This window comes from Streptomyces sp. NBC_01471 (assembly GCF_041438865.1).
Lineage (GTDB): Bacteria > Actinomycetota > Actinomycetes > Streptomycetales > Streptomycetaceae > Streptomyces.
The window spans coordinates 6,788,458-6,900,965 of sequence record NZ_CP109450.1 but is presented as its reverse complement, the minus strand read 5'-3'; the positions used below and the strand labels follow the sequence as shown (position 1 = coordinate 6,900,965).

105 protein-coding genes and 1 riboswitch (1 of these 106 running past the window's edge) are annotated in these 112,508 nt (G+C 71.2%); of the genes, 33 read left to right on the top strand and 72 right to left on the bottom strand.

What is annotated here, in order from left to right; genetic code table 11:
- From OG285_RS30995 to OG285_RS30985, 3 genes are all read left to right on the top strand, one after another.
- Window positions 1-633 carry the 3' portion of a glycerophosphodiester phosphodiesterase gene (locus OG285_RS30995; RefSeq protein ID WP_371792811.1) on the top strand. Its footprint begins 132 nt before the window's first position, so only the last 633 of its 765 coding nucleotides appear in the window; the start codon falls outside the window, past its left edge; it ends in the stop codon at window positions 631-633.
- 18 nt (window positions 634-651) lie between these two features.
- Window positions 652-2,019, top strand: coding sequence for an MFS transporter (locus tag OG285_RS30990; RefSeq protein ID WP_371792810.1), 1,368 nt, complete (start codon window positions 652-654; stop codon window positions 2,017-2,019).
- Window positions 2,020-2,274: 255 nt separating this feature from the next.
- Window positions 2,275-2,649 (top strand): RNA polymerase-binding protein RbpA, encoded by a 375-nt coding sequence (locus OG285_RS30985; protein WP_161311542.1) that lies wholly within the window; start codon window positions 2,275-2,277, stop codon window positions 2,647-2,649.
- Window positions 2,650-2,782: 133 nt separating this feature from the next.
- On the opposite strand, the gene fxsA is transcribed toward OG285_RS30985, so the two are convergent.
- The 4 genes from fxsA to OG285_RS30965 all read right to left on the bottom strand — a co-directional run bounded on the left by fxsA (window position 2,783) and on the right by OG285_RS30965 (window position 6,900).
- Entirely contained in the window at window positions 2,783-3,358 is a 576-nt protein-coding gene (gene fxsA, locus OG285_RS30980; protein ID WP_371792809.1) for an FxsA family membrane protein, read from the bottom strand.
- A gap of 59 nt (window positions 3,359-3,417) precedes the next feature.
- Entirely contained in the window at window positions 3,418-4,185 is a 768-nt protein-coding gene (locus OG285_RS30975; protein WP_356829174.1) for a polyprenol monophosphomannose synthase, read from the bottom strand.
- A gap of 540 nt (window positions 4,186-4,725) precedes the next feature.
- Entirely contained in the window at window positions 4,726-6,366 is a 1,641-nt protein-coding gene (locus tag OG285_RS30970) for an amidohydrolase (protein ID WP_356829176.1), read from the bottom strand.
- Between the two features lie 93 nt (window positions 6,367-6,459).
- Window positions 6,460-6,900 carry an Lrp/AsnC family transcriptional regulator gene (locus OG285_RS30965; protein ID WP_164266613.1) on the bottom strand — a complete coding sequence of 147 codons (441 nt, stop codon included), beginning with the start codon at window positions 6,898-6,900 and terminating at the stop codon, window positions 6,460-6,462.
- 203 nt (window positions 6,901-7,103) lie between these two features.
- Here OG285_RS30965 and OG285_RS30960 point away from each other — a divergent pair, with 203 nt between their 5' ends.
- On the top strand, window positions 7,104-7,505 hold the full coding sequence (locus tag OG285_RS30960; protein ID WP_371792808.1) for a hypothetical protein: 402 nt from the start codon (window positions 7,104-7,106) through the stop codon (window positions 7,503-7,505).
- Here the strand turns inward: OG285_RS30960 and OG285_RS30955 are convergent.
- The gene (locus OG285_RS30955; RefSeq protein WP_371792807.1) at window positions 7,461-8,597 is read right to left on the bottom strand and encodes a phosphotransferase family protein; all 1,137 of its coding nucleotides are present in this window, start codon (window positions 8,595-8,597) and stop codon (window positions 7,461-7,463) included. The genes OG285_RS30960 and OG285_RS30955 overlap by 45 nt on opposite strands.
- 84 nt (window positions 8,598-8,681) lie before the next feature.
- Complete coding sequence (locus tag OG285_RS30950) at window positions 8,682-9,806, bottom strand: hypothetical protein (protein ID WP_356829182.1); 1,125 nt, start codon at window positions 9,804-9,806, stop codon at window positions 8,682-8,684.
- Between the two features lie 184 nt (window positions 9,807-9,990).
- Here OG285_RS30950 and OG285_RS30945 point away from each other — a divergent pair, with 184 nt between their 5' ends.
- The gene (locus OG285_RS30945; RefSeq protein WP_371792806.1) at window positions 9,991-10,230 is read left to right on the top strand and encodes a hypothetical protein; all 240 of its coding nucleotides are present in this window, start codon (window positions 9,991-9,993) and stop codon (window positions 10,228-10,230) included.
- Here OG285_RS30945 and OG285_RS30940 read toward each other — a convergent pair.
- Window positions 10,193-11,365 (bottom strand): acyl-CoA dehydrogenase family protein, encoded by a 1,173-nt coding sequence (locus OG285_RS30940; protein WP_356829186.1) that lies wholly within the window; start codon window positions 11,363-11,365, stop codon window positions 10,193-10,195. The genes OG285_RS30945 and OG285_RS30940 overlap by 38 nt on opposite strands.
- 303 nt (window positions 11,366-11,668) lie before the next feature.
- Here OG285_RS30940 and OG285_RS30935 point away from each other — a divergent pair, with 303 nt between their 5' ends.
- Window positions 11,669-12,946 carry a glycoside hydrolase family 18 protein gene (locus tag OG285_RS30935; RefSeq protein ID WP_371792805.1) on the top strand — a complete coding sequence of 426 codons (1,278 nt, stop codon included), beginning with the start codon at window positions 11,669-11,671 and terminating at the stop codon, window positions 12,944-12,946.
- Between the two features lie 90 nt (window positions 12,947-13,036).
- Here OG285_RS30935 and OG285_RS30930 read toward each other — a convergent pair whose 3' ends face one another.
- From OG285_RS30930 to OG285_RS30920, 3 genes are read right to left on the bottom strand one after another with little or no spacing between them, the layout of a single operon-like run.
- Window positions 13,037-13,678 carry a TetR/AcrR family transcriptional regulator gene (locus tag OG285_RS30930; RefSeq protein ID WP_356829190.1) on the bottom strand — a complete coding sequence of 214 codons (642 nt, stop codon included), beginning with the start codon at window positions 13,676-13,678 and terminating at the stop codon, window positions 13,037-13,039.
- 24 nt (window positions 13,679-13,702) lie between these two features.
- Window positions 13,703-14,599: a hypothetical protein gene (locus OG285_RS30925; protein WP_371792804.1), complete on the bottom strand. Its 897-nt coding sequence runs from the start codon at window positions 14,597-14,599 to the stop codon at window positions 13,703-13,705.
- Window positions 14,554-14,967, bottom strand: a complete 414-nt coding sequence (locus OG285_RS30920) for a hypothetical protein (protein ID WP_371792803.1) — start codon at window positions 14,965-14,967, stop codon at window positions 14,554-14,556. The genes OG285_RS30925 and OG285_RS30920 overlap by 46 nt, the downstream gene beginning before the upstream one ends.
- A gap of 44 nt (window positions 14,968-15,011) precedes the next feature.
- On the opposite strand from OG285_RS30920, the gene OG285_RS30915 reads away from it, so the two are divergent.
- On the top strand, window positions 15,012-15,557 hold the full coding sequence (locus tag OG285_RS30915) for a terpene synthase family protein (RefSeq protein ID WP_371792802.1): 546 nt from the start codon (window positions 15,012-15,014) through the stop codon (window positions 15,555-15,557).
- Here OG285_RS30915 and OG285_RS30910 read toward each other — a convergent pair.
- On the bottom strand, window positions 15,521-16,936 hold the full coding sequence (locus OG285_RS30910; RefSeq protein ID WP_356829196.1) for a peptidase C39 family protein: 1,416 nt from the start codon (window positions 16,934-16,936) through the stop codon (window positions 15,521-15,523). The two genes, OG285_RS30915 and OG285_RS30910, sit on opposite strands and share 37 nt — an antisense overlap.
- 173 nt (window positions 16,937-17,109) lie before the next feature.
- On the opposite strand from OG285_RS30910, the gene OG285_RS30905 reads away from it, so the two are divergent.
- On the top strand, window positions 17,110-17,691 hold the full coding sequence (locus OG285_RS30905; protein ID WP_356829198.1) for a hypothetical protein: 582 nt from the start codon (window positions 17,110-17,112) through the stop codon (window positions 17,689-17,691).
- A 430-nt stretch (window positions 17,692-18,121) separates the two neighbouring features.
- Window positions 18,122-20,023: an AAA family ATPase gene (locus OG285_RS30900; protein WP_356829200.1), complete on the top strand. Its 1,902-nt coding sequence runs from the start codon at window positions 18,122-18,124 to the stop codon at window positions 20,021-20,023.
- 32 nt (window positions 20,024-20,055) lie between these two features.
- On the opposite strand, the gene OG285_RS30895 is transcribed toward OG285_RS30900, so the two are convergent.
- The 11 genes from OG285_RS30895 to OG285_RS30845 all read right to left on the bottom strand — a co-directional run bounded on the left by OG285_RS30895 (window position 20,056) and on the right by OG285_RS30845 (window position 30,234).
- Complete coding sequence (locus tag OG285_RS30895; RefSeq protein WP_371792801.1) at window positions 20,056-21,156, bottom strand: hemolysin family protein; 1,101 nt, start codon at window positions 21,154-21,156, stop codon at window positions 20,056-20,058.
- A complete protein-coding gene (locus OG285_RS30890) occupies window positions 21,153-22,496 on the bottom strand; it encodes a hemolysin family protein (RefSeq protein WP_356829204.1) in 1,344 nt (447 codons plus the stop codon). Before OG285_RS30890 ends, OG285_RS30895 begins: the two co-directional genes overlap by 4 nt.
- Window positions 22,497-22,711: 215 nt before the next feature.
- Window positions 22,712-23,179, bottom strand: coding sequence for a PH domain-containing protein (locus OG285_RS30885; RefSeq protein ID WP_356829206.1), 468 nt, complete (start codon window positions 23,177-23,179; stop codon window positions 22,712-22,714).
- Between the two features lie 23 nt (window positions 23,180-23,202).
- Window positions 23,203-24,051 (bottom strand): ATP phosphoribosyltransferase, encoded by an 849-nt coding sequence (hisG, locus tag OG285_RS30880; protein ID WP_356829208.1) that lies wholly within the window; start codon window positions 24,049-24,051, stop codon window positions 23,203-23,205.
- Between the two features lie 100 nt (window positions 24,052-24,151).
- The gene (locus OG285_RS30875) at window positions 24,152-24,424 is read right to left on the bottom strand and encodes a phosphoribosyl-ATP diphosphatase (RefSeq protein ID WP_164266345.1); all 273 of its coding nucleotides are present in this window, start codon (window positions 24,422-24,424) and stop codon (window positions 24,152-24,154) included.
- A 34-nt stretch (window positions 24,425-24,458) separates the two neighbouring features.
- Window positions 24,459-24,944 (bottom strand): 6,7-dimethyl-8-ribityllumazine synthase, encoded by a 486-nt coding sequence (gene ribH, locus OG285_RS30870; RefSeq protein ID WP_356829211.1) that lies wholly within the window; start codon window positions 24,942-24,944, stop codon window positions 24,459-24,461.
- A gap of 53 nt (window positions 24,945-24,997) precedes the next feature.
- On the bottom strand, window positions 24,998-26,281 hold the full coding sequence (locus OG285_RS30865; RefSeq protein WP_371792800.1) for a bifunctional 3,4-dihydroxy-2-butanone-4-phosphate synthase/GTP cyclohydrolase II: 1,284 nt from the start codon (window positions 26,279-26,281) through the stop codon (window positions 24,998-25,000).
- Entirely contained in the window at window positions 26,278-26,931 is a 654-nt protein-coding gene (locus OG285_RS30860; protein WP_356829215.1) for a nicotinamide mononucleotide transporter family protein, read from the bottom strand. Before OG285_RS30860 ends, OG285_RS30865 begins: the two co-directional genes overlap by 4 nt.
- Window positions 26,928-27,557 carry a riboflavin synthase gene (locus tag OG285_RS30855; protein ID WP_371792799.1) on the bottom strand — a complete coding sequence of 210 codons (630 nt, stop codon included), beginning with the start codon at window positions 27,555-27,557 and terminating at the stop codon, window positions 26,928-26,930. Before OG285_RS30855 ends, OG285_RS30860 begins: the two co-directional genes overlap by 4 nt.
- A gap of 5 nt (window positions 27,558-27,562) precedes the next feature.
- Complete coding sequence (gene ribD / locus OG285_RS30850) at window positions 27,563-28,621, bottom strand: bifunctional diaminohydroxyphosphoribosylaminopyrimidine deaminase/5-amino-6-(5-phosphoribosylamino)uracil reductase RibD (protein ID WP_371793656.1); 1,059 nt, start codon at window positions 28,619-28,621, stop codon at window positions 27,563-27,565.
- A gap of 194 nt (window positions 28,622-28,815) precedes the next feature.
- Window positions 28,816-28,946: riboswitch (FMN riboswitch) on the bottom strand.
- 112 nt (window positions 28,947-29,058) lie between these two features.
- On the bottom strand, window positions 29,059-30,234 hold the full coding sequence (locus OG285_RS30845; protein ID WP_356829219.1) for an ROK family transcriptional regulator: 1,176 nt from the start codon (window positions 30,232-30,234) through the stop codon (window positions 29,059-29,061).
- Between the two features lie 128 nt (window positions 30,235-30,362).
- Between OG285_RS30845 and OG285_RS30840 the strand changes: the two genes are divergently transcribed.
- The 4 genes from OG285_RS30840 (at window position 30,363) to OG285_RS30825 (ending at window position 35,072) form a co-directional block, all read left to right on the top strand.
- Entirely contained in the window at window positions 30,363-31,595 is a 1,233-nt protein-coding gene (locus tag OG285_RS30840) for an MFS transporter (RefSeq protein ID WP_371792798.1), read from the top strand.
- A 239-nt stretch (window positions 31,596-31,834) separates the two neighbouring features.
- Window positions 31,835-33,259: a uracil-xanthine permease family protein gene (locus OG285_RS30835; protein ID WP_371792797.1), complete on the top strand. Its 1,425-nt coding sequence runs from the start codon at window positions 31,835-31,837 to the stop codon at window positions 33,257-33,259.
- An 81-nt stretch (window positions 33,260-33,340) separates the two neighbouring features.
- The gene (locus OG285_RS30830) at window positions 33,341-34,045 is read left to right on the top strand and encodes a DUF5995 family protein (protein ID WP_356829225.1); all 705 of its coding nucleotides are present in this window, start codon (window positions 33,341-33,343) and stop codon (window positions 34,043-34,045) included.
- Window positions 34,046-34,139: 94 nt separating this feature from the next.
- Window positions 34,140-35,072, top strand: coding sequence for an LLM class F420-dependent oxidoreductase (locus OG285_RS30825; RefSeq protein ID WP_371792796.1), 933 nt, complete (start codon window positions 34,140-34,142; stop codon window positions 35,070-35,072).
- Between the two features lie 76 nt (window positions 35,073-35,148).
- Here the strand turns inward: OG285_RS30825 and OG285_RS30820 are convergent, their stop codons facing one another.
- Window positions 35,149-36,858, bottom strand: a complete 1,710-nt coding sequence (locus OG285_RS30820) for an NAD(P)/FAD-dependent oxidoreductase (protein ID WP_356829229.1) — start codon at window positions 36,856-36,858, stop codon at window positions 35,149-35,151.
- 67 nt (window positions 36,859-36,925) lie between these two features.
- Complete coding sequence (locus OG285_RS30815; RefSeq protein WP_371792795.1) at window positions 36,926-37,723, bottom strand: carbon-nitrogen hydrolase family protein; 798 nt, start codon at window positions 37,721-37,723, stop codon at window positions 36,926-36,928.
- A gap of 313 nt (window positions 37,724-38,036) precedes the next feature.
- Here OG285_RS30815 and OG285_RS30810 point away from each other — a divergent pair, with 313 nt between their 5' ends.
- Complete coding sequence (locus tag OG285_RS30810) at window positions 38,037-38,408, top strand: ATP-binding protein (protein ID WP_356829817.1); 372 nt, start codon at window positions 38,037-38,039, stop codon at window positions 38,406-38,408.
- A gap of 117 nt (window positions 38,409-38,525) precedes the next feature.
- Here the strand turns inward: OG285_RS30810 and OG285_RS30805 are convergent, their stop codons facing one another.
- The 3 genes from OG285_RS30805 to OG285_RS30795 form a co-directional block, all read right to left on the bottom strand.
- Window positions 38,526-39,392 (bottom strand): RNA polymerase sigma factor SigF, encoded by an 867-nt coding sequence (locus OG285_RS30805; RefSeq protein ID WP_371792794.1) that lies wholly within the window; start codon window positions 39,390-39,392, stop codon window positions 38,526-38,528.
- Between the two features lie 251 nt (window positions 39,393-39,643).
- The gene (locus tag OG285_RS30800; RefSeq protein ID WP_356829233.1) at window positions 39,644-41,089 is read right to left on the bottom strand and encodes a GuaB1 family IMP dehydrogenase-related protein; all 1,446 of its coding nucleotides are present in this window, start codon (window positions 41,087-41,089) and stop codon (window positions 39,644-39,646) included.
- Window positions 41,090-41,316: 227 nt separating this feature from the next.
- Window positions 41,317-42,561 carry an NAD(P)/FAD-dependent oxidoreductase gene (locus OG285_RS30795; RefSeq protein WP_371792793.1) on the bottom strand — a complete coding sequence of 415 codons (1,245 nt, stop codon included), beginning with the start codon at window positions 42,559-42,561 and terminating at the stop codon, window positions 41,317-41,319.
- Window positions 42,562-42,786: 225 nt separating this feature from the next.
- On the opposite strand from OG285_RS30795, the gene OG285_RS30790 reads away from it, so the two are divergent.
- Window positions 42,787-44,331, top strand: coding sequence for an SDR family oxidoreductase (locus OG285_RS30790; protein ID WP_356829237.1), 1,545 nt, complete (start codon window positions 42,787-42,789; stop codon window positions 44,329-44,331).
- Window positions 44,332-44,426: 95 nt separating this feature from the next.
- The gene (locus OG285_RS30785) at window positions 44,427-45,800 is read left to right on the top strand and encodes a deoxyribodipyrimidine photo-lyase (protein ID WP_356829239.1); all 1,374 of its coding nucleotides are present in this window, start codon (window positions 44,427-44,429) and stop codon (window positions 45,798-45,800) included.
- A 57-nt stretch (window positions 45,801-45,857) separates the two neighbouring features.
- Here the strand turns inward: OG285_RS30785 and OG285_RS30780 are convergent, their stop codons facing one another.
- The 3 genes from OG285_RS30780 to OG285_RS30770 all read right to left on the bottom strand — a co-directional run bounded on the left by OG285_RS30780 (window position 45,858) and on the right by OG285_RS30770 (window position 48,458).
- On the bottom strand, window positions 45,858-46,874 hold the full coding sequence (locus OG285_RS30780) for a sugar-binding transcriptional regulator (protein ID WP_164267829.1): 1,017 nt from the start codon (window positions 46,872-46,874) through the stop codon (window positions 45,858-45,860).
- Between the two features lie 110 nt (window positions 46,875-46,984).
- Window positions 46,985-47,671, bottom strand: a complete 687-nt coding sequence (gene rpe / locus OG285_RS30775) for a ribulose-phosphate 3-epimerase (RefSeq protein WP_356829243.1) — start codon at window positions 47,669-47,671, stop codon at window positions 46,985-46,987.
- Window positions 47,672-47,822: 151 nt separating this feature from the next.
- Window positions 47,823-48,458, bottom strand: coding sequence for a TetR/AcrR family transcriptional regulator C-terminal ligand-binding domain-containing protein (locus tag OG285_RS30770; protein ID WP_356829245.1), 636 nt, complete (start codon window positions 48,456-48,458; stop codon window positions 47,823-47,825).
- Between the two features lie 145 nt (window positions 48,459-48,603).
- Between OG285_RS30770 and OG285_RS30765 the strand changes: the two genes are divergently transcribed.
- The 8 genes from OG285_RS30765 (at window position 48,604) to OG285_RS30730 (ending at window position 57,442) form a co-directional block, all read left to right on the top strand.
- Window positions 48,604-49,353, top strand: a complete 750-nt coding sequence (locus tag OG285_RS30765) for an SDR family oxidoreductase (protein ID WP_371792792.1) — start codon at window positions 48,604-48,606, stop codon at window positions 49,351-49,353.
- 19 nt (window positions 49,354-49,372) lie between these two features.
- Entirely contained in the window at window positions 49,373-49,534 is a 162-nt protein-coding gene (locus OG285_RS30760; protein ID WP_371792791.1) for a hypothetical protein, read from the top strand.
- Between the two features lie 60 nt (window positions 49,535-49,594).
- Window positions 49,595-50,530, top strand: a complete 936-nt coding sequence (locus OG285_RS30755) for an alpha/beta hydrolase fold domain-containing protein (protein ID WP_371792790.1) — start codon at window positions 49,595-49,597, stop codon at window positions 50,528-50,530.
- Window positions 50,531-51,228: 698 nt separating this feature from the next.
- Window positions 51,229-52,122: an ABC transporter permease gene (locus OG285_RS30750; protein WP_371792789.1), complete on the top strand. Its 894-nt coding sequence runs from the start codon at window positions 51,229-51,231 to the stop codon at window positions 52,120-52,122.
- Window positions 52,095-52,838, top strand: coding sequence for an ABC transporter ATP-binding protein (locus tag OG285_RS30745; RefSeq protein ID WP_371792788.1), 744 nt, complete (start codon window positions 52,095-52,097; stop codon window positions 52,836-52,838). The genes OG285_RS30750 and OG285_RS30745 overlap by 28 nt, the downstream gene beginning before the upstream one ends.
- Window positions 52,839-52,880: 42 nt before the next feature.
- A complete protein-coding gene (locus OG285_RS30740) occupies window positions 52,881-53,867 on the top strand; it encodes an ABC transporter substrate-binding protein (RefSeq protein ID WP_371792787.1) in 987 nt (328 codons plus the stop codon).
- A 486-nt stretch (window positions 53,868-54,353) separates the two neighbouring features.
- Window positions 54,354-55,847: an APC family permease gene (locus OG285_RS30735; RefSeq protein ID WP_356829257.1), complete on the top strand. Its 1,494-nt coding sequence runs from the start codon at window positions 54,354-54,356 to the stop codon at window positions 55,845-55,847.
- A gap of 14 nt (window positions 55,848-55,861) precedes the next feature.
- A complete protein-coding gene (locus OG285_RS30730) occupies window positions 55,862-57,442 on the top strand; it encodes a serine hydrolase domain-containing protein (protein WP_371792786.1) in 1,581 nt (526 codons plus the stop codon).
- A gap of 9 nt (window positions 57,443-57,451) precedes the next feature.
- On the opposite strand, the gene OG285_RS30725 is transcribed toward OG285_RS30730, so the two are convergent.
- The gene (locus tag OG285_RS30725) at window positions 57,452-59,023 is read right to left on the bottom strand and encodes a PucR family transcriptional regulator (protein ID WP_371792785.1); all 1,572 of its coding nucleotides are present in this window, start codon (window positions 59,021-59,023) and stop codon (window positions 57,452-57,454) included.
- Between the two features lie 192 nt (window positions 59,024-59,215).
- On the opposite strand from OG285_RS30725, the gene lysA reads away from it, so the two are divergent.
- Window positions 59,216-60,502, top strand: coding sequence for a diaminopimelate decarboxylase (gene lysA, locus OG285_RS30720; protein WP_371792784.1), 1,287 nt, complete (start codon window positions 59,216-59,218; stop codon window positions 60,500-60,502).
- Between the two features lie 177 nt (window positions 60,503-60,679).
- Here lysA and OG285_RS30715 read toward each other — a convergent pair whose 3' ends face one another.
- Both OG285_RS30715 and fmt read right to left on the bottom strand, forming a co-directional pair.
- Window positions 60,680-62,149 carry an RsmB/NOP family class I SAM-dependent RNA methyltransferase gene (locus OG285_RS30715; protein ID WP_371792783.1) on the bottom strand — a complete coding sequence of 490 codons (1,470 nt, stop codon included), beginning with the start codon at window positions 62,147-62,149 and terminating at the stop codon, window positions 60,680-60,682.
- 147 nt (window positions 62,150-62,296) lie between these two features.
- Window positions 62,297-63,229: a methionyl-tRNA formyltransferase gene (fmt, locus tag OG285_RS30710; RefSeq protein ID WP_371792782.1), complete on the bottom strand. Its 933-nt coding sequence runs from the start codon at window positions 63,227-63,229 to the stop codon at window positions 62,297-62,299.
- 233 nt (window positions 63,230-63,462) lie between these two features.
- Between fmt and OG285_RS30705 the strand changes: the two genes are divergently transcribed.
- Entirely contained in the window at window positions 63,463-64,032 is a 570-nt protein-coding gene (locus OG285_RS30705) for a hypothetical protein (RefSeq protein ID WP_371792781.1), read from the top strand.
- Window positions 64,033-64,205: 173 nt separating this feature from the next.
- Here the strand turns inward: OG285_RS30705 and OG285_RS30700 are convergent, their stop codons facing one another.
- The 5 genes from OG285_RS30700 to OG285_RS30680 all read right to left on the bottom strand — a co-directional run bounded on the left by OG285_RS30700 (window position 64,206) and on the right by OG285_RS30680 (window position 70,197).
- Window positions 64,206-66,347, bottom strand: a complete 2,142-nt coding sequence (locus OG285_RS30700; protein ID WP_371792780.1) for a primosomal protein N' — start codon at window positions 66,345-66,347, stop codon at window positions 64,206-64,208.
- 90 nt (window positions 66,348-66,437) lie between these two features.
- On the bottom strand, window positions 66,438-67,523 hold the full coding sequence (locus tag OG285_RS30695) for a DUF2891 domain-containing protein (RefSeq protein WP_371792779.1): 1,086 nt from the start codon (window positions 67,521-67,523) through the stop codon (window positions 66,438-66,440).
- 125 nt (window positions 67,524-67,648) lie between these two features.
- On the bottom strand, window positions 67,649-68,617 hold the full coding sequence (locus OG285_RS30690) for a DUF979 domain-containing protein (protein WP_356829273.1): 969 nt from the start codon (window positions 68,615-68,617) through the stop codon (window positions 67,649-67,651).
- A complete protein-coding gene (locus OG285_RS30685) occupies window positions 68,614-69,345 on the bottom strand; it encodes a DUF969 domain-containing protein (RefSeq protein WP_356829275.1) in 732 nt (243 codons plus the stop codon). The genes OG285_RS30690 and OG285_RS30685 overlap by 4 nt, the downstream gene beginning before the upstream one ends.
- A gap of 132 nt (window positions 69,346-69,477) precedes the next feature.
- Window positions 69,478-70,197 (bottom strand): GntR family transcriptional regulator, encoded by a 720-nt coding sequence (locus tag OG285_RS30680; RefSeq protein WP_371792778.1) that lies wholly within the window; start codon window positions 70,195-70,197, stop codon window positions 69,478-69,480.
- Window positions 70,198-70,367: 170 nt separating this feature from the next.
- Between OG285_RS30680 and OG285_RS30675 the strand changes: the two genes are divergently transcribed.
- The 3 genes from OG285_RS30675 (at window position 70,368) to OG285_RS30665 (ending at window position 72,795) form a co-directional block, all read left to right on the top strand.
- Window positions 70,368-71,117, top strand: a complete 750-nt coding sequence (locus OG285_RS30675) for a 5-oxoprolinase subunit PxpA (protein ID WP_356829823.1) — start codon at window positions 70,368-70,370, stop codon at window positions 71,115-71,117.
- A gap of 119 nt (window positions 71,118-71,236) precedes the next feature.
- Window positions 71,237-71,911, top strand: coding sequence for an allophanate hydrolase subunit 1 (locus OG285_RS30670; RefSeq protein WP_371793655.1), 675 nt, complete (start codon window positions 71,237-71,239; stop codon window positions 71,909-71,911).
- Window positions 71,912-71,916: 5 nt separating this feature from the next.
- Window positions 71,917-72,795: a biotin-dependent carboxyltransferase family protein gene (locus OG285_RS30665; protein WP_356829827.1), complete on the top strand. Its 879-nt coding sequence runs from the start codon at window positions 71,917-71,919 to the stop codon at window positions 72,793-72,795.
- Here the strand turns inward: OG285_RS30665 and OG285_RS30660 are convergent.
- The 18 genes from OG285_RS30660 to pyrR all read right to left on the bottom strand — a co-directional run bounded on the left by OG285_RS30660 (window position 72,785) and on the right by pyrR (window position 92,368).
- A complete protein-coding gene (locus tag OG285_RS30660; protein ID WP_356829279.1) occupies window positions 72,785-73,999 on the bottom strand; it encodes a cytochrome P450 in 1,215 nt (404 codons plus the stop codon). The two genes, OG285_RS30665 and OG285_RS30660, sit on opposite strands and share 11 nt — an antisense overlap.
- Window positions 73,996-75,231: an NAD(P)-binding domain-containing protein gene (locus OG285_RS30655; protein WP_371792777.1), complete on the bottom strand. Its 1,236-nt coding sequence runs from the start codon at window positions 75,229-75,231 to the stop codon at window positions 73,996-73,998. The genes OG285_RS30660 and OG285_RS30655 overlap by 4 nt, the downstream gene beginning before the upstream one ends.
- Window positions 75,228-76,433 (bottom strand): FAD-dependent oxidoreductase, encoded by a 1,206-nt coding sequence (locus OG285_RS30650; protein WP_356829283.1) that lies wholly within the window; start codon window positions 76,431-76,433, stop codon window positions 75,228-75,230. The genes OG285_RS30655 and OG285_RS30650 overlap by 4 nt, the downstream gene beginning before the upstream one ends.
- On the bottom strand, window positions 76,430-76,624 hold the full coding sequence (locus OG285_RS30645; RefSeq protein ID WP_356829285.1) for a ferredoxin: 195 nt from the start codon (window positions 76,622-76,624) through the stop codon (window positions 76,430-76,432). The genes OG285_RS30650 and OG285_RS30645 overlap by 4 nt, the downstream gene beginning before the upstream one ends.
- Before the next feature lie 171 nt (window positions 76,625-76,795).
- Complete coding sequence (locus tag OG285_RS30640; protein ID WP_356829287.1) at window positions 76,796-77,545, bottom strand: TetR/AcrR family transcriptional regulator; 750 nt, start codon at window positions 77,543-77,545, stop codon at window positions 76,796-76,798.
- A 241-nt stretch (window positions 77,546-77,786) separates the two neighbouring features.
- Entirely contained in the window at window positions 77,787-79,004 is a 1,218-nt protein-coding gene (gene metK, locus OG285_RS30635; RefSeq protein WP_356829289.1) for a methionine adenosyltransferase, read from the bottom strand.
- A gap of 239 nt (window positions 79,005-79,243) precedes the next feature.
- Window positions 79,244-80,500, bottom strand: a complete 1,257-nt coding sequence (coaBC, locus tag OG285_RS30630; RefSeq protein ID WP_371792776.1) for a bifunctional phosphopantothenoylcysteine decarboxylase/phosphopantothenate--cysteine ligase CoaBC — start codon at window positions 80,498-80,500, stop codon at window positions 79,244-79,246.
- A gap of 101 nt (window positions 80,501-80,601) precedes the next feature.
- Complete coding sequence (gene rpoZ / locus OG285_RS30625; RefSeq protein WP_003970369.1) at window positions 80,602-80,874, bottom strand: DNA-directed RNA polymerase subunit omega; 273 nt, start codon at window positions 80,872-80,874, stop codon at window positions 80,602-80,604.
- A 25-nt stretch (window positions 80,875-80,899) separates the two neighbouring features.
- On the bottom strand, window positions 80,900-81,493 hold the full coding sequence (gmk, locus tag OG285_RS30620; protein ID WP_356829293.1) for a guanylate kinase: 594 nt from the start codon (window positions 81,491-81,493) through the stop codon (window positions 80,900-80,902).
- A 38-nt stretch (window positions 81,494-81,531) separates the two neighbouring features.
- Window positions 81,532-81,855 carry an integration host factor gene (locus OG285_RS30615; RefSeq protein ID WP_266858973.1) on the bottom strand — a complete coding sequence of 108 codons (324 nt, stop codon included), beginning with the start codon at window positions 81,853-81,855 and terminating at the stop codon, window positions 81,532-81,534.
- A gap of 302 nt (window positions 81,856-82,157) precedes the next feature.
- The gene (gene pyrF / locus OG285_RS30610) at window positions 82,158-83,006 is read right to left on the bottom strand and encodes an orotidine-5'-phosphate decarboxylase (RefSeq protein WP_356829295.1); all 849 of its coding nucleotides are present in this window, start codon (window positions 83,004-83,006) and stop codon (window positions 82,158-82,160) included.
- Window positions 83,003-84,115, bottom strand: a complete 1,113-nt coding sequence (locus tag OG285_RS30605) for a quinone-dependent dihydroorotate dehydrogenase (RefSeq protein ID WP_371792775.1) — start codon at window positions 84,113-84,115, stop codon at window positions 83,003-83,005. The genes pyrF and OG285_RS30605 overlap by 4 nt, the downstream gene beginning before the upstream one ends.
- A 107-nt stretch (window positions 84,116-84,222) precedes the next feature.
- Entirely contained in the window at window positions 84,223-87,534 is a 3,312-nt protein-coding gene (gene carB, locus OG285_RS30600) for a carbamoyl-phosphate synthase large subunit (RefSeq protein ID WP_371792774.1), read from the bottom strand.
- A complete protein-coding gene (gene carA, locus OG285_RS30595) occupies window positions 87,527-88,693 on the bottom strand; it encodes a glutamine-hydrolyzing carbamoyl-phosphate synthase small subunit (RefSeq protein ID WP_356829301.1) in 1,167 nt (388 codons plus the stop codon). The genes carB and carA overlap by 8 nt, the downstream gene beginning before the upstream one ends.
- Window positions 88,690-89,355, bottom strand: a complete 666-nt coding sequence (locus tag OG285_RS30590; RefSeq protein ID WP_371792773.1) for a hypothetical protein — start codon at window positions 89,353-89,355, stop codon at window positions 88,690-88,692. Before OG285_RS30590 ends, carA begins: the two co-directional genes overlap by 4 nt.
- Window positions 89,352-90,638, bottom strand: a complete 1,287-nt coding sequence (locus OG285_RS30585) for a dihydroorotase (protein WP_356829305.1) — start codon at window positions 90,636-90,638, stop codon at window positions 89,352-89,354. The genes OG285_RS30590 and OG285_RS30585 overlap by 4 nt, the downstream gene beginning before the upstream one ends.
- A gap of 2 nt (window positions 90,639-90,640) precedes the next feature.
- On the bottom strand, window positions 90,641-91,618 hold the full coding sequence (locus OG285_RS30580) for an aspartate carbamoyltransferase catalytic subunit (RefSeq protein ID WP_356829307.1): 978 nt from the start codon (window positions 91,616-91,618) through the stop codon (window positions 90,641-90,643).
- Between the two features lie 111 nt (window positions 91,619-91,729).
- The gene (gene pyrR, locus OG285_RS30575) at window positions 91,730-92,368 is read right to left on the bottom strand and encodes a bifunctional pyr operon transcriptional regulator/uracil phosphoribosyltransferase PyrR (RefSeq protein ID WP_356829309.1); all 639 of its coding nucleotides are present in this window, start codon (window positions 92,366-92,368) and stop codon (window positions 91,730-91,732) included.
- A 217-nt stretch (window positions 92,369-92,585) separates the two neighbouring features.
- Between pyrR and bldD the strand changes: the two genes are divergently transcribed.
- The gene (gene bldD / locus OG285_RS30570; RefSeq protein WP_014157378.1) at window positions 92,586-93,086 is read left to right on the top strand and encodes a transcriptional regulator BldD; all 501 of its coding nucleotides are present in this window, start codon (window positions 92,586-92,588) and stop codon (window positions 93,084-93,086) included.
- A gap of 105 nt (window positions 93,087-93,191) precedes the next feature.
- Here bldD and OG285_RS30565 read toward each other — a convergent pair whose 3' ends face one another.
- From OG285_RS30565 to aroC, 9 genes are all read right to left on the bottom strand, one after another.
- Complete coding sequence (locus OG285_RS30565) at window positions 93,192-94,718, bottom strand: aminotransferase class V-fold PLP-dependent enzyme (protein WP_356829311.1); 1,527 nt, start codon at window positions 94,716-94,718, stop codon at window positions 93,192-93,194.
- Window positions 94,719-94,821: 103 nt separating this feature from the next.
- Window positions 94,822-95,250, bottom strand: coding sequence for a transcription antitermination factor NusB (gene nusB / locus OG285_RS30560; RefSeq protein WP_356829313.1), 429 nt, complete (start codon window positions 95,248-95,250; stop codon window positions 94,822-94,824).
- A 2-nt stretch (window positions 95,251-95,252) separates the two neighbouring features.
- Window positions 95,253-95,819 carry an elongation factor P gene (efp, locus tag OG285_RS30555; RefSeq protein WP_164264558.1) on the bottom strand — a complete coding sequence of 189 codons (567 nt, stop codon included), beginning with the start codon at window positions 95,817-95,819 and terminating at the stop codon, window positions 95,253-95,255.
- Window positions 95,820-95,870: 51 nt separating this feature from the next.
- Entirely contained in the window at window positions 95,871-96,977 is a 1,107-nt protein-coding gene (locus OG285_RS30550) for an aminopeptidase P family protein (RefSeq protein WP_356829315.1), read from the bottom strand.
- Between the two features lie 60 nt (window positions 96,978-97,037).
- On the bottom strand, window positions 97,038-97,844 hold the full coding sequence (locus OG285_RS30545) for a Pro-rich N-terminal domain-containing protein (protein WP_356829317.1): 807 nt from the start codon (window positions 97,842-97,844) through the stop codon (window positions 97,038-97,040).
- A gap of 101 nt (window positions 97,845-97,945) precedes the next feature.
- A complete protein-coding gene (gene aroQ / locus OG285_RS30540) occupies window positions 97,946-98,386 on the bottom strand; it encodes a type II 3-dehydroquinate dehydratase (protein ID WP_356829319.1) in 441 nt (146 codons plus the stop codon).
- Complete coding sequence (gene aroB / locus OG285_RS30535) at window positions 98,383-99,477, bottom strand: 3-dehydroquinate synthase (protein WP_356829321.1); 1,095 nt, start codon at window positions 99,475-99,477, stop codon at window positions 98,383-98,385. Before aroB ends, aroQ begins: the two co-directional genes overlap by 4 nt.
- Window positions 99,474-100,031, bottom strand: coding sequence for a shikimate kinase (locus tag OG285_RS30530; RefSeq protein WP_356829323.1), 558 nt, complete (start codon window positions 100,029-100,031; stop codon window positions 99,474-99,476). The genes aroB and OG285_RS30530 overlap by 4 nt, the downstream gene beginning before the upstream one ends.
- Window positions 100,028-101,212 carry a chorismate synthase gene (gene aroC, locus OG285_RS30525; RefSeq protein WP_356829325.1) on the bottom strand — a complete coding sequence of 395 codons (1,185 nt, stop codon included), beginning with the start codon at window positions 101,210-101,212 and terminating at the stop codon, window positions 100,028-100,030. The genes OG285_RS30530 and aroC overlap by 4 nt, the downstream gene beginning before the upstream one ends.
- A gap of 270 nt (window positions 101,213-101,482) precedes the next feature.
- Between aroC and OG285_RS30520 the strand changes: the two genes are divergently transcribed.
- Window positions 101,483-101,857, top strand: a complete 375-nt coding sequence (locus tag OG285_RS30520) for a hypothetical protein (protein ID WP_356829327.1) — start codon at window positions 101,483-101,485, stop codon at window positions 101,855-101,857.
- A gap of 52 nt (window positions 101,858-101,909) precedes the next feature.
- Here the strand turns inward: OG285_RS30520 and OG285_RS30515 are convergent, their stop codons facing one another.
- The 6 genes from OG285_RS30515 to OG285_RS30490 form a co-directional block, all read right to left on the bottom strand.
- Entirely contained in the window at window positions 101,910-102,752 is an 843-nt protein-coding gene (locus OG285_RS30515; RefSeq protein ID WP_371792772.1) for a shikimate dehydrogenase, read from the bottom strand.
- On the bottom strand, window positions 102,730-104,646 hold the full coding sequence (mltG, locus tag OG285_RS30510) for an endolytic transglycosylase MltG (RefSeq protein ID WP_371792771.1): 1,917 nt from the start codon (window positions 104,644-104,646) through the stop codon (window positions 102,730-102,732). The genes OG285_RS30515 and mltG overlap by 23 nt, the downstream gene beginning before the upstream one ends.
- 101 nt (window positions 104,647-104,747) lie before the next feature.
- Window positions 104,748-105,212 (bottom strand): Holliday junction resolvase RuvX, encoded by a 465-nt coding sequence (gene ruvX, locus OG285_RS30505; RefSeq protein WP_356829331.1) that lies wholly within the window; start codon window positions 105,210-105,212, stop codon window positions 104,748-104,750.
- Window positions 105,212-107,881: an alanine--tRNA ligase gene (alaS, locus tag OG285_RS30500; protein WP_356829333.1), complete on the bottom strand. Its 2,670-nt coding sequence runs from the start codon at window positions 107,879-107,881 to the stop codon at window positions 105,212-105,214. Before alaS ends, ruvX begins: the two co-directional genes overlap by 1 nt.
- Window positions 107,881-108,195: a DUF6167 family protein gene (locus OG285_RS30495; RefSeq protein ID WP_356829335.1), complete on the bottom strand. Its 315-nt coding sequence runs from the start codon at window positions 108,193-108,195 to the stop codon at window positions 107,881-107,883. The genes alaS and OG285_RS30495 overlap by 1 nt, the downstream gene beginning before the upstream one ends.
- A 7-nt stretch (window positions 108,196-108,202) precedes the next feature.
- Window positions 108,203-108,631 carry a DUF948 domain-containing protein gene (locus OG285_RS30490; RefSeq protein ID WP_356829337.1) on the bottom strand — a complete coding sequence of 143 codons (429 nt, stop codon included), beginning with the start codon at window positions 108,629-108,631 and terminating at the stop codon, window positions 108,203-108,205.
- A 169-nt stretch (window positions 108,632-108,800) separates the two neighbouring features.
- On the opposite strand from OG285_RS30490, the gene OG285_RS30485 reads away from it, so the two are divergent.
- Window positions 108,801-110,960 carry a regulator gene (locus tag OG285_RS30485; RefSeq protein WP_371792770.1) on the top strand — a complete coding sequence of 720 codons (2,160 nt, stop codon included), beginning with the start codon at window positions 108,801-108,803 and terminating at the stop codon, window positions 110,958-110,960.
- Here the strand turns inward: OG285_RS30485 and rpsD are convergent.
- On the bottom strand, window positions 110,948-111,562 hold the full coding sequence (rpsD, locus tag OG285_RS30480) for a 30S ribosomal protein S4 (RefSeq protein WP_164265384.1): 615 nt from the start codon (window positions 111,560-111,562) through the stop codon (window positions 110,948-110,950). The two genes, OG285_RS30485 and rpsD, sit on opposite strands and share 13 nt — an antisense overlap.
- A 186-nt stretch (window positions 111,563-111,748) precedes the next feature.
- On the opposite strand from rpsD, the gene OG285_RS30475 reads away from it, so the two are divergent.
- The gene (locus OG285_RS30475; RefSeq protein WP_356829831.1) at window positions 111,749-112,429 is read left to right on the top strand and encodes a DUF2470 domain-containing protein; all 681 of its coding nucleotides are present in this window, start codon (window positions 111,749-111,751) and stop codon (window positions 112,427-112,429) included.
- Window positions 112,430-112,508: the final 79 nt, after the last annotated feature.

Sequence of the window (112,508 nt, the reverse complement as noted above, 5' to 3'; positions counted from 1 at the left end):
TTCGAGACCGATGTGCACGCCACGGCCGACGGCCGGCTCGTCGCCTTCCACGACGCGACGCTCGACCGGACGACGGACACACGGGGCACGATCGCCGCCCTGCCGTGGAGCGAGATCAGGCGGGCACGGGTGGCGGGCACCGAACCGCTGCCGCTCTTCGAGGACCTCCTGGAGGAGTTCCCCGATGCCCGCTGGAACATCGACATCAAGGCCGGGCCCGCACTGGCCCCGCTGATCGGACTGATCCGCGGCACCGGCGCCTGGGACCGGGTGTGCGTCGGCTCGTTCTCCGAGCGGCGCGTGGCCGCGGCGGCCCGCCTGGCGGGTCCGCGCCTCGCCACTTCGTACGGCATGAGCGGCATCGCGGCGCTGCGGCTGCGCTCCTACGGGGCCCCGGCCGCCCTCCGCACGGGCGCTGTCTGCGCCCAGGTTCCGGAATTCCACGGCCGGATCCGGGTGGTCGACCGGCGCTTCGTACGCACCGCCCACGCCCGCGGACTCCAGGTGCACGTGTGGACGGTCAACGACCCCGGGCGGATGGCCGCCCTCCTCGACCTGGGAGTGGATGGCATCATGACCGATCATCTGACGTCACTGCGCACGGTTCTCACCGCGCGGGGGGCGTGGAACTGACGATCAGGGGGGCGCGGTGTGAGCGCTGGAACCGCGAACGGCGCGGTCGGCACGGCCGACGCGACCACTGCGGCCGACCGTAAGCGCGAGCAGCACGGCTGGTACTTCTACGACTTCGCGTCCTCCGTCTACTCGACCAGTGTGCTCACGGTGTTCCTCGGCCCCTATCTCACCTCGGTCGCCAGGGCCGCCGCGGACGCCGGGGGCTATGTCCATCCGCTCGGCATCCCGCTGCGGGCAGGGTCCGTCTTCGCGTACACGGTCTCGGTGTCCGTGATCGTCGCGGTACTCGTCATGCCACTGGCGGGCGCCGTCGCCGACCGGACGGGACGGAAGAAGCCACTGCTGGCAGGTGCCGCGTACCTCGGCGCCGGAGCCACCGCCGGGATGTTCTTCCTGGACGGCGACCGCTATCTGCTGGGCTCCCTGCTGCTGATCGTGGCCAACTCCTCGCTGGCTGTCTCGATGGTCCTGTACAACGCGTATCTCCCGCAGATCGCGGGGCCGGAGGAGCGCGACGCCGTCTCCTCGCGCGGATGGGCCTTCGGGTACACATCGGGCGCCTTCGTCCTCGTACTGGATCTGGTGCTCTACTCGGGTCACGCGGGTTTCGGGGTTTCGGAGTCGACCGCCGTCCGGATCTGCCTGGCGACCGCCGGGGTGTGGTGGGGCGCGTTCACCCTGATACCGCTGCGCAGACTGCGCGACCGCCGGGTGGGCGCGGTGGCCGGGCGCGGGGCGGTGGGCGCCGGGTGGCGGCAGCTCCTCGGGATGCTGCGGGACATGCGCCGCTATCCGCTGACGCTCTCGTTCCTGCTCGCGTATCTCGTCTACAACGACGGCATCCAGACGGTGATCTCGCAGGCGTCCGTGTACGGCTCCGAGGAGCTCGGCCTCGGCCAGACCACCCTGATCACCGCGATTCTGCTGGTGCAGGTGCTGGCGGTGGCGGGCGCGCTCGGCATGGGGCGGCTGGCCCGGACGTACGGCGCGAAACACACCGTCCTCGGCTCGCTCGCCGTGTGGACGCTGATCCTCTGCGCCGGGTACTTCCTCCCCGCCCGGGCGCCGGTCTGGTTCTTCGCGCTGGCGGCGGCGATCGGCGCGGTGCTCGGCGGCAGCCAGGCGCTCTCGCGCTCGCTCTTCTCCCATCTGGTACCGGAGGGCAAGGAGGCCGAGTACTTCTCGGCGTACGAGATGAGCGACCGCGGACTGAGCTGGCTCGGCCCCCTGGTGTTCGGGCTGGCCTACCAGCTGACCGGCAGTTACCGTGCCGCGATCATCTCGCTGGTGATCTTCTTCGTACTGGGTTTCTTCCTGCTCGCGCGGGTACCTGTGAGGATGGCCGTGGAAGCGGCGGGAAACGCGGCACCGCAGCGGGTTTAGGCATTGAAGTGAAAGGCCGGTAGTGTACGCCTTTGGCTCACCAGGCGGACCGTTACTGCGGGATCATCAGCCGAAATCGCAGGGTGACATCTCTGAGCAGATGTGACAAAGAGGGCACTGGTGGGTACAACAAGGGGCGGCACGACGGGCGACGTATGACCCGCAACGGGAATCTTTACCGCCGACCGGACGTTGACCGGATGACGACGACAGCGACACCTGTCCTGTGGGCGACAAGCCCGGGAGGCACGATTCATGAGTGAGCGAGCTCTTCGCGGCACGCGCCTCGTGGTGACCAGCTACGAGACCGACCGCGGCATCGACCTGGCTCCGCGCCAGGCGGTGGAGTACGCATGCGAGAACGGACATCGCTTTGAGATGCCGTTCTCTGTAGAGGCGGACATTCCGCCGGAGTGGGAGTGCAAGGCCTGCGGCGCCCAAGCACTCCTGGTAGACGGGGACGGCCCTGAGGAGAAGAAGGGCAAGCCCGCGCGCACGCACTGGGACATGCTCATGGAGCGGCGCACCCGCGAGGAGCTGGAGGAGGTGCTGGCCGAGAGGCTGGCCGTCCTTCGTTCCGGCGCCATGAACATTGCCGTGCATCCGCGGGACAGCCGCAAGTCCGCGTAACGCCCAGGCGTTCGCGTACAGCACGACCACATCAGGAGCTGAGGGCTCCGGCACACTTCAGGGTGTGCCGGAGCCCTCAGCTCTTTGTACGACCTGCTCCCGTTATGGCCGGTCCCGTGCGCCCTGCCGCCGGTCAGGGCGTCAGCGGCGGGCGCGGACCCCCGTCGTTCCCGGGGGACTCGGGCCGGTCGTCGTTCTTGATGACCTCCCCCTGGACGACCTTGCCGTCGGGGCGGTGCATCCGCGCCTGCTGGAAGGCATCGCCGACGGTGCCGGGGGCGGCCCTGCTCATCCGGCGCTCCAGGGTCCGCTCCGTGTACCCGCTCAGCGCCGTGCGCAGCGGCGGCACCAGCAGCAGGAGCCCCACCACATCGGTGATCAGCCCGGGCAGCATGATCAGCAGCCCCGAGAGCATCAGGAAGCCGTTCCCGCCGCTCTCGCGCTCCTGCTCCGGCTGCACTCCTGACTGCTGCCGCTGCACCGTCTCCGTCAGGTTGCGGAAGGCCCGCCGCCCGGCCCGCTTGACGACGGCCGCGCCCAGCACGAGACCGCCGACGAGCAGGAAGAGAACGGCGAGCCCGCCCGCCACGTCGGCCACCAGGATCAGCAGCCAGATCTCCAGGACCACCCAGACGGCGATGCCCAGCGGTACGAAGGTGCGCGCCCGGGAGCGCCTGGGAGCGGTCGGGGGCTGTGTGCCGGTCGTCATGCTCCCAGTGTGCCTGCAGGCGCGCGCGGATGACGTGCCGGGGAGCTGTGCCGGGGAGCTCAGGAAGGCTCGCGTCCCAGCAGGCGTCCGGCCCGCGCGCCCACCCCCCAGGCCGTCACACGCCACAGCGCCTCCACGACGATGTCCTTGCTCATCTTGGAGTCGCCGATCTCGCGCTCCACGAACGTGATCGGAACCTCGACGACATGGCAGCCCGCCTCGACGGCCCGCCGGGCGAGGTCCACCTGGAAGCAGTACCCCTGGGACGACACCTCGTCGAGGCCGAGCTCCTCCAGCGTCTCCTTGCGGAACGCCCGGAAACCACCGGTGACATCGCGGATCGGTACGCCGAGGAGCAGCCGCGAGTACGTGCTGCCGCCCCGCGAGAGCAGCTCCCGGGACTTGGGCCAGTTGACGACCCGTCCGCCCGGCATCCATCGCGAGCCGAGCACCAGGTCGGCGCCCTTCAACGCGGTGAGCAGCCGGGGAAGTTCCTCGGGCTGGTGCGAGCCGTCGGCGTCCATCTCCACCAGGACGCCGTACCCGTGCTCGATGCCCCAGCGGAAGCCGGCGAGGTATGCGGCGCCGAGGCCTTCCTTGCCCTTCCGGTGCAGCACCTGGACCTGCGGGTCGTCCCCCGCCAACTCATCAACGATCTTCCCGGTGCCGTCCGGGCTGTTGTCGTCGGCGACCAGAATGTCCGCCTCCGGCACCGCGGCGCGAACCCGGGCAACGATCGGCTTGATGTTCTCGGCCTCGTTGTAGGTCGGAATGATGACCAAGGCCTTGCCGAGCGGACCGAACTGCCGCTCACCGCCGTCGTTCACTACTGCCCCTCACTGTGTCCCTACGCCGAACCATCACCTTATCCAGCGCCGGGATGGCGGAACGCAGCCGCGTCGGCAGGCCCGACTCCTGAGAGGGGGAGGGGAACTTCGGATCGGGGCCCGGCGTCCTTCGGGCCGACCTGGGGCCCGCTGGCTGCGGGTCGACCGAGAGCCGTTGTCTACTGAACGTCCGGGCCCCACCCGGGTCGCACCTGCCCGCGAACTCCGGAGGAGCAGGGCGGACCCCCTTCCGGCTGAAACCTCCCTCGCCCCCGAGGCGCGGGCGCTGAACCTGGCTCCCAGTGGTGGCATGCCTAGCGGCGTACCGCCCCATGACCCAGCGGCGTTCGACGACTGCGTGGAGGTTTGCCGGTCGGACGTCCTGTGGTGGACTCGGCCGAACCTACCCGCCGGTGGCCGCTTTCTGTCAACACTCGTCCCACCTGCGGTGTTCTGATGAATGGGCAGGTCAGTACGGAAGAGCCGCAGGTGGCGGGGAAGGCTTTCCGGCATCGATCGGCCGCACAAAATACCGTGATGTCACTCGTTCGGCCTCACGAAGACAGTTTGTCCGAAGACCACCGTCCGCAGGCAGACCGGGAGTTCGGCGCCAGGGGTGAGGTCCGGCAGGCCGGGGGTGCCGGAGCGCGGGTCGGTCGACCAGCGGGCCACCCGGTCGTCGGGGGCCTGCACGACCAGGTCGGCGGTGCGCCAGACCGCGTAGTCGGCGGGGGCACCGGGCACGAGCACACCGGTGTCGTCCCGGCCGATGGACCGCCAGCCGCCGCGGGTGTGGGCGGTGAACGCGGCACGTACGGAGATCCGGTGCGCGGGGGTCCGGTGGAAGGCCGCGGCCCGCACGTTCCCCCAGGGGTCGAGCGGGGTGACCGGGCTGTCGGAGCCGAAGGCGAGCGGGACCCCGGCCCGCAGCAGAGCCGCGTACGGGTTGAGGGTACGGGCCCGCTCGGCGCCGAGCCGCTGGGCGTACATCCCCTCGTCACCGCCCCACGCCGCGTCGAAGGCGGGCTGCACGGAGGCGGTGAGACCCAGCTCGGCGAAGGCGGCGACGGTTTCCGGGGTGAGCATCTCGGCGTGCTCGACGCGGTGGCGGGCGGCGCGGACCCGTTCCAGGCCGAGCTTCTCCGCCGCGGCCCGCACTCCGCCGACGACCGCGGTGAGCGCGGCGTCCCCGATGGCGTGGAAGCCCGCCTGGAGGCCGGCCTCGGTGCAGGCGGCGACATGGGCGGCGATGTCGGCGGAGTCCAGATGCGCCGTACCGGTGTGCGCCTCGTCCGCGTACGGCTCGTGCAGGCAGGCGGTGTGCGAGCCGAGCGAGCCGTCGACGAAGAGGTCACCTGCCGCGCCGATCGCGCCCAGCTCCCTGATGCGGCGGGCGTCCTTGTCGTCGGCGACGCGCTCGGCCCAGTAGCCGAAGACGCGCGGCCCCTTCTCCTGTCCGGCCAGGCGGAGCAGGCCGGTGAAGTCGTCCTCGTCGGAGATGTCGGGCCCGCCGCACTCGTGGAGCGAGCCGATACCGAGCGAGGCGGCCCGTTCACGGGCGGCGCGCTGCGCGTCGGTGCGCTGCTCCGGGGTGATCTGCGCGTGGGCCGCGGCGCGCACGGCGTGGTGCGCCGCGCCGGTGAGCGGGGCGTCCGCCCGGTAGCCGGGCAGCGAGGTGACCTGCGGGACGAGGTCGAGCAGGGCGGTGGAGACCACGGCCGAGTGGACGTCGACCCGCGGCAGATAGACCGGCCTTCCGCCGGCCGCCTCGTCGAGTGCGGTGCGGGTCAGCGGCCGGCCGTCCGGCCAGCCGGAGTCGTCCCAGCCGTGGCCGAGCAGGACCCGGTCGCCGGGGCGGCCGGCCGCGTGCTCCCGTACGAGACGGAGGGCCTCCCCCGCGCTCCGTGCGGCCGACAGGTCGAGCCCGGTGAGCGCGAGCCCGGTGGATGTCGTGTGGACGTGTGCGTCGGTGAACGCCGGGGTCACCAGGGCCCCTTCGAGGTCGACTGTCTCGTCGACACCCTTGGCGAAGGCGTCGGCCGCCCCTTCGGAGCCCACCCAGGCGACGTGCCCGCGTTCCACGACCATCGCGGTGGCGAAGGGGTCGGCGGGGCTGTGGATGTCCCCACCGCGCAGCAGTACGGTGCGGTGGTCGGCCCGGGGGGCGGTGCTCTCGGTCATGGAGAACAGTCTCCCGCCTCCGGCGCACCGGTCCGCGCACGGGGGCCCTCCGCGGGGCGGGGGCGGCCCGGATCTCCGGGTGGGATCCGCGGGTCAGATCTCCGGGGGCCGTGCCTCGTACGGAGTGGAGAGCACGACGGTCGTACGGGTGGAGACCCCGGCCAGTGAGCGGATCCTGGTCAGCAGGTTCTCCAGGGCGAGCGGTGTCGGGACGCGCACCTTGAGGATGTAGTTCTCGTCGCCCGCCACGCTGTGGCAGGCCTCGATCTCGGGGACCCCGGCGAGCCGCTCGGCGATGTCGTCCGGGGCGCTCGGGTCGAAGGGCTTCACCGAGATGAACGCGGTGAGCGGCAGCCCGACGGCCTCCGGGTCGACCACGGCGGCGTAGCCGCGGATGACGCCGCGCTGTTCGAGACGGCGTACGCGCTGATGCACCGCCGATGTGGACAGGCCGGTGGCCTTGCCCAGGTCGGTGTAGCTCATCCGCCCGTCCTTGACGAGCAACTCCACGATGCGGCGATCCAGCTCCTCCATACGGATCAACCTATGGCCCCGGCCCTCTCCGGCACAGCCGGAGAGGGCCGGTAAGGGTCCCCTGAGCCATTCATGTGACGAAGGCCACAGGCCTGGAGCCGTGTCCGCCGGGAACGCGCGATTACCGCGGACACCGGGCGGGAAGTGCTTGCTGTGGTCGAGACCACAGTTTCTGGTCGGCCCACCCGAGGGGGAGAATCTCCATGCACAAGCTGAAGAGCGTCGATTCCATCGAGCCCGCAGAGCTCGCGGCCATCGAGAACGATCCAGGTCTCGCGGCCTACGACACCTTTGAGATGTACCGGGTGATCTGCCCGGACTGCGAGCAGCCGATCGCCCTCCTCACGGGCGAGGTCGTACTGCCCCAGCACGCGCTCTGCGCCAGCCCCTGGAATCCGTTCGGGCTGACCGCGTGCGCGGGCACCGGCCGCGCGGCGTCGGACGCCAGGCCCGCGGACGAGTCCCTGGAGGCCCAGGAGCAGGACACCGCTCTGCTGCTGACGCTGCCTCAGGGACTCGACTGGCGCAAGCAGCCGTTCTCGCACGTCGGCGGGCCGGGCTCACGCCCCGTCAAGGCCGCCCGGCTGGGGCGCGAGGCCGCCTGACCAGTCGTACGTACCCCGCACCAGGGCCTCCAGAGAAGCCCGGTGCAGGATCATGGCATCCGGGTCCGCGGGGACCCGGACCTCGCCGAAGTGCACCTGCCGGTAGGCGATGCGCAGCATGACGATCGCGTGCCGCAGGGCCGCGTAGAGAAGATGGAAGTCCATGTCGCGCGGTGTGTGGCCGGTGAGTCCGGCATACCGCCGCTCGGCGTTCTCCCGGCGCAGCAGTCCGGGCAGGCCCGGCAGCCCCGATCCCTCGGTGAGGTCCTGGAAGAAACGGTGCAGATAGACGGTCCAGCCGAGGTCGAGTTCGCACGGGCCGAAGGCGGCCATCTCCCAGTCGAGCACCGCGGCGGGCTCGAAGCCGTCGTACACGATGTTGCCGATCCGGGCGTCGCCCCAGCAGAGCACGGCGGGCCCCTCGTCCTCGGGCCACAGCTCCTCCAGCCGCCCGAAGGCGCTCTCGATCAGCGGTGACGGCGGGAGCCCGTCCACCACCCAGGTGTAGTAGGCCCGTTGCTCGTCCACATGGCGGCGCAGCGGGCTGCCCTCTCCGGCGGGCAGCAGGAACTCCGCCCGGGCGGCGGGGAACTGGCGGTGCAGCCCGGCCAGGGCCCGCAGGGTCGACTCCTCCAGCGCGGCGCGTTCGGCGTCGGTCGCCGAGTACAGCCAATTCCCCTCGTACGTATAGGGCATGACGTCCGGAGGCACCCTGCCGTGGGCCTGTTCCATCACGAAGAAGGGCGCGCCCAGCGGCGCCGGGTCCGTTTCGAGCCACAGGACGCGCGGCACCGGGATGTCGGTGTGCTCGGCGACCAGGCTCATCACCCGGTACTGCCGCTCCATGTCGTAGGCGGGGAAGACGGTGTACGCGGCGGGGTCGGCGGCCAGGCGCAGGGCGCAGGAGGCGACCGGGGCCGCGGGGGCGGCGATGTCGAAGAGCAGGGTCTCGCTCGACATGCCGTTCGACGCGGGGGTCGTGAGGTTGCCGATGCGGACGCCCGGCAGCCGGGTGGAGAGCCAGGCGGCGAGCCTGCGGCCCAGCTCCTGCGGGTCTCGGGTGGTGGTGCGGGGGCGTGGTGCCGTGGTCATGGCGGTGCTCCTCGCTCGGGGACGCGGCGCGCAGGTGCGGCAAGGCCCGGAAGGGCTGAGCCCGGAAGGCCAGAGCCCGGACGCTCAGGGAGCGACCGATTCGTATCCGGTGAATCCGCTGGGGTCGTGGCGGCCGAAGCTGCCGTGCTCGAAGATCCCGTGGCCGACCTGGCCTTCGAGGGTGAAGCGGGCGGCGTGGTCGGTGACGCCGTAGGCGGCGGCCGGATGGGCCGCCGGGTCGCTCATGTCGTAGCTGCGCCGGTCGGTCCAGCCCCGCCCCTGCCAGGTGCCGTGCTGCCAGTCGGTGGCCGGCGGGTAGCCCGCACCGAGCGCCAGCGGCGACGAGCAGAGCATGTCGGCGGTCAGCTCCATCGGCCGTCCGTCCGGGCCGGTGAGATGGACGACGGCCCGTTCGGGGTGGCGGGTGCCGGGCCGGTAGCCGATCTCCGTGCGCGGCCAGCCGAGTTGCACGTCGTGGCGGCCGTCGCGCACCAGCAGCGCCTCGTTCAGCGTCCGGTGGCCGTCGGCGTCCTCCTGTGCGATCACCATGACGAAGCGGTCCTCGAAGCGCACCGGGATCCAGAGCCAGTGGAACCCTTCGGGCCGGAACTCGGCCTCGGCCCGCCCGCCCTCCTCGCCGGGGATGGGCCGCACACCCCAGCTCCGGTCGCGGGTGCCGGTCCACTCCCCCGGTCCGATCCGTATCTCGTCGCCGCCCGCTCGGATGACACCGGAGCAGCTGCCCGCCTGCACGAAGCGGCGGCCTTCGAGCATCAGCCGCTCGCCGCGCCGCTGCACGTGGTGCGGCTCCCAGACCGCCGGGAAGTCCGCGGTCCACTCGATGTCGTACGAGAGCGAGTCCGGGTCGGCGGGGTCGGCCGCACAGTGCAGCGTCAGCCGCTGGAGCGGGACGTCGACGGTGATGCGCAGCGGTCCCACCGAGAGGTTCATCCGGTCGTCGGTGAGGGCGTCCGACGCGCGTACGGCGTGCAGTCGGTCGCCGGTGCGCAGGGTCGCGTACGCGTCGATCACACCGGCGTTGGGGTAGACGCCGAGTCCCACGATGAGCAGTGCCCTGCCCCGGTGGTCGAAGACGTGGAAGATACAGCGGTCATAGGCGTTGCGGTCGCCCGTCGCGACGTGCTTCATCGACAGCGGCACCTGGTGGACGGGGTATTCGTCGAGCGCGATGGGACGGTCGTCGGCCACGGCATCCTCCTGCTGACAGGGAAGATGACGGTACGTCAGAAACCGTGCGCACGGCCAGACCCGGTTCGTGCGGGATCCGGCCGGCCCCCGGGGCGGGCGGCGCGCGCACCGGCCTTGACCGCGCGAACAGACGCCCGACGGCGCGGGCCGGTGACCGCGCGCCGCCACCTGGCGTTGACCCTGTATGACTCTTCTGCGCTACGAGACCGGGGCCGGGCTGCGGCGGCACGCTCTGCCCGCTCCCGAAGAATCGCTTCCGCAGGTCGCGGACGCGCCGATCTACCAGGCCCTGATCCGTCAGTGGGGACGGGCGGGCCGGACCCTGCCGGGCCGCCGCGACCAGGAGTGGGCACGCCTCACCACGACGACCGTCCAGCCGGGTCAGTTCAGCGGGACTCCGGACCCGCGAGGTGGCGTGCGATGACCATCCGCTGGATCTGATTGGTGCCCTCCACGATCTGCAGCACCTTGGCCTCCCGCATGAACCGCTCGACCGGGAAGTCAGCTGTGTAGCCGTAGCCGCCGAGCACCTGGACCGCGTCGGTGGTGGCCCGCATCGCCGCGTCCGTGCAGAAGAGTTTGGCCATGGCGGCCTGCCGCGAGAAGGGCCGCCCGGCGTCCCGCAGCCGGGCTGCCGTGAGATAGAGGGAACGGCCGGCCTCGATCTGGGTGGCCATGTCCGCGAGCATGAAGCGCAGCCCCTGGAAGTCCGCGATGGGATGCCCGAACTGCTGCCGCTCCGTGGCGTACAGCACCGCCTCGTCCAGCGCGGCCTGGGCGACGCCGATGGCACAGGCCGCGATCCCCAGCCGCCCCGAGTCGAGGGCGGAAAGGGCGATGGCGAAGCCCTGGCCCTCCTCCCCGATCAGCCGCGTGCCGGACACCCGTACGCCGTCGAAGTGCAGTTGGGCGGTGGGTGAGCCCTTCATCCCCATCTTCTTCTCGGGGACTGCGGCGGTCAGCCCCGCGGCATCGCCCGGCACCAGGAACGCCGAGATCCCGCGCGCCCCCTCACCGCCGGTGCGCGCGAGCACCGTGTAGAAATCGGCTACGCCGCCGTGCGTGATCCACGCCTTGGTCCCGGTGATGACCCAGTCGTCGCCGTCCCGCACGGCCTTCGTGCGGAGCGAGGCCGCGTCGGAGCCCGACGCGGGTTCGGAGAGGCAGTACGCCCCGAGCAGTCCCCCGCCGAGCATCGCGGGCAACTGCTCGGCCCGCTGCTCCTTGCTGCCGTATCCGGCGAGGGCGTGACAGGAGAGCGAGTGGACGCTGACACCGAGGCCGACGGTCAGCCGCGCCGCCGCCAGCTCTTCGAGAACCTGGAGGTAGACCTCGTACGGCTGGTCACCGCCGCCGTACGCGGAGTCGTAGGGAAGGCCGAGCAGTCCGGCATCCGAGAGCAGGGTGAAGACCTCACGGGGGAAGCGGCCGGCTTCCTCCTCGGCGGCCGCACCGGGCACGATCTCCCGCTGGACGATGTCGCGCACCAGCGCGAGCAGATCCCGGGACTCCTCGGTGGGCAACTGACGGTCCACCAACTGCGGGGCGCGGTCGGGCATGGCGACGCTCTCCTCCCTGTCGGGCACTGCGGCGTACGCGTGGCCAGGGTGTGGCTACGCAGCCGGGTCTCGCCTTCAGCCGATGCTGCCCTCCCGGATCGCGGAAGAAGCTGACCAGAGGCTGTGGCGGCTTGAGTATGCCCGATCGGCGGACTTCCGTCACGGGTCGAAAATTGGTCCGAACCATTGACCGCACTGGTCTAGTCCTTCTATCTTCCCGCTATCAGCTTTTCGCGTTCATGCCAAAACGCACGCGCCAGCGGCTTCCCCCCACCTTCCGTCCCCTCCCCACAAGGAGACAGCATGTTCGGACGATTCCACCCACGGGCCCGGATCCGGGCCCTGCTCGCCACCGCCTGTACGGCAGCTCTCGGCGTCACCCTGCTCGCGGGCGCCGGTACGGCGTCCGCCGGCGAGCACCACGCCGCGGCGGCCGGCCACGCGGCCGCGAGCACCGAGGCGGGCACCAGCACCGCCGCGGGCAGCAAGGTCGTCGGCTACTACGCGGACTGGGATGTCTACCAGCGCAATTACCAGGTCAAGAACATCCAGACCTCGGGTTCGGCGGACAAACTCACCCACATCAACTACGCGTTCGGCAACGTCACCGGCGGCAAGTGCGCCATCGGCGACGCCTACGCCGACTACCAGAAGACGTACGACGCGTCCTCCAGCGTGGACGGCACCGCCGACACCTGGGACCAGCCGGTGGCGGGCAACTTCAACCAGCTGCGTGAGCTGAAGAAGCTGCACCCCAACCTCAAGATCATCTGGTCCTTCGGCGGCTGGACCTGGTCCGGCGGCTTCGGCGAGGCCGCGAAGGACCCGGCCGCCTTCGCGCAGTCCTGCTACGACCTGGTCAAGGACTCACGGTGGGCCGACGTCTTCGACGGCATCGACATCGACTGGGAGTACCCCAACAACTGCGGTCTCTCCTGCGACACCAGCGGAGCGGAGGCCTTCAAGAACGTGATGGCCGCGCTGCGCGCCAAGTTCGGCTCGTCGTCGCTGGTCACCGCCGCGATCACGGCTGACGCCTCGGACGGCGGCAAGATGGACTCCGCCGACTACGCGGGGGCCGCGCAGTACGTCGACTGGTACAACCCGATGACGTACGACTACTTCGGCGCCTGGGACGCGCAGGGGCCGACCGCCCCGCACTCCCCGCTCACCTCCTACACCGGCATCCCGAAGGCGGGCTTCAACACCGACGCCACGATCACCAAGCTCAAGGGCCTGGGCGTGCCCGCGAACAAGCTGCTGCTCGGCATCGGCTTCTACGGCCGCGGCTGGACCGGCGTGACCCAGGACGCACCAGGCGGCACCGCGACCGGCCCGGCGCCCGGCACGTACGAGCAGGGGATCGAGGACTACAAGGTCCTCAAGACCAGCTGCCCGGCCACCGGCACCGTCGCCGGCACCGCGTACGCCAAGTGCGGCTCGAACTGGTGGAGTTACGACACCCCGGCCACCATCGCGGGGAAGATGGCGTACAAGAACCAGCAGGGTCTCGGCGGCACCTTCCTCTGGGAGCTCAGCGGTGACACCTCCAACGGCGAACTGATCCACGCCGTCAGCTGAACCCGTACGTCGGGGCGGAGGGGGTGGGGGCCGTAGCCCCACCCCCTCCGCCCCGTCCGGCTTCCCCTCGGGCGGTCCCACCACGCCCTCTCACTCCGGTGGCGGCGGCGACGGGCACTCGGCGACGAACTCGCCGATGGTGTCGAGGGTGTTGCGCAGCATCCGGACGAGCAGCTCGCGGATCTCCGCGCGGTCGAGTTCCTGGTGGCCGAGCCAGTCGAGCGTGATGCCCTCCACCGCGCTCAGCCAGCCCAGCAGCGCGAGCCTGGCCAGGAGCGGGACGTCCCGGCGGCCGTAGGCGCCCTCAGCGATGGTGGCGATGAGTTCCTCGCGGACCGCGCCGCGCAGCGCCTGTACCTGGGTGTCGAAGCCGACGCCGCCGGTCACGATGGTGCGGAAGGCCGCCCTGTTGTGCTGGGCGTAGAGCAGGTAGCCCTCGACGGTGCGGTGCACGCGCTCGGCCCGGGGCAGCTCGGTGTCGCTGGCCGCGCGGGCGACGAGATCGGCCACCGACTCCTCGACGACGGCGAGGTAATAGCCGCGTTTGCTCTTGAAGTAGTAGTAGATCAGCCCTTTCGCGACCCCCGCGTGCCGGGCGATGTCGTCCATCGACAGCGCGTCGTACGACGTGTCGGCGAACAGTCTCCGCCCGGTCGCGATGAGGTCCGTGCGACGGAGCTGGGAGCGCTCGGTCGGAGTGCGCTGATGTATGTACGGTCCGCTCTGGTTCACGTCCGGCCCTGTTCCGCCACTGCCTCAGGAGGCTGCCACCGCCTCGGAAGCCCGAAGTATGGCAGACCCCTCGGAACAAGTGCGCCCGGCCGGCACGCCGTTGACCTGGGGCGTCCGGGCCGGCCCGAGCACCGGGTCGGCCCGGACGCCCAGCCCCCTTCGCCGGACTTCTGTCGGGCCAGGATTCCCGACGGCGTCGGGCTCAGCGCGCTTCGCACACCCTCGGCGGTGTCCGGTCGATGCCGAGCAGCCTGAAGTAGTTCCGGCCGAGCGCGATGTCCCGGAACGCCTCGTTGTCCAGTGCCTTGTTGATACGGCTGGTGACGTTCGCCAGCTGAGGTCCAGCGTCAGCCGGGGATAGCGGTCCAGGAGCCTCTTCATGATCCCGATGTGCTGATCGGGATCCATCGTGGAGAGTTCCTTCGACAGCCCCATGTGCGCCCACTCGATCTTGTTCTGCGGGTGGCGTCGGAGTGTTTTCTCCATCAGCGGGAGGTACTTCGTCTGCTCAGTGTCGCTCCCGAGATCCGAGTGAATGGTGATCGGAATTCCGCAGTCGCGCAACACCGCTCCCGCCCACCGGAACGCCCCGGGGAATGCCTTGTCGTAGAGGTCGATCCCGCTCGGGATGGTCTCCGGGTGGTTCAGGTCCATGAAGGTCATGGAAAGCGCGAGTTCGGGGTCCTTGGGCTTCGCTTCCACGTAGTTCGCCGCGTTGACGAAGTCGTTCTTCATACTCGGCACCACGGGCACCCCGGGGCAGTCGAGGTAGTACGTACACCCGGAGTCCACGGGCAGCGTCTGCCCGATGCCGAACATGTTCGCGAAGTGGACACCGCTCTTGTGCGGGTAACCCGTGAGTTCCTCGAAGGGAATCACCTTGCCACCGAACAGGCGCGTGCGCAGGTGGCTGTCGACCACCAGGTGTAGGGCTCCAGCGCCCGGTCGAAACACGCGCCCAAAGCCAGCACCGGGTCCGCCCCCGCCGACGAAGTGCCGATGGCCAACGCCGTCATGACGGGCCCGCAACCGCGAACCCTCAGCTCATCCGAAATGCGCGGTTCATGATAAACCTCCGCCGATATCAAGCGAGTTGCTTGTCCGAGATTGTCTCGGCACGACATCCGACGTTCCGCAGGACCGGCTGCCGGCAGACACAGAACACCCGGGTAGGTGAACCAACCGCTCTGCCGCATTCCCGGCCAGGCGTTGAACTCGTGCACGGTGAAAATGACCGGCTTATCGGGCACGGTCTCCTTGAACCGGTGAGCCGGCGCGAGCACCCACATCGTCAGCTACCTGCCGCCCGGGGGTGGTGCCGTGGTCGTCACCGATGGCGGCACCTGCGCATCAGCTCCGGCGGGAGCACCGCCGCATCCCCGGCCTCTCCCACGTTCGCGGCGGTCGGCGCCGCGCCGTTCTGGCCGAGCAGAGCGACGAACGGACCGAGACCCACCGCTCCATGGGCCGCGAGACTCTTCGCCGAACTGATCACTGTCGTCAGTTCGCGGATGCCACCTGCGCGGAAGACGCGTCCCGTGCCGACCGTACGCCCGCCGGCCCGGCCGCGTACCTCCGGATGCGCCGGCGGACCATCACCGTGCTGCCCATGCTGGATCTCCTGGAGCGTGGCTTCACGGCGCAGGAACCGGCTCTGGCCCCTTCGCGGGACGCCACCGCTGACATCGCCGGGTGGACCAACGACCTGAACCCGGCTGCCCGGGAGACGTCGGACGGGCACGAGAGCCTCGTGCCCGTCCTGGCACGGGAGCACCGGATCTCACATCATGAAGCCGCCGCCGTCGCCAAAGCCCCCGGGAATCGGCAGCGCGCCGCACCTGCTCACAGCAGGCCGAGTGACGCCAGGACCCGGTGCTGACTCCGTGCCGGGTCAGCGGGCCAGTAGAGGTAACAGACACCGCCCGTACCGCTGGTGACCTTGCCTTTCGCGTCGTACCGCTTCGTGCGGAGCCAGATGTTCTCCCACTCGGCGCGCCGGTAGACGTGACGGACCGCGTTGTCGTCCGGCGACGCCGGGTCGTTGGCGATCACATCGCCGTCGGCCGTGAAGCCGATCACCGTCATCAGATGGCCCGACGTGCCGTACCCGGCGCCGGTCAGCTCCCCCTTGAGGAAGGACTGCGAGGTGATGACCGGGATGCCCGCCCTGATCAGGGTCTCCACGTCGCTGAGCGAACCCAGCCGGGTGACCGCGGCGCTCATGTCCTCGTACGTCGCCGCGTAGGCGGCGTTGAAGGGCCAGTTGCCGCAGCCCTCGTACTGGTAGTCATAGGTGTAGCGGGCCGCCTGGCAGACCTCGGGGTCGGCGTACGACGGGTCGATCCAGGCCAGGTCCGCGGCGGCGGGCCCGCGACCCCAGTACTTGATGACCATCGAGGACGAGGTGGGGCTGCACCAGGCCTCGCCGCCGTTGTCGTACTCCGGGTACTGGCCCGCGTGGATGTTCTGCGAGAAGCGCGGGACGGTCAGCTCGCGGGAGATCCGCGGCACCGACGGCGGGACGGTGAACCGGTCCGGGATGTCCGACGCCATCGCCCCGACCCGGCGGACCGTGGGTGTCAGCCGGGTGCCCGGGGTGCGGTACAGCGTCAGCCGCAGCCGGTACGAGACCAGCCGCAGCCCGCTCGCGGCGTCGTCGACCGCGAAGGTGTCGGTCGAGATGGAGCTCTTGCCGTCGCCCTGGCCGTCGAGGGAGGTCCGCCGGATGTCGGCGTCGCCCGATGCCCAGCGCCCCATCACGTACCAGGGCGTCCCGGTGCCGTCGGTGTAGCTGCCGCGCAGCTCGACCTGGATCCAGGTGCCCGCCGGGGTGTGCGCGTTCCAGGACGCGACGGCCTCGGTGGCCGGGACCCGCGAGCGGTGGACCGGCGAGGTCCAGGTCGCGTACTCCCAGGTGGCGGTCTTCCCGGTGTGCGGATCGGTGTAGTCGGTGCGGCCCGCGGGCGCTCCGATGACCAGTCCGGAGCCGTGGCCGGGGACAGCCGTGGTGCCGTCCGCCGCACCGGAACGCCAGTCGGAGTACGAGGCCCAGACACTGTTGTCCACGAGCGGGGTCACGGGGGTCACGGGGGTCACGGGGTCTCCCTCCGCGGCCCGCGGGGTGCGCGGGGCGGCCGGCACACCGTTCGGGGCGGCCGGGTCGGCGAAGGCGGGTGCTGCGGCTGTGGCTCCCGCGGTGGCGGCAGCGGCAGCGACCGCTGCGGCGAGAACGGTTCTGCGCGGAGTGGTACTGGTCACGTCGGTGGACCCCCGGTCGGAATACGGATGGGCGGCGAGTGCACGAACAGTGGGGCAACTATCCCGGCTTCCGACGCGTTTCTGCCAGTGATTCGCCTCGCGTCCTGCCACCAATATTGGTATCGACCACTGGCGTGACCTGCGGTGCCGCCAACTGCTCCTAGGCTGGCCCCATGGATGACCTCGACCGTCTCGCCGCCGCGATCCGTGCACGGCCCGTCTCCTGCGGGCCGGTTCGGCTGATCGCCGTCGACGGCCACGCGGGCTCGGGGAAGAGCACGTTCTCGGCCAAGCTCGCCGAAGCCCTGGACGGCGCGCCCGTACTCCATCTGGATGATCTCGCCACCCACGAGGAGCTGTTCGACTGGTCCGGGCGGCTGCGCGCGCAGGTGGTCGAGCCGTTCACCCGCGGCGAGGCCGCCCGGTACGCGCCGTACGACTGGACGCTGCGCCGCTTCGGCCCGGAGCGGACCATCGACGCCACTGACGTCGTCATTGTCGAGGGGGTGGGAGCGGGCCGCCGGGCCCTGCGCCCGTATCTCGCCCGGCTGCTCTGGATGGACCGGGACGCGGCCACGTCCTGGGCGCGGGGCCGGCACCGCGACGGACCGGCGCTGACGGGCTTCTGGGACGGCTGGACGGCGGCGGAGACCCGGCACTTCGCCGGGGACCCTTCCCGGCCATTCGCGGATCTGCTGGTACGCGAGTGCCAGCAGGGTTACGCGTGGTTCCGGGCCCCGTCAGTGACCGCGTGAGCGATCCACTTGGTCACTCATAGTCATGGCCTCTCCGCAGGACCGGCACCCGGCGGAAAACCGCCCTTCGAGTCCCTCAACTCCGCTTGACCCAGGGCCCGTACAGGTCTTACGTTCTCAATGTGCGGCTTTTCGAAGCCGCCGCAGACGCGAAGCCCCCGGTTGTTCCCCCGTGATCGGGGGCTTCGTTCTGCCCACTCCCTCCCCAACCGGACGCCTCCCCTCTCTGATTGCTCACCCTCGGTCACCGTGAGCGAGCCCCTCTCCCGGGGCAGCCAGTGCTCCGGCACCCTTCGGTACCGGGCCTCTGCGCAGGTACGATGCCCTTCGGGCGGCACCGGTCAATTCCCGTCCGCTGCACAGCGGTTCACAGGTCGCCGGACGCCGAGTCCGGCGGCACGGTACGGGGGCACGGTCTGTGGGGGACGTGATGGATTTCGGCACGCAGGGCTCGCACGCCCCGGCCGATCTCGCCTGGCTGCGGGGCGTGGACGCCTACACGATGGGGGCGTACCCACAGGCGGAGGAGGAGTTCCGGGCCGCGGTGCGGCTCGATCCGGGGATGGCGGACGGCTGGCTCGGACTGCACGCGCTGCGGGTGGACACCACCACCGCCTTGCTCCGGATGTTCCGGCACCGGGAGCGGTTCGGCGAGCAGCGCGGCAGACTGCGCCGCACCCTCAACTCCTGGTACTGGCTGGGCTGGTGGGTGCAGCCGGTGCTGGAGAGCCCGCGCGATCTGCTCCTCGCGCACGCCTCGCACTGGCTGGACGGCCGCCACGTGCCGGAGCTGGACCGGGCACTGGCGGGGCTGCCGCCCGTCGACACCGACCCGCAGGTGCGGTTCCTGCACGCGTGCCGCGCCTACCTCGCCAAGGACTGGGAACGGCTGGTGCGGTACACCGCCTCGCTGGTCGACGATCCGGTCCTGGGGATCGAGGCGGGGCTGTTCGGCGGGATGGCGCGGGTGCGTCTGGAGATGTACGGGCAGGCGGAACCGCTCCTCTCGGCGGCGCTGATGCGCTGCCGCAGCGAGCAGCCGCAGCGCAAGGAGCTGCGCTACTGGCTCGCCCGCGCCCATGAGGGGACCGGGCGCAGCGCGGCGGCCCTGCCGCTGTACCGGGCGGTGCACCGGGTGGACCCCGCGTTCATGGACACCGCCGCCCGGCTGGCCGCGATCTCCGAGGGCGACGGCTTCGACGACGCGGTGGACTACGCGGCGGTCTCGCTGGCCGGGTTCGGCCAGGACGCCGTGGACGGACAGGCCGACGGTGCCTTCGTGGAGGGCGATCCGACCGAGGGGCGGGACCCCCGGCCCGGGAGCCCCGGGAGCCCCGGCGGCGATCCGCTCGGCGGCTCCGCCCCGCCCTCCGGCACGGTACGGGACCGGGATCCGTCTCCGGCCGAGCAGTTCCCGCCGGATCTGCCGGCCGGGCCCACCGATCCCGAACTGCTGGCGTGCGCACTGGACGAGCTGGAGCGCATGGTCGGCCTGGAGCCGGTGAAACGTCAGGTCAAGGCGCTGTCGGCGCAGCTCAACATGGCCCGGCTGCGGGCGGCCCAGGGGCTGCCCGTGCACCCGCCGAAGCGCCACTTCGTCTTCTCGGGCCCCTCGGGCACCGGCAAGACGACCGTCGCCCGCATCCTGGGCCGGGTGTTCTACGCGCTCGGGCTGCTCGGCGGCGACCATCTGATCGAGGCCCAGCGCGCCGATCTGGTGGGCGAGTTCCTGGGGCAGACCGCCGTGAAGGCGAACGAGCTGATCGACTCCGCGCTCGGCGGGGTGCTCTTCGTCGACGAGGCGTACAGCCTCTCCAACTCCGGCTACAGCAAGGGCGACGCCTACGGCGACGAGGCACTCCAGGTCCTGCTGAAACGGGCCGAGGACAACCGCGACCACCTGGTGGTCATCCTGGCCGGCTACCCCGAGGGAATGGACCGCCTCCTGGCCACCAACCCCGGGCTCTCCTCGCGCTTCACCTCGCGGGTCGACTTCCCGAGCTACCGGCCGCTGGAGCTGACCGCCATCGGTGAGGTACTGGCGACCGAGAACGGCGACGTGTGGGACGAGGAGTCGCTGGACGAGCTGCGCTCGATCGCCGGTCATGTGGTGGACCAGGGGTGGATCGACGAGCTGGGCAACGGCCGGTTCCTGCGCACGCTGTACGAGAAGAGCTGCGCGTACCGGGACCTGCGGCTGACCGGGTACGCGACCACCCCGGGCCGGGACGATCTGTCGACGCTGCGGCTGCCGGACCTGATGCAGGCGTACGGGGAGGTGCTCTCGGGGCGGGGACCGGTCGGCCGCGGGCAGCAGGAGCCACCGCTCTGACCGGTCCCCGCCCAGGAGGCACGGGCCCGGGACTACCCCGCCAGCGCCTGTTCGGTGCGGTCCGTGCGCGGCTCGGACACCCGCGTCACCCGGGGTGCCGGGGCTTCCCGGTGCGCCGGGTCCCGTACCTCACCGACCAGCTTCTCCAGCACGTCCTCCAGCGCCACCAGACCGAGCACCTTCCCCGATGCGTCGGCGACCTGGGCCAGATGGGTGGCCGCGCGCCGCATCACGGTCAGCGCGTCGTCGAGGGGCAGCTCCGCGCGGAGCGTCGCCATCGGGCGCCAGACCTGCTGAGGGACGGCGCGTTCCCGGTCCTCCAGGTCGAGCACGTCCTTGACGTGCAGATAGCCCATGAAGGCGCCGCTGTCCGCGCAGACGGGGAAGCGCGAGTAGCCGGTGCGCACGGTCAGCTCCTCGATCCGCAGGGGCGTGACCGAGGGGGCGACCGTGATCAGGTCGGCGCGGGCGATCAGCACGTCCGCGATCGGCCTGCTGCCCAGTTCCAGCGCGTCCTCCAGGCGCTCCTGCGCCTCGGAGTCCAGCAGACCGGCCTGGCCCGAGTCCTCGACGAGCCGGTTCAGCTGCTCACTGGTGAAGACCGCCTCGACCTCGTCCTTGGGCTCGACGCCGAAGGCCTTCAGCACCAGCCGGGCGCAGGCCCCGAGCGCGACGGTCACCGGGCGGCAGAGCCGGGCGAAGCCGACAAGACCGGGGCTGAGCCACAGGGCGGTCTTCTCGGGTGCGGCCATGGCGAGGTTCTTCGGGACCATCTCGCCGATGACCAGGTGCAGCGAGACCACGAGGGCGAGGGCGATCGCGTACCCCAGCGGATGGACGAGACCGCCGGGCAGCCGGACCGCCTGGAAGACCGGTTCGAGCAGGTGGGCGACGGTCGGTTCGGCGACGGCGCCCAGCGTGAGCGAGCAGACGGTGATGCCGAACTGCGCGGCCGCCATCATCCGCGGCAGGTTCTCCAGGCCGTACAGCACCTTGCGGGCCCGTGCGGAGCCCTCGGCGGCCAGTGGCTCGACCTGGCTGCGGCGTACCGAGACGAGTGCGAACTCGGCGCCGACGAAGAAGCCGTTGGCGAGCACCAGGGCGGCGGCGAAGAGGAGCTGGAGGAAGCTCATCGCACACCCTCCATGACCGGGGCGGGCACCTCGGCGGTGCGGACGAGCCGCACCCTCTCGGCGCGGTAGCGCTCGACCCTGCGGACCGAGAGCCGCCAGCCGGGCAGTTCGGCCCGGTCACCGGGGGCGGGGATGCGTCCCAGCAGGTCGGCGACGAGGCCGGCGACGGTCTCGTACGGGCCCTCGGGGACCTCAAGACCTATCCGCCGCAGGGTGAGGACCCGGCAGCTGCCGTCGGCCTCCCAGGCGGGGTTTCCGTCCTCGGCGGGGGCCGGGGACAGCTCGGGGCGGTCGGCGTCGGCGCCGTCGTGCTCGTCCCTGACCTCCCCGACCAGCTCCTCGATGATGTCCTCCAGGGTGACGACTCCGGCGGTGCCGCCGTACTCGTCCACCACCACCGCGATCGGCTGCTCGGTGCGCAGCCGCTCCAGGAGCTGCTGCACGGGCAGGGTCTCGGGCACCAGGAGCGGTGCGACGGCGACCCGTCCCACCGAGGTCCGGTGCCTGTCCTGGACCGCCACGGCCAGTGCGTCCTTCAGATGGACCATGCCGACGACCTCGTCGATGCGCTCCCGGTAGACGGGGAAGCGGGAGAGGCCGGTGGCACGGGTGAGGTTCAGTACGTCGGCCGCCGTCGCCGACGACTGGAGTGCGCTGACCTTCACCCGGGGGGTCATGACGTGCTGGGCGGTGAGTCCGGCCAGCGAGAGGGTCCGTACGAAGAGATCCGCGGTGTCCTGTTCCAGCGTGCCGGCCTGTGCCGAGTGGCGGGCCAGCGAGACGAGTTCGCCGGGGGTGCGGGCCGAGGCCAGTTCGTCGGCGGGCTCGACACCGAGCGCCCGGACCAGCCGGTTGGCGACGGTGTTCAGCAGCGTGATCACCGGCCGGAAGGCGGTCGAGAAGAGGTGCTGGGGACCGGCGACGAAGCCGGCCACCTGGAGCGGCCTGGACACCGCCCAGTTCTTCGGGACCAGTTCGCCGAGCACCATCTGCACGGCGGCGGCGAGCATCATGCCGAGCACCACGCTGATCCCGGACACGGCCCCTTCGGGCAGTCCGGTGGCGGTGAGCGGTCCGGCGAGCAGCTGCGCCAGCGCGGGCTCGGCGAGCATGCCGACCACCAGCGAGGTGATGGTGATGCCGAGCTGGGTGCCGGAGAGCTGGAAGGAGAGTTCCCGCAGGGCCCGCACGACGGTGCGGGCCCGCCGGTCGCCGTCGGCGGCGGCGCGTTCGGCGTCCGGCCGCTCCACGGTGACGAGGCCGAATTCGGCCGCGACGAAGAATCCGTTGGCGAGGATCAGAAGGAAGGCCGCTCCGAGGAGCAGAAGGGGAATGGTCATGCCGCCGCCTCCAGGAGGGGGGCGGCGCACGTACTACCGGATGATCCGTCCATTGCTGGAAGGAATCACTCCTCATGTCGCAGGGGTGCCCCGCGGACCACGGGGGTCACAGGATGCGGGGCGGGGCGCACCTGGCGCCCCGCCCCAGAGTAATCAAACAGCGGCCCGATGCGTCAGTGGCTCAGCCGCCGCACCCGTCCGGCGGGCGGGCCGCGCTACCCCTCCGGCGTACTCCGCTCGGTGGCGGCGGGGCCCCGTGCGTCGGCGAGGGCGCGCAGGGCGCGGGCGTCGCGGATGGCCTGGGCCTTGCCGATACCGGGCTGGATACCGAGGGCGGGGAGGCTGGTGCCGTCGCTGAGGTCGAGGAAGACCCAGGCGTCACCGGGGCGCAGATTGACGTGCAGGATCTCCGGCCAGGCCAGCCGGCGCCTGGATGTGAGATTGACGACGGTGACGCCGTCCTCGTCCGCGATGACCTTGGGGCGGCTGAGCAGCGCCAGCACCCCGAAGAAGACCGCCGCGGTGAAGATGAACGAGACGCGCTCACCCGGGGTCAGGGTCTCCAGCATCAGGGAGACGACGGTGAGGACGACGAACATGGCCGTCCCCACGCTCAGCAGCACCACCCTGGTACGGGTCGGCCTGAAGGTGACCGGGAGGGCCGGGTGTTCGGGGGCGGTCATGTTCCGTGCGTCCTTCGTGCTGGTCAGAGACGGCAGGCGTGGATGGCCGTGGTGAGGATTGCGCGGGCGCCGAGTGCGTAGAGGTCGTCCATGATCCGCTGGGCCTCCTTGGCCGCGACCATCGAGCGGACGGCGACCCACCCCTCGTGGTGCAGCGGGGAGATGGTCGGCGACTCCAGGCCGGGGGTGAGGGCCACGGCCTGCTCCAGGTACTCGACCCGGCAGTCGTAGTCCATCATCACGTAGCTCCGTGCCACCAGGACGCCCTGGAGGCGGCGCAGGAACTGCTGCACCTTGGGCTCGTCGGCATCGGCGCCGATCCGGCGGATGACGACGGCCTCGGACTTCATGATCGGCTCGCCGATGACTTCGAGTCCGGCGTTCCGCAGCGAGGTGCCGGTCTCCACGACGTCCGCGATGACCTGGGCGACACCCAGCTCGATGGCCGTCTCGACGGCGCCGTCGAGGTGGACGACGGAGGCGTCGACGCCCTGGTCGGCGAGCGCCTTGGCGACGATTCCCTCGTACGAGGTCGCGATCGTCATGCCGCCGAAGTCCTCCGGCCCCTTCGCGGTGCCGGGCTTGGTGGCGTACCGGAAGGTCGAGCGGGCGAAGCCGAGCTGGAGGATCTCCTCCGCCTCGGCGCCGGAGTCCAGCAGCAGGTCGCGGCCGGTGATGCCGATGTCGAGCTTGCCGGAGCTGACGTAGATCGCGATGTCGCGCGGGCGGAGGTAGAAGAACTCGACCTGGTTCTCCGGGTCGACGAGGACGAGTTCCTTGGACTCCTTGCGCTGCTGGTAGCCGGCCTCATGGAGCATCGCCATCGCAGGCCCGGAGAGAGAACCCTTGTTGGGGACGGCGATGCGCAGCATGAGGTCGGCTTCCTTCGTGCGGAGTGGCGGGGTGCTGGATGTCTGGCGGTACGGAGAGCGTGCCGGCCGTGCGGAAGAGCACGGGGCGTGCGGCGGTTGCTCAGAGATGGGCGTAGACGTCGTCGAGTGAGATCCCGCGGGCGACCATCATCACCTGGACGTGGTACAGCAGCTGCGAGATCTCCTCGGCGGCGGCTTCCTTGCCCTCGTGCTCGGCTGCCATCCACACCTCGGCTGCCTCCTCGACGACCTTCTTGCCGATGGCATGCACGCCCTTGCCCACCAGTTCGGCGGTACGGGAGGTGGAGGGGTCGCCGTTGGCGGCCTTGAGCTGGAGCTCGGAGAAGAGCTCTTCGAAGGTTTTGTTCGCCATGATGCTGCTAAGAGTACGGGGTCGCGGTCTCCACTCAGCGCCAGGGTTCGCTGACCGTGCGCAGTGTGGTCGCGGTGGCGACGGCCGCGGTGACCGCTTCGTGCCCCTTGTCCTCGTTGGAGCCCTCGATGCCGGCCCGGTCGAGCGCCTGCTCCTCGGTGTCGCAGGTCAGCACGCCGAAGCCGATCGGGACGCCGGTCTCGACCGAGACCTGGGTGAGGCCGCCCGTGACGCCCTGGCAGACGTAGTCGAAGTGCGGGGTGCCGCCCCTGATGACCACGCCGAGAGCGACGATCGCGTCGTAGCCGCGGCCCGCGAGGACCTTGGCGACCACCGGGAGTTCGAAGCTGCCAGGGACCCGCAGCAGGGTCGGTTCGTCGATGCCCAGCTCGCCCAGGGCGCGCAGCGCACCGTCGACGAGGCCGTCCATGACCTTCTCGTGCCACTGGGCCGCGATGACGGCCACGCGCAGGTCGCCGCAGTTCTTCACGGTGAGTTCGGGTGCGCCCTTGCCGCTCATGTCTGTCTCTCCTCGTGCTTCTCGGACCGGCTGGTCCTGTCGTTGGTCCGGTTCTACTGGTTGCCGCAGGCGGACGCGGTCTCCAGCCAGGGCAGGTCGTGTCCCATCCGGTCCCGCTTGGTGCGCAGGTACCGGAGGTTGTGCTCGCCCGCCTGGACGGGCATGGCCTCCCGGCCGGTGACGTCCAGCCCGTGCCGGACCAGGGCGGCGGTCTTCTCCGGGTTGTTGGTCATCAGCCGCAGGCTGTGCACCCCGAGGTCCGCCAGGATCTGCGCTCCGGCGCCGTAGTCACGGGCGTCGGCGGGCAGCCCCAGTTCCAGGTTGGCGTCCAGGGTGTCGCGGCCGCGCTCCTGGAGCTCGTAGGCGCGCAGCTTGGACAGCAGTCCGATGCCGCGGCCCTCGTGGCCGCGCAGGTAGACGACGACGCCGCGGCCCTCGGTCGTGATGCGCTCCATGGAGGCTTCCAGCTGGGGGCCGCAGTCGCAGCGCAGCGAGTGGAAGATGTCGCCGGTGAGGCACTCGGAGTGGATCCGCACCAGGACGTCGTCGCCGTCCCCGATCTCCCCGTGGACCAGGGCGACGTGCTCGATGCCGTCGGCGACTGAGCGGTAGCCGTACGCGGTGAACTCGCCGTAGGCGGTGGGGAGGCGGACGGTCGCCTCGCGGCGGACCCGCGGTTCGGAGCTGCGGCGGTAGGCGATCAGGTCCTCGATGGAGATGATCGTGAGGCCGTGCTTGCGTGCGAAGGGGACCAGTTCGGGCAGCCGCAGCATCACCCCGTCCTCCCCCGCGATCTCGACGATCGCGCCGGCCGGGCGCAGACCGGCGAGCCGGGCGAGGTCGACGGCCGCCTCGGTGTGCCCGTTGCGTACGAGCACACCGCCGGGCTTGGCCCGCAGCGGGAAGACGTGCCCGGGACGCACGAAGTCCCCGGCGCCGGCCCGGCCGTCGGCGAGCAGCCGCAGGGTGGTCGCGCGGTCGGCGGCGGAGATGCCGGTGGTGACCCCGTGCGCGGTACTCGCGTCGACGGAGACGGTGAAGGCCGTCTTCATCGACTCGGTGTTGTTCTCGACCATCTGCGGGAGGTCGAGCCGGGCCAGCTCGTCGCCCTCCATGGGTGCGCAGATCAGCCCCCGGCACTCGCTCATCATGAACGCGACGATCTCGGGGGTCGCCTTCTCGGCCGCGATGACGAGGTCGCCCTCGTTCTCGCGGTCCTCGTCGTCGACGACCACCACGGGCCGGCCCGCCGCGATGTCGCGTACGGCCTGTTCCACGGGGTCGAGGGAGAGGTCCTCGGCGTTGTCGGTCGAGTACCAGACGGGCTCGGCAGTCATGCTGCTGCTCCTTCCAGGGCGGGCTCGGCGCTCCTGCGGGAGCGGAGCCACCAGTCGCGCAGGCCCCAGAGGACGAGCGCGAAGTAGACCACGTAGACCAGGCCGGAGAAGGCCAGGCCGCTGTGGAAGGCGAGGGGGACGCCGACGAGGTCGACGAGCAGCCACGCGAACCAGAATTCGACGAGACCGCGCGCCTGGGCGACCATCGCGACCAGGGTGCCGACGAATATGTAGGCGTCGGCCCACGGGCTCCAGGAGAGCGAGGGGACGGCCAGGAAGAGAGCGGCGACGGCGACGGTGCCGACGGCGGCGCCCGCGAGCAGCAGCCCGCGCTCGCGCCAGGTCGCGAACCGCACGGCGATGCTGCCGTCCTGGGCCTGCTGCCTGCCCCGGGTCCACGCCCGCCAGCCCCAGAGGGCCACCCCGATGACCAGCAGCTGTTTGCCGACCCCGCCGCTGAGGTGGGCGGAGGAGTACGCGGCGACGAGGATGACGCCGGACAGCAACTGTGCGGGCCAGGTCAGGATGGAGCGGCGCCAGCCGAGGGCGAGCGCGATCAGCCCGATGGTGTTGCCGGTCATGTCGGACCACAGGATGTGCTGGCCGACGACGGTGAACGCCTCGGTGTTCAGCCAGGTCAGTGCGCTCACTTCAGCGGCCCTCCGGTCTCGGGTGTGGCCCGGGTGCCGTCCGCGCCGAGCAGCCGCTCGACGTACTTGGCGAGTACGTCCACTTCGAGGTTGACGGGGTCGCCCGCCTGCTTGATGCCGAGGGTGGTCATGGCGAGGGTGGTGGGGATGAGGCTGATGGTGAAGTAGTCGGGTCCGGCGTCCACGACGGTGAGGCTGACCCCGTCCACGGTGATGGAGCCCTTCTCCACGACGTACCGGGAGAGGTCCGCCGGGAGCGAGATCTTCACGATCTCCCAGTGGTCGGACGGCCTGCGTTCGACGACCGTGCCGGTGCCGTCCACATGGCCCTGGACGAGGTGTCCGCCGAGCCGGCCGCCGAGCGCCATGGGGCGTTCGAGGTTGACCCGGGAGCCGACGGCGAGCGCGCCGAGGCTGGAGCGGTTGAGTGTCTCGGCCATGACATCGGCGGTGAACTCTCCGCCGCCGGAGTCGACCACGGTGAGACAGACGCCGTTCACGGCGATGGAGTCGCCGTGCTTGGCGTCCTTGGTCACGACCGGTCCGCGCAGGCGGAAGCGGGAGGCGTCGCCGAGGTTCTCGACGGCGGTGACCTCACCCAGTTCTTCGACGATTCCGGTGAACACGGCGCTCAGCGCTCCTTCGGGGTGGCGGTGATCCGCAGATCGGGGCCGATGCGGACGGTCTCGGTGACGTCGAGTCGCAACGCGTCGGTGATGGTGGTGATTCCGGCGTCGGCGAGGGCCGCGGGGCCGGCGCCGAGGAGGACAGGGGCGAGATAGCCGACGACCCGGTCGACGGCGCCCGCGGCGACGAAGGAACCGGCCAGCGTCGGCCCCCCTTCGAGGAGCACGGAGCGGACACCGCGCGCGTACAGCTCGGCGAGCAGGGCACCGACGGCGATGCCCGTCCCGTCGTACGGCAGGTGTGCCACCTCGGCGCTCCCCGGGAGCGGGGGCGCGGTGACGCCCTCGCCGACGACGACCAGCGTCGGTGCCGCGTCGTCCAGGACCCGGGCGGTGGGGGTGAGGGAGCGGGCGCGGGTGTCCAGGACCACCCGCAGCGGCTGGGTGGCGCCCTCGATGCCGCGGACGGCGAGGTGCGGGTCGTCGGCGCGCAGGGTTCCCGAGCCGGCCAGGACGGCGTCGGACTCGGCGCGCAGCCGGTGGACGTCGGCGCGGGACTCTGCCGAGGTGATCCAGCGGCTCGTCCCGTCGGCCGCGGCGGTGCGGCCGTCGAGCGTCGCCGCGTACTTCCAGGTCACGTGGGGGCGGCCGAGCCGCACCGAGGTGAGCCAGGCGGCGTTGCCCGCTGCGGCCTCGGCGGCGAGTACGCCCGCCGTCACCGCGATCCCGGCCGCACGCAGGGTGTCGGCGCCACCGGTGGCCTGCGGGTTGGGATCTCCGACCGCGTACACCACGCGGGCGACACCCGCGTCGATGAGTGCCTGGGAGCAGGGTCCGGTGCGGCCGGTGTGGTTGCAGGGTTCGAGCGTGACGTACGCGGTGCCGCCGCGCGCTCTGTCACCTGCCGCCGCGAGTGCGTTGACCTCGGCGTGCGGACCGCCGGCCCGCTGGTGGAAGCCTTCGCCTGCCGTCCCGCCCGACGCGTCGAGAATGACGCAGCCGACGACGGGGTTGGGGCTGGTGGATCCGAGTCCGCGCGCCGCGAGCGCGATGGCTCGGCGCATGGCGTCGATCGCCTGCGGCGATGGAACGGCTGCGGTGGCCACCGGGTCCTCCTGCCTCTTCGGGCACGGACTCCGGGGCCTGTCGATGACGACAGAGAGCGGGACCACACAGGGACGCCGGGGCCGGAGAAGCGGCTGTGTGCTGAGAATCCAGACGACACACGCCACCGGCTACGACGTACCAATACGGCCCGCCGCGCACTGCCTCCCATCCGGACTTTCACCGTCGGTCCAGGAATTACACCTGGTCAACCGCCCGCTGGATGCGGACGGGTCGCGGACTATAACCGCCGGTTCGGAATTACACCGACCCCGGAGTGCGCTGCTGCTGGTACAGGACAAGTCTGCCACGTCCGGCCGTCGGCCATGCGGGCGATCCGATGTGGCCTGGCTCACAGGCGTTGCGACCGTCCGGTCACAGCGCGTGCCGGGACCGTTCAGCCACCGAACAGATCGTCCTGTGCCGCGTCCCGTGCGGTGAGCAGTGCGCCGTGCAGCACCGCCGCGCCGCCGAGCGTTCCGGCGCGCACCTCGGTACGCAGCGGGGAGAGCGCCGCCAGGTGCCGTTCCACCCGGGCCGCGAGGTCCGCACCCCCCGCCTGGCCGATCTCGCCGCCCAGCACCACGCAGCCCGGATCGACCACGGCGGCGACGGCGGCGGCCCCGACGGCGATGTACCGGGCCAGCGCCTCCAGGAAGTCCTCGCCGCGCCGGCCCGCCGACGGGGCGGCCCGTACAGCGGCGGCCGCCGCAGGCTCCTGCGGCTCCGGCACCGCCGTGACGGCGTGCTCGGCGGCGAGCGCGCAGATCGCGGCGCTGCCGGCCAGGCCGTGGAACCCGTCGCCGCAGTCGGTGGCCGACGGGAGCCCGCTGCCGGGCACCGGGAGGAAGCCGATCTCCCCCGCGCCGCCCGACGCGCCCCGGCGCAGTTTCCCTTCGAGGACGAGGGCGGCGCCGACGCCGGCGCCGAGCCAGAGCAGGACGAAGGTGTCGAGGCCGCGGGCCGCACCGGTCCGCTGCTCGGCGAGAGCGGCGAGATTGGTCTCGTTCTCCACCAGGACCGTGGCGGGCACCCGCTGCTGGAGCACCGAGACCAGACTGCGGTGCCAGGCGGGCAGACCGCTGCTGTTGCGGAGTTCGCCGGTGGCCGGGTCGATGAGGCCCGGGGCGCCGATCCCGACGCTGTGCAGGCGGACGGCGCCGGCCGTCCGCACGGTGCGCTCCAGCAGGGCGGCCGCCTCCTCCACGGCATCGGCCGGGCCGGGTCCCGTGCCGTGGCCGACGGGCAGCGTGGCCTCGGCCAGCACCGCGCCGAGCAGGTCGGTGACGACCACGGCGACGCTCCCCGTCCGTACGTCGAGTGCCGCCAGGTGCGCACGGTCGGCCACGATCCCGTACAGCCGGGCGTTCGGACCGCGGCGCGCCGCGCCCGCCTCACCGACGACGGAGACCAGCCCGGCCGCCTGCAACCGGTCCACGAGGTCGGCGACGCTCGGCCGGGAGAGACCGGTGAGCGTCTTGAGCTGCCCTGCCGTCAACGGGCCCTCCGCCTGGAGCAGATCGAGGGCGATGCGGTCGTTGACGGCCCGAGCGGTGATCGAGGATGCGGGCATGCCGGGATCCTTCCAGATCTATTTATCAGGCAGGTTGCCTGATAGTTTACGGCCCGGCCCCGGCACCAAGCGGCACCGGGAGCCGCATCAGGGGTACGGGACAGCAGCACGACGCTCGGGGAGGGCGCATGACCGGCGAGACGGACTTCAGTCTGCGGAGGGTGAAACGGGCGCGGTATGCCCTGGCTGCCGTGTTCTGCGTCCATGGCGCGGTGACCGGCAGCTTCGCGACCCGCGTCCCGTGGATCCAGGAACACACCGGGGTGAGCGCGGGCCAGCTCGGCCTGGCGCTGGCCTTCCCGGCGATCGGGGCGTCGTTGCTGATGCCGGTCTCCGGTGCGATCGCCCACCGGTTCGGGGCACGCAACGCGCTGCGCGGGCTGCTCGCGCTCTGGACCCTGGCGCTCGCGCTGCCCGCGTTCGCCCCGAACCTGCTCACGCTCTGCGCCGCGCTGTGCTTCTACGGCGCCGCGGCCGGCATGTCGGACGTGACGATGAACGCGCTGGGGGTCGAGACCGAGAACCGGCTCGGCAGATCCATCATGTCCGGGCTGCACGGCATGTGGAGCGCGGGCGCGCTGATCGGGTCGGCAGCCGGCACGCTCGCCGCCCACCTGGGCGGCGACGCCCGGCTCCACCACTGCATCGCCGCCGCGTCCCTCACCGTGCTGGGGTTCGCCGCCTGCCAGGGAGTGCTCGACCTGCGGAGCACGGCGGAGGAGGCGCCGCCGCCGCGCTTCGCGCTGCCGCCGAAATCAGCACTGGTCATCGGCGCTGTCGGCTTCTGCGCGGTCTTCGCCGAGGGCGCGAGCCTCGACTGGTCGGCGGTCTTCCTGCGGGACACGCTGGACACGTCGGCGGGCGTCGCCGCCGGATCCACCACCGCCTTCTCCCTCACCATGGCGGTGGCCAGGATCGCCGGGGACCGGGTGGTCGACCGCTTCGGCGCGGTACGGACGGTGCGCGCGGGCGGGGTCCTGGCCACGCTGGGCGGGCTGCTGGTCGTACTGGCCTCCAGCCCCTATGCGGCGATGGGTGGTTTCGCGCTGATCGGGCTCGGGGTCGCTGTCGTCGTCCCGCTGGCCTTCGCGGCGGCCGGGCGGAGCGGCCCCAACCCCAGCCAGGCCATCGCGGGCGTCGCCACCATCACGTACACCTCGGGGCTCATCGCGCCGTCGGCGATCGGCGGGATCGCCAACGCGACCTCACTGGTGGGCTCTTTCATCCTGGTGACGGTGCTGGCGTTCGGCCTGGTACTGGCCGCGGGCGTGCTGCGCTCGGCGCGCCGGGTGGTGGCGGGGACCGGGGCGGCCGCGGCGGAGCAGGGGGCCCGCGACCCCGGCGCCGCGGGCCCGGCCTGATCCGGACGGCCCGGGAGCTCCGGCCGAGGGGCCCAGCGCCCGAGGTTGTCCCCCGGCAGGGACGTGCCCCCTCGGCCGGGACGGCAAGCGGCTCCGGTCCGGCGATGCCCCGGATCGGAGCCGCTTCCCGGCGGTAAGGGGAGGGCCGGGCTCCGGATTAACATTGCTCTGGCCATTTCTGCCGCGAAGTGCACGGACAGCTGCCAGGCGAGACAGAGAATCAGCAGAGAACTGAACGAATGGGAGCGATCATGGGCGGCCTCGGCGTGCGCTGGACCCTGCACGGCGACGGGAGGACCCCCGCTCCGGGGGCAGTCGTACGGCCCGACGAACGGCTGACCTGGCCGCGCACCGCCGGCCTCGGCGCACAGCATGTCGTGGCGATGTTCGGTGCGTCGTTCGTGGCGCCCGTCCTGATGGGTCTCGACCCGAACCTCGCGATCATGATGTCCGGTGTCGCGACCATGATCTTCCTGCTCGCCACCCGTGGCCGGGTCCCCAGCTATCTGGGGTGTTCGCTCTCGTTCGTGGGGGTCGCGGCGACCATCCGCGCCACCGGGGGCAGCAGCGCCACCGTCACGGGTGCCGTCTTCGTCGTGGGCGCCGTCCTGTTCGCGGCGGGTCTCGCCGTCCAGCGGTTCGGCGCTCGGATCATCCATGCGGCGATGCCGCCGGTGGTCACCGGTGCGGTGGTCATGCTGATCGGCTTCAACCTGGCGCCGGTGACCGCGTCCACGTACTGGCCGCAGGACCAGTGGACGGCGCTCCTGGTGATGCTCTTCACCGGTCTCGCCGTCGTCTGCCTGCGCGGCTTCTGGTCGCGGATCGCGATCTTCCTGGGGCTGGTCTTCGGGTACGGCTTCTCCTGGCTGTCCGACCAGGTCTTCGGGAAGATCCACTCGGTCGACTCGGCCGGGAAGGTCACCGACCACTGGCGTCTCGACCTCTCCGGTGTGGGCCGGGCGGACTGGGTCGGGCTGCCGTCCTTCCACGCCCCGAGTTTCCAGTGGTCGGCGATCCTCGTCGCGCTGCCCGTCATCATCGCGCTGATCGCCGAGAACGCCGGGCACGTCAAGGCCGTCGGCGAGATGACCGGCTCCAACCTGGACGACAAGCTGGGCACCGCCATCGCGGCCGACGGTGTCGCCTCCATGCTCTCCACCGGTCTCGGCGGTCCCCCCAACACCACGTACTCCGAGAACATCGGAGTGATGGCCGCGACCCGCGTGTACTCGACCGCCGCGTACTGGGCCGCCGCCTGCTTCGCGCTGCTCTTCGGTCTCTGCCCCAAGTTCGGCGCGGTGGTGGCCGCGATCCCGGGCGGTGTGCTCGGCGGGATCACCGTGATCCTCTACGGCATGATCGGGCTGCTCGGCGCCCAGATCTGGATCAACGGCAAGGTGGATCTGCGCAATCCGCTGAATCTGGTGCCGGCCGCCGCGGGCATCATCATCGGTGTCGGCGGTGTCTCACTGAAGATCACGGACAACTTCCAGCTCAGCGGGATCGCGCTCGGCACCATCGTGGTGATCACCGGCTACCACGCACTGCGGGCCATGGCGCCGCCGCACCTCAAGTCGCAGACGCCGCTGCTGGACTCGGGCACCTCCTCGTACGAGAAGACCGAGCCCGGCACGGAGCCGGAGCCCGGCGACGACGCCTGAGGGCCGTCCCGCTTCGCCCGTTCTGAGGACGTACGGGCGTGATGCCGCCGTCCGGAGGCCCGCTGCTGCCAGGCTGCCCCCATGGCACAGACGGAACAGCGCGCGGCCCGGGCCGTCCCCGCCCAGCGCTCGGTCGCCGGTGTGGCGGCCAGGATGCGGGCCCTGCGCGCGTCATGGCCGTCCACGGACGGGGTGGCTGTCTTCAACAGCGTCTATCTGACCGTCACCGAGGAGGTCGGACAGCACATCGCGGGACGGCACTTCCCCGATCCGCTGGGTGTCACGACGCTCGGCGTGGTGTTCGCGGAGCGGTATCTGGCCGCGGTCGACGCGGTGGCCGACGGCCGCAGGCCGCCCGCCTGCTGGCGGCCGCTCTTCCAGTACCGCCACCACCCCGGCGTACGGCCGCTGCAGTTCGCGCTCGCGGGCATCAACGCGCACATCGGTCACGACCTGGCGCTCGCCGTCATCGACTCCTGCCGAGTCCTCGACTGTGAACCCGCCGCGCTCGAAGGGGACTTCGACCGGGCCGGCGAGATCCTCGAACGGCTGGAGGAGCAGATCCGCGAGGAGCTGATGCCGGGGCCGGACCTCCTGGAGATCATCGACCCGCTCACCCATCTCATCGGCTCGTGGAGTCTGGAGCGCGCCCGGGACGCCGCCTGGACGGCCGCCCGCATTCTCTGGAATCTGCGGGAACTACCGGTGGTCGCCGAGGAGTTCAGAGAGGGGATGGACGCGAGTGCCGGCCTGGTCGGCCGGTGCCTGCTCACTCCCCTGCGCTGACCCACCCGACTTGCTGACCCACCCGACTCGCTGACCCGCCCGACGGCGCCGACGCACTCGACCGCGCCGGCTCTCCCGACGAAGGAGCACACCCATGGCGATCCCGCTCGGCCTCGGTCTTCCCCAGATGAAGCAGTACGCCATCGGCCGTGATGTCCCGGCGGTGGCGCGCGCCGCCGAGGAGACCGGATTCGGGTCGCTGTGGGTCTTCGAGCGGATCCTCTTCCCGGAGCCCGCGACCCAGGGGCTGTACGGCGTACCGGGGCTGCCCTGGCCCGAGAAGTACCGCTCGGTGGCCGACCCGCTGGTGACCCTGACGCTGGCCGGCGCGGCGACGGGCCGGGTGCGGCTGGGCACCAGTGTGCTGGTGGCGCCGCTGCATGTGCCCTTCCAGCTGGCCCGCTCCCTCGCCTCGCTGGATGCGGCGAGCGGCGGCCGGGTCGTGGCCGGAATCGGGACCGGCTGGTCGAGCGACGAGTACGCGGCGGCGGCCGTGGCCCCGTTCGAGAAGCGCGGGGCGTTCCTGGACGAACTGCTCGACGTCTTCCAGGCGGTGTGGGGACCCGATCCGGTGGCGTACGAAGGGCAGTTCACCACGATCGCCCCCGCCGTGGTCGGCCCGAAACCGGCCCGCCCGATCCCGGTCCAGCTGCCGGCCGGCGGCCCGCGCGCGATCCGGCGGCTCGTCGACCGGGCGGACGGCTGGATGCCGGTCGCCCTGGGGCCCGGCGCCCTGGCCGAGGAGTGGCGGAAGATCCAGGACCTGGCGGGCGAACGGGGGCGCGGGCGTCCCCTGACCGCGACGGTCCGGGTCAACGCGACGCACAGCGTGAAGCCGTACGAGGGCGGGGACCGCGAGCCGTTCCAGGGCAGCACCGCGCAGATCGTCGAGGATCTGGCGGCGCACGCGGAGACCGGGGTGGCCACCGAGTTCCTGCTCGACCTGCAGAGCACGATGCGGGACGCACACGAACTGACGGACGTGGCCGCCGAGGTCTACGCGGCGGCGCGCGCCGCCGGAATCTGACCGGCCGGACGGGGCTGCCGGGGGCCGGTCGGACGGGACTGCGTGAGCCCGACCGGCCGGACGGTGCGGCGCGCCGTCAGTCCTCGGGCAGTTCGACCGGTGCGATCTCGTCGTACAGGTCGCCGGGTCCCGGGTTGGCCGCGTCGGTCGTGCCGCCGAAGTGGTGCATGACGCCCCAGACCGCGTTGAGCGCGGTCTGCACGGCGCCCTCGGCCCAGCCCGCCGTCCAGGAGATGTCGTCGCCCGCGAGGAACAGCCCGCGCCGGTCCTCGGGGAGCCGGTCCTGCATGAAGTGGGTGAACAGCCGCCGCTGGTAGCGGTAGTGGCCGGGCAGGTTGGCCTTGAACGCGCCCATGAAGTAGGGCTCGTCCTCCCAGGAGACGGTGACCGGGTTGCCGATGATGTGGCGGCGGATGTCGACCTTCGGGTAGATCTCGCCCAGCGACTTCAGCATGACCTCCATCCGCTCGTGCGCGGAGAGCGGCAGCCACTTGAGGCTGTCGTCGCACCAGGTGTACGAGAGGCAGATGGTGGCGGGCCGGTCCGGGCCGTCGTCCAGGAGGTAGGTGCCGCGCGTCATACGGTCGGTGAGCGTCATCGACATGGTGTCGCGGCCGGTCGGGTTCCCGTTGTCGTCCAGGGCCTCGTCGAGCCAGAAGGGCCGGTCCACCGGGACGAACAGCTTGGACGACTCCATGTAGTGGGTGCGCTCCATCGCCGTCCAGTGGTCGATCGGGAAGAGCGCGTCATCGCAGTCGATCTTGGAGAGCAGCATCCAGGACTGCGCGGTGAAGACCGCGGCCGGGTAGGTGCGGATGTCGCCGGACGCGTCCGTGACGGTGATGCGGTTGCCCGCCGTGCGGTGCAGCCGGGTCACCGCCGGGCGGGGCTCCCCGCCGTGCAGCGATGCGAGGGAGGTCCCGGACGGCCAGTGGACGGTCTTCTGCGGTTCGCGCTCCCAGAGCCGCAGCGGCAGCTGCTGCGAGCCCCCGACGATCCCCCGGTGGTGGTCGTCCGCCTCGGTGTAGACGACCCGGAGGATCTCCAGGATGGAGTTGGGGAAGTCGGTGTCCCAGCCGCCCGTTCCGAAGCCGACCTGGCCGAAGATCTCCCGGTGCCGGAACGAGGAGAACGCCTCGGACCCGCAGAGGAAGCCGTAGAACGTCTGGTCGTCCAGCTGCTCGACGAGCCGCGCCCAGATCTCCCGGATCCGCGGTACGTCGCGCTCGCGCAGCGCGCGGTTCATGTCCGAGAAGTCCGCGCCCTCCTCCAGGCAGCTGTTCCAGGCGTGCATCACGTCGCGGTAGACCTGCGGAAGGTCGTCCACGGATGTGGCGTAATGCGACTCGCCCTTGAGATCGACCACCGTCGAAGGGGTGCCGGGGGCCAGCGGGTTGGGGAAGGACTTCGTCTCCAGGCCCACCAGGTCGATGTAGTGCTGGAGCGCCGTGGAGGACGGCGGGAAGCGCATGGCTCCCAGTTCCGCGGTGAGCGAGGGGTCGCAGCCCTCGAAGCCCACGGTGCGCAGCCGGCCGCCGATCCGGTCCGCCTCGTACACCACCGGCTTGAGGCCCATCTTCATCAGCTCGTACGCGGTGATGATCCCCGAGAGTCCGCCGCCGATGACGGCGACCTCGGTGCCGTGCGCGGTGGCCGGTATCTGGCCCAGGCCCGCCGGGTGAGCGAGGAAGTCGTCGTAGGCGTAGGGGAAATCCGGTCCGAACATGGTGATCGGCGGCTGGCCGTCGGCGTGCTGCACAGCGGTGTTGGGCACCGTGGACGTCATGGGGTACGGGCTCCTTGCACGGAGAGCCGCGGAAGCGGCTGAAGTGGCGGGGCGGGTCGAGCGGGGCTCAGACCAGCGAGTGGTAGAGGGCCGGGCGGCGGTCGCGGAGATACGGGTTGTTCTCGCGCGAGGCGCGCAGCAGAGCGGGATCGGCGTCGCCGGTGACCAGCTCCGTGCCGCGTCCGGCGCGGGCGCGGACGGTTCCGTCGGGGCCTGCCAGACAGCTGAGCCCGACGAACTCGAACTCGCCCTCGGGTCCGGTGCGGTTGACGTACGCGATGTACAGCTGGTTCTCGAAGGCCCGGACCGGCACCAGGGACTCGGCGACGAACTGGAAGGGGTGCATCTGGGCGGTGGGGACCAGGAGCAGATCGGTACCGGCGAGGGCGTGGGCGCGGACGTTCTCCGGGAACTCCACGTCGTAGCAGATCATGATCCCGATCCGGAGCCCGGCCAGCTCGGCCTGGACGACGGGGGTGTCCCCCGGCGTGAACCACTTCTGCTCGAAGCAGCCGAAGAGATGGGTCTTGCGGTAGTTGGCCAGGCGCTGCCCTTCGGCGCCGATCAGCTGGGCCGCGTTGTGGATCTGCTCGCCGTGGCGTTCGGGGTAGCCGTAGAGCACCGCGATCCCGTGGCGTACGGCGATGTCCGCGACGGCCCGCGCGCTCGCGCCGTCGGCGGGCTCGGCCAGCCGGGGCACGTCGTCTCCGATCGCGTATCCGGTCAGGAACAGCTCGGGGCAGACCAGCAGTCCGGCGCCGGAGGCTGCGGCGCGGCCCGCAGCCTCGTCCAGCGCGTCGAGGTTCCCTGCGACGTCGCCTGGACGGCCGGAACTCTGGAGCAGGGCGGTGCGCAGCGGCGGCATGGCAGACCTCGGACGGTACAGAAAGGGATTCTGGGGACAGACCGACGGTACGTTCAGCGGCTCCACGGGAACAAGACGCGTCCATTGCGCATCACCGCACGATTCGTTGCGTCTCTCGGCCCGGTGATGGGGATCTGTTGCGTGATGGTGCCGCGACCCTTGCGTGGCGGTGCCGCGACCCCTCGGGGTGGGTGCGGGCCTGGCCGGGGGCGCACCGGATTCCGCTGGGGGCGAACTCGGGATGAAGGAGTGATGGACTGACGCAGGCGGGGTAGGCGAGCGGAAGATGACTGAGGAGCCGCCCGTGGTTGTCATGGATTCGCCGTTGGCAGACAGCGCCACGGCCCGCGATGCAGCCAGCCGATTTCTGTCCCAGAACTGTCCCTGGGCCGATGTCGACGCTGTGCTGCTCGTGATCAGCGAACTCGTCGCCAACGCGGCCCGGCACACCGCGGGCTGGTGGCATTTGCGGCTGAGCGCAGAGCCCGGAGTGCTCGTGGTGGAGATGGACGACGACAGCCCGGCGCCTCCCGTCGCCCGTGAGCCCGACTTCGGGGGAGGCGGCGGGTTCGGCTGGCACATGGTGCTGCGGCTGGCCGGTCGGGTCGAGGTCAGCCCGCGCGCGTCGGGCAAGACGGTCCGGGCGATCTGGTCGCATCCGGCGGCCGAACCCGCGGTCGGCTGAGACGGGTCTGCGGAGCGACACGCTCCCTGGGCTCCGGACGATCGCTGGCTCGTGGGGAGGGCACCGACTCCTGGTGGTCACTGGCTCGTGTGGAGGGCGGGTACCGGCTCCTGGTGGTCACTCCGGGCCGAGCAGCCCCGTCCGCAGCTGTGCGGTGATCCGCGCCAGCAGCCGGGACACGTGCATCTGGGAGATGCCCAGTTCGGCTCCGATCTGCGACTGGGTCAGGTCGTCGCCGTACCGCATCCGCAGAATGCGCCGGTCCCTGGCGCCGAGCCGGGCGATGAGCGGTTTCAGCACGGTGAGGTTCTCTACGAGGTCCAGACCGCTGTCGGGTTCGCCGAGCCGGTCGGCCAGCGTCCGGGCGCCGCTGTCCGCCCCGTCCTCGACGGTGGAGTCGATGGAGCCGGCGGTGTAGCCGTTGGCCGCCACCAGCCCTTCGACGACCTCCTCCTCGTCCATCCCGAGGTGTCGGGCCAGTTCGGCGGGTGTCGGGGAACGGTCCAGTCTCTGGAACAGCTCGTCGGAAGCCTTGGCCAGCGTGATCCGCAGTTCCTGGAGGCGCCGGGGGACATGGACCGACCAGCTGGTGTCGCGGAAGAAGCGCTTGATCTCGCCGACGATGCAGGGCATCGCGAAGGTCGCGAACTCCACCTCGCGGCAGAGATCGAACCGGTCGATCGCCTTGATCAGCCCGATGGTGCCGACCTGGACGATGTCCTCCATCTGGTCGGAGCGGCTGCGGAAGCGGGTGGCCGCGAACCTGACCAGTGAGAGGTTCAGCTCGATGAGGGTGTTGCGCGCGTACTGGTGCTCGCGCGTGCCCTCCTCGGCGGTGTCGAGCGTGGCGAAGAAGAGCCGGGAGAGTTCGCGGGCGTCGCACGGTGCGACCTTCGAGGGGTCCGCCACGTAGGGGAGTTCTCCCGGAGCCCGGCCTGGCGGGTGGCCGACGTGCGGGGCGAGTCCGGTCGGAACTGTGGGCACCAGGGGCACGGTGTACTCCCTCTCTCGTTCTCCGGCAGATTCCGCAGTTCCCGGCTACCCGCTGCGGAGCGCTCCATTCGCGGGAATCCGGGCCAATGCGCCGTCAGTTGCCCGCCTCCGGGCTGTCCGGGAAACGCGGGGACAGCGCTGCTGCGGAAGGGCCTGGGGAGGTACGAGGGGAGTCGGCGGAGCGCGGAAACGCCGGAGCCGGCCCCCGCCGTGGGCGGGGACCGGCTCCGGCGTCGGTGCGATCAGCCCCAGCTGGCGTGCAGCGGCTTGCCCTCGGCGTATCCGGCGGCGCTCTGCACCCCGACGATCGCCTTCTCGGCGAACTCCTCCAGGGTGTTGGCCCCGGCGTAGGTGCAGGAGGAGCGGACGCCCGCGATGATCGAGTCGATCAGGTCCTCGACACCCGGGCGGGACGGGTCGAGGAACATCCGCGAGGTGGAGATGCCCTCCTCGAACAGGCCCTTGCGGGCACGGTCGTAGGCCGACTCCTCACTCGTACGGTTACGGACGGCGCGGGCCGACGCCATGCCGAACGACTCCTTGTACCAGCGGCCGTCGGCGGCCTGCTGGAGGTCGCCCGGGGACTCGTACGTTCCGGCGAACCAGGAGCCGATCATGACGTTCGACGCACCGGCGGCCAGCGCCATCGCCACGTCGCGCGGGTGCCTGACCCCGCCGTCGGCCCAGACGTGCTTGCCGAACTTCCGTGCCTCCGTGGCACATTCGAGTACGGCGGAGAACTGCGGGCGGCCCACACCCGTCATCATCCGGGTGGTGCACATGGCGCCGGGGCCCACACCGACCTTGATGATGTCGGCGCCGGCCTCGATGAGGTCGCGCACACCCTCGGCGGCCACGATGTTGCCCGCGACGATCGGCACCTGCGGGTCGAGGGCCCGCACCGCCCGGACCGCGGCGATCATCGACTCCTGGTGGCCGTGCGCGGTGTCCACGACGATCGTGTCGGCACCGGCGTCGAGCAGTTGCTTGGCCTTGCCCGCGACATCGCCGTTGATACCGACGGCCGCGGCGATGCGCAGCTTGCCCTGGGCGTCGACGGCCGGGGAGTAGAGGGTGGCGCGCAGGGCGCCCCTGCGGGTCAGGATGCCGACGAGCCGGCCGTCCGCGTCGACGGCGGGGGCGTAGCGGCGGTTGGCGCCGTCGAGCCGGTTGAACGCCTCACGCGGGTCGATGTCCGCATCGAGGAGCACCAGGTCCTTGGACGACATGACTTCGGAGAGCTGGGTGAAGCGGTCGACGCCCGCCAGGTCCTCGTCGGTCACGACACCGACCGGCCTGCTGTCCTCGTCCACGACGACGCCCGCGTTGTGCGCGCGCTTGGGCAGCAGGGACAGCGCGTCGGCGACGGTCTGCGTCGGGGCGAGCACGATGGGCGTGTCCAGCACGTGGTGGCGCGTCTTCACCCAGGTGATGACCTCGGTGACGACCTCGATCGGGATGTCCTGCGGGATGACGACCAGGCCGCCACGCCGGGCGACCGTCTCGGCCATCCGGCGGCCCGCGATGGCCGTCATGTTCGCGACCACGAGAGGGATGGTGGTACCGGTGCCGTCGGGAGCGGACAGGTCGACGCCCTGACGGGAGCCGACAGCCGAACGGCTCGGCACCATGAACACATCGTCGTACGTCAGATCGTACGGCGGCTTCAGGTCATTGAGGAAACGCATACTAACTCTCTCACCTGCGGTTATACAGAATGGGCGGGCGGGATGTCAGCGCCGTCCGGCACAGGATCAGGCTGCGGCTCCTAGACCATCATCGCCGATGAGGCCCCGGCTGGCGAATACCCGCCCCCTGTTCTGTGGCTTCCGCCAGGGCGGGGCCGGTCGGCCTTGTGCCTTCACCCAAACGGGCCGGCGCGGTGTCGGCGCGGGGCGCGCAGCGGTTCCCGCGGTCAGCTCCGGTCCTCCAGCACCTCGCGCGCCGCACGCGCCCCGGAGGCCAGTGCCCCCTGCACGGACCCCGTGGCGCGGTGGTCTCCGCACACGTAGCGCCCGGCGGACACCCGCGTCGTGCGGCTCAGCGGCCACGGCGCGGTCATGGCGGGCAGGGCGCCCTCCACGGTGTACGGGGCGAGTGGCTCCCAGGACGACGTGTCCGCTCGGTAGACCTCGGCGAGCGCGGCGCGCAGCCGCTCCTCCTCCCCCGGCCCGCCGGGGCCGAGGACCGAGGTGGCGATCAGCGAGCGGTCGGCCGGGGCGTAGGTGGGGGCGACCTCGCTCACCACGCAGGTGTTGAGGAAGCGGTGCGCGCTGTCGACCAGCAGGGTCGGCTCGTGCAGCGGCGGCTGCGGGGCCGCGTGGTAGTAGGTCGTGACGGTACGGGTGGCCGGTACGGCCAGACCGGGCAGCAGCCGGGCCGCCGCGGCGGGCCCGGCCGCGACCACCACACAGGGCGCGTGGCGCTCCGTGCCGTCCGGCAGCTCGACCCCCGTGTCGGTGAGTGCCCGCACGGGGGTGCCGGGGCTCAGCACCCCTGGCGGCAGCGCGCCCGCGAGCTGGGCGGGTACGGCACCGATCCCGGCGGCGGGCAGGCACTGGGTGCCCCGGAGCATGCTGCGCCAGACCAGATGGAAGAAGCGCGACGAGGTGTCGAGGCTGTCCTCCAGGAAGACACCGGAGAGGAAGGGCCGGAAGAACACGTCGACCAGTTCCTCCGAGATCCCGGCGTCGGCGAGCGCCGTACGCGTCGTACGGTCCGCCGCCCGCTTCACCGCGCTCACCGGGCCGAACAGGTCGCGCGCGGAGAGCAGCCCGAGCGCCAGGAGGTCACGGCGGCCCGCCACCGGCCGCAGCGACAGCAGGTCCACCGCCACGCCCGGCCGCCGGGTCGGGTCGCTGAACCGCAGCCGCCCCGACGGTGTGTGCACCAGCGCTCCGGGCGTGAAGGGGCGCAGCCGCAGCCCCCTGAGCCACATCCGCTGTTTGACCTGGGGGTACGACGTGTTGAACACCTGGAAGCCCCGGTCCAGGAGAAATCCCTCGTGCCGGTCGGTGCGCATTCTGCCGCCGACCGTCTCCGATGCCTCCAGCAGGCGCACGGACAGACCTTCCCGGCACAGATCCGCGGCGCAGGCGAGGCCGGCCAGCCCGGCACCGATCACGATGACGTCGCAGCGCCGGCCCGGGTCGTCCGTCATGGGATCTCAGCCCTTCGCTCGTCCGAACTTCAGTAGACGTCCTCGGGGCGGATTTCTCTCCCGATGACGGACGGTCCCCGTGTTCGCGTACCGCGTCCCGGTCACGCGTACGGCCTACGGGCGCCCATCTGCCGCATCGCTGGACAGCCCCCGGGGAGAAGCGACTATGGAAAGAGGAACCGAACGGACCGGACAGCGGCGAAAGCGACATGACGCGGAGATTCCATGAGCGACGGTGAAGCGGCACCCGCACTCGACTCACCCGCACTGCACTGCCTGGTGACCGGGGCGACGGGCTACATCGGCGGACGTCTGGTACCCGAACTGCTCGACGCCGGCCATCGCGTCCGCTGTCTGGCCAGGACCCCGGAGAAACTGCGGGACCACCCCTGGGCCGGACGGGCGGAAGTCGTACGGGGCGATGTCACCGATGCCGCTTCGGTGGCCGTGGCCATGCGGGGCGTCGACGTGGCGTACTACCTGGTGCACGCGCTGAACACCGGCTCCGACTTCGAGGAGACGGACCGCAGGGCGGCCAGGATCTTCGGTGAACAGGCCCGGGCAGCCGGGATCCGGCGCATCGTCTATCTGGGCGGCCTCACCCCCGACGGCGTACCGGAGCGGGAGCTCTCGCCGCATCTGCGCTCGCGGGCCGAGGTCGGCCGTATCCTCCTCGACTCGGGAGTGCCGACCACCGTGCTCCGCGCCGCGGTCATCATCGGTTCCGGCTCCGCGTCCTTCGAGATGCTGCGGTACCTCACCGAGCGGCTGCCGGTCATGGTCACACCGAGCTGGGTGAGTACCCGGGTCCAGCCGGTCGCCGTCCGGGACGTGCTGCGGTACCTGGTCGGCAGCGCGCTGATGCCGGACGACGTGCACCGCTCCTTCGACATCGGCGGGCCCGACATCATGACGTACCGCGACATGATGCGCGGGTTCGCCTCGGTCGCCGGACTCCCGCACCGGCTCATCCTGCCGGTACCCATGCTCTCGCCGCGCCTGTCCAGCCACTGGATCGGCCTGGTCACCCCCGTTCCGCGCGCGCTCGCCCGGCCGCTCGCCGAGTCGCTGCGCTACGAAGTCGTCTGCGGCGAACACGACATCGCGCGGTACGTGCCGGACCGCCCCGGCGTGCCGTTCTCCTTCGGCACGGCGCTCCGGCTGGCACTCCAGCGGGTCCAGGACGCCCAGGTCACCACCCGTTGGTCGTCCGCCGCACTGCCCGGCGCCCCGAGCGATCCGCTGCCCACCGACCCGGACTGGGCGGGCGGCAGCCTCTACGCGGACCGGCGTCAGCTGACCATGGGGGCGACCCCGGACGCGCTCTGGCGGATCATCGAGGGCGTCGGGGGCGACAACGGCTGGTACTCCTTCCCGCTCGCCTGGGCGGTGCGCGGCTCGCTGGACCGGCTGGCCGGCGGAGTCGGACTGCGCCGCGGCAGGAGGGACGCCCAGCGGCTCAGGGTGGGCGACTCGCTGGACTTCTGGCGGGTCGAGGCGATCGAGCCGGGCCGGCTGCTGCGGCTGCGCGCCGAGATGCGGCTGCCCGGGCTCGCCTGGCTGGAGATGTCCGTGGACCAGGACGGCCGGGGGCGCACCCGCTACCGGCAACGCGCTCTCTTCCACCCCCGGGGGCTGCTCGGACACGCGTACTGGTGGAGTGTCGCGCCCTTCCATGCCATCGTCTTCGGCGGGATGGCCCGCAATATCGCCAGGGCGGCGGACCGCGACAGCCGAGGCCGTCAGGAGCCCGCCGCCACCGGCCGCTGACACCTCCGTACGGCGGCGGGTCCGCAGCCGCCGGGACGGAGCACCCGCCCGCTCCCCGGCCGGCCCCCGACGAGTTCCCCGACGAGGAGTGGCGCATGACCGTGTCGGTCGCCCTGTTCACCTCCAACCTCCGGCTGCACGACAATCCGCCGCTGCGCGCGGCTCTCGCGTCGGCGGACGAAGTGGTGCCGCTGTTCGTCCGCGACGAGGCCATCGAGTCGGCGGGCTTCGCCACGCCCAACCGGCGGGCGTTTCTGGCCGACTGTCTCTCCGGCCTCGACGCGGGGCTGCGGGAGCGCGGCGGGCGGCTCGTCGTACGGTCCGGCGAAGTGACCCGTGAGGTCTGCCGGGTGGCCGCGGAGACGGGGGCCGCCGAAGTGCACATGGCGGCCGGGGTCAGCGGGTACGCCCAGCACCGGGAGGAGCGGCTGCGCGCGGCGCTGGAGTCCGACGGCAGACGGCTGCGTGTCCATGACGCGGTGATCACCGCGGTGCCGCCGGGCGCGGTCACCCCGGCGGCGTCGGACCACTTCGCGGTCTTCACCCCGTACTTCAGGCGCTGGTCGGAGGAACGGCTGCGCGCCGTCCAGGGCGCGCCGCGCACGGTGCGGGTGCCGGGGGCCGTCCGGTCGGACCGGCTGCCGTCCCGTACGGACGTGTCCGGGGTCTCGGAAGGACTCGCAGCGGGCGGTGAACGCGAGGGCCGCGCCCGTTGGACGGCCTGGCAGCGGAAGGGGCTCGCCGGGTACGAGGACCACCACGACGACCTGCCGGGCGATCTGACGTCCAGGCTCTCGCCGCACCTGCACTTCGGCACCCTCTCCCCCGTCGAGCTGGTGCGCGACGCCACGCGCAGGGGCGGCCCGGGCGCCGAGGCGTTCGTACGGCAGCTGTGCTGGCGGGACTTCCACCACCAGGTACTGACCGCACGCCCGGCGGCCGCCTCAGCCGACTACCGCTCGCAGCACGACCACTGGCGTTCCGAGCGGTCCGCCGCGCGGGAGATCACGGCCTGGAAGGAGGGCCGCACCGGATACCCGGTGGTCGACGCCGCCATGCGACAGCTCCGGCACGAGGGGTGGATGCACAACCGGGGGCGGCTGCTCACCGCGAGCTTCCTCGCCAAGACGCTGTACGTGGACTGGCGGGTCGGCGCGCGGTACTTCCTGGAGCTCCTGGTGGACGGCGACGTCGCCAACAACCAGCTCAACTGGCAGTGGGTGGCGGGCACCGGCACGGACAGCAGGCCGAACCGGGTGTTCAACCCGGTGACCCAGGGCAAGCGCTACGACCCGCAGGGGGACTACGTGCGCCGCTGGGTGCCCGAGCTGGCCGGGCTGGCGGGTGCGGCCGCGCACGAACCGTGGAAGCTCCGGGGGCCCGAGCGCGCCGCGTACGACTATCCCGAGCCGCTGCTCGAACTCTCGGACGGCCTGGCCCGCTTCAAGCAGGCCCGGGGCCGGGCCTGACCGCGGGTTCACCGCCCGGCGGCCGCCAACCCCGGCAGCCGCCGTGCCCGCCCGGGATCAGACCCCGTCGGGGTCCGCCCGGTCCAGTGCGGGGCGCGGTCCGGGCCCGGTCTCCGTCAGCAGGAAATCCGCGGCCGCCGTGTCGGTGACCAGGCTGGTGACGAGACCCGACTTCAGGACGGCCCCGATCGCCGCGGCCTTGCGCTGGCCGCCCGCGATGGCCACGACCTCGGGGATCCGGCGCAACCGGTCGGCCTCGACCGTGATGCACCGCTCGCCCAGGTCGCGGCCGACCCGCCGCCCCTCGGCGTCGAAGAGGTGCGCGGACATCTCGGCGGCGACTCCCAGCGAGGCGTAGTGCGCCCGCTCGGCGTCGCTGAGCATGTCGTGAACCGTCGAGATGCCCGGTTCCCAGGAGCCGATGGACACCGCGGCCACGGTCACCTTGTCGAAGTACTCGAAGGCTCGGGCGATGCCTGTCTGGTTGCGCAGCGCGGCAGCGGTGGCCGGGTCCGGCAGCAGCATCGGGGCGTAGATGGGGTGCGCCTCTCCCCCGGAGACCTGGGCGGCACGCCGTACCGCCTCGACGGAGCCGCGCTCCGCGGTCCCCGCGTCGTACACACCGGTCAGCTGGACCACCGTGCACGGCGGGAGCACATTGAGCGCCGCCGCCATGTGGATGGTGGAGCGCCCCCAGGCGAGGCCCAGCACATCGCCCTCGGTGACCAGCTCGCCGAGCAGATCGGCGGCGACCTCGCCCAGGTTCTCCGGGTCGGGGGCATCGTCCGCAGCGTCCGCCGGGGACTCGACGACGACCGCGTGGCGCAGGCCGTACCGGGCCCGCAGCGCGTCGGAGCGCTCCGCGTCCAGTTCGGCGGGGACCCGGATCTCGATCCGTACGAGATCGCGCTCCAGCGCCGTCTCCAGGACCCGGGCTACCTTGAACCGGCTGACGCCGAACTCCTCGGCGATCTGGATCTTGGACTTTCCCTCCAGGTAGAAGCGACGGGCCATGGCCGCCGCCTGCACCAGCTCCGCGGGTCCCATCCGCAGGGCTGATCTGCCCGCCGACATTGCAGACACCGCGATCTCCTCACTAAGGCTGTTCACTCCCGGACCCATCATCCTGTCAGACCCGGCACAACTTGATCAGCCCCGAAAGGCCGCGTTCATCTCCTGGCCGCTCAGTGGCCGCAGGCCCATCCCGCCGACGCCGTCGTCTCCTGCGCCTGGTGGCGGAGCATACGGACCGCGGCCGCCGGGTCGTCGGCGCCGTACACCGCGGAGCCCGCGACGAAGACGTCCGCGCCGGCCTCCGCACACCGCTCGATCGTCGTCGCCGAGACCCCGCCGTCGACCTGGAGCCAGAGTTCGAGTCCGTGCCTGGAGATCAGCTCACGGGTGCGGCGGATCTTCGGCAGCATGATGTCCAGGAAGGACTGGCCGCCGAAGCCCGGCTCCACGGTCATGATCAGCAGCATGTCGAGCTCTGGGAGCAGGTCCTCGTAGGGCTCGATGGGCGTCGCGGGCTTCAGCGCCATGGAGGCGCGCGCCCCCTTGGCCCTGATCTCGCGGGCGAGCCGCACGGGGGCGGCAGCGGCCTCCGCGTGGAAGGTGACGGAACCCGCGCCCGCCTCGACGTACTGCGGCGCCCAGCGGTCCGCGTCCTCAATCATGAGGTGGCAGTCCAGCGGGGTTTCCGAGGCCCGGCTGAGCGCTTCCACCACAGGGACCCCGAGGGTCAGATTGGGTACGAAGTGGTTGTCCATCACGTCGACGTGGAGCCAGTCGGCACCTTCGACGGCCTTCGCCTCCTCCGCGAGGCGGGAGAAGTCGGCGGACAGGATGCTGGGGTTGATCTGCACGGCCATGCCCCAAGCCTGCCATGCCCCGGCCCAGTTGCCTGCCACCACAGGGACCGGAGGGCCGCGGGGATCCGCACACACCGCGCAAACCTGGCATTCATCCGTGCCGGTGGCCGGCCGGAGGGATCCGGCCGCCGCCGGTGTCGGCACGCTCACGTCATCCGGTGGGCGCCGCCGCATCCGCGGAGGCCGGGGCGACGCCCTGGAAGAGATTGGCGATCAGCCGGTCCGTGAACTCCGCGGTCAGCGGTTGCGCGGGCAGGAGCAGCCGGTGGTAGACGGCGCCCCAGAGCTGGTCGACGATCGCCTCCAGGTCGGCCCCTTCGCGGATCTGGCCGGCCTGCCGCGCGCGCGTGAGGCGTTCGACGGCGAGGGCGCGGCGCTGTCTGACGTAGTGCGCCGAGAGCGCCTCCGCCAGGTCGGGGTCGCCCTGGGCGGCTCCGATGATCCCGGCGATGACGGAGCCGTTGCGGTTCAGGAGATCGACGAAGACGTGCAACTGCGTCGTCAGGTCGCGCCCGATGTCGCCCGTGTCGGGGAAGGCGAGGGTCTCCTTGAAGGTGTCGAAGTAGGCGTCGAAGGCCAGAGCTCCGGGAGACGGCCACCACTTGTAGAGGGTCATCTTGCTGACCCCGGCGCGGGCGGCGACCTTCGAGAAGGTCAGGGCGTGGACCCCCTCGGCGAGCAGCAGTTCGGCTGCCGCGGCCAGTGTCGCGTGGCGGACGTCCTCCGCCCGGCGGCGTCCGCGCCCCGGCTTGAGCTGGCCGGGCCCCTCGGCCTCTGTTCGCTCCATGCGTCTCCTCCTCGTCCGGCACGGCCGGCCCGGTGGCGTGGCCTCCGACAGCAACTATATGGACCCACGGGCCACATAGATATGGACGACTGGTCTACATGCCGCTAGTGTACCGATCGTCCACAAAGACGAGAGGGAGGTCGCCATGACCACCATTGAGCAGCCCGCCGGCCGTGTGGCGATCGTGGCTGGGGGTTCCGGCGGGATCGGCAGCGCGGTCGCGCACGCGCTGGCCGCCGACGGCATGTCCGTGGTCGTGCACTACGCAGGCCGCGCCGAGCGTGCCGAGAAGGCCGTCGCATCGATCCGGGAGGCGGGCGGCACGGCCGTTGCCGTATCCGGCGACGTCGCGGACGAGGCAGCGATGACGGCCCTGTTCGACGCCGCCCAGGAACACTTCGGCGGCGTCGACGTGGTGGTGAACACCGCCGGGATCATGCTGCTGGCCCCGCTGGCAGACATGGACCTCGACGCCTTCGACCGGATGCACCGGGTCAACGTGCGCGGCACGTTCGTCGTCTCCCAGCTCGCGGCCGGGCGGCTGCGCCCCGGCGGTGCGCTGGTCAACTTCTCCACCTCTGTCACCCGGCTCCAGCAGCCGACCTACGCCGCCTACGCGGCGAGCAAGGGCGCGGTCGAGGCGATGACCCTGATCCTCGCCCGCGAACTGCGCGGCCGGGACGTCACCGTCAACGCCGTGGCCCCCGGGCCGACCGCGACCCCGCTCTTCCTGGACGGGAAGAGCCCCGAGCTCGTCGAGCGGATCGCCGCCGCCTCCCCGCTGGAGCGCCTCGGCACGCCCGAGGACATCGCGAGCGCTGTCGCCTTCCTGGCCGGCCCCGGCGGCCGTTGGGTCAACGGCCAGGTCCTGTTCGCCAATGGCGGCGTCGCCTGACCTCCGGGTGCCCCCCCTTGTGACCGGCGAGAACGCGCACCGCCCGACAGGAGCGACCCCCTGTCCACTGTTCTCGTCACGGGCGCCGCCGGCCGAGCAGGCCGACGCGGTCACCGGGACCCGCTCCGACTTCGCCCGCCGCATGGGCTTCGGCGAGGTCCTGGAACCACGCCGTGCCTGATCGCCCTGCTCGTGACCCGCCCAGCCCCGCCCTTTCGACCCACTGAGAAAGCAGACCGCCATGACTCAGTCCCAGCTCGCCGCGATCATCGACCTGCTGCGCACCTCCCCGCTCGACATGGGCGGCGACCCGCACAAGATGCGCCTCGTCTTCGACGAAATGATCGGCTCCCACCCCGTCCCCGAGGACGTCCGCGCCATAGCCGTCGAGCTCGGCGGCGTCGACACCATCGAGGTCACGGCGGGCTGCGACAAGCCGTCCGGTGCGGTGCTGTACTTCCACGGTGGCGGCTACGCCCTCGGATCCGCCGCGGCCGGTGTCAACCTGGCCGCCGATGTAGCCCGCCGCACCGGCACCACCGTCCACGCGGTGGACTACCGCCTCGCGCCGGAGAACCCGTTCCCGGCGGCCGTCGACGACGCCGTTGCCGCCTACCGCGGGCTCCTCGACCGCGGCATCCCGGCCGGGTCCATCGCCGTGACCGGCGAGTCCGCCGGTGGCGGACTCGCCCTGGCCCTGCTGGTCGCGATCAAGGAGGCCGGTCTCCCCCGGCCGGCGGCGGCCGCCGTCCTCTCCCCCTGGGCGGACCTCACCCAGTCCGGGCGCAGCTACGAGACCAAGGCCGTCCTCGACCCGGCCCTCACCCGGCAAGCACTCGCCACCCGCGCCGACGACTACCTCGCGGGCGCGGACCCCCGCTCCCCCTTCGCCAGCCCCCTCTTCGCCGACCTGCGCGGACTGCCCCCGCTGCTCATCCAGGCCGGGACCTACGAGGTCCTCCTCGACGACGCCCTCCGGCTGGCCGCGAAGGCCGCCGACGACGACGTGGCGGTCGTCCTGCAGACATTCCCGGGCGCCCCCCATGTCTTCCAGGGGTTCTCCGCCGTCCTCGCCGAGGGCGCACAGGCCCTGGACCAGGTCGGAACCTTCCTCCGCACCCACCTCGACCAGCAGACAGAGACCCACGGAGCATCCGCGTCGTCCGGCGCGGTCTGACACCTGCACGATCCCTCCCCGGCGAGCTTGTCCGCCCCCGGAAGGAGGGGTGCCCGATCCCGGAAGGAGGGGTGCCCGATCAATCTGTCAGTGGTGCATGGATGAGCGGTCCCACGGCGCACGAGTCCCCAGATGTCCTGCTGCCCGGTTCGTACTCGCGGCCCTGAGCCCGGTCCGCGACAGCCATGACGAGCGTGCGCTCCCGGGGCCGGCCGCACTTCCCGCTCCGGCGGGCTCCGGCCGTCCCGACACCGTGGCCCTGATCGCCGCGCTTCGGTTGACGTGGGTGACGCAGCGACGGCCGGGCCGTGGCCCCGCCAACCCCTTCACCGCTCCGCCCGGCGTTGCGCCCGGAACCTCGGCGCCCCGGTGGGCCGGGCTGACAGCCAAGACCCGTCCGGTGCGCGAGAAGGACGTCCGATGGGCGAGACGCCGTTGACCGCCCGAGGGTCCCACCTGCTAGCTTCAGCCGCGTGTTCATGTCGTATTTACCAGATGTCCCCCACGGGCGGTCACTGTGACTCGCTAAGCGTGACCCCCTCGGCGCGCTGCCGCGACTGCCGGCGCCTTCCGGCTTCCCGCCGCTCCCCGTCTCGCGCCCGGCGCCGTGACGGCACTTCGCCATCGGCGCCGCCGACAGCCGCCCGCGTACGCCACGCCGCGGGCCCGCGCCCTCCAGCCCCGACGTGGAGCCCCTCATGAGCACCAACGACACATCCCCCGGACCGGGCATATCCGGCCTTTCCGCCAATGGCCCTGAAGGGCTGGTCACACTCGGCGCGGCGGGCGTCGACCTGGAACCTGTCGTCTCCGCGTCGTCCCGGCGCCGCAGCGTGCCACGCTGGCTCCGACGCGCCACCGGGCCCGTGCTGCTGCTGGTCCTGTGGCAGGTGTTCAGTGCCACCGGTGTACTCCAGCCGGACACCCTCGCCTCCCCCGGCACCATCGCCCGTACCGCGGGCGGGCTGATCGCCGACGGCACGCTGCCGTCCGCGATGGCGGTCTCGGTGCAGCGCGTCGCCGTCGGGCTGGTGCTGGGCGTGATGGCCGGGGGCGGGCTGGGGCTGCTGTCCGGGCTGCTGCGGATCGGGGAGGACCTGATCGACGCTGTGGTGCAGATGCTGCGCGCGGTGCCGTTCGCCGGGCTCATCCCATTGCTGATCGTCTGGCTGGGCATCGACGAGACGGTGAAGGTGGCGCTGATCGCCCTCGCCACAGCCTTCCCTCTTTACATGAACACCTACGCCGGGATCCGCGGCGTGGACGAGCAGCTGATCGAGGCCGGCGCCACGCTCGGCCTGAGCCGCTGGGGCCTGATCCGCCATGTCGTGCTGCCCGGGGCGCTGCCCGGCGCCCTGACCGGGCTGCGATTCGCGCTGGGCTCGGCGTGGCTGGCCCTGGTCTTCGGCGAGACGGTCAACGCCAGCGACGGCATCGGCTTCCTGATGGATCAGGCCCGCGAGTACTACCGCACCGACGTCATCGTGGTCTGCCTGATCGTCTACGCCTTCCTCGGCCTGGCCGCCGACGTCGTCGTCCGTACGCTGGAGAGGTTGTTGCTGCAATGGCGACCGACGTTCACGGGGAAGTGACCGCCGACCGGGCGGTCGTCGAGATCACCGGTCTGACCCGGTCCTTCGACGGCCGGGCCGTCCTCGACACGCTGGAGCTCACCGTACGGCCGGGCGAGTTCGTGGCCCTGCTGGGGCGCAGCGGCTGCGGCAAGAGCACGCTGCTGCGGATACTCGCCGGGCTCGACCGGGACATCGACGGCACCGTGCTCGTGCCTCGTCGCCGGGCGGTGGCCTTCCAGGCGCCCCGCCTGATGCCGTGGAAACGCGTGTGGCGCAATGTCGTGCTGGGCCTGCCGGGCCGCCCCACGCGGGAGACCGCGGTACGGGCGCTGGCCGAGGTCGGCCTGGAGCACCGGGCGGACGCCTGGCCCAAGACGCTCTCCGGGGGCGAGGCCCAACGCGCCTCACTGGCACGGGCGCTGGTCCGCGAACCGGACCTCCTGCTGCTCGACGAGCCGTTCGGCGCACTCGACGCGCTCACCCGGATCAAAGCCCAGCGGCAGGTCGCCGAGGTGTGGCAGCGCAGGGGCTGCGCCGTGCTGCTCGTCACGCATGACGTGGAGGAAGCGCTGCTGCTGGCCGACCGGGTCCTGGTGATGCAGGACGGCGTCATCGCCCATGAGCAACCGGTGGACCTCCCGCGCCCGCGTGACGTGGGCGCGCCGGAGTTCACCCTGCTCCGCGCCGGGCTGCTGACCGAACTTGGCGTAGTGGCCACCCAGGCCCCCTTCTGACCACCCCTCGTCACCTCCACCCGAACCGAAGAAAGACTCCCCATGAAACGACGCTGTCTTGGCGCCCTGCTCATCCCGTTCGCTCTGCTGACCGCGGCGTGCGGAGGGAAATCCGAACACACCAGAACCACGCTCAACGTCGGTGACCAGACGGGCGGCGACCGAGCCATGCTGGAGGCATCCGGCGAGCTGAACAACATGCCGTACAAGATCAACTGGTCGAACTTCGCCTCCGGGCCGCTGCTGCTGGAAGCCGTCAACGCCAAGGCGGTCGACCTCGGCTGGACCGGCAACACACCACCGGTGTTCGCCGCCGCGTCCAAATCGAGGATCACCGTCGTGGGCGCGATGCACAGCTCGGTGGCGGGCACGGCCATCCTGGTGCCGAAGAACTCGCCGCTGAAGAGCGTCCGGGATCTCAAGGGCAAGAAGATCGCGGTGATGCAGGGCACCACGGGGCACGACCTGCTGCTCGCCGTGCTCAGGAAGGCCGGGATGTCGATCAAGGACGTCAAGGTCGACTACCTCCAGTCCGCCGAGGCGAAGACCGCGTTCAAGCGGGGAGACGTCGATGCCTGGGCGGCGGCCGACCCCACCACCACCCAGGCGCTGGACGGCGGGAACGCCCGGGTCCTGGTGAGCGGACAGGGTCTGGTCAACGGCCTCACCTTCGACATCGCCTCCCCCTCCGCGCTGGCGGACAAGGGGAAGTCGGCAGCCATGAAGGACTACATGCAGCGGCTGCAGCTCGCCCGGAAGTGGGTCTACAAGCACCCGCAGCAGTGGGCGAAGGTGTGGGCGAAGGACACCGGCGTGCCGTACGAGGTGGCGCTGGACGCGGTCCAGCGTACGTCGGGCACGACGGTGCGGGTCGCCGTGGACCGGGCCGCCGTCGCCTCGGAGCAGCAGATCGCCGACGAGTTCGCGGGCCTGAAGCTGATACCCAAGCAGTTCAAGTTCTCCGACTTCGTCGACACCCGGTTCAACGCCGGTGTGCCGCCGTCCACCACCTCGCCCCACGCGTTCTGAAAGGCCCGATGACACCTCCGCGTCCGTACACCGTCACCGCCCCTGTCCACGGGCGGTGACGGCCGGAGGACACCAGAGCGAGCGTGTGCCGCGCCCGCAGCTGCCCCCGGTTCGACTGCACCCGGTTGTGCGGTCGTCCGCCGGCAACCGCCCGGGGCGGAGCAGCGGAGCGATGCGCTCCCCCCGGGTCATCAGGCAGGGCCATCCGGCACAAGATCGTCAGGCACTCACAGAACGCCGTCGGCACATGGTCCCGCCAAGCCACACGACGGACCTCGAAGGCCGCGGAGTCCAGGCTTTGGTGGAAGCGACAACTACTGGGGCACTGCTTTGACGCGCACGACGAGGACCGCTTCCACGATGCCCCATACGTTATGTCGATCAGGTGCCCAACCGCCCATACCTGACATGACCCAGCACTTCTTCGGGGTCAAAGGGCTCCCATAGGGGCAGATGCCCAGCTCGGATCGGCTAGTGGAGACCAGTATGACTGAACTGACCCCAACCGATATCGCGCCATCGGCGCCCGGGACGGGGAAACGTGCGATCGGCGTACTGCCACTGGTCGGCATCTTCTTCTTCACGGTTTCCGGAGGCCCCTTCGGGCTCGAAGCCTCCATTTCCAGCGCCGGGCCAGGCATGACTTTGCTGATGATCATCCTGGTGCCCATCGTTTTCGGCGTGCCGAACGCATTGGTGGCAGCAGAACTCAGCGCCGCGATACCGGTCAACGGCGGTTACTACTACTGGACAAAACTCGCGCTCGGAAGTTTTCCGGCATTTGTGTTCGGTATCTGGAATGCGGTCGGATCGGTGCTGAACCTCACCCTGTATCCGATCCTGCTCGTCGACTACCTGGCCACCTGGGTACCCGCCATCACCCGCGGGAAGGGAATGGTAATCCTCTCCCTGTTCAATGGTGGCTTCGTCGTGGATCTGCACTGGATCGTCACCGTCGCCCTCGTCATTCCGATGGCCTACCTCAACTATCGCGGCTCCAAGGCCGTGAGCGACTATTCAGTCGGAATGATGGTGCTGATTCTCGCACCGTTCGCCGTGTTGACAGTTATCGGTGTCTGTCATGCGATCAGCAACGGAACCAACGTTCTTTCACCCTTCATGATTCCAGGTCAGAGCGCGCACTCGTCGGTGGCCGGTGCGCTCAGCGTGATCGTGTGGCTATACCTTGGCTTCGACGGTCCGAGTACCGTGCTGGGTGAGGTTGCCGACGCGCACCGAACCTACACGCGCGCCCTGATCATTTCGGTTCCGCTGATCATCGCTGCCTACCTCTTGCCCACGATCGCCGCCATCGGCAGTGGCCTTCATCGGGGTTCGCCCGCCGCCTGGGCTCAAGGCGATTTCATCACTGTCGGCGGCATCCTGGGCGGAAGCTGGCTCAAGGTGCTGATCTCCCTGGGCTCGGCGCTTTCCCTGGCCGGCTTGTTCATGGCGATCCTGCTGACGAGCACACGCATACCGCGCGCGCTTGCAGCGGATGCATATCTGCCTCGCTGGATGGCGCGAGACAGTAGACGATTCGACACGCCGGTAGGAGCTCTCCTGGCGAGCAGCATTGTTGTCGTCGTACTCTCCGCTGTCGATTTCAGCTCGATTTTGCGGGCCACGGTGCTGCTCACCCTGTCGTCAATCCTGCTTGAATTCGCAGCCTTCCTGGTTCTTCGCTGGCGGTATCCCCGGATGCGCCGACCGGTTCGTGTTCCCGGCGGCTGGCCCGGCGCGATCCTGGTCGTCGCGCTCCCTACCGGGATGATCGTGTATCTGGCGTGGACCGCAGCGGTCGATGAACCCGCTACGTTCTTCACGAGTCTCGGGGTGGCACTCCTGGGCGTGGCGGTGTACCCGCTGTGTCGCCGATTCATCAAGGGCCGCCGGCCGGACGCGGAAATAGACTACTCGAATGTCGAACTCGGCCCGGACAGGTGCGCCGGATCCGATGCACAGAAGGCGGGAATCTGATGGACATGCGACCTGTGATCTCTCAGCTGACAAAGCAGCTGCGCACATCGTGGCCGGTGCCCGGGATCGCCATCAGTATTGTCACCGCAACCGGCGAATCCACGCTCATCGCAGAGGGATTCGCTGACACGGAGTCCCGGGCTCTGGTTTCTGATCACACGCGGTTCGAGATCGGTTCGATCAGCAAGACCTACACCGCTTTCCTGCTCGGGCAGTTGGCAGATGAGGGGAAGGTGAACTTCGAGGCACCGGTCGCTGACTATCTGCCGTGGTTCACCCCGAACGGCGGGTCGCGAACCATCACGGTCCGCCACCTCATGCAACACACTTCGGGTCTGGTGGCCGGGGCCGACGCGCTTCCCGATGCCGCCGCTCGCGGTTACGCGTTGCGAGATGCGACGACATGTGTCGAACCGGGCCAGATGTTCCACTACTCCAACGAGGGTTATAACCTGCTGGGGCTGATCATCGAGCATGTCACAGGGAAATCGCTCGCGAACGCCATGACCGAACGGCTGCTGCAACCGTTGGGCATGCGTGACTCGACAGCGCACATCATTCACGAAGACATGGCTCACCTCGCCACCGGATACCAGTTCGTGCACGACGCCCGACCGCCACTACCGTCGAGCCCGCTCACGCCTGCCACTTTTTTCGATTATTCGGCGGCCGATGCGAATGTGACCGCAACCGCATCCGACATGGGCGCATTCGCTCGAATGATCCTGGGGCACGGCACCGTGGCCGGCACGAGGATCCTCAGCCCTGAGCGGTTCGAGCAGATCATCACAGACCCCGCCGACGTGGGCGGTTCGGCGGACCATCGGAATGGTTATGGGCTTGGCGTGGACGTGGAGATCATCGACGGCCATACCTGGCTGATGCACGCCGGAGGAATGGTCGGATACCGCTCGTTTCTCGCCGTCGATATCGACGGTGGATACGGTGTCTCAGTGCTGACCAATGCGCCCGGCGATTGCCAGATAATCGACCGTTTCGGCCGGCATGTGCTGTCCGTCGTACAAGGGGCCGCGCCGGACCCCACGCTCTTCGACCGGGAGGTGATCGCAGATGCTCATCTCTACGCAGGAATCTACGGAGTGGGATCGCGCCAGATCCGGGTCACCGCCACTGCGGACAGTGGTCTCTCTCTTGCCTCGAACGGGATAACAGGCAAGCTGTACGACTCGGGGGACGGGCGGCTGGCATGTGATCACCCACACTGGTCCACTTACCACCATTCGGTGAACACCATCGCCGGGAAGCCGCATTGGCTCTGCGGACCCGACTCGCTCGGCCCTGACCCCACGCCGGCCACGACCCCGCATCCGCTCGCCGGTCACTACCGGAGCTACACGCCCTGGTATCCCAGCTTCAGAATCGTTCAGCGGGCGGGGCGACTGCACATGATCGCTGCGACCGGCGTCGAAGCGCCGTGCGATGAACCGGAACTCATCGCACTCGATGACGGAACGTTCCGCGTCGGAGCCGATCCGCGCTTGCCTGAGCGGTTGACGGCCGGCCCCGCCCTCAACGGCTCAGTGCTCTGGGTCGACCTGGACGGATGCCGCTACACGCGCTCGTTCCGGCCGTAGCGGGAGCCATCAGGCGACCCCCATCCGCAGCTCGCGCACCCGAAGTTGGAGGTGCGCGAGCAGCACGGCGTCGGCATCGGTGAAATCCAGTCCGGAGACCTCGCGGATCCGGCGCAGCCGGTAGCGCATCGTGTTGGGGTGGATGTGCAGGTTGGCCGCCGCGACGTCCGTGGCTCCCGCGGCGGCGAGGTAGGCGGCCAGGGTCACCGGCAGCAGACCGTCCTGGCCGTCCTCCTGACACAGCCGGTGCAGAGCTCCGCTGGTATCCGGGAGGCCGAGCGACTCAGTGACGTCGGCGAGATGCAGCAGCAACACCGGCAGCGCCATCTCCTCCACGGTGCGCACAGCCGGCCCGTGGAAGGCCGGGTGCCGCAGCGCCCGCAGTGCGGCGTCCGTCTGCGCCCGCACTGCGGCGATCCGGCCCAGCGAGTCGGCCGGGCCGCCAACGGCGACCACGTAGTCACTGGCCAGTGGCGTCCGCCCGAGGAAATCACGTGCCAGGTTGACGGTCGACTCAAGTGCTGCGGTGTGTTCAAGAGGCCAGGCAACCAGTACGTACACCGCGCCTGTACCCGCCACCGCGGCGGAACGTGAGTGCACGGCCGCCAGAAAGTACTCCAGCGTGTCAGCGAATCGGCGTAGCTCGTCAACGGTCACCGCGGCGGTCGCTGCGTCGGCGTCCGTGGTCCCGGCCAGCCGAGGGGCCGCGGCCAGTACACAGACCGGTCCGGAGCCCAATTGCAGCCGGCTCGCCTCCACCCGATCGGCCGACCCTCCGAGGACCGCCGCAGCCAGCTCGCCGCGCTGCTGACGGGCGTAGCTGGTCTCGGTTCGCAAGCCCACCATCTGCAGCGCGACCATCGACGCGAATTCGCGAAGCCGAGCGGTGCCCGCCTCGTCGAGCGGCCCGGTCACCGCGGCCCAGATGTAGCCGAGGACATCCGAGCCGATCCGGACAACAATGGCGACCCTCGGCAGCTGGTCCGGTTCGGTCGCTTCCATATAGACCGGCTCGCTGCTGGCGTGCAGACGCTCGAATTCATGACGCTCGCGCTGTTCGGCGAGCGTCCTCGGCTGCACCGCCCGCCCCAGAATGGTCTCGATCCGCTCGGCATCGGTCTTGTCCTGACCCTCCGACCAGGCGACCAGCGCGGAAAAGCGGTCTTCGATGGTGACCGGGGCGCCGAGAGCCTCGTAGATCGCGTTCGCCAGGGAGAACAGCTCCGAGCCGCTGCTGACGGAGCGCACGCGCAGCCTCGCGTATTCGAGCAACTGCTCACGAACGGTCGTCGCGACGTGCATCCAGGACGCGTTCTGGTTGACCTCGATGATCGTCAGGTCTTCGTCCGCCGACGGCGGCACCGGGGCCTTCACCGCCACCACTCTCGCGTCACAGCGTTCCATCGCCGCGGTCAGTTCGCGCAGCTCGGCTTCCGTGGTCACGCCAACACCCAGCACCACGCACCCGGGTCCGAGCTGTGTCGGCGCACCCGGGGCATAGATGGCGATCTCGGTCAGCGGCCCGTCGCAGCCGGCCCCCTCCTGGATCAAGCGCAGCAGCGCCGGGCCGATGTTGTCCACCAGTTGGCGGGCGGGCAGGTGCCGCCGCGCGTCAGACTCCTGCATGTGTGTCTCCGGCTCAGCGATTGTTGCTGACATCAAGTCTGAGCGCCCCATGTTGATGATGTCAACGATGCTTCGTCACAACGGAAGCCCAAACATAGGGGGAGTCACTTCGGAGAGCGGGACCAACCAATGTCACAAGGAGCGCGGATGGCGGCGACGCAGGCAGGCAGCGAACTGGTGGGGCTGTTTCCCCCCGGGACGACCCGGGACGGGGCTGGCGCGCTGGTGCTCGGCGGGGTCCCGGTGGCAGAGCTCGCCGAGACCTACGGCACTCCCGCGCTGGTCGTCGACGAGTCCTCCATCCGCGCCCGTGCCCGCCGGTACGCCGACGGCCTGGCCGCCCGCTGGCCGAACTCCCGGGCCACCTTCGCCTCGAAGGCCTTCCCCTGCACGGCCGTCTACCGGCTGCTCGCCGAGGAGGGCCTCGGCATCGACGTCGCGAGCGGCGGCGAGCTGACCCTCGCCCTCGCCGCGGGCGCCGACCCAGCCGGTCTGGTCGTGCACGGCAACGCCAAGACCGAGGAGGAGTTGCGCCTCGCCGTCGAGGCGGGCGCGGGGACGATCGTCGTCGACAACTTCGACGACATCGACAAGCTGGAGAAGATCCTCACCGACACCGACACCGGCGTCGGGCAGGGCGTGCTGGTACGGGTCACTCCCGACATCCACCCCGACACGCACGCGGCGATCTCCACCGGCCAGGACGGCTCCAAGTTCGGCCTGCTCCTCCCGCAGGCCCGCGAGGCGATCGCGCAGCTGCGCGCCAGCGACCGGTTGCGGCTGGACGGCGTCCACGTCCACATCGGCTCGCAGATCCTGGACCTCAAGCCCTTCGAGCAGGCCGTCGAGGCGGTCGCCCAACTTGGCGAGTTCGCCGTCTACGACCTGGGCGGCGGCCTGGGTTCCCGGTACACCTACACCGACCGGCCACCCACGGTGGAGGCGTACCTCAACGCCCTGACCGACACAGCGAAGCGGCTGCTGCCGGCCGACGCCCGCGTCCTGATCGAGCCGGGCCGTTCGCTGGTCGCCGAGTCCGGCGTCTCGCTCTACCGCGTCGTCTCCGTCAAGCGCGGCGCCGGCCATACCTTCGTCGCCGTCGATGGCGGCATGGGCGACAACCTTGAGGTGTCCCTCTACCAACAGCGATTCGAGGCCGCCGTCGCCACCCGCCCGACCGGCGCGGGCGAGATGTGCCAACTGGTCGGTCGCCACTGTGAGTCGGGCGACACCCTCAGCGCCGGCGTCCCGCTCGACGACCCGGGCGTCGGCGACCTGATCGCCGTACCGGTCACCGGCGCCTACACCTACGCGCTGAGCAACAACTACAACGGCGCGCGCCGCCCCCCGGTGGTCCTCGTCCGCGACGGCGAGCACCGTGCCGTCGTGCGTCGTGAGACCTACGCCGACCTGATGCGCCGCGACCTGCCATAACCGCGCCCATACTTCTCCAGGACCGTCGCGGAGGATCATGAAGTCCGGGACATGGCGCCTCAGAACTCCGTCGACTCCGCTGTGATCAGGAACGGCTGGGAAAAGATCGCCCTCACTTCGCACGCGAAACCGGCACGATGGTCACTCGTTCCGAGACGCTTCGAGGCGCTCGCTGGGTCAGGCGGTGCGCCGCAGCAGTGCGAGGTACATCGCGTCGGTGCCGTGCAGGTGCGGCCACAGCTGTACGTCCGGGCCTTCGCCCACCGCCGCGACCCCCGGCATCAGCGGCCTGACATCGATCCACTCGGCCTCGACGGGCTGTCCGCCGCGGCCCTTCAGGACGTCCTCGACCACGATGCGCGTCTCGGCGAGGTGCGGTGAGCAGGTCGCGTATCCGACGACGCCGCCGACCCGTACCGCGCTCAGCGCCTCGCGGAGCAGGCCGCGCTGCAGCGGAGCGAATCCCTCCAGGTCCTCGGGGCGCCGCCGCCACCGCGCCTCCGGCCTGCGCCGCAGCGCACCGAGCCCCGTGCACGGCACATCCATCAGCACCCGGTCGAAGGAGCCGGGCAGCCAGGGCGGCCTGGTGCCGTCGGCGGCGATCACCTGGTACGGGCCCGGGTTGCCCGCCAGAGTGCGCTCGACGAGCCGGGCCCGGTGCGGCTGCTTCTCGGAGGCCAGCAGCAGCGCGCCGCGCTGCGCGGCGAGCGCGGCCAGCAGGGCTGCCTTGCCGCCGGGGCCCGCGCAGCCGTCGAGCCAGCGCTCGTCGCGGCCCTCCAGGGGCGCGTTCGCCAAAGCGGCGGCGACGAGCTGGCTGCCCTCGTCCTGAACCCCCGCCCGGCCGTCGCGCACCGCTTCGATCGCACCGGGCTCGCCGCCCTCCGCGAGACGGACGGCGTACGGCGACCACCGGCCGGGCAGCGCGGAGTCCTCGCCGACGGTCTCGGTCAGCTCGTCGGTGGTGGAGCGGCCCGGCCTGGCGACCAGAGTCACCTCGGGGCGCTCGTTGTCCGCTTCGAGGAGGTCCTCGATCCCGGCGCGGCCCCCGCCCAGCGAGTCCCACAGCGCGGAGACGATCCAGCGGGGGTGCGAGTGCACCACGGCCAGATGGGCCTCGGCGTCCTCGTCGTAGGGCGGAGCGACCCGCTCCAGCCAGCCGTCGAGGTCGTCGGCCGCGACCTTGCGCAGCACGGCGTTGACGAACTTCGCCCGCCCGTCGCCGAGCACCACCCGGGCCAGTTCCACGCTCGCGGAGACCGCCGCGTGGGTGGGGATACGGGTACCGAGCAGCTGGTGCGCGCCGAGGGCCAGCACATCGAGCACCGGCGGGTCGACCTGGCGCAGCGGACGGTCGATGCAGGCCGCGATGACCGCGTCGTACGTGCCCTGCCTGCGCAGGGTGCCGTACACCAGCTCGGTGGCGAGCGCCGCGTCCCGCCCGTCGAACGCCGGGTTCTCGCGGGCCTTCTTCAGCAGGGGCGGCAGCACGAGGTTGGCGTACGCGTCCCGGTCGTCGACCGCCCGCAGCACTTCGAAGGCGAGGAGCCGCACCGGGTCCTTCTGCGGGCGGCGGTAGGGCTTCGACTGCTGATTCGGCTGCTGCCGGCGCGACTCCTGCGCGGGACGGCGGCGAGGCTGGTCGGTCACGTGAAAGGTGCTCCGCTGAGGGTGAGGGGGACGAACCCCCTCAGCGTACGTCCGGCGCGGCGGGCCGTTCACCCGGGCGCTCCCCCGCCGCCGCGCGGCCCCCACGGGACACAGAGCGGTACGGGACGCTCAGCCCGGGTACGGGTGCTACTCGCCGAGCAGTTCGCCGGCGACGATCCGTACACCGCGTGCCCAGTCCGCCGCGCGCATCGGCTTCTTGCCCTGGGGCTGGACCCAGTGCAGCTCCACGGCGTGCGAGCCGGTGCCCACGTGCACGCTGTTCTTGGCGACCGCCAGTTCGCCCGGGGCCAGGTCCGTGCGGTCGGTGACCGGGGCGAGGGAGACCAGTTTGAGCCGCTCCTCCCGGAAGACGGTCCAGGCACCGGGCGCGGGCGTGCAGCCCCGCACCAGCCGGTCCACCCGCATCGCGGGGGCCGACCAGTCCACCCTGGCGTCGTCGACGGTGATCTTCGGTGCGAGCGAGATCCCTTCGGCCGGCTGTTCCACCGCGTGCAGGGTGCCGTCCTCGATCCCGTCCATGGTCGCCACCAGCAGGCCTGATCCGGCGAAGGCCAGCCGGGTCAGCAGATCGCCGCTGGTGTCGGTGGGGCGCACCTCCTCGGTGAGCACTCCGTAGACCGGGCCCGAGTCGAGACCCTCCTCGATCAGGAAGGTCGACGCACCGGTCACCTCGTCCCCCGCGATGATCGAATGCTGCACGGGCGCCGCACCGCGCCAGGCCGGCAGCAGCGAGAAATGCAGATTGACCCAGCCGCGGGCCGGTACGTCGAGGGCCGTCCTGGGCAGCAGCGCCCCGTACGCCACGACCGGGCAGCAGTCGGGAGCGATCTCCCGCAGCCGCGCCAGGAAGTCCTCGTCCCGCGGCCTGGCCGGCTTCAGCACCTCGATGCCGGCCTCCTCGGCGCGCTGTGCGACCGGGCTGGCCACCAGCCGGCGGCCGCGCCCGGCGGGGGCGTCGGGGCGGGTCACCACGGCGGCCACGTCGTGCCGGCCGGATTCGATGAGGGCGTCCAGGGCGGGTACGGCGACCTCGGGGGTGCCTGCGAAGACGAGTTTCACTGGATGCCTCTCGGACCGACTGCGCACGACTACGAGCAGCGCACCAGTCTACGGGCCCGTTCCGAGGGGGCGTACGCACCGCCGCGCGCCCCTCGCATATGCCCATACGCCCCCGCAGCGTGACCAGAACAGCAGGTGGAGCGTTGGTCAAGAGAGATTGACCGAAATGCCGAAATGAAGTGGGCCGTATGCGCGGCCCGATCCTTTTCAACGCCGGTTCGAGAGGCTTGTTCATGGCCGACCACGCAACCCACGACGCCCAAGCGCGGGCCAGCCTGCACCTGTTGGTCAGAGACATCGAACGGGTCCGCCGACAAGTGGACGCGCTGCGCACCCTCACCGCTCAGCTGGGCAATGTGTACCGCCCGCGCCGTTCCGGCCCTTCCACGGGCTTCGTCGTCTACGGCAGGGCGCCCGCCCCGACCGTCCGCCTGGCCCAGGAACTCCGGGACAGCGTCGAGACCCTGGTGACAGCCGCGGTGGACTTCGACCGTTCGCTGGGCTTCTCGTGGGACGCGGTGGGCTCCGCGCTCGGGGTCACCAAGCAGGCGGTGCACCGCAGATACGGCACCCGGCGGGCGTCTGCGGCTGCGGCTGCCGCCGCCGCGGCCACCGCCGAGCAGGAGAACTCCGCAGCGGACGAGGGCAGCCAGGCGACCGCTCTGCCGCACCCTCTGCCGGTGTCCCCGGGCCTGCCGTCCGTACCCGCCGCGCGCTCCATGCCGCCCCAGCCGACGGCGAGCGGCCACTCGCTGCGCGAGGAGGCACGCCCGAGTGCCTTCCCCGGGCCACGCAACGGCTGACCCGGCTCCCGGTACCCGGCACGTCGTCGCGGCCCGCCCCCATCAACTGCCCCTCGCGCCGCACCGCGCCGGGGGCAGTCGCGTGCCCGGAGCACGGAGCGCCCGGCCGGGGGCACCGCAGGACACCGTGGCACGAGCACCCCAACCGCCAACCGCAGTCGGGCTGTTCGGCGTCAGCCGATGTCGGGCGGGTCGACCCGGATCCGTACCGGATCGCTGCCCCGCGTCAGCCGCGCCGCCTGCGCCGTCCGCAGCGCCGAGGCGAGCGCCGCTCCGCTCCCGGGCGGCACCCGGACCAGGGCCCGCTCCCAGCTCTCGCCCGGTGGCGGATCGCCTGGCCGGCGGGGCCTGTTGGGGTCGGCGGGGACGATCGGTACCGGTCCCAGTACCTCGGCGTCCTGCGGCAGCCTGACCGCGCCGAGGAACTCTTCCAGCGTCTGCGCCCGCCCGGACACCGCGGCCATCCGCGAGACCGGCGGGAAGCCCAGCTCGGCCCGGTCCGCCAGCTCACGCACCGCGTGCCCGGCCGGATCCCAGCGGACCAGCGCCTGGACGGGCCGGAGCGTCGGCTCGGCGACGACCACCACCGTGCCGCCCTCGCTCTGGCCCCGTACCAGCGCGGCCGCATCCATCCACCGGCGCAGCGCCTCCTCGCCCGCGCGCAGGTCGGGCCGCCCGAGCATCACCCAGCCGTCCAGCAGCAGCGCCGCCGCGTAACCGCCTTCGGCGACCGGTTCGGCGCCGGGGGTGCTCACCACCAGGGCGGGCCGCCCGTCCACCGTGTCCAGCACGTGGTCGCGCCCCGACGTCCGTACGGGCACGGCCGGAAACGCGCGGCCCAGCTCCTCTGCGGTCCGCCGCGCGCCCACGACCTGCGCGCGCAGTCTCGTATGACCGCACTCCAGGCAGTGCCAGCCGGTCGCGTCCCGTCCGCACCAGCCGCAGGTCAGCGCCCGCTCGTCCGGCGCTTCCAGAGGACCCGAGCAGTGCGCGCACCGCGCGGGCGTGCGGCAGCGCTCGCAGGACAGTCTCGGCACATAGCCCCTGCGCGGCACCTGCACCAGGACCGGACCGCTCCTGAGGCCGTCCCGCACGGCCTGCCAGGCGAGGCTGGGCAGCCTCGCCGCCCTGGCCCCCTCGTCCCGCGCCAGATCGAGGTCGCCCACGGTCCGTACGAGCGGCGCGGCGGCCCTGACCTGCTCCCGGTCAGCCACGAGCGGGGCGGCCCAGCCGGTCTCGACGAGCTGGGCGGCCTCAACGGTGCAGCTCGTACTGCCCAGCAGGAAGGCGCACTTGTCGTGTGCGGCGCGCAGCAGCAGGACCTCGCGGGCGTGCGGCAGCGGGGCGTGCGGTTCGCTGTGGCTGGCGTCCCCGTCCTCCCAGATGACGGCCAGGCCGAGATCCTGGACGGGCGCGAACATCGCGGCCCGGGTACCGACCACGGCCCGCACGGAGCCGCGCCGCACCGCGAGCCACTGCCGGTACCGCTTCTCGGGGCCGGCGTCGGCGGTGAGCAGCGCGTGGTGTCCGGCTCCGAGGACCGCCGTCAGCGCGCCGTCCACCCGGGCCGCCGCCCGCCCGTCGGGCACCACGACGAGTGCGCCGCGGCCCGAGGACAGTGTGGCGGCGACGGCGAGCGCCAGCTCCCGGGGCCAGTGCGGTCCCGGCAGCGCGGTCCACACGGCCCGCGGCGCCCCGCCCGACTCCAGTGCCCGCAGGAAGCCCGGCCCCTGCCCGTAACGTGCCCAGGTGCCGGGCTCCGGCGCGGGCGGCGGTTCCTGCGGCTCGGGCGACGGCTTCGCCTCGGCCCGCGCGTTCCTCGGCGGCACGGCCAGTTGCAGGACGTCGGCGAGGCTGCCCGCGTACCGGTCGGCGACAGCCCGGGCGAGCCCGAGCAGTTCGGGGCTGAGGACGGGCTCGGGCGACACCACCCCGGCCAGCGCGGCGAGCGGTCCCGAGTAGTCGGAATCGGCCCGGCGCTCGACCACGAATCCGTCGATCAGCCCACCGCCCTCGCGGCGGCCGTCCCGCACATTGCGGCTCCCGGCACCGAAGCGGACCCGCACCCGGACACCCGGCTGAGCCGCCTCGTCGAGCTCTTCCGGTACGGCGTAGTCGAAGAACTGGTCGAGGTGGAGCACGCCCTTGTTCACCACGACGCGCGCCACGGGGAGTTCCCCGGCGAGCGCGGCCCCGCGCCAGGTGCGCGGCTTGGCCCGGGGCACCTTGGTGCGCCGCACGGTCTCCCTGATGAGAGCAAGCTGCTCGGGGCCCCCGTCGCCGGGGTCCCCCGACTGCTTGTCGTCGCTGCTCACAGCCAAATTCCTACCAGACCCCACTGACACCGGGCCTGCCGGGCGGACGGCCGCGGGGCCCGCGCCGGGCTGCCGCTGCTGGTGATCCGGTCAGTGGCCGGGGGCCGTGTCCAGGGCCAGCGCGGCATACGTCGCGAGCCAGTGGTCCGAATTGAATTCGCCGGAGGAGACCGCCGGGAGCCCCACCGCCAGATGGGCCGCGACCGACTCCTGCACCGCCTCGCGGGCCGGTCCCGCGGGCAGCGCGGCCGCGACGGCGCGCAGCCCCGCCGCCCGGCTCAGGGTGAGGCCGAGCAGATGCCCGATCTGCGGGTCGGCGTAGTCCGAGATCACCGGCGGGGTGAGGAGGGAGCACGGGTCTCCGCCGGCGAGCGCCGGTACGAACCCGGCGAGCCAGCCGGGAAAGTCCGCGGCCGGCAGGACCCGCAGCATGGCGTGCGCCTCGGTCAGCGCGGGCGACAGGAAGTCCTGGCCGGAGGGTTCCCAGTGGAGCGGTGCGTCGTGGTCCCCGGTGAACCAGTCGGTCAGCCGGCCGGCCGCGGCGTCCAGCACCGGACGGGCGAGACCCGCCTGCTCGCCCGCGTCCAGGACGAGGCCGAGAGCGAAGGCGCTGTTGTTGTGGACACCGTGCCGGACCGGGTAGGTCGCCTTGCCCAGCCAGCTCTGGAGCAGATCGCCGACGGCGGCCACCGCGGGCGCGAGCGCGTCGGCCCACCGGGTGCCCGCCGGACCGCCGAGCGCCCGGCATTCGGCGGCGAGTGCCACCAGCCAGGCCCAGCCGTAGGGGCGCTCGAACGACGGGCGGCGGCGCAGGTAGGCGGCCTCGACGGCGATGTTGGCCGGGGTCAGGTGGGTGTCCATGACCTCGGTGATCCGGGCCGCCGTGTTCGCGGGCAGCGCGTCCGCGCCGCTGCTGTCGCCGCCCGGTGCGGCCGGGCCGAAGCGGCGCAGCAGCCGGACGAGCAGCCAGTGCATGTGCACCGTGGAGTGCCAGTCGTAGGAACCGTAGAACGCGGGGTGCAGCTCGCGCGGCGCGACGATCTCCTCGGGGCCCGCGTACAGATGGGCCGGGGCGTTCGGGTACTCACGCACCACGTTGTGGAGCGCCAGCTCCGCGAACGGACGCGCGTACTCACCGGGCAGTACGGAGGCGGGGACCGGCGGGGTGGGGGGCATGGCGGTACTCCTTGAGCGGGTTGAGCGGGGCGGCACTGAGATGAACTGAACCGGCCGGGCGGGACGTGGCGGAACCGGGTGGAGCGGGGCGGCGCGGAGCGGGGCTGGGCGGTCGGAACGGGCGGTCAGAAGGCGAACAGCGCGAGGACGGCGATGTTGCAGACCAGCAGGGCCGCCGCCGTGGGCAGTTGGGCCTTGATCGGTCCGTACTGGTCGTCCAGTTCCAGCAGCGCCGCCGGGACCAGGTTGAAGTTGGCGGCCATGGGCGTGACGAGGGTGCCGCAGAAGCCGCACAGCATCCCGATGGCGAGGACCGCCGGGATGCTGCCGTGCATCTGCTGGATCAGGACGGGCCAGCCGACTGCCGCGGTCATCACGGGGAAGGCGGCGAACGCGTTGCCCATGACGATCGTGAACAGGACCATGCCGCAGCAGTAGACGAGCACCGCGATGAACCGCTGGCCGTCCGGAAGGATCGCCTCGGTGATGCGGCCGACCTGGTCTCCGACGCCCGCCGTCTGGAAGATCGACCCGAGCACCGCGAGCAACTGGGGCAGTACGAGGGCCCACCCCATGGATTCGAGCATGTTGCGCCCGGCGTGCAGCGGGACCGAGACGCGGCGCTCGCGCAGGACGGTCATGCCGACCACCATCGCGGCGATCGCCCCGACGCCAAGTCCCAGGATCGTCTCGGATCCCGGCTCCAGGACCGGCTCGCCGCCGATGTGCACCTTCTTCAGCAGCGTCGCGCAGAGCATCGCGACGACGGGAATGGTGAGGGCGGGGAGGAACAGTTTGTTGCCGAATCGCGCCGCCGAAGCGGCCCGCTCCTCACGGGGCGGGGTGTGCGGTGTTCCCTTGCCGGTGAAGCCGAACCCGCCCAGGACGATCAGCACCAGGACGGCGGCACCGAGCGGCTCGGCGGGAAGCGACTTGTCGACCACACCGGTCGAGTAGAAGAAGCACGCGCCGATCAGGCCCCAGAAGGACGCCGAACCGAAGCGCCTGGGGTTGGTGCGGTCGCCGGCCATCTGGGCCGCCATCACCAGGAAGACCGCGCCGATCAGCCAGAAGAAGTACTCGGACTTGATCACTTGAGGTCCTCGGGGCGGCGGGCGGTATGGGCGGCGAGTTCGTTCTCGGCGGCGACGACGGCCAGTTCGCGCTCCAGCACCCGGTCGAGGTGCAGCAGCCGTGCGCCGTGGATGAGGAAGGCGCAGATCGCGGACGGGATCGCCCAGAGGGCGAGGCTGAGCGGTTCGAGGTGCTGGTGGTACGTCGAGTTGACGAAGCCGGTGATCAGCAGGATCGAGCCGATCGCTATGAAGCAGTCCTCGCCGAAGAACATGCCGATGGTGTCGGCGCCCGAGGCGTGCGAGCGGATCTTCTCGCGCACCCGCTTCGGCAGCGGACCGCCCGCCCTGCTCTCGGCGGCGGCCTCGGCCATCGGGGCGATCAGCGGGCGCACGCTCTGCGCCGGACCGCCGATGCTGGTGAGCCCGACGGAGGCGGTGAGCTGGCGGATGAGCAGATAGAGCGCGAGGAAGCGGCCGGTGGTCAGCGCGCCGAGTCGTCCGATGAGGTTGCGGGCCTGTTCCTGGAGGCCGTAGCGCTCCAGGAGTCCGATGACCGGGAGCGTGATGACGAAGACGGTCACCGAGCGGGACGAGGCGAAACTGTTGCCGAACGCGGCCAGCACCTCCTGCGGCGACATCTTGCCGAGCAGTCCGGTCACGATGCCGGCGGCGCCCACCACGAGGAGGGGGTTGCGGCGCGTGGCGAATCCGAGGATCACCACGAGCACGCCGAGGAGAACGATCACGCGTCGGCCTTCTTCCGCGCATGGGCCTGGCGGCCCTGATCAGACGGGGATGCTGCGCGAGACCCTAGGCGATTGTTCAACAAACACACAAGAGGTGTGCGTCACCCCGTACTCACTCCGCCTCACTCCCCCTCACTCCGCGGCGAGGCGCATCGCGTAGGCCTCGGCGAGCTGTCGGCGGGAGTCCTCCAGATAGAAGCCCAGCATCCGCTCGGCACCCGCCGCGTCACCTGCGGCCAGCCGGTCCACGAGCTGTCTGTTCCGGGTGAGATAGGGCTCGTGGAAACGCCGCGGGTCCGCCATCACATGGAAGGCGAGACGCAGCTCGGCCAGCACGTTGCGCATCAGTTCGTTCACCCGGGGACTCCCGGCGAGCGCCGCCAGCGCCTGGTGGAACCGGATGTTGGCGGTGGAGCAGGCCGCCCACTCGTCCACGGCCGCGGCCCGCTCCCCGGTGGCCACCGCGGCCTCCACGTCGTCCAGCCGGTACGGCGGCTCCCCGAGCGCCCGCAGCGCGGAGCACTCGACCAGCAGCCTGACCTGGTAGATGTCGACGAGATCCTCGACCGCCAGGACACGGACGAAGACGCCCCTGTTCAGCCGGTGCTCCAGCAGCCGCTCGTGCGTGAGCAGCCGGAACGCCTCCCGCAGCGTGTTGCGGGACACCGCGAGCGCCGAGCTGAGGCTCTCCTCGGACAGGCGGCTGCCGGGCGGGAAGTACCCCTCGGTGATCCGCTCCCGCAGGATCGCGGCCACCCGCTCCGCGGTACCCGCCCCCGCGCCGACCGGCCCGGCACCGCCGGCCGTCAGCTCGGAGAGGTCCGGAGAAGTCCGGCCCGCTGTCCCCACCATGTCTCGGCCCCTGTCCGTCAGTCGTGTGCCGCTCCACCCCGTGCCGGGCGGCGCCGCCAAGTCAACCGCAGCGGTGCGCCGGCGCCCAAGCCGACCCCGGACCGGCGTCCGGCCCGGCCCCCCATCACCTCTTGTCAGATTGTTGAACAATTAGTTAGGTTACGCGCGTGATGGATCTCAACGCGGACCTCGGCGAGGGCTTCGGCCGGTGGCAGCTCACCGATGACGACGCCCTGCTCTCCTGTGTGACAAGTGCCAATGTCGCCTGCGGTTTCCACGCGGGCGACGCCTCCGTGATGCGCCGGGTGTGCGACACGGCCGCAGCCCGCGCCGTACGCATCGGCGCCCACGTCTCGTACCGGGATCTCGCCGGTTTCGGCCGCCGCTCCATGGATGTGCCGCCCGGTGAACTGGCCGCCGAGGTCGCCTATCAGATCGGCGCGCTACGCGTCTTCGCGGAAGCCGCCGGGCCTGGTGTCTCGTACGTCAAACCGCACGGCGCCCTCTACAACCGCACCGTCCGGGACGAGGAGCAGGCCGCGGCGGTCGTCGAAGGCATCCGCCTCGCGGGCGGCGGCCTCGCGGTCCTGGGGCTGCCGGGCTCACACCTGCTCGCCGCCGCCCGGGACGCCGGCCTCCCGGCCGTCGAGGAGGCGTTCGCCGACCGCGCGTACACCCCGCAGGGCACACTCGTGCCGCGCCGCGAACCGGGCGCGGTGGTCGAGGACGCCGGAACAGTCGTGCGCCGGTCGGTCGGGATGGCTGTCGACGGTACGGTCACCGCCGCCGACGGCAGCCGGGTGCCGGTCGGCGCCCGATCCCTGTGTGTGCACGGCGACACTCCCGGAGCGGCCGGGGTCGCCCGCCGGATCAGGGCGGCACTCGAAGCGGCCGGTGTCGCGGTCCGGGCGTTCGCGTGAACGGGGTGACCGGGGCCGAAGCGACCGGGACGGAAGCCGCCCGCGGCGAAGCACCCGGCACCAGGGGGACGGGCAACGAGGGGACGGGCAACGAGGTGGCCGGCACCGATCCCGTCCGGGTGCTGCCCGCAGGACGCCACGGTCTGCTCGTGGAGCTCCCCACGGGGGCGGCCGCCGAGGCGTTCCACGCCGAACTGCTGCGCCGTCGCGGCCTCGGCTCGCTCCCCGCCGTACGGGAGATCGTTCCCGGCGCGCGAACCGTGCTGCTCGACGGCATCGCGGACGGCTCGCCCGGCGCCCCGGAGCGCCTGGCCCGGGCTCTCGGCTCCTGGCGGATCCCGCCGCTGCCCCGGGACGCCGGCCCGGCCGTCGAGGTCCCCGTGGTGTACGACGGCCCCGACCTCGCGGATGTGGCCGCCCTGTGGGGGGTCGGCCCCGGCGACGTGGCCCGGATCCACAGCGGCATCGAATTCCGGGTCGCCTTCTCGGGCTTCGCTCCCGGATTCGGCTACCTCACCGGCCTTCCCGAACACTTCCAGGTGCCCCGCCGCACCACCCCGCGCACCCGGGTCCCCGCCGGATCGCTGGCGCTCGCCGGTCCGTACACCGGCGTGTACCCGCGCGCGTCGCCGGGCGGCTGGCAGCTCATCGGGCGGACCCCCGATCCGGAGTGCCTCTGGAATCAGGACCGCGATCCCGCCGCACTGCTGACACCGGGCACCCGGGTCCGTTTCATGGAGACCCCGGAGCGCCACCGCGCCGCGGGAACGCGTACCGGGGAGGCAGCCCCGTGACAGGGATGACAGCCAGGCTCCAGGTGGTCCGCGCGGGCGCCCTGACCACGGTGCAGGACGCCGGCCGCGCGGGATACGCCCATCTCGGCGTCCCCCGCGCGGGCGCCCTGGACGCCCCGGCCCGGGAGCTGGCCAACCGGCTGGCCGGCAACCCGCCGGACGCCGCCGTGCTGGAGACCACGCTCACCGGCTGCGCGGTCCGCCCCACCGAGGCGGTGACCGCGGTCGTCGGGGGCGCGCCCTGCCGGGTCACGGTCGACGGCCGGCCCGCGCCGTGGGGCGCACCGGTGCTGGTGCCCGCCGGTGCGGTGCTCGAAGCGCATCGGGCGCAGCACGGGGTGCGCAGCTATCTGGCGTTCGGGGGCGGTCTGTGCCCGGAGCCGGTACTGGGCAGCAGATCGGCGGACCTGCTGTCGGGTCTCGGCCCGGCCCCCCTGCGCGACGGCGACGCGCTCCCGCTCGGCGCACCGACGGGCCGCACCCCGGTTCCGGGCGCCGACACCGCACCGTGGCCCGGCATCCCCGGCTCCCTGGTCCTGCCGGTGCGGCCCGGCCCCCGCCACGACTGGTTCACACCGGCCGCGCTGCGCACGCTGGCGACGGCCGGGTACCGGGTGTCGCCGCACAGCAACCGCATCGGCCTGCGCACCGAGGGCCCCGCCCTGGAACGGGCCCGGCACGGCGAACTCCCCAGCGAGGGCGTCGTCCTGGGCTCGGTCCAGGTCCCGCCGGACGGCCGCCCGGTGATCTTCCTCAACGACCACCCGACGACCGGCGGCTACCCGGTGATCGGCGTCGTGCCGGAGCAGTCCCTGGCCGCGGCGGCGCAGGCGGCCCCGGGAACGGCACTGCGGTTCACCCTGCCGGCTCCTCTCAGCGGGTGACCATGAGCTTGCGGACGCCGTAGTTGGTGCCGGTGAAGTCCATCGGCACCTCCTCCAGAGGAGTGGCGAGCCTCAGGTCCGGGAAGCGCTTGAAGAGCTTGGGGAGGACACTCGTCAGTTCGGCCCGTGCGACGTTCTGGCCGAGGCAGGCGTGGACGCCGTAGCCGAAGCCCATATGACGCACCATCCTGCGGTCGATGTCGAGGACGTCGGGGTTCTCGAACGTGCGCGGGTCGCGGTTGGCCGCGTTCATGGCGACGACCACCAGCTCGCCCTTCTTGATCTGCGCGCCGCCGAGTTCCAGGTCCTCCTTGGCCACCCGCCCCAGCCCGAACTGGACGATCGTCAGGTAGCGCATCAGTTCCTCGACGGCGGTCCCGGTCTTCTCGGGGTGCTCGACCAGCTTCTGACGCTGCTCGGGATGGGTGAGCAGCGTCAGCGTGGAGAGACCCATCATCGCGGCCGTGGTGTCGTGGCCGGCGAACAGCAGCAGGACACCGAGACCAATCAACTGACGATCCGTCAGCACGGCGTCGGCGCCGTCGGCCCGGTTGATCAGCTCTGCGAGAATCCCCTCGGTGTCACCGGTGCGGCGCTTCTCGGCGACCAGGTCGGTGATGTACCCGACCAGCCAGTGCGCACCCGCGTCACGCTCCTCACGGCTGCGGCCCATGTCCATCATCGCCTCGGTGGCGTGGTGGAAACCGTCGCGGTCCTTGTAGGGAACGCCGAGGAGCTCGCAGATCACCAGGCAGGGAATCGGCAGGGCCATCGCTTCGATGAAGTCGAAGGTCTCCGGCCCGGCGGCGATGGCATCCAGGTGCTCGTCGATGATCCGGTCCAGGTACGGCTGGAGCTTGGTCCGTACGGCCTTGGGCGTGAAGCGTCCGGAGAGCAGCCTCCGGTAGGCGCCGTGCTCGGGCTCGTCCATGAACACGAAGCCCACGTCGAACGGAGAGTCCTCGCCGGCCTCCGCCACCTCGCCCTCGGGGGTGTCGTGCCGCCAGCGCTTCGCGCTCAGCCGCGGGTCGCTGAATACCTGGCTCCCCTCCTCGAAGCGGGTGGCGAGCCAGCCGGTCGAACCGTTGGGGAAACGGACCTTGACCAGGGGCTGGTCCTCGCGCAGCTGGGTGAACTCGGCGGGCGGGTCCAGGGGTTTGCCGGGTGCCCGGGTGACGGGCTGGTCGACGAGAGGCTCGGTCATGACGGCTCCTGGTGGGGGGTGTGGGCTTGGATGGCGGCGGTGACGCCGGCGTGGGTGGCGGTGCCGTTGCACCATCCGACGTAGACCGCCAGGTGGAGTGCGGCTTCCCGCAGTTGATCGGGGGTCAGCTCGTCGTTGACCAGGCCGCCGCCGGCGATGATCCGGATGAGTTCCTGGCGGCCGGTGGTGGCGGCCACGCCCAGAGTGAGCAGCCTGCGGTCCCGTACGGAGAGGCCGGGGCGGCTCCAGATCCGGGCGAAGAGATAGTCGACCGTCTCCTCCGTGAACGGCTCGCCCGTCTCCGGGACGGCCGAGCTGAATCCGGGCCCGTAGACCCGGTCCATCATGTCCAGACCGAAGCGGTGGAGGTCCTCCGCGGCCGGAGCAGGCTGTTCGCCCAGCCCCAGGGTCTGGTGGGCGCGAGCGCGGGCCACGTCGACGAGCGGCGCCTCCACGCCGAGCGACGCGGCCAACTCACGTGCGGCGTCGAGGTCCTTGGTCATCAGCGGCTCGATCTGCCGGCCGACAGCCCCGGGCAGCGCGCCGTCGGGCCCGCGCATGCGCAACAGCTGCAACAGGGTGTGGCCATCGGGATCGGCGGTGTCGATCACTTCGGCGAGCCGGTCCGGATCCACACCGGCGGCGCCGGCCAGGGCTGCGGCCTCGGAGACGCTGCGCCAGCTTCCGTAGGTGACGACATTGCGGGCGATCTTGGTGGCCATACCGGCTCCGGGAGGACCGCAGTGGACGACCTTCCTGGCCCAGTCCTCCAGCACCGGCATCGCCGCCTCCACGGTGGGCTGTTCACCGCCGAGGATGGCGACCATGCCGTTCTCGGCGGCCCGGTCGCCAGGTGTCACCCCGCAGTCCAGGAACCCGACACCGTGCTCGGCGCACAGGCCGGCCAGCTCGTGGACGACCGGCAGCGCGACGGTGGCGAGCAGCACGATCGTCAGACCCGGCCGGGCGGCCGACAGCAGTCCGTGCTCGCCACCGATCACGTCCCGGGCCTGACCGGCGTCGACGACGGCGACCATCACCACGTCGCTGGCCGCGGCCACTTCGGCCGGGGAGTCCAGCGGATCCGGCACGCCGGCCAGGTGGGCCGAGGCGTCGGGCCTGATGTCGTGGACCGAGAGCGCCCGGCCCCGGCGCGCCAGGCTGACGGCCACTCCGCCGCCGATCATTCCGAGGCCCACCACACCGGCCCTGAGGTCCTTGCTGTCCGTCATGCGACTGACCTTTCGTCCAGAGCGGCCGTCTCGGCGACCAGTGCGCGGTAACCGCGGGTCGCACGCGGCATGTTCACACCGACGACGCCGCGGACCCGTCCGCCGTCGGCGTACAGCGCGACCAGCTTGCGGTCCTCCGGGGCGCCCTCCACGATCCGTACGGTGTCCGTTCCACGGGTCCGGCCGTAGATCTGGAGCCTGAGCCCGTACTGGTCCGACCAGACGTAGGGGACCGGGTCGAAGGGAACGGCCCGGCCGGGCCCGGCAAGGATGTTGCGGGCCACGGCGATGCCCTGCTCGGCGGCGTTCGTCCGGTGTTCGATCCGGATCCGGCTGCCGGTGCGCGGATGCGGCCAGTTGGCGACGTCACCCGCGGCCCACACGCCCGATCCGGCGTACAGGGTGGCGTCGCACTCGACACCGTCCCCGAGCGGGACACCGCTTCCGGCGAGCCAGCCGACGTTGGGTACGGCTCCGACGGCGACCAGCACCGCGTCCGCATCGAGGACTCTGCCGTCGGTCAGCCGTACACCGGTGGCGCGGCCGTGATCGGCCAGTACGGTGCCGGCCCTTGTCCCGGACACGATCCGTACGCCGTGCTCCACGTGGACCCCGGCCAGCATCCCGCCCAGGACGGGGCCCAGTACGTCGCCGAGCGGCAGCGCCGCGTCCGTCACCATCGTGACCTCGGCACCGGCCCCGCGGGCGACCGCGGCTGCCTCCGCGCCCAGGAAGCCCGCCCCGACGACGACCAGGCGAACTCCGGGGCGCAGCTCGGCGCGGAACCCGAGGGCGTCCTCCAGGGTGCGCAGTACGTGCACTCCGGCGACTCCCCGGGTACCGGCGAGCCACCGGGCGGCCGCCCCGGTGGCCACCACCAGTGCGTCGTAACCGACCGCGCCGCCCCGGTCCAGGCGGACCTCCCGGCTGCGGGTGTCCAGGGCCACCGCCTTGGTACCGAGACGCAGGTCGAGGCCGAGTGCCTCGATGGCCGCTGCGCCGCGGAGCCCGAGCCGGTCGCTCCCCCACTCGCCGGTCAGCAGCTGCTTGGACAACGGCGGCCGGTCGTAGGGCAGATGGGGCTCGTCCCCGATCAGGGTGAGACCGCCCGCGTAGCCCTCGCGCCGCAGTCCCTCCACGACGCCCAGCCCGGCCGCCGATGCGCCGACCACCGCGATCCGTGCGGGCGGCGGCGCGTTCACGGCCGTACGTCGATCGCGGCCGCAGGGCAGACCTGGGCGGCCCTGCGCACGTTCTCGTACTCCTCGGCAGGCGGATCGGCATCGAGCAGGACCACGACGCCGTCGTCGTCACGCTGGTCGAAGACCTCGGGAGCGGCGAGCACGCACTGGCCTGCCCCGCAGCACTTGTCGAAGTCGAGGGAAATCTCCATGTCACAACCTCCGTCGAGCTCTCGGGGAGAGCCACGCGGGTGGGGGGATACGGGCAGACAGAAAATGCTTGCCCCAGTCACCTAACTAAGTTCAGTAACGGACGTTAGACCCCCGTGCCGGTCACCGTCAATCGGTTCGCCGGGAGCCAAGCCGCTTGATTCGGCGCGGTGTTACCCCTGGTCAGAATCTCCGTGGCCGCCCAGGCCCGACTGTATGGCCCTGATGTGCCGGGAGGCCGGGGTCTCGGGGACCGGAGCGCGTGGGGCACTGTCCGGGGCTCTGTCGGGAACCAGGGAGTCGAGCAGCCCGTCCGCGACGTCCAGGATGAGGGTTTCCATCGGCTCGGTGGAGAGAAGGGCGTGGGACAGCGCGATGTTTCCGTGCAGTCCGGCCCACAGGGTGTGCGCGGTCTGTGCGACCGGCAGGGTCGGCGCATAGCCCTCGTCCACACAGCGGCCGCATGCCTCGCGCAGGCTCGACGACACCCGGCGGGAGGGATGGCGGCCGATGCGGGTCGCGGCCACCGCCGGTTGCGGGATCTCGAACATCAGCCGGTAGTGGCCGGGGTTGTCCAGAGCGAAGCCGCAGTACGCCCGCATCTGCGCACGCAGCCGGTTCCGTGCGTCCTGCGGGTCGGCGGCGGCGTCGGCCGCCTGCATGCGGCCGGCGAGGTCGGCGTACTTGTCCTCCAGGGCCGCCCACACCAGCTCGGCCTTGTCGGCGAAGTGCAGATAGATGCTGGGAGCCGCGACGCCGACCTCACGGGCCACCGCTCGAATCGTGAGTTTGTCGATGCCGCCCCAGTCGTCCAGCAGGCGGCCGACCGCGTCCAGGATGTCCCTGCGCAGCTGCTCGCCCTGCCCGCGGCGGCTGCGGACCCGCCCTGGCCCCGCGCCGCCGGGAACGGACCGTGTTGCCATGAGTTGGTTCGACCTCTCCCTCGGAACAGAGCCTGGGGGTCCGGCGCTGGTGAGGCCGTCCGCCCGCAGAGCCGGTCCCCTCCCCGATCCGGCCGACTCGGGGGAACGGCACAGCAGGGGGATACGGCACAGCGGGGATACGGCGCAGCCGGAAGACCGTACAGCCGGAATACCTCACAGCACTGCCCGGCGCCTCCGGTGGAGGAGCCGGGCAGTGCTGCTGCATCAGGAACGGCGGCTGCTAGAGCCCCGCGGCCTTCCGCAGTGCGTCCACGCGGTCGGTGCGCTCCCAGGTGAAGTCCGGCAGCTCGCGGCCGAAGTGGCCGTACGCGGCGGTCTGGGCGTAGATCGGGCGCAGCAGGTCCAGGTCGCGGATGATCGCGGCCGGGCGGAGGTCGAAGACGTCCGTGATCGCGTGCTCGATCTTCTCGACGTCGGTGGCGGCGGTACCGAAGGTCTCCACGAACAGGCCCACCGGCTCGGCCTTGCCGATCGCGTACGCGACCTGGACCTCGCAGCGGGTGGCGAGGCCCGCGGCCACCACGTTCTTGGCGACCCAGCGCATGGCGTACGCCGCGGAGCGGTCCACCTTCGACGGGTCCTTGCCCGAGAAGGCGCCGCCGCCGTGCCGGGCCATGCCGCCGTACGTGTCGATGATGATCTTGCGGCCGGTCAGGCCGGCGTCGCCCATCGGGCCGCCGATCTCGAACCGTCCGGTGGGGTTGACCAGCAGCCGGTAGCCCTCGGTGTCCAGCTTGATGCCGTCGTCGATCAGCTGCTTGAGCACGTGCTCGACGACGAACTCGCGGATGTCGGGGGCGAGCAGCGAGTCCAGGTCGATGTCGCTCGCGTGCTGCGAGGAGACCACGACCGTGTCCAGCCGGAGCGCCTTGTCGCCGTCGTACTCGATGGTGACCTGGGTCTTGCCGTCGGGGCGCAGGTACGGGATGGTCCCGTTCTTGCGGACCTCGGAGAGGCGGCGCGAGAGCCGGTGTGCCAGGTGGATGGGCAGCGGCATCAGCTCGGGCGTCTCGTCGCAGGCGTAGCCGAACATCAGACCCTGGTCGCCGGCGCCCTGCTTGTCGAGGTCGTCCTCCTCGGTGCCGGCAGCGGCCACCCGCTTCTCGTACGCGGTGTCGACGCCCTGGGCGATGTCCGGGGACTGCGCGCCGATGGACACCGACACGCCGCAGGAGGCGCCGTCGAAGCCCTTCTTCGAGGAGTCGTAGCCGATTTCGAGGATCTTGTCGCGCACGAGCTGCGCGATCGGGGCGTACGCCTTGGTGGTGACCTCGCCGGCCACGTGCACCTGGCCCGTGGTGATCAGGGTCTCCACGGCGACACGGGAAGCGGGGTCCTCCCGCAGAAGCGCGTCGAGAATCGTGTCGCTGATCTGGTCAGCGATCTTGTCGGGGTGGCCCTCGGTGACAGATTCCGAGGTGAACAGACGACGGGACACAACGCTCCCTGGGGTTGCAGCGGCTGCTGGCTGATCATTGGTGGAGTGGCCGGGGGCTGCGCCCGACTCATTCCGTGACCAGTTTATCGGTCACCTCCGGTCAACGGGGCACGTGTCTCGCTTTGTGGGAGCCGTGTGACCTGAGGCACTGCACCGGCGGTATGGCCTGATGGCCGCCGAAATGGGGTGGAAAGCGGCTTCCACCAGCTCCCTCCGGCCCGGCGGATGTCACCAGATTTTCATCCGAAGCGCGGTACCACCAGATCCCAGACCGTATCGGCAAGGGCTTCCTTGGAGCCGTACGGCACGGAGGTCTCCTCACCCCCGGCGGCGAGGACGACCGCCTCGTTCTCCTCGGAGCCGAAGGTCTTGTGCTCCCCGACCTCGTTGACGACGAGGAGATCGCAGCCCTTGCGCCGCAGCTTGTGGCGCCCGTTGGAGAGCACGTCGTCGGTCTCGGCCGCGAAACCGACCACGACCTGTCCGGGCGTGGCGCGCTCCGCGGAGATCTCGGCGAGGATGTCCGGATTGCGGACCAGGGTGATCGGTGCGGGCTCCTGGCCGTCCCGCTTCTTGATCTTGCCCTGGGCGTAGGCCGCGGGCCGGAAGTCGGCCACGGCTGCCGCCATGACCACCGCGTCGGCGTCGGCCGCGGCCTTCAGCACGGCCTCCCGAAGCTGCACCGCCGTGCCCACGTGCACCACATCGGCCCCGGCCGGGGCGGGCAGTCCGGTGTTGGCCTCGATCAGCGTCACCCGGGCGCCGCGTGCGACGGCCGTGCGGGCCAGGGCGTACCCCTGCTTGCCCGATGAGCGGTTCCCCAGGTAGCGGACCGGGTCGAGCGGCTCCCGGGTGCCGCCCGCGCTGACGACCACATGGCGGCCCGCCAGGTCCGGCTCCGCGGTCCCGCGGTTGAGCACCCGGCGGCAGGTCTCGAAGATCTCGCCGGGGTCGGGGAGCCTGCCCTTGCCGGTGTCCACACCGGTGAGGCGCCCGACAGCGGGTTCGATGACGACGGCACCGCGGCGGCGCAGCGTCGCCACGTTCTCCCGGGTGGCCGGGTGCTCCCACATCTCGGTGTGCATCGCCGGGGCGAAGACCACCGGACATCTCGCGGTGAGGAGCGTGTTGGTCAGCAGGTCGTCGGCGAGCCCGTGGGCGGCCTTCGCGAGCAGGTCGGCGGTGGCGGGGGCGACCAGCACCAGATCCGCATCCTGTCCGATCCGCACGTGCGGAACCTCGTGGACGTCGGACCAGACCTCGGTGGACACGGGGTGCCCGGAGAGCGCCGACCACGTCGCGGCGCCGACGAAGTGCAGCGCGGAACCGGTCGGCACGACCCGTACGTCATGGCCGGACTCGGTCAGCCTGCGCAGTACCTCGCACGCCTTGTACGCGGCGATGCCTCCGCTGACCCCCAGAACGACCTTCGGCTTCTCCGCCACGTCCACGTCTCCCCGGCTTCCGGCTCCGCATTCGGATTCGTACACCCCCATGCTGCATCACCCGCGGGGCAGCACTCCGGGGGACCCCGGGAAACACTCCGGGCCCGGCAGCTGTGCTGCCGGGCCCGGAGTGAAAGAACTCACTGTCTGCGTTACTGCGCGGGGCCTTCGATGGCCTCGGAGGTCAGCAGACCCGCGTTGATCTCGCGGAGCGCGATCGAGAGGGGCTTCTCGTGGACGTGAGTGTCCACCAGCGGACCGACGTACTCCAGCAGGCCTTCGCCCAGCTGCGAGTAGTACGCGTTGATCTGGCGCGCACGCTTGGCGGCGTAGATCACAAGGCTGTACTTGGAGTCGGTTGCCTCGAGCAGCTCATCAATCGGCGGGTTGATGATGCCCTCGGGCGTGGTGATGGAAGAGGACACTCTCTGCCTTCCGATGGAGTGAAAATCAAAGAACTTTGACCAAGGCTAGCAGCTCGCGGGCCACGTCCTCGACGGAGGTATTGACAAGAGTCGTGTCGAACTCCGACTCGGCGGCCAGTTCGATCTTCGCGGCCGCCAGCCTGCGTTCGATGACATCGGGCGGTTCGGTCCCGCGCCCGGTGAGCCGGCGGACCAGCTCGTCCCAGCCCGGCGGTGCCAGGAAGACCAGCTGGGCCTCGGGCATCGATTCCCGTACGAGCCGGGCGCCCTGGAGATCGATCTCCAGGAGCACCGGCTCCCCCGCCTCCAGGCGGTCCAGGACGGCCCGGCGCGGGGTGCCGTACCGATTGCCCGCGAATTCGGCCCACTCGAGCAGCTCACCGTTGGCGATGAGCTTGTCGAACTCCTCGTCGCCCACGAAGAAGTAATGGACGCCGTGGCGCTCACCGGGGCGCGGCTTGCGGGTCGTCGCCGACACCGAGAGCCAGACCTCGGGGTGAACCTTGCGCATATGGGCGACGACCGTGCTCTTGCCGACCCCGGAGGGGCCGGAGAGCACGGTCAACCGCGGATGGGGGTCCGGGGGTACGGGGGTCGTCCCCCGGGGTGTTGCAGCCATGCGGCGATTATTCCAGCTTCCCGGGGGTGCCCGGGACGTCAGGCAGCGCCGCCACCGAACTCGCGCTCCAAAGAGGCGATCTGATTGGAGCCGAGACCGCGCACTCGGCGGCTCTCGGAGATGCCGAGCCGCTCCATGATCTGCTTGGCGCGGACCTTGCCCACACCGGGCAGGGACTCAAGGAGGGCGGAGACCTTCATCTTCCCGATGACGCCGTTCTCCTGGCCCTGCTTGATGACCTCGTGCAGGGAGGCGCCGGAGTGCTTGAGTCGATTCTTGACCTCGGCCCGCTCCCGGCGAGCCGCGGCGGCCTTTTCGAGCGCGGCTGCGCGCTGTTCAGGGGTAAGGGGCGGAAGAGCCACGCCTACGTCACCTCGGATGTCGAACTGTCGGATACGGACCGGTGAGGAACCTGATCGCCCCACACCTGCGAAGCGACGAGCAACAGAATTGCGCGTCGGCTCTCGACGGAGACTAGCGGCCAGGGCCGCTCCAGTCAGCGAGAACAGACGAAAAGTCCTGGTCAGCCTTGGCCGGAGGGGATATTTAGGGCATAACACCCCGGTTTTCGGCCCACCGGACGGGAACTGGCTGATTCTGACCGTCCGACCCCGGGTTTCCGGCTCTGTCCGGCCCCGGACCTCGCTGATCGGCCGGACACTCGCTACCCGGCGACCGCCGTACGGACTTCGTCGGCGAAGCGGGCGGCCGAATCGCGCAGGGCCGTGGCGTCCGGCCCGTGGCGCAGGACTCCCCGGCTGACGCTCGGCACCACGTTGCCGACCGCGGAACCGAACACCCGGGGCAGGTCCGCGGGCGTCGCGCCCTGGGCGCCGATACCGGGGGCGAGCAGCGGGCCGTTGATGTCCAGGCGTACCCCCGGGTCACCGAGCGTCGCACCGACGACGGCGCCCACCGAGCCGAGCGGGTCGGCGCCCTCGTTCTCGGCCGCCATGTGGTCGAGCATCAGCCGGGCGAGCGGCCGGCCGTCGGGCGTCGTGGCCCGCTGGACCTCGGCGCCCTCCGGGTTGGAGGTCAGCGCGAGGACGAAGACGCCGGCGCCACTGAGCACCGCGGCGTCCAGGGCCGGGCGCAGCGAGCCGAACCCGAGGTACGGCGAGAGGGTCACCGCGTCCGAGAAGAGCGGCGATTCAGGGTCCAGGTAGGTCGCGGCGTAGGCCCCCATGGTCGAGCCGATGTCGCCGCGTTTGGCGTCCATCAGCACCAGGGCCCCCGCCGAACGCGCCTCGGCGACGGCCTTCTCCAGGACGGCGATGCCGCGCGAGCCGAACCGCTCGAAGAACGCGGACTGCGGCTTGAGCACCGCCACCCGGTCGGCCAGCGCCTCCACGACCGTACGGGTGAAGCGCTCCAGACCGGCGATGTCGTCGCCGAGGCCCCAGGCGGTCAGCAGGGAGGCGTGCGGGTCGATGCCCACGCAGAGCGGCCCGCGGGTGTCCATGGCCCGGCGCAGCCGGGTGCCGAACGGTTCGAGTGGCTGCTGGGGCGTCATCGGACGGCCTTCTTCCGGGTGTCGGCGCCGACGGCTTCGGCGAGCGTGGCGTACGGGCTGTCGCGCAGCCGGGCCGCGAGGCCCTGGTGGATCGCGCGGGCCCAGAACGGGCCCTGGTAGATGAAGGCGCTGTAGCCCTGGACCAGCGTGGCCCCTGCCAGGATCCGCTGCCAGGCGTCCTCGGCGGTCTCGATGCCGCCGACCCCGATCAGGGTGAGGTCGCCGCCGACGCGCGCGTGCAGACGGCGCAGGACCTCCAGGGAGCGTTCCTTGAGCGGTGCGCCGGAGAGACCGCCGGTCTCCCCGGTGAGCGCCGGGGCCGACCGCAGGCCGAGACCGTCGCGGGCGATGGTGGTGTTGGTGGCGATGATGCCGTCCAGACCCAGTTCGACCGCCAGGTCGGCGACGGCGTCCACGTCCTCGTCGGCGAGGTCGGGGGCGATCTTCACCAGGAGCGGGACCCGCCGCCCGGTGACGCTGCGGTCGGCCGCCTCGCGCACGGCGGTCAGCAGCGGGCGCAGCGCTTCGGTGGCCTGGAGGTTCCGCAGCCCCGGGGTGTTCGGCGACGACACGTTGACGACGAGGTAGTCCGCGTGGCGGGCCAGCCGCTCGGTCGACGTGACGTAGTCGCCGGCGGCTTCCTCCTCGGGGACGACCTTGGTCTTGCCGATGTTGACGCCGACGGTGGTCCTGAAGACGGGGTTGCGGGCCGCCAGACGGGCCGCCACGGCCGCGGAGCCCTCGTTGTTGAAGCCCATGCGGTTGATGAGCGCGCGGTCCGCCACCAGGCGGAAGAGCCGCTTCCTGGGGTTGCCGGGCTGCGGCTGCGCGGTGACGGTGCCGATCTCGACGTGGTCGAAGCCGAGCATGGTCATGCCGTCGATGGCGACCGCGTTCTTGTCGAAGCCGGCGGCGAGGCCGAAGGGGCCGTGCATCCGCAGGCCGAAGGCCTCCGTACGCAGTTCCCTGTGGCGGGGCGCGAGCGCGGCGGCGGCGAACGTGCGCAGCACCGGGATCCGCGCCGCGGTGCGGATCCAGCCGAAGGCCAGGTGGTGGGCGCGCTCGGGGTCCATCCGCTTGAAGACCAGGTCGAAGAAGAGTTTGTACATCCGGCTTTCCTCATGACGAGCCCCCGGGCGGGAACTCACGAACGGGGGTCAGGGACGGGGGCTCGCGAAGAGGGGGACACCGTTTCCGGTGTCCCCCTCGTGGGCTGCTAGACCTCGCGTGCGGCGGTCAGATGGCGTGCGTGTTCCTGGAGGGAGCGGACGCCGACGTCGCCGCCGTTGAGCGCGTCGATGCCCTGGACGGCCGCGGCGAGGGCCTGGACCGTGGTGAGGCAGGGCACCGAGCGGGCCACGGCCGCGGTGCGGATCTCGTACCCGTCGAGCCGGCCGCCGGTGCCGTACGGGGTGTTGACGATGAGGTCGACCTCGCCGTCGTGGATGAGCTGGACGATGGTCCGCTCACCGCCGGGGCCCTCGCCCTCGCTGAGCTTGCGGACCACGGTGGCGTTGATGCCGTTGCGGCGCAGCACCTCGGCGGTGCCGGAGGTGGCGAGCAGCTCGAAGCCGTGCGCGACCAGCTCGCGGGCCGGGAAGATCATCGAGCGCTTGTCCCGGTTGGCGACCGAGATGAAGGCGCGGCCCTTGGTGGGCAGCGGCCCGTAGGCGCCGGCCTGCGACTTGGCGTACGCGGTGCCGAAGACCGAGTCGATGCCCATGACCTCGCCGGTGGAGCGCATCTCCGGGCCGAGGACGGTGTCGACGCCGCGTCCGTGCATGTCGCGGAAGCGCGACCACGGCATCACGGCCTCCTTGACGGAGATCGGCGCGTCCTGCGGCAGGGTGCCGCCGTCGCCGGTCGCCGGGAGCATGCCCTCGGCGCGCAGTTCGGCGACGGTCGCGCCGAGCGAGATGCGGGCGGCTGCCTTGGCCAGCGGGACCGCGGTGGCCTTCGAGGTGAAGGGGACCGTGCGGGAGGCGCGCGGGTTGGCCTCCAGGACGTAGAGGATGTCGCCGGCCAGCGCGAACTGGATGTTGATCAGTCCGCGGACACCGACCCCCTTGGCGATCGCCTCGGTGGAGATCCGCAGCCGCTTGATGTCGAAGCCGCCGAGGGTGATCGGGGGCAGCGCGCAGGCGGAGTCGCCGGAGTGGATCCCGGCCTCCTCGATGTGCTCCATGACGCCGCCGAGGTAGAGCTCGGTGCCGTCGTAGAGCGCGTCCACGTCGATCTCGATCGCGTCGTCGAGGAAGCGGTCGACCAGCACCGGGCGGGTGGGGCTGATCTCGGTGGACTCCGCGATGTACGCGGCGAGCCGGGTCTCGTCGTAGACGATCTCCATGCCGCGGCCGCCCAGCACGTACGAGGGGCGGACCAGGACCGGGTAGCCGATCTCGTCGGCGATGGCCTTGGCCTCGTCGAAGGTGGTGGCGGTGCCGTGCTTGGGGGCGGGCAGCCCGGCCTCGGCGAGGACCCGGCCGAAGGCGCCGCGGTCCTCGGCGGCGTGGATCGCCTCCGGGGGTGTGCCGACGACCGGCACACCGTTGTCCTTGAGCGCCTGCGCCAGACCCAGCGGGGTCTGGCCGCCGAGCTGGACGACGACACCGGCGACGGGCCCGGCCAGCGTCTCGGCGTGCACGATCTCCAGGACGTCCTCCAGGGTGAGCGGCTCGAAGTAGAGCCGGTCGGAGGTGTCGTAGTCGGTGGAGACGGTCTCGGGGTTGCAGTTGACCATCACGGTCTCGTAGCCCGCGTCGCTCAGCGCGAAGGAGGCGTGGACGCAGGAGTAGTCGAACTCGATGCCCTGGCCGATGCGGTTGGGACCCGAACCGAGGATGATCACGGCGGGCTTCTCGCGGGGTGCGACCTCGCTCTCCTCGTCGTACGAGGAGTAGAAGTACGGGGTCTTCGCGGCGAACTCGGCGGCGCAGGTGTCGACCGTCTTGTAGACCGGGCGCACACCCAGCGCGTGCCGCACCTCGCGGACGACGTCCTCGCGCAGGCCCCGGATCCCGGCGATCTGGGCGTCGGAGAAGCCGTGCCGCTTGGCGTCGGCGAGGAGCTGGGGGTCCAGCTTCTCGGCGGCGGCGAGCTCGTCGGCGTGCTCCAGGATCAGGAACAGCTGGTCGACGAACCACGGGTCGATCTTCGTCGCGTCGAAGACCTCCTCCGGGGTCGCGCCGGCCCGCATGGCCTGCATGACGGTGTTGATCCGGCCGTCGGTGGGGATCTTGGCGGTCTCCAGCAGCTCGGCCTTGTCACCGGGCTCGCCCACGAAGGTGAACTGCGAGCCCTTCTTCTCCAGCGAGCGCAGCGCCTTGTTGAGGGCCTCGGAGAAGTTCCGGCCGATCGCCATGGCCTCGCCCACCGACTTCATGGTGGTGGTGAGGGTGGCGTCGGCGGCCGGGAACTTCTCGAAGGCGAATCGAGGCACCTTCACGACGACGTAGTCGAGCGTCGGCTCGAAGGACGCCGGGGTCTTCTCCGTGATGTCGTTGGGGATCTCGTCCAGCGTGTACCCGACGGCGAGCCGGGCGGCGATCTTCGCGATCGGGAATCCGGTCGCCTTGGACGCCAGCGCGGACGAGCGCGAGACCCGCGGGTTCATCTCGATGACGATGATCCGGCCGTCGTCGGGGTTGACGGCGAACTGGATGTTGCAGCCGCCGGTGTCGACGCCCACCTCGCGGATGATCGCGATACCGATGTCGCGCAGCCGCTGGTACTCGCGGTCGGTCAGCGTCATCGCCGGGGCGACGGTGATCGAGTCACCGGTGTGCACGCCCATCGGGTCGAAGTTCTCGATGGAGCAGACGACCACGACGTTGTCGTTCTTGTCGCGCATCAGCTCCAGCTCGTACTCCTTCCAGCCTAGGATGGACTCCTCCAGGAGCACCTCGGTGGTCGGCGAGAGCATCAGGCCCTGGCCGGCGATCCGGCGCAGCTCCTCCTCGTTGTGCGCGAAGCCGGAACCGGCGCCGCCCATGGTGAAGGAGGGGCGCACGACGACGGGGTAGCCGCCGAGAGTGTCCACTCCGGCGATGATGTCTTCCATCGAGTGGCAGATGACCGAGCGGGCGGATTCGCCGTAACCGATCTTGGCCTTGACGGCCTCGACGACGCCCTTGAAGAGCTCGCGGTCCTCACCCTTGTTGATCGCCTCGACGTTGGCGCCGATCAGCTCGACGCCGTACTTCTCCAGGACACCGTTCTCATGCATGGAGATGGCGGTGTTGAGCGCGGTCTGCCCGCCGAGGGTCGGCAGCAGGGTGTCCGGGCGCTCCTTCGCGATGATCTTCTCGACGAACTCCGGGGTGATCGGCTCGACGTAGGTGGCGTCGGCGATCTCCGGGTCGGTCATGATCGTGGCCGGGTTGGAGTTGACCAGGATGACCCGCAGGCCCTCGGCCTTGAGCACCCGGCAGGCCTGGGTCCCCGAGTAGTCGAACTCGGCGGCCTGGCCGATCACGATCGGCCCGGACCCGATGACCAGGACGGACTGGATATCGGAGCGCTTAGGCACGCTGGGCCTCCATCAGGGCTGTGTTCATCAAAGACGTGAAGCGGTCGAAGAGGTACGCGGCGTCGTGCGGGCCCGCTGCTGCTTCGGGGTGGTACTGGACGCTGAAGGCCGGCTGGTCGAGCAGCTGGAGACCCTCGACCACGTTGTCGTTGAGGCAGACGTGGGAGACCTCGGCGCGGCCGTACGGCGTGTCGGAGACCTGGTCGAGGGGGGCGTCGACGGCGAAGCCGTGGTTGTGCGCCGTGACCTCGACCTTGCCGGTCGTACGGTCCTGCACGGGCTGGTTGATCCCCCGGTGGCCGTACTTGAGCTTGTAGGTGCCGAACCCCAGCGAGCGGCCGAGCAGCTGGTTGCCGAAGCAGATGCCGAAGAGCGGGGTCTTCCGCTCCAGAACGGCCTTGATGACCGTCAGGTCGGCGGTGGCGGGGTCGCCGGGGCCGTTCGAGAGGAACACTCCGTCGGGGGCGACCGCGTACACGTCGTCGACGGTGGCGGTCGCGGGCAGGACGTGCACCTCGATGCCGCGCTCGGCCATCCGGTGCGGGGTCATGCCCTTGATGCCGAGGTCGATGGCGGCGACGGTGAACTTCTTCTCGCCGACCGCCGGGACCACGTAGGTCTCGGTGGTGGCGACCTCGGCGGAGAGGTCGGCGCCGTTCATCTCGGGTGCCTGCCGGACCTTGGCGAGGAGCATGCCCTCGTCGGCGACCGCGTTGCCGGAGAAGATGCCGACGCGCATCGCGCCGCGCTCGCGCAGATGGCGGGTGAGGGCGCGGGTGTCGACACCGCTGATGCCGACGATGCCCTGCGCCACCAGCTCGTCGTCCAGGGAGCGGCGTGAGCGCCAGTTCGACGGGATACGGGCGGGGTCGCGTACGACATATCCGGCGACCCAGATCTTCGCGGACTCGTCGTCCTCGTCGTTGACGCCGGTGTTGCCCACGTGCGGGGCCGTCATCACGACGACCTGGCGGTGGTAGGAGGGGTCGGTGAGGGTTTCCTGGTAGCCGGTCATCCCGGTGTTGAACACCGCTTCACCGAAGGTCTCCCCGGTGGCCCCGTAGGAGCGGCCGCGGAAGCACCGGCCGTCCTCCAGGACGAGTACGGCGGGAGATGCCGCTTTCCTCTCCGGGGCGTTCCCCGGGCTGGAGATCGTCATCGTGCGGTGCCTTCCGTCGTGATCGGGTGGTGCGTGGTGCTGGTGGTGCTGTCAGCGGTGCGGGCGCTCGCCGGGGTGGTTCCGGCGGGGGCGTCCGCCGGGTGGCTCATGGCGTTGACCGCCTCGACCCAGGAGGCGTGCTGCGCCGCCCGGTCGGAGCGGAAGCCGGAGTCGATCAGCTTGTCGCCGTGCTGCCAGGTGATGATCAGCAGGCCGCCCTCGGCGAGGACCTTCCCCGCGATGCCCTTGTCCAGCCGGGCCTCGCGGAGCCGCGCCGCCGGGATGAAGAAGTCGCTCGCCCCGGGGCGTACGACATCCACACCCGCGTCCGTGAGCGTCACCTCGGCCTTGCTGCGGGTGCCCAGGCCGTGCGCGACGATCCGGTCGAGCCACTGCCCGGCGGTGGTCGAGCCGTGGTAGCGGCCGCTCATCTCCAGTCTGGCCGCGCCGGGGGCGTCCGGCGCGGTGGGCAGCTCGGGCAGGTCGCCCTGGAGGGTGCCCCGCCACTTCCAGCCCTCGCGCATCAGCCAGTAGACGAGCGCGACGAAGAGCAGCAGGCCCACGATCCAGCCGATGCGGCCCGACCAGTCGGTGACGTCCGCCGACTTCTGCTGCGCCGCCAGATGAAGATGTGCGGGGTGAAGATTGATGAGAGGTGTCACGCCAGCTTCCCGTCCACGACCGTTGCCCTGCCCCGCAGGAAGGTGTGGGTGACGCGTCCCGGCAGCTCACGGCCCTCGTACGGGGTGTTGCGGCTGCGGGAGGCGAAGCCCGCGGGGTCCACCTCACCACGGTAAGCCGCGTCGACCAGTGTGAGGTTCGCGGGCTCACCGGCCGCGATCGGGCGGCCGTGGCCGGCCAGGCGTCCGATGGCCGCGGGCCGGAAGGACATCCGGTCGGCGACGGTCTCCCAGTCGACGAGCCCGGTGTCGACCATCGTCTGCTGGACGACGGAGAGCGCGGTCTCCAGCCCCACCATGCCCATGGCGGCCGCGGCCCACTCGCAGTCCTTGTCCTCGTGCGGGTGCGGGGCGTGGTCGGTGGCGACGCAGTCGATCGTGCCGTCGGCGAGCGCCTCGCGCAGGGCCAGCACATCGGCCTCGGTGCGCAGCGGTGGGTTGACCTTGTAGACGGGGTTGTACGTGCGGACCAGCTCGTCGGTGAGCAGGAGGTGGTGCGGGGTCACCTCGGCGGTGACGTTCCAGCCCTTGGACTTGGCCCAGCGGACGAGTTCCACGGAACCGGCTGTCGACAGGTGACAGATGTGCACCCGGGAGCCGACGTGGGCGGCGAGCAGCACATCGCGGGCGATGATCGACTCCTCGGCGACGGCGGGCCAGCCGCCGAGACCCAGTTCGGAGGAGACGACGCCCTCGTTCATCTGGGCGCCCTCGGTGAGCCGGGGCTCCTGGGCGTGCTGGGCCACGACGCCGTCGAAGGCCTTCACGTACTCCAGGGCGCGGCGCATGATCACGGCGTCGTCCACGCACTTGCCGTCGTCGGAGAAGACCCGGACGCCTGCGGCCGAGTCGTGCATCGCACCGAGTTCGGCGAGCTGCTTGCCCGCCAGGCCGACGGTGACGGCGCCGATGGGCTGCACGTCGCAGTAGCCGGACTCCTTGCCCAGCCGCCAGACCTGCTCCACGACGCCGGCGGTGTCCGCGACCGGGAAGGTGTTGGCCATGGCGTGGACGGCGGTGAATCCGCCGACGGCGGCGGCCTTGGTGCCGGTGAGCACGGTCTCGGAGTCCTCACGGCCCGGCTCGCGGAGGTGGGTGTGCAGGTCGACCAGGCCGGGCAGCAGGACGCGGCCGTCGGCCTCGATGACCTCGGCGCCGTCGGCGGACAGGCCTGGGCCCACCGCTTCGATGGTCTCGCCGTCGATCAGGACGTCCTGCGGCTCGCCGCCGAGCACCTTCGCACCACGGATCAGGGTCTTGCTCATGGTTACTTGCTCTCCTCGGTACGGGAAGTCGTGGCGGGCTCGGAGCCGCCCAGCAGCAGATAGAGGACGGCCATCCGGATCGAGACGCCGTTGGCGACCTGCTCCACTGCGGTGCAGCGGTCGGAGTCGGCGACGTCGGCGGTGATCTCCATCCCCCGGTTCATCGGTCCGGGGTGCATCACGATGGAGTCGCCGGGCATCCGGGCCATGCGGTCGCCGTCCAGGCCGTAGCGGCGCGAGTACTCGCGTTCGGTGGGGAAGAAGGCCGCGTTCATCCGCTCGCGCTGGACGCGCAGCATCATGACGGCGTCGGAGTCGGGCAGCACCCGGTCGAGGTCGTACGAGACCTCACAGGGCCAGTGCTCGACGCCGATCGGCACCAGGGTGGGCGGCGCGACCAGCGTCACCCGGGCGCCGAGGGTGTGCAGCAGATGGACGTTGGACCGGGCGACCCTGCTGTGCAGCACGTCACCGACGATGGTGATGCGGCGGCCTTCGAGGTCGTGCCCGATACCGGCGTCGGCGCCGACCAGCCTGCGGCGCATGGTGAACGCGTCGAGGAGCGCCTGAGTCGGGTGCTCGTGGGTGCCGTCGCCCGCGTTGACGACCGCGCCGTCGATCCAGCCCGATGTGGCGAGCCGGTACGGGGCCCCGGAGGAGCCGTGCCGGATGACGACGGCGTCGGCGCCCATCGCCTCCAGGGTCAGCGCGGTGTCCTTGAGGGACTCGCCCTTGGAGACCGACGAACCCTTGGCGGAGAAGTTGATGACGTCGGCGGAGAGGCGCTTGGCGGCGGCCTCGAACGAGATGCGGGTCCGGGTCGAGTCCTCGAAGAAGAGGTTGACGACGGTACGGCCGCGCAGGGTCGGAAGCTTCTTGACCGGCCGGTCGGCGACCCGGGCCATCTCCTCGGCGGTGTCGAGGATCAGGACGGCGTCGTCGCGGGTGAGATCGGCGGCCGAGATGAGGTGGCGCTTCATCTGGGTGTGCTCCATGTTCGCGGGGGGTCGCGGAGGTCGCAGCGGATTCGGGCATGGCAGGCGGGCGGGCACAGCTCTGCGGCCCGGGTCGCGGGCCGTACGGAAGAGGAGCTAGCGGCCGCCGGCCGGGGCGGTCCGCTCGGTGCCGAGCAGGACCGTGTCGCGGCCGTCCTCCTCGGCGAGCTGGACCTTGACCGTCTCCCGCAGCGACGTGGGGAGGTTCTTGCCGACGTAATCGGCACGGATCGGGAGTTCGCGGTGGCCACGGTCGACGAGGACGGCGAGCTGCACGGCGCGCGGGCGGCCGATGTCGCCCAGCGCGTCCAGCGCGGCGCGGATCGTACGGCCGGAGAAGAGCACGTCGTCGACGAGGACCACCAGACGTCCGTCGACGCCGTCCGCGGGGATGTCGGTGCGGGCCAGCGCGCGGGCGGGCCGCATGCGCAGGTCGTCGCGGTACATGGTGATGTCCAGGGAACCGACCGGGATCGTGCGGCCGGTGATCTCCTCGAGCTTCGCTGCGAGCCTGCGGGCCAGGAACACACCGCGGGTCGGGATGCCGAGGAGCACGACGTCTTCGGCGCCCTTGGCGCGTTCGACGATCTCGTGAGCGATACGGGTCAGTACCCGTGCGATGTCCGGGGCCTCAAGAACGGGGCGCGCATCGGAATTCGCACTGATCGGGTCGGCATGGCCTGAATCGGTACGGCCCGAATCGGCACTGCTGGAACGTGCACTGCTGGTGTCCATATGAAACGGACCTCCTTCTCCGCCTCACGGGACGGACCTTAAAGGACGTCGGAATTACAGAAGCCACCCTACCAGGGGCCCGTTGGGCGCTCCCGCCCCAGGTCCGGGGCGGTCCGGACCATTCGGCTTGACGCATCCAAGTAACGCTGCGTAACCTCACAGTGAGTTACCAGCCGCGCGGCGGAGCCGCAGGTCATCTCAGCGTCCGGGGAGCCATATGTCCAGCGAATACGCAAAACAGCTCGGAGCCAAGCTCCGTGCCATCCGCACCCAGCAGGGCCTTTCCCTCCACGGTGTCGAGGAGAAGTCCCAGGGCCGGTGGAAGGCCGTGGTGGTCGGTTCGTACGAGCGTGGCGACCGCGCCGTGACCGTCCAGCGCCTCGCCGAGCTGGCGGACTTCTACGGTGTGCCGGTGCAGGAGCTGCTGCCGGGCACGACGCCGGGCGGAGCGGCCGAGCCGCCGCCGAAGCTCGTCCTGGACCTGGAGCGCCTCGCCCACGTCCCGCCGGAGAAGGCCGGGCCGCTCCAGCGTTACGCGGCCACGATCCAGAGCCAGCGCGGCGACTACAACGGCAAGGTGCTGTCGATCCGCCAGGACGACCTGCGCACACTCGCCGTCATCTACGACCAGTCCCCCTCGGTGCTCACCGAGCAGCTCATCAGCTGGGGTGTGCTGGACGCGGACGCACGTCGCGCGGTGGCACACGACGAGGGCTGAGCCTCTCGCGGATTGTTCAACAGAAGAAACGTCTCGTCCGAAGGGCGGCCCCGCATATGCCGGTGGCCGCCCTTCGGGTTTCCGGCTCCCGGCGGTGGCCGGCCGTCAGGACCCAGCCGCCCGGTAGAGGCGGCCGACCAGTTCGGGCAGCAGCCGTTCGGCGAGCTTCGGCGGCAGCGCCTGGAGCACCGCGAGGACGGGCGCCATCCGTTCGGGCAGCTCCCCCCGCTCACCCACTCCGGCGAAGGCGAGCGCCAGCGCCGCTTCCCCGGGGCCCAGGGTCTCCGGGTCGAGTGCCCCGGCCGCCGCGATGACGGCGGGGTCGGCCCCGGCGGGCCCGGTGACCGCGGCCGCGGCGACCGCGTCGGCCAGTGCGTCGAGCAGCTTCCGTACGGTCTCCTCCCCCGCCATCGCGGCCGTCACGGTGAGGTGCAGATTGGCGGGTGAGCCCGCGAAAGCCGGCTGCGGCTGCACGTACCAGCCGAGACGGCGCATCTCGTCCGCCACCACGAACGGGTCGATGCCCGGCCGGTCGGCGGCGACCGAGAGCAGCGAGGAGTCCGGGCTGCCGAGCACCCGGAGGCCGTCGATGTCCCCGATCCCCGCCACGAGCCCGGTCACCGCCCGGTGGACGCGCAGCGACAGCTCCGTGTACCCGTCGGTGCCGATCCGTTCCAGCACCGCCCAGGCCGCAGCCAGCGGCCCGGCCGGTTTGGTGCCCTGGAGGGTGGTGTTGAGGACCGGGTAGCCGGGCCACGAGGCGTGCGCGAACCAGCCGTGCCTGCGGAGTCCGGCGTCCCGGAACAGCAGGACGGACGCTCCCTTGGGCGTGTACCCGTACTTGTGGAGGTCGACCGAGAGCGAGGTGACTCCGGGGACGGCGAGGTCGAACGGCGGCAGGGCCGGCGCGGAGGCGCCGAGCCGCAGATGCCCCAGGTACCAGCCGCCGATGCAGGCGTCGACGTGACAGAGCACGCCGCGCCCGGCCGCCGCCGCGGCGGTTTCCGCGACCGGGTCGATCACCCCGTGGGCGTACGAGGGCGCGGAGACCACCACCAGGGCGGTGCGGTCGGAGAGGGCTGCCGCCACGTCGGTGGCGCGCACCCGGAAGGTCAGGGGGTCCACCGGGACCACCACGGTCCTGAGTCCGAAGAGCGCGGCGCCCTTGTGGAAGGCCGCGTGCGCGGTCTCAGGCAGCACCAGTTCGGGTTCGGTGACGCCACGGGTGCGCAGCGCGTGTTCGCGTGCGGTCAGGACGGCGAGCAGGCAGCTCTCCGTTCCGCCGCTGGTGAAGGTCCCCGCGGTGTGCGGGCCGCCGCCGAGCAGCCGGGCGGCGCGCCCCACGATGTCGTTCTCCAGCGACACCACACTGGGGAAGGCCGTCATGTCGAGGCCGTTGACGCCCGCGAACGCGGCGGCCGCCGCGTTGGCCAGCTCCTCGACGCCGGGCAGTCCTGAGTCGTAGACGTACGCCAGGGTGCGTCCGCCCCTGACGGGGAGATCGGCCGCGCGCAGGGCGCCGAGCCGTTCGAGGATGCGCCGGTCGGCGGACGACGCGTCCGGGCCTGGCCCCGCGGGCCCTGGCTCGCCGGTCGGTCTGCCTTCGCTGGTCCGTTCACCGGGGTCGGCCATGCGCGCAACCTAGGGCACGGGCCGCGGAACGCACCAGGCCCGGAGCAGAAGATTGTTCATCTTCCGCTCCGGGCCTGGGTGAGCAGGACCCGGTCCGTGAGACCTAGTCGCGGCGCAGGCTCGGCTTGAGGTCCTTGAAGCGGCCGAGCAGACCGTTGATGAAGGCCGGTGACTCGTCGGTGGAGAACTCCTTGGCGAGCTGCACCGCCTCGTCCATCACGACCGCGTCCGGAGTGCCGTCGACCCACACCAGCTCATGGGCGCTGAGCCTGATGATGTTGCGGTCGACGACCGGCATCCGGTCGAGGGTCCAGCCCACCGCGTAGGTGGCGATGAGTTCGTCGATACGGTCCGCGTGCTCCGCGTACCCCTCGACGAGCTCCATCGTGTACTCACTGACCGGGGGCTGCCGGTCGTCGGTCCGGGCGTGACGGATCCAGTCCGCGAGGACCGTCTGCACGGACGCCGCGCGCTGGTCGGCCTCGAAGAGGATCTGGAAGGCGCGCTTGCGCGCCGTGTTCCGGGCAGCCACGGTTAGCTGTTCACCCGGCCGAGATAATCACCGGATCGCGTGTCGACCTTGATCTTCTCGCCGGTCGTGATGAACAGCGGGACACCGATCTCGTAACCGGTCTCCAGGGTGGCGGGCTTGGTGCCACCGGTGGAACGGTCGCCCTGGACACCCGGGTCGGTGTGCTGGATCGTCAGCTCGACCGCTGCCGGGAGCTCGACGTAGAGCACCTCGCCCTCGTACTGGGCGACGGAGGCGGTGAAGCCCTCGATGAGGAAGTTGGCCGCGTCACCGACCGACTTGCGGTCGACCATCAGCTGGTCGTACGTGTCCATGTCCATGAACACGAAGTACTCGCCGTCCATGTACGAGAACTGCATGTCGCGCCGGTCAATGGTGGCCGTCTCGACCTTCACACCGGCGTTGAACGTCTTGTCGACGACCTTGCCGGAAAGCACGTTCTTGAGCTTGGTGCGCACGAAAGCCGGGCCCTTGCCGGGCTTGACGTGCTGGAACTCGACGACGGACCAGAGCTGGCCCCCGTCGAGCTTGAGCACCAGGCCGTTCTTGAGGTCGTTCGTGGAAGCCACGGTTGAGGTTCTCCTGGACTGCAGCGTGTGTGGGACCGCGGGTGCGCGCCACTAGAGGGCGAGCAGCTCCTTGGTCGTAATGGTGAGTAGCTCGGGTCCGCCGTCCGCCTCAGGGCGTACGACGAGCGTGTCATCGATCCGGACTCCGCCCCGGCCAGGGAGGTGGACCCCCGGTTCGACGGTGACCGGCACGCAAGCGTCCAGTTTACCCATGGCCGCAGGTGCCAACTGCGGGTCCTCGTCGATTTCGAGCCCGACACCGTGCCCGGTCGACGGCCCGAGGGTCCCGCCGTGGCCCGCGGCCTCCAGGACATGGCGTGCCGCGAGGTCCACGTCCCGGCACGCCGCACCGGGCACAAGTGCCTCCCGACCTGCCCGTTGTGCGGCGAAGACCAGGTCGTACAGCTCGATCTGCCAGTCCGCCGGCGCCGTCCCGATGACGAATGTCCGGCCGATCTCACATCGGTATCCGCGGTACACGGCCCCGAGCCGGACGGAGAGCAGATCTCCCTCCTCGACCCGGCGGTCGGAGGGGCGGTGGCCGCTCAGCCCGGCGTTGGGCCCGGTGGCCACCGAGGTCGGGAAGGACGGCCCGGCGGCGCCGTGGTCGACCAGGCGCCGCTCCAGTTCCAGCGCGAGATGACGCTCGGTGCGCCCGACGAGGATCGATTCGAGCAGCTCGCCCAGGGCCTGGTCGGTGATCTCCCCGGCGGTGCGCAGACAGCTGATCTCCTCCTCGTCCTTGATGATCCGCTGCTGCTCGACCGCGCGCGCGAGATCGGCGAGACGCAGCCGCGGGGCCACCGAGAGCAGGGCCCGGTGCCGGGCGACGGTCAGATGGTGCTCCTCCACCGCCAGTGACACGGCGCCCGCCGAGCCGAGCAGGTCGGCGGCGGCCACCGCCGGGTCACCGCCGGACTCCGGGAGCACCGTGAGCCGCAGGTGCTCGTCGGGGCGGCCGTCCTGGGGGTCGGCCGGGGGCCCGGCGGGGCAGAGGAGCACATCCCCCTCGGGGCCGAGCAGCAGGACGGCGCCCGCCGGGGCCGCACCCGCGAGATACCGGACGTTGGCCGGCCGGGAGACCAGCGCGGCGCCGCTGCCCGCTGCCAGGCACCGGTCACGCAGCCTTGCCCGGCGGACCGCAAACACCTCTGCCATGGTCCGAGCCTAGGAGCGGCAGCGGGTCCCGGCCGGTTCAGCGCGTCCGACCGGGGAGCTTCACCAGGTCGGAGGGGAGGCGATGGACCGGGCGAGCACGTCGTCGAGCACCTGGGCGGTGGTGGCCACGTCGTACCCCGAGTTGTCGATGATCGGCAGCCCCGAGCCGTACCAGCCGGCCATCCGGCCGTGGATCCGGGCGACTTCCTCGTCGCCGAGACGGCGGTTGCCGCTGCGGGCCGCGTTGCGCTCCAGGACGACCTCCAGGCCCGGCAGGAGGACGACGGGCAGCAGACCGGGGCCGACGTGGCGCTTCCAGCCGCCGAGGCCGACGACCGGGCGGTCGGGGAAGACCGCGTCGTCGAGGATGCAGGAGATCCCGTTGGCCAGGAAGTTGCGCGCTGCGAAGCCGCAGGTGCGGCGGGCCAGGCGGTACTGGGCCTCGGAGTGGTCGTTCCAGCCGGTCTGGGGGTCGGCGAAGCCGGAGCAGACCCACTCGCGTACGTCGTCGAGGCTGATGTGCGACGTGGGCATCCGGCGGCTCCGCGCCCAGTGCCGGGCGACGGTGGTCTTGCCGGCGCCCGCCGGTCCTATGAGGAGGACGGCGAGCGTGGTGTTGCCGGTGTCGGCCGGGGCGCTGGCGGCGGGCGGGGCGGGCAGCGGGACCGGGCCGCCGGGCGGCAGCTGGATGTGGCCGGTCGTCTCCATGGACGGCGGCGCGGGCGGCAGGTGCGGCGGCGCGGGCGGGGCCGGCGGCAGGCCGGGCGCCACCCAGCCCGGGGGCTGTCCGGGGTGCTGGGCGCCCTGCCCCCAGCCGGCGGCGCCCGACGGGGGCGGCGGCAGCGGAGCTCCCACAGCGTGCTGCATCCGGTGCCACTCCGTCTCACTCAGCCGACTGTCTGCCGTACCGAACGGTACCCTCCCCGGCCGGCACCGTGTGAACGGCCGGGGAGGGTCACCGGGCGGCGTCAGCCGCTGAGTTCCCCGGCCAGCGCCCGCAGGGCGAGGCGGTAGGAGCCGATCCCGAAGCCCGCCACGGTGCCGCTGGCGACCGCAGCGATTACGGAGTTGTGACGGAACTCCTCGCGGGCGTACGGGTTCGAGATGTGCACCTCGATGAGCGGGGCGGTGCGCTGGGCCGCCGCGTCCCGCATCGCGTACGAATAGTGCGTGAACGCACCGGGGTTGATGACGACGGGGATCGCGCCGTCGGCCGCCTCGTGCAGCCAGCGGATCATCTCGCCCTCGTCGTTGGTCTCGCGCACCTCGACGTCGAATCCGAGCTCCTTGCCGAGCAGGGTGCAGGCCTCGACGAGCCCCGCGTAGGACGTCGCACCGTAGACGTCGGGCTCGCGGGAGCCGAGCCGGCCCAGGTTCGGGCCGTTGAGCACGAGGACGCGGCCGCTCACGCGGAGACCTCCCCGAACGCGGCGAGCAGGACGGCCGGGTCCGGGCCCTCCAGGACGGTCGGCTTGGCGAGTCCGTCGAGGACGATGAAGCGCAGGACGTTGCCCCGGGACTTCTTGTCGACCTTCATCGTCTCCAGGAGCTTGGGCCACTGGTCGCCCCGGTAGGTGAGCGGCAGCCCGACCGAGGCGAGCACGGCGCTGTGCCGGTCGGCGGTCGCGTCGTCGAGGCGGCCCGCGAGACGGCCGAGCTCGGCGGCGAACACCATGCCGACCGAGACGGCCGCGCCGTGCCGCCACTTGTAGCGCTCGTTCTTCTCGATGGCGTGGGCGAGCGTGTGCCCGTAGTTGAGGATCTCCCGCAGGCCCGACTCCTTGAGGTCGTTGGACACGACCTCGGCCTTGACCCGGATGGACCGCTCGATCAGCTCGGCGGTGTGCGGTCCCGCGGGCGTACGGGCCCCCTCGGGGTCGGACTCCACGAGATCGAGGATGGCCGGGTCGGCGATGAAACCGGCCTTGATGATCTCGGCCATGCCGGAGACGTAGTCGTTGACCGGGAGCGAGTCCAGCGCGGCGAGGTCGCAGAGCACCCCGGCCGGCGGGTGGAAGGCGCCCACCAGGTTCTTGCCCTCGGCGGTGTTGATGCCGGTCTTGCCGCCGACGGCCGCGTCGACCATGCCGAGCACGGTGGTGGGGACGGCGATCCAGCGCACCCCGCGCAGCCAGGTCGCCGCGACGAACCCGGCCACGTCGGTGGTCGCGCCGCCGCCGACGCCGATGATGACGTCGGTGCGGGTGAACCCGGTCTGGCCCAGCGCCTTCCAGCAGTAGGCGGCGACCTCGACGGTCTTGGCCTCCTCCGCGTTGGGCAGCTGGACCGCGATGGCCTCGTACCCCTGGTCGGCGAGGTCCTGGCGGACCGCCTCGCCGGTCTCGGCCAGCGCCTCGGGGTGCAGCACGGCGACCCGCTGCGTCTGCTCACCGATCAGGGTGGGCAGCTCGCCGAGCAGCTGACGGCCGACCAGCACCTCGTACGGATCGTGGCCGTCCGTGCCGCCGACCTGGATACGGATGGGGGCGTCCTGCGTCATACGGTCTTCTCCTGGCCGGGGGGCGGGGTGGTGTCCCCTGCGGGGAGCCGGAGCTCCAGGGCGTCGAGGACCGCCTCGGCGACCTCTTCGGGGATCCGGCCGTCGGTGGCGACGACGGCCCGGGCGACTTCGGTGTACAGGGGACGGCGCGCGTCCATCAGCTCACGCCACTGGCGGCGCGGGTTGACGGCGAGCAGCGGGCGCGCGGTGTTGAGCCCGACGCGCTTCACCGCCTCGTCGACGTCCATGGAGAGGTAGACGACGGGGTGGCCGGCGAGGAGCTCGCGGGTGGCCGGGTCGAGGACCGCGCCGCCGCCGAGCGACAGGACGCCGGTGTGCCCGGTCACCGCCTCGCGCACCGCGGCACGCTCCAGAGCGCGGAAGTGGTCCTCGCCGTCGTCGACGAAGATGTCCGCGATGGTGCGGTTCTCGGCCGCCACGATGTCGGCGTCGGTGTCGCGGTAGGCCGCGCCGAGCCGCTCGGCGAGCAGCTCGCCGACGGTGGACTTGCCGACACCCATCGGGCCGACGAGGACGACCAGCGGCCCGCTCATCGGATCTGCAGGTTGTCGAGGAACGACCGGACGTTCCGGCGGGTCTCGCCGACGCTGTCGCCGCCGAACTTCTCGGCGACCGCGTCCGCCAGGACCAGCGCGACCATGGCCTCGGCGACGATCCCGGCGGCGGGCACGGCGCAGACGTCGGATCGCTGGTGGTGTGCGGCGGCGACCTCGCCGGTGGCCACGTCGATGGTGGCGAGCGCGCGGGGCACGGTCGCGATCGGCTTCATCGCGGCCCGGACACGCAGCAGTTCACCGGTGGACATACCGCCCTCGGTACCGCCGGAGCGGCCCGTCGTGCGGCGTACGCCGTCCGCGGTCGGCACGATCTCGTCGTGCGCCTTGGAGCCCGGCACCCGGGCCAGGTCGAAGCCGTCGCCGACCTCGACGCCCTTGATGGCCTGGATGCCCATCAGAGCGGCGGCGAGCCTGGCGTCGAGCCTGCGGTCCCAGTGCACGTGCGAACCGAGGCCGACCGGTACGCCGTAGGCGAGCACCTCGACCACACCGCCGAGGGTGTCACCGTCCTTGTGGGCCTGGTCGATCTCGGCGACCATCGCCTTCGACGCGTCCGCGTCCAGGCAGCGCACCGGGTCCTCGTCGAGCCGCGCCTCGTCGGCGGGCACCGGCACGACGCCGTACGGAGCCTTCGCCCCGGCCAGCTCCACGACGTGGGAGACCAGCTCGATGCCGGTCGTCTCCTTCAGGTAGGAGCGGGCCACCGTGCCCAGCGCGACGCGGGCCGCCGTCTCACGGGCGCTGGCGCGCTCCAGGATCGGCCGGGCCTCGTCCAGCGCGTACTTCTGCATGCCCGCGAGGTCCGCGTGGCCCGGACGGGGCCGGGTCAGCGGGGCGTTGCGGGCCAGCTGGGCCAGCTCGTCGGGGTCGACCGGATCGGCCGACATGACCTTCTCCCACTTGGGCCACTCGGTGTTGCCGACCATGACGGCCACCGGGCCGCCCATGGTCAGCCCGTGCCGGACCCCGCCGAGGAAGGTGACCTCGTCCTTCTCGAACTTCATCCGGGCGCCGCGGCCGTATCCGAGCCGCCGCCGGGCGAGCGCGTCCGCCACCATGTCCGTGGTGACCGGGATGCCGGCGGGAAGCCCCTCCAGCGTCGCCACCAGTGCGGGTCCGTGCGACTCCCCCGCGGTCAGCCAACGCAACCTGCTCAACGGTGCTCCTCATGCTCGCGCCTTCGTTTGCGACGGCGCGGCCGGGTGCGCGGCCCTGGCCCGCCTGACCCGATCCTCCCACGACCGGGCGGCCGGACGGTCACGGGTCCAGCTGGCGGACGTCCGCCCGGTCCCCGGACGGCCCGTCGCGGACGCCGCCGGATCCGGCGTCCGGCGCCGGGTCAGCCGCGCGCGGTGTGCTCCAATGCGGAGGGCACCGGACACCGGGGCGGCTCCGGAAGCGGGCTGCCGGAGAGAGGCGGAGCTCACGTGGAACTGGATCTCGGAGGCGGCGCAGGGGTGACCCTGGCGGCCGGCCCCGCCGGAGTACGGCTCGCCGCGCGGCCGTCGCCGCAGGGGCCGGAGACCGTGTTGTGCTGCTCCCCGGCGCAGGCCAGGGAGCTGGCCGCCGCCCTGGTACGGGCGGCGGGCGAGGCGCAGCGCGCCCAGCCCGCCGAGCGCGTCACGGTGGAGGCGCGGGAGCTGCGCCGCGGTGACGTCAGGGACAGCGAACGCTCCATGACCGTGGAACGCGTCAGGCCCCTGGGTGACACCGTCGAGGTCACCTGGAAGTCCGACGCGGGCCGCAGCTGGACCCAGGACTACGCGTCCGGCGCCGGAATCGGCCTCCGGCGGCGCGGCTGATCCGCCGCCCCGCCGGACGCAGAGTCCTCCCGTAAGGTCCCCGGCGCGGGCCTCACCGCGAGGCGAGTGCCCGCTCTCCGGCTTCCCGCATGGCGGCCAGCGGGGCGGGCGTCCGGCCGGTCATCTGCTCGACCTGCAGCACTGCCTGGTGCACCAGCAGATCGAGGCCGCCGACGACGGCCCCGCCGCGGGACCGCCATGCGGTGGCGAGCGGCGTCGGCCAGGGCTCGTACAGCACGTCGAAGAGAGTGCCGGGCGCACCGGGAACGGCGGCGGCGAGCGCGTCGGTGGTACCGGCCGGGGTGGTCGCGATCACCAGCGGCGCGTCGAACGCGCCGGCGGCGTCCTCCCAGTCGGCCGTGTGTACATCGACGCCCAGCCGCTCGCCCCAGCCGCGCATCTCCTGGGCGCGGGCGGCGCTGCGCACGTAGGCGGTGACCGGGCCCGTACAGATGAGGGAGAGGGCAGCGAGTGCGGACGAGGCGGTGGCGCCCGCACCGAGGACGGCGGCGGACTCGACCTTCTCGACCCCGCGCTCGCGCATCGCGGCGATCATCCCCGGGATGTCGGTGTTGTCGCCCACCCGGCGCCCGTCGGAGGTGAACACGACCGTGTTGACCGCCTCGACGGAGGCCGCGGTCGCGGTCACCTCGTCGAGCAGCGGGATGACCGCCCGCTTGAGCGGCATGGTCAGCGAGAGCCCGGCCCAGGACACGCCCAGCCCGTCGACGAACGAGGCAAGGGTCGCCTCGTCCACCTCGAAACGGTCGTACGACCAGCTGCCGAGCCCGAGTTCCCGGTACGCGGCACGGTGCAGCACCGGAGAGAGCGAGTGCGCGATGGGCGATCCCAGAACGGCCGCCCTGCGGGCCTCAGCCACCGTTCTGGTTGTCATTGAACTGCGCCTTCAATTTCATGAACTCCGCATAGGTCTTGGTGAATCCGGTTCTGTGCCCGTCGACCGAGACGAAGTAGAGATAGCCGTCCTTCGTCGGATTCAGGGCCGCAGCGAGTGCTTCGGGACCCGGACTTCCAATCGGTCCGGGCGGAAGACCCTTCTGCGTATAGGTGTTGTACGGATCCGTATTCTTGTGGATTTCCGCTTCCCCGATATTGATCTTGCTCTGGCGCTTCAGATAATTGTAGGTCGAGTCGAACTGGAGGAGCTGATTGGTCTGTGTATTACCGGACTTCAGGCGGTTGTAAATGACCTCTGCCATTCGGCGGAAGTCGTCCTGGGTCTTGCCCTCGGCCTGGACGAGGCTCGCCACGGTGACGACCTGGAACGGGTCCTGGAGCCCCAGCCGGTGCGCCGCTGCGGTCAGGTCCTCGTCCCCGTACTCCTTGTCCGCCTGACCGACCATCTTCTTGAGGATGTCCTCCGGCTTCATCCCCTTGGCGATCGGGTAGCTCGCCGGAGCGAGGAAGCCCTCCAGCGGGTCCTTGAGGTCCTTGTGCCCCTTGGCCCAGCCCGGCAGCCCCAGCTTGCCGGAATCCGACTTGGCGATGCCGGCGGTGGTCCCGGCCTTCAGTTCCAGCCGCTTGTCGATGGCCGTGTACACGGTGGCGTTCCGCCAGCCCGGCGGGATGATGAGCTGGTTCAGGCTGTTCGGGTCCACCATCGCGGTGACCGCGTTCGCCGCGGACATCTGCTGGTTGAGGCTGTACACACCGGCCTGGAGCGCCTTGCCCTTCGGGTTCTTCCCGGCCGCGGTGACGAAGGCCTGGACGCTCTTGACCACGCCCTTCTCCTTCAGCAGCCGGCCGATCCCCCCGAGGCCCGTGCCCTGCGGGACCTCGACCTCGACCGGCGAGCTGCCGACGCCGGTGAAGTCCGGGGGCGGGGCGTAGCGGGACTGGTAGAAGCTGTAGCCCACATAGCCCACGCCACCGAGACCGCCGACCAGCACGAGTGAGACCGCGAAACAGGCGCAGCCGTTGCGGCGCTTGGGTTTTCTGGTCTTGCCCCGGCGGTCACGGGTGCCGTCACGGGTCTCGGCGGGGTCGTCGTCGTAGTCGTCATCGTCATCCCCGCCGCCGACAGGACCGTCGCCGCCGGTGAAGAAAGGATGCGTCTCGGGTGCGTGCCGGGGCTCGGGCTCCGCCTCCGCCGGCGGCTCCTGCTGCCATTCGTCGCGACGGCCGGGGGGCTGCGGCGGCGGATAGGCGTCGGGCGTCCGGTAGAAGTCGGGGTGCTCCCCGTTGGGGTGAACCGGTTGTCCACCGTACGGCGCATGCGGATCCGCTCCGTACGCCACACCGGTCTGCGCCGCGCCCTCCCAGCCGCCGTTCTGCTGCGGCTGGGCCTGCTGCGGATACGGGTCCTGCTGGTACGGGGCCTGTGCATACTGCTGCTGGTACGGGCCCTGCTGGTACTGCGTCTGGTGGGGCGGGGCCTGGTGCGGCGGGGTCTGCCGGTACTGCTGGGCGTTCGAATTCTGCGCGTACAGCTGCTGGTTCGGGTCCTGCGGATAGGGCTGCTGATCCTGGCCGTACGGGGCCTGACCCGGGCCGTACTGGCCCTGGTGACCACCGTACTGACCCTGGCCCGCGCCGTGCTGCCGCGCGTCCTGCGGGTAGTGCCCCTGCTGCTGATACGGGTCCTGCGGCGGGCTGTACACCGGGTTGCCGTACTGGTCGTACTGCTGCACCTGGGCGTACTGCTGCGCCTGGCCGTCGTAAGGCGTCTGGCCGGAGGCGTCCTGCTGACCTCCCCATCCCTGGTCCCCGTACAACGGGTCCTCGGGATGCCACGGTTCGGAGCCTGCGCCCCGGCCATACTCAGTCATCGGTCCCCTAGAGCCGCGAGGCCTCCGGACGGTCCGCCTCTTGTGCTGTGCGGCAGCTGTTCGAAACCCGCCGCATGGCGCGGAACGTTACCGTAACCCGGTCAGACAACCACTTCGACGCCCTCACCTGGAGCAACACCTGACGCCCGTTCGGCCTCCAGTGCATTCTGCAGGATGATGACTGCCGCTGCCTGGTCGATGACAGAACGACCCTTTCTGGACTTTACGCCTGAGGCCCGCAAACTCTGACTCGCCGTCACTGTGGTCATCCTCTCGTCGATCAATCGCACCGGAATGGGTGCAATATCACGAGCGAGTTCCTGGGTGAATACACGGACCTTGGCGGCCGCCGGGCCTTCTCCCCCATTCAGGGAACGGGGAAGACCGACCACGACCTCAATCGGTTCGTACTCGGCGGTCAATTGCCTCAACCGCCGGTGGGCCGCCGGGACGTCACGTCCGGGCACGGTCTCCACAGGTGTGGCGAGGACCCCGTCGGGGTCGCACGAGGCGACCCCGATCCGGGCATCCCCGACATCGATCGCAAGCCGGCGGCCACGTCGCATCAGGCGGTCTCTCCGACCAGGCGCTCGACGGCGGCCACGGCGTCGCCGATGGCGTCCGGGTTCTGCCCGCCGCCCTGGGCCACGTCCGGCTTGCCGCCACCGCCGCCGCCGAGGGTCTTGGCGGCGGCCCTGACCAGCTCACCGGCCTTGAGACCGCGCCCGCGGGCGGCCTCGTTGGTGGCGATGACCGTCAGCGGGCGGCCGTTGGCCGTGGTGAAGAGGGCCACCACGGCGGGGCGGTCGCCCTGGATCCGGCCCCGCACATCGAGAACGAGCCTGCGCAGGTCGTCGGCGCCCGTGCCGTCGGGAACCTGGCCGGTCACCACGGCGACACCGCGTACGTCCTTGGCCCCGGCGGCGAGACCGGCGGCGGCCTGGAGGACCTTCTCCGCGCGGAACTTCTCGATCTCCTTCTCGGCGTCCTTGAGCTTCGAGAGCATGCCGGAGATCTTCTCCGGCAGTTCCTCGGAGCGGCCCTTGACGAGTTCCTGGAGCTGGGCGACGACGGTGTGCTCCCTGGCCAGGAAGTTGTACGCGTCGACGCCGACCAGGGCCTCGATCCGGCGCACACCGGAGCCGATCGAGGACTCACCGAGCAGCTTCACCAGCCCCAGCTGGGCGGTGTTGTGGACATGCGTCCCGCCGCACAGCTCCTTGGAGAAGTCGCCGATGGTGACGACACGGACCCGCTCGCCGTACTTCTCGCCGAACTCGGCGATGGCGCCCTGCTTCTTGGCCTCGTCGATGGACATGACCTCGGCGTGGACGTCGAGTTCGTGGGAGAGCACGTCGTTGATCTTCTGCTCGACGTCGGTGAGGACCGTGCCGGGTACGGCGTTGGGCGAACCGAAGTCGAACCGGAAGCGGCCGGGCGAGTTCTCCGAGCCGGCCTGGGCGGCCGTCGGGCCGAGGGCGTCGCGCAGCGCCTGGTGGGTGAGGTGGGTGGCGCTGTGGGCGCGGGCGATGGCCCGGCGGCGGCGCTGGTCGATGGCGGCGTAGGCGGCGGCGCCGACCGTCACCTCGCCCACCTGGACGGAGCCCTTGTGCACGGAGACGCCCGGAACCGGCTGCTGGACGTCGCGGACCTCCACGACGGCGCCCGAGTCGAGCCTGATCCGGCCGGTGTCGGCGAGCTGGCCGCCGCCCTCGGCGTAGAACGGGGTCCGGTCGAGGACGATCTCGACCTCGTCGCCCTCGGTGGCGGCGGGCGAGGACACCCCGTCCACGAGCAGGCCGACGATGGTCGACTCGCCCTCGGTGGAGGTGTACCCGGTGAACTCGGTGGCGCCCGAGTTGTCGGCGACGGCGCGGTAGGCGGACAGGTCGGCGTGGCCGGTCTTCTTGGACCTGGCGTCGGCCTTGGCGCGCTCGCGCTGTTCCTTCATCAGCCGCCGGAAGCCGTCCTCGTCCACCGAGACGCCCTGCTCGGCGGCCATCTCCAGGGTGAGGTCGATCGGGAAGCCCCAGGTGTCGTGGAGCAGGAAGGCCTTGTCACCGGCGAGCACCCGACCGCCGGAGGCCTTGGTCTCGCTGACGGCGGTGTCGAGGATGTTGGTGCCGGCCTTCAGCGTCTTGACGAAGGCGGCCTCCTCGGCGAGGGCGACCGTCTCGATCCGCTTGCGGTCGGTGATGAGCTCCGGGTACTGGTGACCCATGGTGTTGATCACGACGTCGGCCAGCTCGGCGACGACCGGTCCGGTGGCGCCGAGGAGCCGCATGTTGCGGATGGCCCGGCGCATGATGCGGCGCAGGACGTAGCCACGGCCCTCGTTGCCCGGAGTCACACCGTCGCCGATGAGCATCACGGACGTACGCATGTGGTCGGTGACGACCCGCAGCGAGACGTCCGAGGCCTCGGCCTGGCCGTACCTGACGCCGGTCAGCTCGGTGGCCTTGTCGATGACGACCTGCGAGGTGTCGATCTCGTACAGGTTCGGCACGTCCTGGAGGATCATCGCCAGCCGTTCGAGGCCCAGGCCGGTGTCGATGTTCCTGGACGGCAGGTCACCGAGGATCGGGAAGTCCTCCTTCCCGTCTCCGGCGCCGCGCTCGTACTGCATGAAGACCAGGTTCCAGATCTCCACGTACCGCTCGTCGTTGACGGCGGGGCCGCCCTCGACGCCGAACTCCGGGCCGCGGTCGTAGTTGATCTCGGAGCACGGTCCGCAGGGTCCGGGGACGCCCATGGACCAGAAGTTGTCCTTCTTGCCCAGCCGCTGGATGCGCTCGGCCGGCACGCCGATCTTCTCGCGCCAGATCTGCTCGGCCTCGTCGTCGTCGAGGTAGACCGTGATCCAGAGCTTCTCCGGCTCCAGGCCGTAGCCGCCGTCCGCCACGGAGCTGGTGAGCAGCTCCCAGGCGTACTGGATGGCGCCTTCCTTGAAGTAGTCGCCGAAGGAGAAGTTGCCGCACATCTGGAAGAACGTGCCGTGCCGGGTGGTCTTGCCGACCTCTTCGATGTCCGGCGTCCGCACGCACTTCTGCACGCTGGTGGCGCGCGGGGCGGGCGGCTTGGCCTCGCCGAGGAAGTACGGCTTGAACGGGACCATGCCCGCGGGCACGAGCAGCAGAGTCGGGTCGTCCGCGATGAGCGACGCCGAAGGGACGACGGTGTGCCCGCGCTCCTCGAAGAAGCTCAGCCAGCGGCGGCGAATTTCAGCCGACTCCATCAGTGGTCCTCATTCCGGTTGTGCGAGTGCTTGGTGTGTTCGATGGCGGCGAGGCGTCGCCGCGCGGGAAGCTCGGCAGGTCCGGGCGGCGCGTCGATGCCGAGCGCCTCCCCGAGCTCCGCCTCGCGCTGGACCATGCCGGCCCGTACGTCGACGGCGAAGTCCTTCAGCCGGTGGCCCGCGTCGACGGCCTTGTTCGCCGCCTGCGCCGCGAGGCTCTCCGGGCTCAGCTGCTTGATCTTGCGGTTGACCTTGGTGGTGGCCCACACACCGGCTGCGGCGCCGGTGGCGAACCAGAACGTACGGCGGAACATTGCAGCGTCAGCCCTTCCGCTTCCTACGCCGTGCGGCCGGCACCGTACGGCCGACGATCACCGGGCCGCCCGGGCTCGCCGGCTGCGCGCCGTCCTTGCGCCCGAGGGCCCGGCGGACGCCGTAGCCGAAGGCCGCGACCTTCACCAGCGGTCCGCCGAAGGTCGATGCGACGGTCGTGGAGAGTGCCGACGCGTTGGAGGTGACCTCCTGGACGTCCGTCGCGATGGCGTCGACCCGTTCCAGCTGGGTCTGCGCCGACCGGACGGCCGCGGAGGCATCGGCGAGCAGCGGCACGGCCTGATCCGTCACGTCCGCCACCAGCTTGGTGGTCGTCCTGAGCGTCTGGGCCAGCCTCACCAGCACCACGGCGAGGAAGGAGACCAGGATCGCCCAGAAGACGGCCACCAGGATGCCGGCCACCTCTCCACCGGACACGTTGCACCGCTCTCTGGTCGTCGGAAGTCACGTCGTTGGTCACGTCGATTGTGGTTTCCGAGCCTATCGCGCCGGGGCTCCGCCCCTGTACCCGATATCCCGAGCGCACGCCGGGAGTTCCGGCATCGGATTGTACGTAGTGCTCACCTCCCCGTACTCTCCGTGTCCTATGCGACACGACTCGACCGGCCATCGGACCGCCCCCGGCGGCCTTCCCGCAGAGCTCAACCGGTTCGTGGGGCGCGGGTCCGAGGCTGCCGAGCTGGAGAGACTCATCGGCTCGTCCCGGCTGGTCACGGTGGTCGGAGTCGGCGGCGTAGGCAAGACACGGCTGGCGACACATGTGGCCGGAAGGATGCAGGAACGGTTCTGCGACGGAGCGTGGCTGGCCGATCTGTCCGCCCTGCGCGACCCGGAGCTGATCGAGCACACCCTGGTCGAGGCCCTGGGCCTGACCGACCACACGAGCAGGCCGCCGCGCGAGGTCCTGACCCGCCATCTCGCCGGGCGGGAGCTGCTGTTCGTGGTCGACGGCTTCGAATTCCTGGTCGACGCGTGCGCCGGGCTGCTCCTCGGACTGCTGCGGGGCGCACCGGGGCTCCGGGTGATCGCGGCCGGCCGGCGGCCCCTGGAGATCGAGGGCGAGCTGACACTCCCGCTGGCGCCGATGCGGGACCGGGACGCCGTACGGCTCTTCACCGACCGCGTCTCGGCGGGCCGGCGCGGATTCCGGTTCACCCGGCCCGACGCCGCACGGGTCGCGGAGGTGTGCCGGCGGCTGGACGGGATCCCGCTCGCGCTGGAGCTGGCGGCGGGGCGGATGCGGGCCCTCTCCGTCGACCAGCTGCTGGCCAGGCTCGACGACCGCTTCCGGCTGCTGACCGGGGGCGGCAGGGGTGTGCTGCCGCGTCACCGGACACTGCGCACGGCGATCGGCTGGAGCCATGAACTGTGCACCCCGGAACAGCGGTTGCTCTGGGCGCGGCTCTCGGTGTTCCCCGGGCAGTTCGACCTGGAGGCGGCCGAGTACATCTGCGGCAGCGCCGAACTGCCCTCCGACGGCATCCTGGACGAGCTGGACGAGCTGCTCGCGCAGTCCGTGCTGCTGAGGGAGGACACCCCGGCGGGCGTCCGCTACCGGATGCTGGACACGATCCGCGACTACGGGGCGCAGTGGCTCGCGGCAGCCGGGGACACCGAGCGGCTCCGGCGGCGCCATCGCGACTGGTTCGTGGGGCTGGCGACCTGGTGCGAACTGGACTGGTTCAGCCCCCGGCAGGCCGGGATCGCGGTCCGGGTGGACGGTGAACTGCCGAATCTGCGGGGCGCACTGGAGTTCTCGCTGGAGCACCCCGAGGACGTTCATCTGGCGCAGTACCTGGCGGGGACGCTCTGGTTCTACTGGGCGGGCTGCGGACGCCTCGCCGAAGGCCGGCACTGGCTGGACCATGTGCTGGAGGCGGAGGGCGGACACGACGGCGCACGGCTCAAGGCGCTCTGGGTCCTGGGTTACGTGGCAGTGCTCCAGGGGGACGCGGTGGCGGCGGTGGCCGCCCTCCAGGAGTGCCAGGAGGCGGCACAGCACACCGGTGACCCGGTGGCGGCCGCGTACGCGCTGCACAGGACCGGCTGTCTGGCACTGGTCACCGATGACATGCCGCGCGCCGAGGAGCTGCTGCGCGAGGCGCTCGGGCAGTACCGGGAGCTCGGCGAGCTCAACAGCAACGTCCTGATGGGACAGGTCGAGCTGGCGATGGCGGTGTGCTTCCGCGGCCGGCTCGACGAGGCGGCCGCCATCTGCCAGGACGTCGTGGCGGTCTGCGAGGACCACGGCGAGCGCTGGGCGCGGGCCTACGCGCTCTACGTACTGGCCTTCGAGGCCTGGTCCGACGGCCGGACTGCGCACTCCCGCGAACTTCTGTCCGAGTCCCTGTCCACCAGCCACGCCTTCCACGACCAGCTGGGCACGGTGCTCGCCCTGGAGCTGATGGCACTGCTCACTCTGGAGAGCGGTCAGGCCACGGAGGCCGCGCTGCTGCAGGGCGCGGCCGGGCAGCTCTGGACCTCGGTGGGGCTGCCGCTCTTCGGCTCGGCGTACTACAGCGCACCGCATCAGCGGTGCGAGGAAGGGGCCCGCGGCACGCTGGGCCCCGAGGTCTACGAGAGTTTCCTGGCGCGGGGTGCGCAGCTCGGCCGCGACGCCGCGGTGGCCCGGGCGCTGCGCGGCCCTGCGGCACGCAAAGACCCGCCGCCCCCTGCTCGGCGTGGAGCGAGGGGACGACGGGCCGAAGCGGTGAAGCGCGAGGTACGTCCGGATCAGCGGGCGTAGTACTCGACGACCAGCTGCTCGTCGCAGATGACCGGGATTTCCTTGCGGTTCGGGTCGCGGTCCAGGCGGAAGGCCAGGGCCTTCAGGTTCACCTGGAGGTAGCGCGGGGTCTCGCCCTCGGTGTCGTAGCCACCCTCACGGGCAACCTGGAAGGGGACCTTCTCGCGGCTGCGCTCGCGGACCATCACGACGTCGTCGGGACGGACGCGGAACGACGGCTTGTCGACCTTGCCGCCGTTGACCTGGATGTGGCCGTGGACGACCATCTGCCGGGCCTGGTAGATGGTCCGGGCGATGCCCGAACGCAGGACCAGGGCGTCGAGACGGCGCTCGAGCTCGACGACCAGCGCCTCGCCCGTCTTGCCTTCGGCCTTCTTGGCGCGGTCGTAGGCGCGGGCCATCTGGCGCTCGCTGATGTCGTACTGGGCGCGCAGACGCTGCTTCTCCAGCAGACGGACCTTGTAGTCCGAGTTCTGCTTGCGGCCACGGCCGTGCTCGCCCGGCGGGTACGGACGGGCCTCGAAGTACTTGACAGCCTTCGGCGTCAGCGCGATACCGAGCGCGCGTGACTTCTTGACCTTGGGACGCGACTGGTTAGGCACGTTCTCCAAACCTCCATGGTTGGGTTAGGTTAGGTTCACCTTACTCAAGGAGATCGCATGTCTCGTCCGGGGAACACCAGTCACATCACGGACAGCACAAAGAAGGCCGACGCTCTGGGCGTCGACGCGACGGAGGTCCGATCAGATCGTGGTCAGCCGCGTCCCAGCGGACTTGAAACCGCCCGGATGCCGTCAGCAGCCGAGCGCACACGAACTCTCGTACAGAGTACCTGCTCCGCGGTACTGCTGGTGACCGGGGTCGAAGCGGCCCTCAGCGACCAGCTGGTCCCGCTCACCCGCAGCACCGGACCCGACGGTGAGCTGTATCTGCTCTTCCCCGCCGCGTCCCCGGCCGTCCGGGCCGCGACCCACGCACAGGACGACGAGCTGGCCGCGGTGCTGGAGATCACAGATGTCGCCCCGGTCTCCGTGCCCCACCGGATCCGCGGCCGGGCCTGGGTCTCCGGGTGGCTCACCTCCGTACCCGGCATGGCCGCTCCGGGCCGCATGATGCTGCGGCTCGAGGTCGGGGAGGTGTACGTGGACGACCTCTGGGGGCACGGGAGCGCCGAGCCCGAGGAGTTCGCGGGAGCCGACCCCGATCCGCTGGTAGCCCATGAGACCGAACTGCTCCAGCATCTGCACTCCGCCCACGGCGAGCAGGTGAGCGGGCTGTCCGGGTTGCTGGGCGACCGGGTCCCGGACGGCAGCGCGGCGGTGCCGCTGGCGCTGGACCGGTTCGGGCTGCGGGTGCGGTTCACCGGTGCGCGGTGCTTCGACGCGCGCTTCGACTTCCCCGAGCCGGTGAGCGATGTGACCGGGCTGCGCCGCGCCATGCACACGCTCTTCGACGCGGCGGCCGGGTGAGACCGGCCGGCTGCGGAGACAGAAGGCCGCGGAGACGGACGGCCTCGAAGACGGACAGGGCGGGTGGCGCCGGGTGTGT

What these genes read in the sequence shown, in the direction of transcription:
- OG285_RS30985 (WP_161311542.1), top strand. Translation starts at nt 2,275, where the DNA reads ATGAGTGAGCGAGCTCTTCGCGGCACGCGCCTCGTGGTGACCAGCTAC.
- fxsA (WP_371792809.1), bottom strand. Translation starts at nt 3,358, where the DNA reads ATGACGACCGGCACACAGCCCCCGACCGCTCCCAGGCGCTCCCGGGCG.
- OG285_RS30970 (WP_356829176.1), bottom strand. Translation starts at nt 6,366, where the DNA reads ATGACCGAGAGCACCGCCCCCCGGGCCGACCACCGCACCGTACTGCTG.
- OG285_RS30965 (WP_164266613.1), bottom strand. Translation starts at nt 6,900, where the DNA reads ATGGAGGAGCTGGATCGCCGCATCGTGGAGTTGCTCGTCAAGGACGGG.
- OG285_RS30960 (WP_371792808.1), top strand. Translation starts at nt 7,104, where the DNA reads ATGCACAAGCTGAAGAGCGTCGATTCCATCGAGCCCGCAGAGCTCGCG.
- OG285_RS30955 (WP_371792807.1), bottom strand. Translation starts at nt 8,597, where the DNA reads ATGACCACGGCACCACGCCCCCGCACCACCACCCGAGACCCGCAGGAG.
- OG285_RS30945 (WP_371792806.1), top strand. Translation starts at nt 9,991, where the DNA reads ATGACTCTTCTGCGCTACGAGACCGGGGCCGGGCTGCGGCGGCACGCT.
- OG285_RS30940 (WP_356829186.1), bottom strand. Translation starts at nt 11,365, where the DNA reads ATGCCCGACCGCGCCCCGCAGTTGGTGGACCGTCAGTTGCCCACCGAG.
- OG285_RS30935 (WP_371792805.1), top strand. Translation starts at nt 11,669, where the DNA reads ATGTTCGGACGATTCCACCCACGGGCCCGGATCCGGGCCCTGCTCGCC.
- OG285_RS30920 (WP_371792803.1), bottom strand. Translation starts at nt 14,967, where the DNA reads ATGTGGGTGCTCGCGCCGGCTCACCGGTTCAAGGAGACCGTGCCCGAT.
- OG285_RS30915 (WP_371792802.1), top strand. Translation starts at nt 15,012, where the DNA reads ATGGCGGCACCTGCGCATCAGCTCCGGCGGGAGCACCGCCGCATCCCC.
- OG285_RS30905 (WP_356829198.1), top strand. Translation starts at nt 17,110, where the DNA reads ATGGATGACCTCGACCGTCTCGCCGCCGCGATCCGTGCACGGCCCGTC.
- OG285_RS30900 (WP_356829200.1), top strand. Translation starts at nt 18,122, where the DNA reads ATGGATTTCGGCACGCAGGGCTCGCACGCCCCGGCCGATCTCGCCTGG.
- OG285_RS30895 (WP_371792801.1), bottom strand. Translation starts at nt 21,156, where the DNA reads ATGAGCTTCCTCCAGCTCCTCTTCGCCGCCGCCCTGGTGCTCGCCAAC.
- OG285_RS30890 (WP_356829204.1), bottom strand. Translation starts at nt 22,496, where the DNA reads ATGACCATTCCCCTTCTGCTCCTCGGAGCGGCCTTCCTTCTGATCCTC.
- OG285_RS30885 (WP_356829206.1), bottom strand. Translation starts at nt 23,179, where the DNA reads ATGACCGCCCCCGAACACCCGGCCCTCCCGGTCACCTTCAGGCCGACC.
- hisG (WP_356829208.1), bottom strand. Translation starts at nt 24,051, where the DNA reads ATGCTGCGCATCGCCGTCCCCAACAAGGGTTCTCTCTCCGGGCCTGCG.
- OG285_RS30875 (WP_164266345.1), bottom strand. Translation starts at nt 24,424, where the DNA reads ATGGCGAACAAAACCTTCGAAGAGCTCTTCTCCGAGCTCCAGCTCAAG.
- ribH (WP_356829211.1), bottom strand. Translation starts at nt 24,944, where the DNA reads ATGAGCGGCAAGGGCGCACCCGAACTCACCGTGAAGAACTGCGGCGAC.
- OG285_RS30865 (WP_371792800.1), bottom strand. Translation starts at nt 26,281, where the DNA reads ATGACTGCCGAGCCCGTCTGGTACTCGACCGACAACGCCGAGGACCTC.
- ribD (WP_371793656.1), bottom strand. Translation starts at nt 28,621, where the DNA reads ATGCGCCGAGCCATCGCGCTCGCGGCGCGCGGACTCGGATCCACCAGC.
- OG285_RS30845 (WP_356829219.1), bottom strand. Translation starts at nt 30,234, where the DNA reads ATGCCCGCATCCTCGATCACCGCTCGGGCCGTCAACGACCGCATCGCC.
- OG285_RS30840 (WP_371792798.1), top strand. Translation starts at nt 30,363, where the DNA reads ATGACCGGCGAGACGGACTTCAGTCTGCGGAGGGTGAAACGGGCGCGG.
- OG285_RS30835 (WP_371792797.1), top strand. Translation starts at nt 31,835, where the DNA reads ATGGGAGCGATCATGGGCGGCCTCGGCGTGCGCTGGACCCTGCACGGC.
- OG285_RS30830 (WP_356829225.1), top strand. Translation starts at nt 33,341, where the DNA reads ATGGCACAGACGGAACAGCGCGCGGCCCGGGCCGTCCCCGCCCAGCGC.
- OG285_RS30825 (WP_371792796.1), top strand. Translation starts at nt 34,140, where the DNA reads ATGGCGATCCCGCTCGGCCTCGGTCTTCCCCAGATGAAGCAGTACGCC.
- OG285_RS30820 (WP_356829229.1), bottom strand. Translation starts at nt 36,858, where the DNA reads ATGACGTCCACGGTGCCCAACACCGCTGTGCAGCACGCCGACGGCCAG.
- OG285_RS30815 (WP_371792795.1), bottom strand. Translation starts at nt 37,723, where the DNA reads ATGCCGCCGCTGCGCACCGCCCTGCTCCAGAGTTCCGGCCGTCCAGGC.
- OG285_RS30810 (WP_356829817.1), top strand. Translation starts at nt 38,037, where the DNA reads ATGGATTCGCCGTTGGCAGACAGCGCCACGGCCCGCGATGCAGCCAGC.
- OG285_RS30800 (WP_356829233.1), bottom strand. Translation starts at nt 41,089, where the DNA reads ATGCGTTTCCTCAATGACCTGAAGCCGCCGTACGATCTGACGTACGAC.
- OG285_RS30795 (WP_371792793.1), bottom strand. Translation starts at nt 42,561, where the DNA reads ATGACGGACGACCCGGGCCGGCGCTGCGACGTCATCGTGATCGGTGCC.
- OG285_RS30790 (WP_356829237.1), top strand. Translation starts at nt 42,787, where the DNA reads ATGAGCGACGGTGAAGCGGCACCCGCACTCGACTCACCCGCACTGCAC.
- OG285_RS30785 (WP_356829239.1), top strand. Translation starts at nt 44,427, where the DNA reads ATGACCGTGTCGGTCGCCCTGTTCACCTCCAACCTCCGGCTGCACGAC.
- OG285_RS30780 (WP_164267829.1), bottom strand. Translation starts at nt 46,874, where the DNA reads ATGTCGGCGGGCAGATCAGCCCTGCGGATGGGACCCGCGGAGCTGGTG.
- rpe (WP_356829243.1), bottom strand. Translation starts at nt 47,671, where the DNA reads ATGGCCGTGCAGATCAACCCCAGCATCCTGTCCGCCGACTTCTCCCGC.
- OG285_RS30770 (WP_356829245.1), bottom strand. Translation starts at nt 48,458, where the DNA reads ATGGAGCGAACAGAGGCCGAGGGGCCCGGCCAGCTCAAGCCGGGGCGC.
- OG285_RS30765 (WP_371792792.1), top strand. Translation starts at nt 48,604, where the DNA reads ATGACCACCATTGAGCAGCCCGCCGGCCGTGTGGCGATCGTGGCTGGG.
- OG285_RS30755 (WP_371792790.1), top strand. Translation starts at nt 49,595, where the DNA reads ATGACTCAGTCCCAGCTCGCCGCGATCATCGACCTGCTGCGCACCTCC.
- OG285_RS30750 (WP_371792789.1), top strand. Translation starts at nt 51,229, where the DNA reads ATGAGCACCAACGACACATCCCCCGGACCGGGCATATCCGGCCTTTCC.
- OG285_RS30745 (WP_371792788.1), top strand. Translation starts at nt 52,095, where the DNA reads ATGGCGACCGACGTTCACGGGGAAGTGACCGCCGACCGGGCGGTCGTC.
- OG285_RS30740 (WP_371792787.1), top strand. Translation starts at nt 52,881, where the DNA reads ATGAAACGACGCTGTCTTGGCGCCCTGCTCATCCCGTTCGCTCTGCTG.
- OG285_RS30735 (WP_356829257.1), top strand. Translation starts at nt 54,354, where the DNA reads ATGACTGAACTGACCCCAACCGATATCGCGCCATCGGCGCCCGGGACG.
- lysA (WP_371792784.1), top strand. Translation starts at nt 59,216, where the DNA reads ATGGCGGCGACGCAGGCAGGCAGCGAACTGGTGGGGCTGTTTCCCCCC.
- OG285_RS30705 (WP_371792781.1), top strand. Translation starts at nt 63,463, where the DNA reads ATGGCCGACCACGCAACCCACGACGCCCAAGCGCGGGCCAGCCTGCAC.
- OG285_RS30695 (WP_371792779.1), bottom strand. Translation starts at nt 67,523, where the DNA reads ATGCCCCCCACCCCGCCGGTCCCCGCCTCCGTACTGCCCGGTGAGTAC.
- OG285_RS30680 (WP_371792778.1), bottom strand. Translation starts at nt 70,197, where the DNA reads ATGGTGGGGACAGCGGGCCGGACTTCTCCGGACCTCTCCGAGCTGACG.
- OG285_RS30675 (WP_356829823.1), top strand. Translation starts at nt 70,368, where the DNA reads ATGGATCTCAACGCGGACCTCGGCGAGGGCTTCGGCCGGTGGCAGCTC.
- OG285_RS30665 (WP_356829827.1), top strand. Translation starts at nt 71,917, where the DNA reads ATGACAGCCAGGCTCCAGGTGGTCCGCGCGGGCGCCCTGACCACGGTG.
- OG285_RS30660 (WP_356829279.1), bottom strand. Translation starts at nt 73,999, where the DNA reads ATGACCGAGCCTCTCGTCGACCAGCCCGTCACCCGGGCACCCGGCAAA.
- OG285_RS30655 (WP_371792777.1), bottom strand. Translation starts at nt 75,231, where the DNA reads ATGACGGACAGCAAGGACCTCAGGGCCGGTGTGGTGGGCCTCGGAATG.
- OG285_RS30645 (WP_356829285.1), bottom strand. Translation starts at nt 76,624, where the DNA reads ATGGAGATTTCCCTCGACTTCGACAAGTGCTGCGGGGCAGGCCAGTGC.
- OG285_RS30640 (WP_356829287.1), bottom strand. Translation starts at nt 77,545, where the DNA reads ATGGCAACACGGTCCGTTCCCGGCGGCGCGGGGCCAGGGCGGGTCCGC.
- coaBC (WP_371792776.1), bottom strand. Translation starts at nt 80,500, where the DNA reads ATGGGGGTGTACGAATCCGAATGCGGAGCCGGAAGCCGGGGAGACGTG.
- gmk (WP_356829293.1), bottom strand. Translation starts at nt 81,493, where the DNA reads ATGGCTGCAACACCCCGGGGGACGACCCCCGTACCCCCGGACCCCCAT.
- pyrF (WP_356829295.1), bottom strand. Translation starts at nt 83,006, where the DNA reads ATGACGCCCCAGCAGCCACTCGAACCGTTCGGCACCCGGCTGCGCCGG.
- OG285_RS30605 (WP_371792775.1), bottom strand. Translation starts at nt 84,115, where the DNA reads ATGTACAAACTCTTCTTCGACCTGGTCTTCAAGCGGATGGACCCCGAG.
- carA (WP_356829301.1), bottom strand. Translation starts at nt 88,693, where the DNA reads ATGACGATCTCCAGCCCGGGGAACGCCCCGGAGAGGAAAGCGGCATCT.
- OG285_RS30585 (WP_356829305.1), bottom strand. Translation starts at nt 90,638, where the DNA reads ATGAGCAAGACCCTGATCCGTGGTGCGAAGGTGCTCGGCGGCGAGCCG.
- OG285_RS30580 (WP_356829307.1), bottom strand. Translation starts at nt 91,618, where the DNA reads ATGAAGCGCCACCTCATCTCGGCCGCCGATCTCACCCGCGACGACGCC.
- pyrR (WP_356829309.1), bottom strand. Translation starts at nt 92,368, where the DNA reads ATGGACACCAGCAGTGCACGTTCCAGCAGTGCCGATTCGGGCCGTACC.
- bldD (WP_014157378.1), top strand. Translation starts at nt 92,586, where the DNA reads ATGTCCAGCGAATACGCAAAACAGCTCGGAGCCAAGCTCCGTGCCATC.
- OG285_RS30565 (WP_356829311.1), bottom strand. Translation starts at nt 94,718, where the DNA reads ATGGCCGACCCCGGTGAACGGACCAGCGAAGGCAGACCGACCGGCGAG.
- OG285_RS30550 (WP_356829315.1), bottom strand. Translation starts at nt 96,977, where the DNA reads ATGGCAGAGGTGTTTGCGGTCCGCCGGGCAAGGCTGCGTGACCGGTGC.
- OG285_RS30545 (WP_356829317.1), bottom strand. Translation starts at nt 97,844, where the DNA reads ATGCAGCACGCTGTGGGAGCTCCGCTGCCGCCGCCCCCGTCGGGCGCC.
- aroB (WP_356829321.1), bottom strand. Translation starts at nt 99,477, where the DNA reads ATGACGCAGGACGCCCCCATCCGTATCCAGGTCGGCGGCACGGACGGC.
- OG285_RS30530 (WP_356829323.1), bottom strand. Translation starts at nt 100,031, where the DNA reads ATGAGCGGGCCGCTGGTCGTCCTCGTCGGCCCGATGGGTGTCGGCAAG.
- OG285_RS30515 (WP_371792772.1), bottom strand. Translation starts at nt 102,752, where the DNA reads ATGACAACCAGAACGGTGGCTGAGGCCCGCAGGGCGGCCGTTCTGGGA.
- mltG (WP_371792771.1), bottom strand. Translation starts at nt 104,646, where the DNA reads ATGACTGAGTATGGCCGGGGCGCAGGCTCCGAACCGTGGCATCCCGAG.
- ruvX (WP_356829331.1), bottom strand. Translation starts at nt 105,212, where the DNA reads ATGCGACGTGGCCGCCGGCTTGCGATCGATGTCGGGGATGCCCGGATC.
- alaS (WP_356829333.1), bottom strand. Translation starts at nt 107,881, where the DNA reads ATGGAGTCGGCTGAAATTCGCCGCCGCTGGCTGAGCTTCTTCGAGGAG.
- OG285_RS30495 (WP_356829335.1), bottom strand. Translation starts at nt 108,195, where the DNA reads ATGTTCCGCCGTACGTTCTGGTTCGCCACCGGCGCCGCAGCCGGTGTG.
- OG285_RS30485 (WP_371792770.1), top strand. Translation starts at nt 108,801, where the DNA reads ATGCGACACGACTCGACCGGCCATCGGACCGCCCCCGGCGGCCTTCCC.
- OG285_RS30475 (WP_356829831.1), top strand. Translation starts at nt 111,749, where the DNA reads ATGCCGTCAGCAGCCGAGCGCACACGAACTCTCGTACAGAGTACCTGC.